Raw genomic sequence first — 90403 nt, forward strand, 5'->3', positions numbered from 1 at the left:
GTGAACACTCCCTAATTGAAGTATATCACATTCTCACGCACATTTACGTAAGTCTAATGTTTTATTAAGATATCTCTTAGCTTTATAATACGAAAGATGCATATATTTTTATGAAAGCTGGAGCAGTTGATGAATGTGAAGATCTTATGGAAGAAGTTCATGTTTAACAAGAACTTGGTATAGATCGTGTTTTAAGCGCTGGAGGAAGAGGCAATGCAGAAGACAATGTAGAGCTTCTGCAAAATCTCCAAAAGTATTATGAAGAACATGTTGAAGTGCAAATATGTGGAGGAATTCGTTCGCATAATGTAGAAAAATTACAAAAAATGATAAAAGTATCTAACATTCATAGTGCTTGTCGAGTTTTTCAACAAGACCGAAGCGATGAAAAAGCAAACGTTTTAAATTATAGTAATGCATATGACAAGGTATCAAAGGAAGAGGTACAAAGAATGCATGCAATATTAAAACCACATATTTAGCTAAAAGAAAACACCATATGGTTATCCATATGGTGTTTGTTTTTTAATAAAAAAGAGTTACTACTCTTCTTTGTTATCCAATTGCATTGATTGCTTTAGCTAAACGCGACTTTTGTCTAGAAGCATAATTTTTGTGATAAATTTTACTTGAAACAGCTTTATCTAAATTTTTGCTTGCTAAAGCGTAAGCTTCTGTAGCTGCTGCTTTGTCATTTGCTTCTACTGCAACTTTCACTGCTTTAATTGCAGATCTTAATTGTGTTTTTTGTGAAGCATTTGCTAAATGTCTTTTATCATTAGTGATAACACGTTTCTTTTGTGATTTAATGTTAGGCATACTTACACCTCCTAATTTTCATGTGCCATAAAATTATAGCAAACACTTGTTAAAAAAGCAACATGAAATCTTTTACTTTTTAATTATTAATTAGTATAATGTAGTACATTGAGGTGATTATATGAAACAGTTGAGGATTATATTTATGGGAACCCCAGATTTTGCATGTTCCATTTTAGAAAGTTTAATAAAATCGGAATATGAAGTAGTTGGTGTAGTATCCCAACCAGATAAAAAAGTTGGGAGAAAACAAATTATTCAAAAGACTCCAGTGAAGCAACTTGCAGAAAAATATCATCTTCCTGTTTTTCAGCCACTTAAAATCAAAGAAGATTATAAAGATATTTTAGCATTAAATCCAGATTTGATTGTTACTTGTGCATATGGACAGATGATACCAGAGCATATATTAAATACTCCTGTTTATGGGAGCTTAAATGTTCATGCCTCTTTGTTGCCGAAGCTTCGAGGTGGTGCACCAATTCATAAAGCAATCATAACAGGGGAGAAGAAAACGGGTGTATCAATAATGCGAATGGTCAAAAAGATGGATGCTGGGGATTATATGCTTCAAAAAGAAATCCCAATTGATGAACTTGATACAACAGGAACATTACATGATAAATTAATGAAAGTTGGAGCAGAGGCAATTATGGAAGCTATCCCATTGTTGATAAGTGGAAAAGCAGTTTTTGTGAAACAGGATGAGACCAAAGCAACATTTGCTTATAATATTTCAAAGGAAGAAGAAAAAATAGATTTAGACAAATCATATAAAGATGTTTATAATCATATCAGGGGTTTGATTCCATGGCCAGTTGGTTATATTGATTTTTATGGAAAAAAACTAAAACTTCATGCTGTTCGTTTGTCAACAATTACAAGTAGTCAAGCAATAGGAAAAGTTTTTGTGATGGATAAGAAATTATGTTTAGCTTGTCATGGTGGAGTACTTGAATTGTTAGAAGTACAATTAGAAGGGAAAAAGAAATGCAGTGATAAAGAATTTATCAATGGCAATAAAAATAAGTTAACTGGAGGCGACTAATATGAATATCAAAAAAATTGTTGTTTGTGGATTTGGAACAGCAATGGTGTTTCTACTAACAGTATTTATTGTAGTACCAATGCCAGCAATGGGATATGTTAATTTTGGTGATAGTGGAATATTACTGTTTGCTAGTATTGTAAATCCGCTAGCAGCCGCTTTTATAGGTGGTGTTGGTAGTGCAATGGCAGATATTTATCTAGGTTATTCACAATATGCACTTTTCACACTTATCATCAAAGGATTAGAAGGATTATTTGTGGCATATTTATTTCACAAATTGCCATATAAATATCGTTTCCTTAGTTTTGGTGTAGGTATACTAGTCATGATTGGCGGTTACTATATTACAGATGTTATATTACTAAGTGACTTTATTGCGGTTTTACCAGCAGTACAAGGAAATTTAATACAAGGTAGTGTGAGTTTAGTGTTAGCGGCAGTTGCTCAAGTAACATTTCAAAAGGTTGCTTCCAAGCATCCTGCATTATTTAAATTATAGAGGTTAGAAGAAGGAGATTTGCTATGAATCAAAAAAATATTCGCAATTTTTCTATTATCGCCCATATTGATCATGGTAAGTCAACTTTGGCAGATAGAATTTTGGAGTTAACGGACACAGTTGAACAAAGAGATATGAAATCACAGCTTTTAGATAGTATGGATCTAGAGAGAGAGCGTGGTATTACAATCAAATTGAATGCTGTGCAATTAAAATATAAAAGTAAAAATGGAGAAGAATATATCTTTCATTTAATTGATACGCCAGGACATGTGGATTTCACATATGAAGTTTCGCGTTCTTTAGCAGCTTGTGATGGAGCTATTTTAGTTGTTGATGCGGCTCAAGGTATTGAAGCGCAAACACTAGCTAATGTTTATCTTGCAATTGATAATGATTTAGAAATTTTACCAGTAATCAATAAAATTGATTTACCTAGTGCAAGAGCAGATGTGGTAAAAGAAGAAATTGAAAATGTTATTGGATTAGATGCATCGTATGCACCAATGATTAGTGCTAAAAGTGGAAAAAATGTGGAAGATGTACTTGAAGCGATTGTAAAGTATATTCCTGCACCTAAAGGTGATGTTAAGGAACCTTTAAAAGCATTGGTGTTTGATTCTCTTTATGATCCTTATCGAGGTATAATTGCTTACATCAGTATTAAAGAAGGAAAGATTGCCGTAGGTGATCGCATCCGCTTTATGGCAACAGGAGCAGAATATGAAGTATTAGAAGTTGGTATTCGAAATCCAAAAGAAGTAAAAAAAGAAGAACTTGTTTGTGGAGAAGTTGGCTGGATTAGTGCAGCAATCAAATCGATAAAAGATGTGCGTGTAGGGGATACAATTACCCAGGTGTCAAACCCAGCCATTGAACCCTTAGCAGGGTATCGTGTCATGAATCCTATGGTTTATTGTGGTTTGTATCCAATTGATAGTGCAAAATATAATGATTTACGTGAAGCATTAGATAAACTTCAACTGAATGATGCATCTTTGCAATTTGAACCAGAAACTTCACAAGCACTAGGGTTTGGGTTTCGTTGTGGTTTTTTAGGTTTACTGCATATGGATGTTATTCAAGAGCGAATTGAGAGAGAATATAATATACCTTTGATTGCAACAGCACCTAGTGTTGTTTATCATGCATTTATGAGTGATGGATCTATGGTTTTAGTTGACAATCCTTCGTTACTTCCAGACCCACAAAAAATCGATCATATTGAAGAACCATTTGTGAAGGCCTCTATTATGGTACCAAATGAATTTGTTGGTCCAATAATGGAATTGTGTCAAAAGAAACGTGGTCAATATAAAGATATGATTTATATTGATGATACACGTATGAATTTAATATATGAACTTCCGCTTGGGGAAATCGTATTTGATTTTTTTGATCGTCTTAAATCCTTAAGTAAAGGATATGCATCTTTTGATTATGAATTGATAGGATATCAAACTTCCAGACTTTCAAAGATGGATATTTTATTAAATGGGGAAATCGTGGATGCGTTAAGTGTAATTGTTCATCGTGAATTTGCATATCCAAGAGGGAAAGCGATAGTTGAAAAGTTGAAGAAATTGATTCCTAAACATCAGTTTGAAATTCCAATCCAAGCTGCTATCGGTGGCAAAATTATCGCACGTAGCAATATTAAGTCATTAAGAAAGAATGTTTTGGCAAAATGTTATGGTGGAGATATTTCGAGAAAGAAAAAATTATTAGAGAAACAAAAAGAAGGAAAAAAACGGATGAAAGCAGTTGGTTCAGTAGAAGTGCCACAAGAGGCTTTCATGGCAGTTCTTTCAATGGAGGAAGAGTAATGATTGAAATCACAATGGCAAAAGATGTGGATATTGCTTCGGTTGCTAATTTAGCGAAATCAATATGGGAAGAACATTTCACACCAATTATAGGAGAAGATCAAGTTGCATATATGGTGGATAAATTCCAATCAGAAGAAGCAATTAAAAATCAAATTTTAAACGAGGGGTATACCTATTATAAAATTGTTGAAGATAAACAATTGGTTGGGTATATGGCAGTTAAGTTTAATGAAGAAGAGACCTTTTTGAGTAAGTTGTATTTACATGAAAGTGTTAGAGGGAAAGGGTATGCTTCATTTGCTTTAAAGTTTTTGCAATTACTATGTAAAGAGCGAGGTTGTCACTCTATTTGGTTAACTTGTAATAAGGATAATGCAAATACAATTGCTAAGTATAAAAAGATGGGTTTTGAAATTTTTGATAGTGTTGTAAATGATATTGACAATGGATTTGTAATGGATGATTATTATTTGAGGAAGACTTTTTAAGTTTTCCTTTTTTAGTGCTATACTTATTAGGAAGTGAGGTGAGGGTATGGCAGATGCATTATATTTGCACGTTCCTTTTTGTGAAACGATTTGTTATTATTGTGATTTTAAACGAAGTTTATATCAAGAAAAGGTTGTTAATGATTGGTTGGATGCATTGGAACATGAACTTGATGAAAAAGATATAAATAAAAGTTTAAAAACGATATATATTGGTGGTGGGACACCAACAAGTTTAAATATGGATCAACTAGAACGTTTGCTGACACGATTAGAGCCTTATACAGAGGAATTAGAAGAGTTTACAATAGAATCCAACTTGGAATCGATAGATGCAGAGAAATTAGCTCTATTGAAGCGTTATAAAGTGAATCGGATATCTTTAGGTGTGCAATCTTTTGATGATGATTTACTTGTTTACATGAATCGTAGCCATACGGTTAAAGACATTAAACCAACCATTGAACTTGTCGCAAACTATATAAATAATATTTCAATTGATTTAATGTATGGACTTTTCTCACAGACCTATGAAGTTTGGGAAAAGACATTAACAAAAGTAGTGGAAATAGAAGCGGTGACGCATGTATCAGTATATTCATTAACAATTGAAGAAAATAGTGTATTTTACAAACAGGGAGTTAAGCAAATAGAAAATGAGTCAGAAGCAAAAATGTATCAAATGGCAATAGATTATTTAACATCACATGGGTTTGTACAATATGAAGTTGCTAATTTTGCTAAACCTGAATTTTCATCAAAGCATAACCAATATTATTGGCGATATGATGATTTTTATGGAATCGGTGTAGGCGCTAGTGGGAAAGAAAATCACAAACGCTATACTAATAACTTTTCTATTCAAGCGTATATAGAAGGAAGTGGGAAACCAGAAATTGAAGAGCTTACGAATAAGGATGAAATGTTTGAATTCATCATGATGAATGTGAGACTTAGAGAAGGGTTATCATTAAAGAGGTTTGAATCTTTGTTTCATTATTCTTTTGAAGACCTCTTTACAACGCTTATTACAAAGTTAATAAAAAAACAAGCTGCCGTTTGTGGACCTACACATTTTATTATTACCGAAACAGGGATGATGTATTTACATGACATCTTAGTTTCTTTTTGGGAGGTATTAGATGAAAGAGAAGACATTGCATAGTGAATGTGTATATGATGGTAAGATTATTCAAGTAGATCGAGATGAAGTTTCTATTGATGGAAAAATGACAATCCGAGAAGTAGTTCATAATAGTGGTGGGGTTAGTGTCTTAGCGATAACAGAAGAGCAAGAAGTAATTTTGGTGAAACAGTATCGTTATCCTTCGAAAGAAGAATTATATGAAATTGCTGGTGGAAAACAAAATCCAAATGAAACATTTATTGAAGCAGGTATGCGTGAGTTAAAAGAAGAAACAGGATATATCAGTAAAGATACTCATTATTTCGGCTATTTATATCCAAGTGTTGCGTATGTAGATGAAGTGATTCATCTTGTAGTTGCTAAAAACTGTATTTACCAAGAAAAGCAATTAGATGATGGAGAGTATACAGAAACAGTTGTTTTGCCACTAGAAGAAGTGTTAAAGATGATTCAACAAAACAAAATAAAAGATGCAAAAACAATCGTTGCCATTTTAAAATATGTAAGTTTCTTGAATTATAAATAAATATAAAGCAGTTGTATTAAAAAAAGTCATCAAACATTATGTTTTGATGACTTTTGTCTTTTCCATACACTAGGTGAAAATAGTAATAACATTGGAATCAGTTCCAAACGACCAGCTAACATATCAAAAGATAATGTTAATTTTGATAAAACTGAAAAATTTGCGTATGAACTCATTGGTCCAGCTTCACCTAACGCGGGGCCGATATTGTTAAAGGTTGCATTTACTGCACTGAAGTTTGACAAGAAATCAAACTTATCAAAAGAAATGATAATTACAGATACAATCATGATAACTAAGTAGATGACCAAATAGGCACTAACAGAGCTAATAGTATCTTTATCAACTATTTTATCATCTAGTTTCACAACTTTAACACTACGTGGATGAACAAAGGATCTTAAGTGGATAAATGAACTTTTAATTAAAATTACTAAACGTGGTACTTTAAATCCACCTCCAGTACTACCAGCACAAGCTCCAACAAACATCAAAAGAAGCAATATCATTTTTGAAAATTGAGGCCACAAATTGAAGTCGGTAGTAGCATATCCTGTGGTTGTAATAATGGAACCTACTTGGAAAGAACTTTGAAGTAAAGCAGTAGCTAAATCTCCAACTTGATCAATAATATTAAAAGTTATAAAGATGATGGCAAGAAAAATGATACCTAGATAGAAACGCAATTCTTCTGATTTCAAAAAATCTTTTACCTTTTTTAATAACAATAAATAATAAAGATTGAAGTTGATTCCAAACAAAATCATAAAAATCGTTAAAATGATCTGTAGGTGAGGGGCATATGCACCAGCACCTGCACTAGATATTGAAAAACCTCCAGTACCAGCAGTACCTAATGCCATGGTTAGAGAATCAAAAATCGGCATTCCACCAATGATTAGCAATAAGATAAGAAGGATTGTCATTGCGATATATATACCATATAAAATTTTTGCTGTTGATTTAATCCTAGGTACAAGTTTTCCTACTGATGGACCAGGGCTTTCAGCACGCATCAAATGCATTGTATTTCCTGTGCTGCGATTTTCGGAAGGTAATATTGCTAATACAAAAACTAACACTCCCATTCCACCAATCCAGTGAGTAAAGCTTCGCCAAAAAATCATACATTTTGATAATGAATCAACATCTTTTACGACACTTGCTCCAGTTGTTGTGAACCCTGAGATAGTTTCAAACAGGGCATCGTGAAATAGTGGTATTTCGCCACTGATTATAAATGGCAATGCCCCCATGATACTTAAGATAATCCAACTTAAGGCAACTGTTGCAAATCCATCACGCATTCGAAAAGATGTATTTTTTGGTTTTTTCATTGAAAGTAAATAACCCAATGTAGCACAAATGGCAATGGTTATTAGAAAAGCTACACCGCTACTTTCTTGATAAATAAGAGCAGTCACTAAAGGAAAAATCATACAGATTGACTCTAGTCTTAAAACCCACCCTAAAATATACTTAACTATTGAATAATTCATATCTACCCCTATTTCAAGATATCCTTGATATCATTAAGTCCACGATTTGTTGTTACAACAATTACAGTGTCACCCAATTGAATTGTATCATTTCCTCTTGGGATGATAATTTTTCCATTACGATTGATACAACTAATCAACAAATTATCTTTTGTTTCCAAATCAATCAATGGTATGTTAGTAACAATTGAATTATCACATACTTTAAATTCTAAAGCTTCTGCTTTTGAATTTACGATTCGATACAGTGTTTCAACATTGCTTCCCAGTGAATTTTGAAGGGAACGAACATAACGAATGATAGTGTATGATGTTAACATTTTCGGAGAAATGATACTCCCCAATGGAAGATTGCCAATAATATTATCAAATGTAGAACGTTTTACCTTAGTAACTAGTTTCATATTATCTGCTACACTTTGTGCATACATTGATAACATAATGTTTTCCTCATCCATATTGGTAAGTGAAACAAAAGCTTCAGCATCTTCTAAACCTACTTCTAAAAGTAGATTTTGATCGGTTGCATCTCCAAAGATAACATTTGCTTTTGGTAAAAGGGAACTAAGCTCTTCACAACGTTCTTTCTTCTTTTCAATGATTGTTGTTTCAATTCCCATTTGTAATAATTGTTTTGATAAATAGTAACCAATGGTACTACCACCAACAATCATCGTTGTTTTTACAGCACGTGTTTCAGCTCCGATTTGATAAAAGAATTTACTTGTATTACTAGGTGTACCAACGATATAAATCTTATCTTTTGCCTGTAAAACTGCATTACCATCAGGGATGATAACTTCTTCTCCTCTTTCAATAGCACAAACAAGAACTTCTGCTTTTGCCTGTTGAGTAAGTTGAGAAATTTGCATTTGATCCAAAGTAGAGCCTTCTTTAATACAAAATTGGATAATTTCTGCTTTTCCTTTTGCGAAAGTATCAATTTTAGATGCAGAAGGAAATCTTAAAATTCGAGCAATTTCGCTCGCTGCAGTAAATTCAGGATTGATAATCATGGACAATCCAATGGCATCTTTAATAAATTCAGACTCCATTTTATAAATAGGATTACGTACTCTAGCAATCGTATTAAGTTCGCGTCCTTTTTTTGCCATTACACAACAAAGTAAATTTAGTTCATCATAGTTTGTAACAGCAATAAATAAGTCCGCATTTTCCACACCGGCATCTTGTTGTACTGTATAGCTTCCTGCATTTCCAACAATCCCCATGACATCCAAATCAATACAGACTTGCTCTAAAATCTCAGCACGTTGATCAATTAATGTTATATCATGACCTTCTTCGTTTAATGTTGCAGCTAATGTGCTCCCCACCTTACCGCAACCAGCAATAATAATATTCACGTACATTTCCTCCCAATAACTACTACATAAAGTATCTCTATCATAGCACTAACAATGATCTATCGCAACAAAGGAAAAGAAAAATCAAAAATATGAAAAAAGGGGTTATTTTCTTTCACTATAATATTTTATAAGTGCTTGCGTTCCATCGTTACCATAGCCTTCATTTTCAAGTGTTACATACATTTCATATACAGTATTTAACATTTCTAAATGTATTCCAACCTTTTCTAATTCTGCTTTTGCTATCCGCATATCTTTAGTGAAATGTTTAATAAAAAAACCAGGATCAAAATCTTTCTTTAAAACCCGTGGAGCCATATTTGTCAATTGCCAGCTTTGTGCAGCACCACTACCAATTGCTTTTAATACAGTATCTGCATCTAATTGATATTCTTTCATGTAGACAAGTGCTTCACTCATTGCAGCAGTGGCACCAGCTACAGCAATTTGATTGCACATTTTACAGTGTTGTCCTGCTCCATGTGATCCAATCCAGTTGATATTAGTTCCCATTAATTGAAAAAGTGGATATGCTTTTTCGTAAGTTTCTTTATTTCCGCCAACCATAATCGATAAAGTAGCATTTTTTGCACCAGTATCACCACCAGATACAGGGGCATCAAGTACTTCGAAATGCTTAGAATGGGCATTGATTTCAATTGCTAAATCGGGAGACGATGTTGTCATATCAATCAATATGGCATGCTTTTTTGCATGTGATAAAATTCCATCATTGAAATATACATCTTTTACATCCTCAGGGTAACCAACCATGGTAATAACAACATCACAGTCTTTTACACATTCTTTAATTGATTGATATTTATATGGTGTTGGGATATCATCCATTTTTTCAAATGTGCGATTATAAACATGCAACTCATGTTTATCCAATAAATGTGAAAGCATTGCTTTTCCCATGACACCAGTTCCAATCCATGCTATTTTCATATATATCACCTCATTTCAATTATATATAAAATTTTCACAGTTTCCATATACTTTTCATATAGATTTCACACAATCAAACGATAATATCTTCAGGAGGTAGTAATTATGGATTCAAAAGTAAAAAAAATAATGAGAAGAACAATTGCATATATTGCTATATTTGTTGTGGCCATCGTAGGTGGCTTTTTGGGAAACACAATTGCTGATGTTTCGTTTGGTTCAAAGGAAGCGGATTTGGATGTAGTAAAAACAAATTCAAATTCGAAGAACACAACAGATGTAACAAAGATTGCTGAAAAAAGTAGCAAAAGCGTTGTTGAAATAAAAACAGAAACCATGAGCAGAGATCGCTTTTTTGGGAATTATGTAAGCGAAGGAGCAGGAAGTGGCGTGATCATAAGTGAGAATGGTTATATCGTTACAAACTACCATGTTTTATCTGGAGCTAGTTCCGTCACCGTAACCCTTCATGATGGAAAGGAATATGAGGCAGAATATATTGGTGGCGATAGTGAAAATGATATTGCGGTTTTGAAAATCAAGGCAAATGATTTAACACCAGCTACGATTGGTAACAGTGATAATTTAGTTGTTGGTGAAGAAGTGTTGGCCATTGGTAATCCACTTGGTGAACTTGGTGGAACCGTTACAGATGGTATTATTAGCTCAACATCTCGTGAAATTTCAGTAGATGGTGTAACCATGGAATTGTTGCAAACAAGTGCAGCTATCAATCCTGGAAACTCAGGTGGTGGACTTTTCAATATGCAAGGTGAATTAATTGGTATAGTAAACGCAAAGAGTAGTGGAAGTGATATTGAAGGGTTAGGTTTTGCAATTCCATCAAATACAGCAATTGAAATTGCAGAGAAAATTGTTGACGCTTATAAGTAAAAATGGTATTATCAAATAGGTTTTACTCTAGGGATTTGGATACCTCAACCGATTACTTGGACTAAAACGTCATGATATATAAGGAGGAAATACAATGTTATTGAAAAAAGAAAAACAAGCAATCATGAAAGAATACGCAACAAAAGAAGGAGATACAGGTTCTCCAGAAGTACAAGTAGCTGTTCTTACTGAACAAATCAACCGTTTGACAGAGCATATGAAAGAACATAAGCATGATTATCATTCACAAAGAGGATTGATGCAAATGGTAGGGAAACGTCGTAATTTGTTGAAATACTTAAAAAATAAGGATTTGAACCGTTACCAAGATTTGATTCAACGTTTAGGATTGAGAAAATAATATATTTTTTACTGCTGATTACTCAGCAGTTTTTTATTTTTTTAGTATAAAAAAACACAGAAAAAGGTAAATCATTTTAAAAGCTATCTTTTTATTTTGTTCGCAGGCTTTTTGTGATATGATTACAGAGATGAAAAAAGAGGTGAAGAATATGACGAAAGAGGTATTTCGTTTAGATTTCCATGGTCGTGGGATCGTGGTAGAAACAGGTGAGTTAGCAAAACAGGCAGGAGGTTCTGCTCTAATTCGTTATGAAGATACAGTTGTATTATCAACTGCAGTAGCTAGTTCACAAGCAAAATTGGATTTGGACTTTTTTCCATTAACCGTTTTGTATGAAGAAAAATTGTATTCAGCAGGTAAGATTCCAGGTGGGTTTTTACGACGCGAAGGACGTCCTTCAGAGCGTGCTACATTAACAGCGAGAATGATTGACCGTCCAATCCGCCCGTTATTTGCTGATGGATTCAGAAATGAAGTTCAAGTAGTGAATACTGTATTATCTGTAGATACAAATTGTACGCCAGAAATGACAGCAATGTTTGGAGCTTCATTGGCACTATGTATTTCAGATATTCCATTTAATGGACCAATTGCAGGTGTTAATGTTGGTTTTATTGATGGTGAATATATTATTAATCCAACACCAGAACAAGCTGAAAAATCATTGATTGATTTATCTGTTGCAGGTACAAAATATGCTGTCAACATGGTTGAAGCTGGTGCCAAAGAGGTTAGTGAAGAAGAAATGTTGAATGCAATCATGTTTGGTCATGAAGCAATCAAAGAATTGGTAGCTTTTCAAGAAGAAATTATTGCAAAAGTTGGAAAAGAAAAACGCGAAATCGAATTATATACAGTAGATGAAGCAATCGATGCAGAAGTAAGAGAAAAATATGAAGCAGAGATTCGCAAGGCAGTTTCAATTGAAAAGAAATTGGAACGCTATGGAAAAATTGATGAACTTACAGATGCAGCTGTTGCAATGATTGAAGATAAAGAATATGTTAATGAAATGGATAAAAACCGTGCTGCTAAACAAGCAAAACAAATTTGTCATAGTATAGAGGCAGATGAAGTACGCCGTTTGATTATTGAAGATAAAATTCGTCCTGATGGACGTAAGATTGATGAAGTCCGTGCTTTGGATTCACAAGTGGATTTATTACCAAGAGTTCATGGAAGTGCCGTGTTTACACGTGGTGAAACACAGGCTTTGAGTGTAACAACTCTTGGACCACTAAATGATGAGCAAATCATTGATGACTTAACTGATATTGATCGCAAAAGATTCATGCATCATTACAATTTCCCTCCATATTCAGTTGGGGAAACAGGAAGAATGGGAGCGCCAGGACGTCGTGAAGTTGGACATGGAGCTCTTGGTGAAAGAGCCCTTTTACAAGTTCTTCCAACAGTTGAAGAATTTCCATATACAATTCGTGTGGTAGCTGAAGTGTTAGAATCTAATGGTTCTTCATCACAAGCTTCCATCTGTGCAGGTACAATGTCTTTAATGGCGGCAGGAGTTCCAATTAAAGCACCAGTTGCAGGTATTGCAATGGGACTTATTATGGATGAAAATGACAATTACACAGTATTGACAGATATCCAAGGTATGGAAGATCACTTTGGTGACATGGACTTTAAAGTTGCTGGTACACCAAATGGAATCACAGCTTTACAAATGGATATTAAAGTAAATGGAATTACAAAAGAAATTTTTGAAGAAGCACTTGCACAAGCAGGAACTGCTCGGGAACATATCTTGAAAAATATGATGGTTGCTATCAGTGAGCCAAGAGCAGATGTTTCTAAATATGCACCAAAAACACACATCATGCATATTAAAGTAGATAAGATTAAAGACGTTATCGGACCAGGTGGTAAGATGATTAATCAAATTATTGAAGAAAGTGATGATGTGAAAATTGATATCGATGATGATGGACAAGTTATTATTTATCATTATGATCGTGATGCAATCAATAAAGCTGCACAAATGATTGAAGATATTGTTCGTGAAGCTAAAGTTGGTGATGTATACGATGCAAAAGTTGTACGTATCGAAAAGTTTGGGGCATTTGTAAATTTATTTGGTGGTGTTGATGGACTTTTACATGTATCAAAAATTAAACATGAACGCGTTGAAAAAGTAGAGGATGTTTTAAAGATTGGTGATACAGTTAAAGTTAAAGTAATGGAAATCGACGATCGTGGTAGAGTTAATGTATCAGCAAAAGCATTATTAGAAAAGCCAAAAAAAGATGCTGAAAAAAAAGACGATAAGAAACCAAGTGATAAAGAAGTAGAACCAAAGAAAGAAGCTTAAAAAAGAAAAAGTTATTGATTCGTCAATAGCTTTTTTTATTTCTTTTTGTATTTGTGGTTTCTGGTTTATAATACATAGGAAATATGCTAAAATAATAAACGAGGTGAAATTATGAATTTCTTAGAAACAGCAAAACAATATGAGGAGCAATTCCTCAGTGATTTAAAAGGATTAATCGCTATTCCTTCATTAGAAAACTTAGCAGATACTGCACCAGGGGCTCCCTTTGGACATGATGTTCGCAAAGCACTTGATTATATGTTGGAACTTGGACGTAAAGAAGGCTTTGAAGTAAAAGACTATGACGGATATGCAGGTACGATCACGTATGGCGAAGGCGAAGAAAGTATTGGTGTATTAGGACATCTGGATATTGTTCCATTAGGCGAAGGTTGGAGTAAAGATCCACTCGGTTGTGAAATCCATGATGGCTATGTTTTTGGTCGTGGAGTAGTGGATGATAAAGGACCGACAATGGCTGCTTTTTACGCAATGAAAATGTTGAAAGACAAGGATGTTAAGTTAGATAAAAAAATTATTTTAATCGTTGGGACTAATGAAGAAACAGGCATGCGTTGTATGGATTATTATGCAGAACATGGTGAAATACCAACATGTGGATTCACTCCTGATGCAGATTTCCCTGTAATATATGGTGAAAAAGGTCACATTGGTATCGTTTTAGAGAGTAATGAAAAAACAGTGATTCGTCATATGAAAGCGGGAGAAAGACCTAATATTGTAATAGGTAAAGCACAAGCAACCTTACCAAAACTTAATGATGAACAAATAGCATTGTTTAAATACTATCTAGATGTAAATCATTTAAAGGGTCAAATTCTTCACCAAGGTGATGAAGATGTTATTGAAATTGAAGGAAAATACTTTCATGCTGCAATGGCATACAATGGAATCAATGCAGCTGTACATATTTTAAATTATGTGGGTGCAACTTTTGATGATGCATTAGCAAAACAATTAGCAATCTTGTTACAAGATTGGAAGGGAAGCGCCTTTGACATTGATATTGAAGGTGGTTACATGGGTTTTTTAACAATGAATGTTGGAATTGTTGAAATACAAAATGGTAAAACAAGTGTAACTTTGGATATTCGTTATCCAAACGATACAACAGGTGAAGAAGTTGCTAGTAAAATAAAAGCGACATTAGCAGCGCAATCACTTGCTATTGAAGTAGCAGATGTATCTGATTCAAAACCATTGTTTGTGGATCCTAATTCTAAATTAGTAAAAACATTAGAAGCGAGTTATAGAGAATTTACTGGTGATACTTTTACGCCTGTAAAAACGATTGGTGGAGGAACATATGCACGAAAATTTGATAATTTTGTAGCCTTTGGTTCAGAATTTCCAATCAAAGAAGAAACGCCATTCTTTGTAGGTGGTCCACACGAAAAAGATGAAGGTGTAAAAGTTGAGAACCTAATGAAAGCTTGTGCAATTTATGCAAAAGCATTAGAGGAGTTAGCAAAATAACGTTTATGAGAATGCGAAAATTAAAATGGGCAAAAGAATATATCGAGAATAGTGATTGTGTTGTCTTTGATCCTGAGGTAGTAAAAGGACAGTGGAGTGCATTTTTAAATCGTGACGCAATTCATGTGGAAATTGGTACAGGAAAAGGTGATTATTGGATTGGAATGTCAAACCTGTATCCCAAACAAGGATGGGTAGGAATTGAAAAAAATGAAAGTGTTGCTGCTTTAGCTTTACGAAAAGCTGGGGAAACACAAGAACATGTTCGCTTCATATATGGAGATGCAGCAAATCTTAGTTCATGGTTTGGAGAAAAGGAAATAGATGTTATTCACTTAAATTTTTCTGATCCTTGGCCAAAGCGAAGAACATCAAAACGACGTTTATCAAATGAACGATTTATAGAACTATATCATAAGGTTTTAAAAGATAATGGTGAAATTCAAATGAAAACAGATAATCGTTCCTTATTTGAATATTCTATATTACAGTTTCAAGATGCACCATTCAAATTAAAAGAGTTATATTTAGATTTTCGTAGTGAACAACACGATGAAGATGTAATTAGTGAATATGAACAGAAATTTATGGAAAATGGTCCAATTTATCGAGCAGTTTGGGAAAAACAGAAGGAGGAAAACAAATGAAATCGATGATGAAAGAATTATCTTCATTAGAAGAATTTGAAGAACTTTATCAAAAAGAAGGAGTCGTTATTTTTGTTTTTAGCGCTGATTGGTGTCCAGATTGTACGTATATTAAACCTTTTTTACCAAAGCTAATTGATAAATATAACAATTATGATTTTATTTATGTTGATCGTGATAAATTTATGGATATTGCCCAAGGATTATATGTTATGGGAATTCCTTCTTTTATTGCTGTGAAAGATGGAAAGGAAGTATCTAGATTTGTTTCTAAGATGCGAAAAACAGAAGCTGAAATTGATGATTTCTTAAGAGGTGTCGCATGATTGTAAGAGCTTTTTATAATGAGAAAGCGTTCAAAGATATTTTATATGTCGTTTTACATGAACGCGAGGTAGAAACTTATACTACCAAAGACAATGTAACAAAATTGTTTGATAAAGATAATAATATTATTGGCTATAATATTGTAATAAAAGATTTTAAGAGTGATTCAGATGGTTATCAACCAATGACTTATGATTTGTTGAAGCAAATTAATGGAGAATTGAATCGTGTTTTTCAAGAAGAATTGATTCATGATTTCAATACATATATTGTTGTTGGTTTGATTAAAAGTTGTGAAGAACATCCAGACTCTGACCATTTACATGTCTGTCAAGTAGATGTGGGTAATGATATCTTGCAAATTGTTTGTGGAGCAAGTAATGTGGCTGCAGGACAAAGCGTTGTTGTTTGTTTGGAAAATGCTGTCTTACCAGATGGAAAGTTAATCAAGAATGGAAAATTACGTGGTGTTAAATCGCAAGGAATGTTAGCAAGTGCGTATGAGTTAGGATTGATTGATGAAAAGAAAAAGGGTATATTAGTATTAGATGAAACATATCAAATTGGAAATCCATTTTTGAAAGGGTGAAATATATGATAATTTTTGACAAAATCAAAAAAGCTTTATTTACAGAAGTAGAGGAAGAGGAATATGTAGAAGAACTTCCTGTGGAAAATGAGCTAGAAAAAATTGAAAGTGATAAATCAGTAATCTATAAGAAAACTGCGAAACCAAAAGTTAAGGTAGAGCCAGAGCCTGTTTATGATATACCAGAGGTGAAGAAGGTAGAACCAAAGGAAAAGGTTTCATTTGATATTAAAGTAGATGTTCCACAAGAGGAAAAGAAAGTAGAAAAACGGCTGCGTCCAATTGAGCGTAAAGACTATGATATTCCTCAAGTAATCTCACCGATTACAGGATTGAAAGAAGATGAATCAAAGAGTGATGTTGATTATGTTCCTACTGTGAAACCAAAAAATCGCAAAGATTCTTTAGGTACCGTTATTTCACCTTATTATGGTGATGGAGAGTTAGAAGAATTTCATACGAAGGCACAAATGGAAATCACTTCTGAAAAACTTTCATCTTCTGAAGTAGAGTTTGTAGAGGATGATGAAATTGAAAATATTAGTTTGGATGAAATTGTCTCTAATGATACAAGCGATGATGATGAAATGATTCAGTTTTCTTTGTTTGGTGATAACGCATCATTGCGTGATTTAAGTGAAGATGAAACAAAAGAAAGTGAAGATTACGAAGAAGATCGTAAAGAGGATGATTTACCGTTTTAATTGAAAAGAGGTTGTTATGTATTATTTTATTGGAATAAAAGGGTCAGGTATGGCTTCTTTGGCATCTATTTTAAAAGATTGTGGAGAAGATGTGTCTGGTTCTGATATTGAGAAATATATTTTCACACAAGCAAAATTAGAGGAACATAAGATTCCTTTTTTCACTTTTAGTGAAGATAACATAAAGGATAATATGACAGTTATTATAGGGAGTTCTTTTAATGATGACCATATTGAAGTAAAAGCAGCAAAAGCAAACCCTACAGTAAAAACATATATGTATGCAGAATTTTTAGCTAAGTTGGTGGAACAGTATCATTCTATTTGTGTTAGTGGAACGCATGGTAAGACAACAACTACAGGAATGCTTGCCCATGTTTTTTCACACATCAATCCCACTGGATATTTAATTGGTGATGGAACTGGTGTAATGCCAAAAGAAGCACAGACATTTGTTCTTGAAGCTTGTGAATATCAACGAAGATTTTTAGCTTATCATCCGGATTATGCAATTATTTTGAATATTGAATTAGATCATGTGGACTATTATAAAGACCTTGATGATTATATCTTAGCTTTTTCACAATTTAGTAAGAATGTGAAAAAGGGAATTGCCGTTTTTGGTGATGAAGAAAACACTCATAAATTAGAGCTTGAAGTTCCACATTTATACTATGGATTACAACCATCAAATGATGTATACGCAACCAATGTAATTGAAGATGAAAAAGGTGTGCGATTTACTTGTATGTATAAAGGTAAAAAATATTATGATTTTCATTTACCATTTTATGGAGTTCATCTACTATATAATGCCCTTGGAGTTATTGCTATTGGGATTATGAATAATGTTGAGCCTAAAATATTACAAGATGGATTAGCTACATTTAATGGTGTTGAACGACGCTTTCATATTGAGGAGATCGGTGAAAATGTGTATATAGATGATTATGCGCATCATCCAACTGCAATCAAATTAACAATTGATGCAGCTAAGCAAAAATATCCAACGAAAAAAATTGTGGCGATTTTTCAACCTGATCGCTTTTCAAGAATTTCTTATTTTATGGCTCAATTTAACGAAGCTTTTCAAAGTGCAGATAAAATATATTTGTGTCCTTTCCCAGAAAATGCAAAGCACGAAGAGGGAATTGATATCGATATTTATGATTTGAAAAGAGCCGTAAGTGGTGCAGAAGTTCTCTTGATGGATGATTCATCAGTTGCGAAATTGGCAGCTGAAGAACCTGCAGTTTATCTGTTTATGAGCAGTAAAGATATTTATAAATTTAAAGATAGAATGAAAGATTTTCAAAATCATTGAAAATGCTTTCAAGATAAGGTAAAATGACTAAAGAGGTGCAAATATGGGAAGTGATCAAATAATAGAAATATTAAGCTTAGCAGCATATCGTTTGTTGCCGATAGCAGGACTTGTATTATTGATATATTTGATTATATTATTAAAAAATATAATTGATGCAATAAAAACGTTAAATAATACATTAAAAACAACGGATGAACAAATCCGTAAGTTAGATAAGCCTTTGGAGACAGTACAAGATTTATCCGAAACGGTAGATAAGATTCATGATGCTTCTAAAGGGGCGATTGGCAAAGGAATCAATATAATGAAAGATGGTTTGGATGCCATGAAAGATAAACTTCAAAAAAAGAAAGATGTGGATGAAGTTGTAATTGTTGAGGAGGTTGTGGATAATGAAAAAAAATGATTTTGAAGAATTCGAGCAATCGACAAAATTTCAAGTAATTAAGTTAGAAGAAGAAAATAAAGGAAATGATCGAAAAAAACAAATCGTAGATAATTTAACAAGTGAATTAGAACGTGTTTTTAAAGGTGCTAAAAAAGCGGTTGATGATACAATGTCAAGTGAAGAAGCAGAAAAGGTATTTGAAAATGCGAAAGATAAAGCGGATACACTATTGGAACGGACGAAAAAAGCATTGAAGGATTTCCGTGAAGATGATCGTGTACAAGATGTTATTACGAAGATTAATGATACTTTTGATTCCATCGTTACATCTATTTCAGAAAATGAAACTGTGCAAAACGTGGGGAACAAAGTAAATGACTTTGTAAATAGTGACTCTGTGCAAGATGGTATCCATACAGCAAAGAGAGTTACACTAGATCTTGCTGATAAGGCACACGATGGGTTGAAGAATTTATTGGGTGCGAAAGATGGCAAGGAGTAGGAATGATGAAAAGAATTACAATATATGATGTAGCAAAAGAAGCAAATGTATCGTTAGCAACGGTTTCTAGGGTTATAAATGGTTCTGAGGTAGTCCGTGAGGACACTCGTTTGAAAGTACAAGAAGCAATTGAAAAGCTTGGATATAAACCAAATGCAATTGCCCAAGGTCTTGCTTTACAAAAGACAACAACAATTGCTTTTGTAATTCCAGAAGCTAGTTTTTTCTATACTGGACAAATCATTAATGGACTTATTGATGTAGCAAAAATTTATAATTATAATATGGTATTGCATACAACAACTGAAGGTATTTTGGCAACGAGTGATATCATTGAAACAATTATTAAATCTCGCGTTGATGGTGTTGTAATATTTAATGATAAGTTAGACAAAGAAGAAATCGCAACGCTTACGAACTATGATGTTCCAATTGTGGTGATTGGTAATCGTATTTCTGATAATAATATTTGCTCTGTATATGTAGATTATGAAACTTTAATTTATGATTATGCAAAGCGATATTATGAAAATGGAAAAACGAATATAGCTCTAGTTGAGGATCGTAAAAATCCAGCAATGATTGAGCAATTACGTCATGGACTTGAAAAAGTATTCAAAGAGCATGGAGATACGTTTGAGAACTATATTAAAATTCCAAAAGAATATCGCTCTTCTTACGAGTATTTAAAAGAATATTTTAAGACGAATAAACATGACCTTGTAATAACATATCGTGATTCTCAAGCGATGGCTGTTTTAAATACAGCACGGGAAGTTGGAATTTCTATTCCTGATGAAATGGAACTTGTATGTGTGCTTGATAGCAAATACAATGCAATGGCACGTCCACAGATTTCAGGGTTTAAAATTCCAGACTATGATTTAGGTGCTGTTTCAATGCGAATTATGACAAAAATGTTGCAAGATGATGCCAAAGATGGTTATAATAAAGAAACTGAGTTGAGTTATATATTTACTCCTCGTGAAACAACAAAATAAAGCGATGATAAGACATAGTACCAAGTGATTGTATTATAGAGACATGATGGATGGTGAAAATCATGATACATAATTTGGGAATACACCTTTGAGCTCCTTAATGGCGTGACTTCTGCGTTAAAGAGTCTGAGTGCATACAAGTTCATTTGTATGAAGTAAGGTGGTACCGCGTTATATTACGTCCTTAGTAGGACGTTTTTTTATTGGAGGAAAAGAAAATGAAATTATTTGATGAATTGAAATGGAGAGGGTTAATCAATGATATTAGTAGCCCTGAATTAGAAGATAAATTAAACAATGGAAGTTTAACTTTTTATATTGGAACAGATCCAACAGGTGATACATTACATATTGGACATTATTCAAGCTTTTTGATTGCTAAGCGTTTAAAAGATGCAGGACATCATCCTATTTTATTAGTTGGTGGTGGAACAGGGTTAATAGGGGATCCTAAACCTAATACAGAAAGACCAATGATTACAAAAGAGCAATTGGATTACAATTATAAAAAATTACGAAGCCAAGTTGAAAAATTGTTTGGTTTTGAAGTGGTAAATAACTATGATTGGATGAAAGATATTCATTTCATTGATTATTTACGTGATTATGGTAAATATTTTAATATAAATTACATGTTAGCCAAAGAGACAGTAAAGTCACGTTTGGATATAGGGATTACATATACTGAGTTTTCTTATATGATTTTACAAGCACTTGATTTCTTGCATTTATATGAGTATCATGACTGTGTGTTGCAGGTGGGTGGACAAGACCAATGGGGAAATATAACAGCTGGAATTGAATTGATTCGTAAGAAGCTGGGAAAAGAGGCATATGGGTTCACAATGCCATTGATTACAAAAGCAGATGGTACAAAATTTGGTAAGAGTGAAGGAAATGCGATCTGGTTAGATAAAGAACAGACATCCGCTTATGAAATGTATCAGTTCCTAGTGAACTCTGAAGATGAAAAAGTTATTGATTATTTGAAAAAGTTAACTTTTTTGGATAAACCAATAATTGACGAATTAGAAGAAAAAGTTAAAGTGGAACCATTTAAACGCGAAGCACAAAAAGTGCTGGGAAAAGAAGTCGTTACCTTCTTACATGGTGAAAAAGAATATGAAAAAGCATTGAATATTACCAATGCATTATTTAAAGGGAATATTCTAAGCTTAAGCCAAGCAGAAATCCATGATGCATTAAAAGGGTTTGATAAAATTCAAATTGCAGATAATGTAACACTTGTTGATTGTTTAGTGAATGCAAACATTGCTTCAAGTAAAAGAGAAGCAAGAGAATGGATTAGTGGAAACAGTATTCAAGTAAATGGTGAGAAAATAACTGATTTGGACTTTGTTGTTTCCAGCAAGAATGCGATTGATAAAAACTGTACATTAATCAAGCGTGGAAAGCGGAATTATTTTGTAATTGAACAAGGGGTATAATCCCTTGTTTTTTTATTTCAGAATGAGGAAAATATGGTATAATCATATGGAGGTATATTTATGAAAAAAATTCTTATTATGTGTACTGTTTTTTTTCTATCATTAAGTGGTTGTGGAAGTGATAACACAGATGAAGAAGCACAGTATCAAACATATAAGCAATTCAAAGAAAAGTTGATTGCTAATAATGGAACATTGTCATATAATATCCCATTCAACTATGAAGTAGAAGTAATAGAGTTGGATGATGGTACTTATTCCTATACAGTGCTTGTTGATAATCCACAAATTGTAATGAATCAAATTCAAATGATGGCATTGGATGCACAAGCAGTTACAGATGATAAGATGGAACCGACAATAGGTGTTTTCGAAGAAGAAACTTATTCCATGGTACCCAATCAAGTAGATGCTAAAAAAGGGTATCCAGAAGGATTGGCAATAAATAGCATTTCTGAAACAAAGGATTTTACAATTTTTGTAATTGTTTCATTTTATAAAGACGACCAAACTAATATGCAAGTGTTTTTTTCGTTTCATGTGGTAGATGGTGTCGTTGTTGGAGATGAGGTAATTTATGAATAATAAAAAACAATCAATTTTAGCAGGTGGTCTTATTTCCAGTGCAGGAATCTTGATATCAAAATTTCTTGGATTACTATATGTGATTCCATATGATACGATTTTACAGACTGCACAAAATCGTGTTTATTATGCAAATGCATACAATATTTATTCTTATGTTTTAAATATAGCGACAGCAGGGTTGCCGTTTGCTATAGCAACTTTGATTGCGCGATATGCAAGTCGTAATGATTATCGAACTTGTTTGATGGTAAAGAAAATATCTTTTTATACGATGGCGGCATTCGGTTTTATATGTATGTGTGCAATGATTTTATTTAGTCCGATGATTGCAGAACAAATTGTACCAGATGAAGGTAGCTATAATATTATGCGTAATGTCGTTATTTTGATGTCATTAGCAGTCTTTATTATTCCAATTTTAAGTTCAATGCGTGGCTTTTATCAAGGATTTAAAGAAATGGAAATTTATTCCACTTCACAGGTTATTGAACAGATTACGAGAATTATCTTTTTGCTTGGTGCAGGAGCTTTGGCTGTTTATGTATTTCATAAAGACGCAATTTGGGCAGTATACTTTGGAGTGATTGCAGCTTCAGTCGCTGGCTTGTTGACGATTTTATATATTAAAAGTTATGATCGAACAAAGTTGAAGGTAATAAAACGAAAAGCGAAAGAGCAAGAACATCAGCTTAATATTGCTCCTTATGAATTGTTCAAAGAGTTAGTTTTTGTGGCTATTCCATTCTTATTGATTGCAGTATTTGGGTATTGCGATACAATCATTAATCAAATGGATATTGTGCCTGGATTGAAAGCATTTGGTGTTGCTAAGAAAGAAATAACTTTATTGCAAGATGCAATCTTCTTTAAAGCTAATAAATTAATAGCAATTCCAATGATATTGGCACCAGGATTTAGTTCTGCCATTATCCCATATATTACAACAGCGTTAGAACAAAAAAATAGAGGTTTGGTAAAAAAGTATATTTTGGACTGTGTTGAATCTGTAATATATATAGCGTTGCCAATTTGTTTTGCATTATTTGTTTTTGCTAAACCAATTATTTTCACCTTATTTGGTGTTTCTGGCAACAACATTAACCTTTATGCTGATGTACTGCGGTGGTTTTCATTAGAAGCTTTATGCGCTACGGTATGTCCGATTTTTTCAACCTTAGTTATGGCATTAGGATCAAGACGTAAAATCGTTTTAAATACAGCTATTTTTGCAATTGTAAAGGTTGCTATAAATCGTTTGTTGATTTCTTACTTAGGGATGCCAGGAATGGTATTATCAAGTTTCATTGCATATGCGATTTTTGCAATTTTAAACATTTGGGTAATTCAAAAGAGTTACAATGTAAATTGGAAGTATACATTCCGTAAAATTATCTTTATGTTAGCTGGATTAGTAGGTTTCTATTTGTTTGCTAAAGTATTTGGATTCATAGGAATGCTAGACTATAGTGGATCGCGATTTATTAGTTTAATTTATTTGGGAATTATGGGAATCGTTTGTTGCTTAGTTTATTTAGTAATTACAGGATATTGTAATATTCCACAATCCATCTTTGATATTAATCTAAAACAAATTGTACAAAAATTTAGTAAACGAGGACGACACAAATGATTCGTTTAGATAAGTATCTAGCGCATGCAAAATTGGGTACAAGAAAAGAAGTGAAAAAACTAATCCGAATGGGAATGATTAAAGTCAATGGGGAAGTATGTTTTAATGATGATATGAAAATTGATGAAAATGATAGCATAAGTTATGAAGATGAAATTGTTTCTTATCAGGAATATTATTATATTATGTTGAACAAGCCAGTTGATTATTTAAGTTCTACGATTGATGAACATTATCCAAGTGTACTCAATCTGATATATGAAGATTTTGCTTATGATTTATTTCCTGTAGGAAGGTTAGATGTTGATACAGTAGGGCTATTAATTTTGACGAATGATGGGAAATTATCTCATCAATTATTATCGCCTAAAAAACATGTGGAAAAAGAATACTATGTGGAATTGAAAGAAGCTATAACCCAAAAGGATATAGATACTTTAGAAGCTGGAGTCCAGTTGGATGATGAGTGGACAAAGCCTTGTAAAGTAATTGTAAAAGATGAGAGACACGTACATATTGTTATATGTGAAGGTAAGTTTCATCAAATAAAACGTATGTTTCATGTAGTACATAATGAAGTTTTATATTTAAAGAGAATACGTATGGGGGAAGTGTGGTTGGATGATGTTTTAGAAGAAGGCGATTATCGCCCTCTTACAATAGATGAAATACAAGCATTGAAAGGAGTAACAAAGAAATGAAAGCTTATTTAGATATGTGTGAATATATTTTAGAAAATGGAGAAGATCGTGACGATCGTACAGGTACTGGAACGAGAAGTGTATTTGGGTACCAAACGCGTTATAATTTATTGGATGGATTTCCATTGATGACAACAAAAAAAATGTTCTTACGTCCTATTGCTGAAGAACTATTATGGTTTTTAAAAGGGGATACGAATATCAAGTATCTTGTTGATCGCAATGTGCGCATTTGGAATGAATGGCCATATGAAAATTATACAAAGAGTAGTGCATACCAAGGAGAAACATTAGAAGAATTTGTGGAAAAAATAAAAGAGAGTGATGATTTCGCTGCCGAATTTGGTGAGTTGGGACCAGTATATGGAAAACAGTGGCGGGATTTCAATGGCGAAGGTGTGGATCAAATTAGCAAGTTGGTTGACAGTTTGAAACACAATCCTTTCTCGAGACGTCATATAGTTTGTGCATGGAATCCAGCACAAGTTGACTCTATGGCACTTCCACCATGTCATGCATTTCTTCAATTTTATGTAAGTGCAGATCGTAAATATTTATCTTGTCAATTGTACCAACGCAGTGCAGATGTGTTTTTAGGCGTTCCATTCAATATTGCGTCTTATGCACTTATGACAGCAATGTTAGCACAAGTTTGTGGATATGAGGCAAAGGAGTTTGTACATACGATAGGAGACGCACATATCTATAAAGATCATTTTGAAGTTGTGAAAACCCAATTGGAACGTAAACCACTGAAAAAATGTAAACTTGCTTTAAATAAAGATGTTACTTCCATTTTTGATTTTACAATTGATGATATTAAGATTGAAGATTATGAAAGTTATGAAAAATTAACTGGAAAGGTGAGTGTTTAATGGTTTCGTTAGTTGTAGCAATGGGCGATAATCGTGTAATTGGGAAAGATGGATGGATGCCTTGGAATTTACCTGAGGATTTAAAAACATTTCGTTCAATCACATTAAATCACGATATTGTAATGGGAAAAACAACCTTTATTAATATGAAAAAGCCATTGCCTAAACGTCATACATATGTTGTTACACGTAATAAAGAATATGCATATGATCATGAAGATGTGAGTATTGTACATGATTTTGATAAATTATTAAAAGCGTATCAAGAAAAAGAAGCAACTCTTTATGTGTGTGGCGGTGCTAAGGTTTATGAATACGCATTACCATATGTAGATGAAATGTGGATTTCTTTAGTAGATGATCATTATGAAGGAGATACTTTTTTTCCAGCTTTTGATGAACAAGATTTTATCGTAGTAACAAAAGAAAAAAAAGAGGGTTTTACGTTAATTCATTATCGTAGAAAATAATTGTAGAATTAGAAAGGGGTGAATCTATGAAAATATCATTGGCACAGATCAATGTTGAGAGTGGAAAATGTGAGCAAAATTTTCAAAAAATAAAGACGCTGATTCAGCAAGCCAAAGATGAGCAAGTGGATATTATTGTTTTTCCTGAAATGTGTATCAGTGGCTATTTGTTGCATGATAAATTTTTAGATGATGCCTTTTGTAATTATATTGCATCTTATAATGAAAAAATAAAAGCATTATCAGCAGGAATAGGAATTGTTTTTGGGAATTTGCATTATCAAGCAATTCAAGATGTAAAATATGGTCGGGATGGTAGGAAGGCTCGGTTTAATGCGGTCTTTTTCGCTTGTGATAAAAAATGGGTAAAAAAAGAAAACGAACAGTTGGATGGGATTCATATTAAACATTTAAATCCTGATTATCGTTTCTTTGATGATTCTCGTTATTTCTTAAGTGGGATTGAAGTTTCTAATCATTTATACCAGAAGATGGATGCTTTAATTTCACCATTCATATTTGAAAGAAATGGAAAAATATATCGAATTGGATTAGAAGTATGTGAGGATCTTTGGAGTTTTGATTATAGTGTTGATGTTACTAGTGTATATGCACAACAGGGAATTGATTTTTTAATTAATGTTTCAACTAGTCCTTATACACGAAATAAAGAACATTCACGACATAGGCAGATAAAAAAACATGTTGAACATCTTGGAGATAAAATGCCAGTTGTTTTTTATGTCAATGCCGTTGGAATGCAGAATACAGGAAAAAATATTGTCCTGTTTGATGGTGATAGTAGTGTTTATAATACACAAGGAGATTTAGTTTTCTCCTTGAATGATAGATTTAAAGAAGAATATCGAGTGTATGATTTCAAAAACAATGCGATTGCAGAGCGTTGCGAAAATAAAATTTTAGCAGCATTAACTTGTGCCATCTATGAATTTGATCGTCAGATATTTCCTTTTAAGCCCAAATGGGTGATTGGGTTGAGTGGTGGTATTGATAGTTGTGTGAATGCTGCATTGCTTGTAAAAGCATTGGGTAATGAACGAGTTATTGGTTACAATATGGCAACGAAATACAATTCTCAAATGACTAAGAACAATGCTCGAATTTTAGCGGATAAGTTAAATATAGAAATTCGTGAAGGAAGCATTGAAAACATTAATGATGCAACATTAACAACAATGCAAAATTATGGATATGAAAATACTTATGATTCTTTAGTTTATGAAAATATACAAGCAAGAATTAGAGGACATCTATTATCTAGTTTTGCATCTATAGAAAATGGTGTAATCATAAATAATGCAAATAAAATTGAAGTTGCTTTAGGATATTGCACATTGTATGGAGATAGCATAGGTGCAATTTCTCCAATTGGAGATCTTAGTAAAGTACAAGTGTTTGAATTGGCTAAGCAATTAAATGAATATTTTGGAGATGAAATAATCTCAAAGTCTTTGATACCTGAGGTAATTGATGATGAGATTTATTGGCAAATGCCTCCTAGTGCAGAGTTGAAAGATGAACAGTTGGATCCAATGAAATGGTATTACCATGATTATATTATTCAAATGTTACTTGACTATCCAACTGGGAATATTGAAAAACTATTAGAAAGTTATCTGGATGGTACCATCTATGAAGGTCCTTTAGGTCCTTGGATAAAATATTATGGCTTGGATAATGGGATATCTTTTATTGAAGATTTGGAATGGTTGCTTAATAAAATGTATGGTTCTGTTTTCAAAAGAATACAGATGCCACCAATTGTTGTGTTGAGTCGTGGAGCCTTTGGAAGTGATTATCGGGAGTCTCAATTAGGGTTTCTTAAGACAAGTACATATGAAGCATTGAAGTTAAAAATATTAAGTTTGTAAATTTTTTTGGTTTTTTTAGAAAAATGATTTATAATATTACAGTATGTATTGAGGTGAAGGTATGGTAAGTGAGAAAATTTTAAACGACAAGGATGTTCAGCTGGCCTTGACACTAAAGACAAATCAGTTGAAACGTGAAAAATTGCATTCACTTACATATAAACAAGTGCTTCGCACCTTAACAGAATATGTATGGCGTAATAAAAATGTTACTTCTATGCATATTGCTGTGAATGACATTATGAAATTAGATGTTTCGGTTGTTGTGGCTTTTTTGTCTCTAAGCGCAATAGAGAAAGGATCAAGATTAAATCTAGATGATATCAATGGGGTACTGAGAGGAGAATTAGATGATTAAAAAAAGACTTATTGTATTTGGATGTACAATGTTGGCTTTAGTAAGTATTGTAGCTTTATTTGCTAAAGACGCTGTCAATAGTATGAATTTAGGGTTAGATTTAAAAGGTGGTTTTGAAATCCTTTATGATGTGAAACCTTTGGAGGGTGCATCAAAGGATAGTGTTGATATGGCGGCTGTTGCTAGCGCTGTTTCAAAAAGAGTAAATGTTTTAGGAGTTAGTGAACCGGATATTAGTGTAGAGGGTGACCGTATTCGTGTTCAATTAGCTGGTGTAAAGGATAATGAGCAAGCTCGTAATATTATTTCAAGCAGTGCTACTTTATCATTTAGAGACACAAGTGATAACTTGTTAATGGATGCTACTGTTTTACAAGAAGGTGGTGCATCTATCGGGTATCAAGAAGGAAAGCCAGTAGTTTATTTAAAAATTGCAGACACTTCTAAATTTTATGAGGTAACAAGTACATTATCACAAACTACAGATAAATTAATGGTTACTTGGCTTGATTATAAAGATGGGCAAACCTATCGTGAAGAATCAAGTAAAGTAGATAAAGATGGTGGTCCTGCATATATTTCTGCAGCTACTGTAAGTGAAGGATTAAATAGCGAATCAGTTGTTATATCTGGTAGTTTTACAGAAGAAGAAGCACAACAACTTGCAGATTTATTAAATTCAGGATCGTTAAACTTCCAGATGAATGAAATTTATTCAAATGTAGTAAGTCCTAACTTAGGGGTTGGTGCTTTTGATTCAACAATGTTGGCTGGAGGAATTGGAATTCTAGCAATCATGATCTTTTTGATTTTGATTTATCGTTTTGCAGGAATTATTTCTGCTGTTGCGGTTGCTGCTTATACATTTGGTGTATTAGTTGTCTATACACTTTTAGGAGGTGTCTTTACCCTTAGTGGTATTGCTGCACTTGTTCTAGGAGTTGGTATGGCTGTTGATAGTAGTGTAATTACTTTCGAGCGTATTAAAGATTGTTTATTGATGGGACGTAGTGTTAAACAAGCTTATAAAGAAGGAAACCATAAATCGTTATCAACGATTTTAGATTCACAAATTACGACATTGCTATCTGCTGTAATTTTGTATACATTTGGAACAGGTACGGTAAAAGGTTTTGCAACGATGTTGATGATTTCAACAATTCTAGCAATCGTTTTCAATGTAACAATTGTTCGTTTCTTATTAGGTCAAGTTGTTAAGAGTGGTTACCTAGATAATAAGAAGAGCTGGTTTGGAATTAAGGAATCTGATATTCCTGACTTGGTTCGTGGAGAATCAAAAAAACCTAGTGGTGGTAGATTTGCTAACTTTGATTTTATTAAGAATGCAAAATATTTTGCCTTTGTTTCTTTAGCTGTTATTGTAATTGGAGTTGGATCTATTGCTATGAATTTAGCGAATGGAAACGGTGCTCTTGATTTAGGAATTGATTTCTCAAGTGGTACAAGAATTACAATGGAAGCGGAGAAATCATTCAAAAGTGATACATTAGAAAAAGAATTAAAAGATTTAGGTGTTGATCCAAGTGATATTACACTATCAGGTAAAGGAAATACGGTTGCATCTGTTTCGATAAAGGATGCAATTACAGAAGAACAACGTGAGAAGATTGCAGATTATATGAGTGAAAAATATAAAGCTGAAGTATCTGATTCTGTTGTATCTCCAATCATTGGTCAAGAGTTGGTAAAAAATGCCTTTATTATGTCGATTCTTTCATGGATTGGAATCTTGATTTATGTAAGTATTCGATTTAAATGGGATTATGCAATCAGTGGTATTGTGGCTTTAATTCATGATGTGTTCATCATTCTAGCGGTGTTTGCAATTTTCCGAATGGAAGTTACAACCGATATTATTGCTGTTGTGTTGACGATTATTGGATACTCAATTAATGACTCTATAGTTGTCTTTGATAGAATGAGAGAAAATGTTGCTGCACATGGACGTAAAGCAATCAGTAATGAAGGATATTATGAAATTGTTAACAAATCGTTACAAGAAATAGTTGTTCGTTCAATTATTACTTCTGTAACAACGATTATCCCAGTAGTTTGTCTATTGATTTTTGGAAGTAGAAATATTCTAGATTTCAATATTGCACTAATGGTTGGTCTTGTTGCTGGTACAGTTTCATCATTGTTTATTGCATCTCAACTATGGTACATTTTACGTATCAAGTTTAAACCAAAAAACAAGGTTAGAAAAAGACATAAAAAAGTTGATGAAGTAGAAGAACATATTATTCCAGGAGTAAATGACTAAAAGGATGCATTGCATCCTTTTTTTGTGATAGAATGATAACAGGAGTTTTTTATGATATATGAAGAATTAAAAGTAGATGGGTATCAAGTAATTCAAGAAAAGTATGGAATCAGTGAATTGGCAGCAAAGGTGTTAGCTAGTAAACATCTTGATGATGTAATGATAAATAAACTTTTATATACTGATATGAAAACATCAGATTTTGATTTGTCTTTTATAAAAGATATTATTACTTGTATACAAAAAGCAAAACAGAATAATGAAAAAATTATGATCTGTGGGGATTATGACTGTGATGGGATTTGTGCGACCACGATTTTGTATGATGCATTGAAGCGATATGGTTGTGATTGTGGATACTATATCCCAGATCGTTTTACAGAAGGCTATGGAGTGAATATGAATACGATTAAAGCGGCTGTAGAAAAAGATTACAAAGTGTTAATTACAGTTGATAATGGTGTGAAAGCTACAAATGAATTACAATTTGCAAAAGAACAAGGGTTACAGGTTATTTTGAGTGATCATCATGCTTACGATGAAGAAGATTTAGTATATGACTATTTCTTGCACCCCAACATTTTAGATCCCTTTTATGGGAAGCTGTGTGGAACAGGATTAGCATATTTAATTAGCAAAGCTTTAATTGGTGATGATCCTTATCATACCGTGTTGGCTTGTATTGCTACAGTTGGAGATATGGTAGGAGTCTTGGATGCGAATCGAGTAATTATCAAAGAAGGAATTCATTTATTAAAAACGATGGATTTTCCAGCAATTACATTATTAAGCGATACAAGTAACCATTGGGATGCAACAAAAATAGCTTTTCAAATAGTCCCCAAAATGAATGCATTGGGAAGACTTGCAGATGAAGCAAATGTGAATACACTAGTTCGTTATTTGCTGATAAGAGATCGAGCATCACTTGAAAAGGTAGCTGTTCAAATAAATCGATTGAATGAAAAGCGCAAGAAGATAAGCGCAACAAATGAAAAAGAAGCATTATCGTTAGTAGATGAAACACAAGCTTTTATTATTGTGAATAGCGAATCTTTTCATGAAGGGTTAAATGGTGTTGTAGCGGCTAAAATAAGTAAAAAATATCAACGTCCTGCAATGGTTCTTACACAAAAAGGTTCAACTTTAAAGGGAAGTATTCGCAGTGTTGGTATTGATATTTCTACGTTCTTTGATGAATTCAAAGATCAACTATTAAGTTTTGGTGGGCATCGACAAGCTGCAGGTATTTCTTTAAAGGAAACAGTACTTGAAGATTTGATAGATTATACACAAATGAAATGTGAAATAGAGTTTAAGGAAGAGCATCAGCCATACCTTTCATTGAAAAGAGAAGATGTTACTTTGAAAGCAATAGAATCATTATCATCTTTAGAACCTTTTGGAGTTGATTTTGAAAAACCCAAGTTCATGATTTATGAAGATGAATTGGATGCATCTGTAATGAGTAATGGATTGCATTTAAAATTTAAGTCTCCTTATATGGAATATGTGTATTTCCAACATGGACATTTGTTGAATTCTCTAGCAGGGAAGCCAATTACTTTTATAGGTGATTTAGGCATTAATGTATTTCGAAATAAAAAAACTGTTAACATGATTGTAGATGATGTGATAGAATAAGTTTTAGAGGTGTTGAGATGGATTATAAAAAATATATAGCAGAAGTGCAAGATTTTCCGATTGAAGGTGTTTTGTTTTATGATATTACACCAATTATGCAAAATGGAAAAGCATTTAAAACGGCATGTAATGATATGATTGCATTTGCCAAAGAAGTTGGAGCCGAGGTGATTGTTGGACCTGAATCTAGAGGATTTATCTTTGGTTGTCCAGTGGCCTATGATCTTGAGATAGGATTTGTCCCTATTCGTAAGCCCAACAAATTACCTAGAAAAACAGAAAGTATTAAATATGATTTAGAATATGGTTCTAATGAATTACATATTCATGCAGATGCGATACAAAAAGGTCAAAGAGTTTTAATTATCGATGATTTGTTAGCAACTGGTGGTACAGTAAAAGGAACCATTGATTTAGTAGAAAAATTAGGTGGCGAAGTAGTAGGATGTAATTTCTTGATTGAATTAGAGGATTTACATGGTCGTGATTTACTTGATAACTATAAAGTAAACTCGCTTATAAAGTATAAATAAAGTGTGTCATAACACTTTTTTATTTGGGTGGATGTGTTATAATTGTAACAATTATAAAAGGGGGTCTTATTATGAGTGAAACAACAATTCAATTCTCAGATGTTTTAAATGAGGCCAAAATTTATATAAAGAAAGAAGAGAGTATACAACTTTTAAAAGATGCTTTTGAATTTGCTGATAAAATGCATAAAGGTCAGTATCGCAAAAGTGGTGAACCTTATATAATTCATGTTCTTCATGTAGGAAAGATCCTAGCGGATCTTCGTACGGGTCCAAAAACAATTTCTGCAGGGTTATTGCATGATGTGATTGAGGATTGTGAAGTTTGTGAAGATGAATTCAAAGAGCGTTTTGGTGCAGAAGTATTTACCTTAGTAGAAGCAGTTACCAAGATTGGACATTTGAAGTTTAATGATGAAGAAGAATATTTAGCTAGTAATCATCGTAAGATTTTCATTGCTATGGCGAATGATGTACGTGTTATTTTAATAAAACTTGCAGACCGTTTGCATAATATGCGAACACTGCAGTATATGAAAAAAGAAAAGCAAAAGAAAATTGCTGCTGAAACCTTAGATGTATATGCACCAATTGCACATCGTTTAGGGATTAGTGAAATTAAAAATGAACTTGAAGATCTTAGTTTTCATTATTTGAATCCTGAAAAGTATTATGAGATTGCAAAGCTGGTAGAAGATCGTAAAAGTGAAAGAGATACTCAAGTACAAACGATGATCTCTGATTTTTCAAAGATTTTGGATGAACACAAATTACAATATAGAATGTTTGGACGAAGCAAACATTTGTATAGTATTTACAAAAAAATGATTAATAAAAATAAGCGCTTTGAAGAAATATTAGATTTATTAGCGATTCGAATTGTTACCAACAGTGAAGTAGCGTGTTATGAAATTTTAGGATATATCCATGCGAAATATACACCAATTCCTGGACGTTTTAAAGATTATATAGCAATGCCTAAGATGAATATGTATCAATCCTTACATACGACGATTGTTGGTGGTGAAGGGAATATTTTTGAAGTGCAGATCCGTACCGAGCAAATGGATGAAATTGCGGAACGAGGAGTTGCTGCCCACTGGCGTTATAAAGAAAACAATTATGTAAAAGAACAGCAACAAAAAGAAATTGAAGAACAATTACACTGGTTTAAAGATTTTGCTATTATGAGTGAAGATGTAGATGAAGATGCAAAATCCTTCATGAATTTAATCAGTAAAGATATTTTTGAAGCGAATGTTTATGTAATGAGTCCAAAAGGGAAAGTCATTGCTTTGCCAAGTGGTTCGACACCACTTGATTTTGCCTATCGAATTCATACTGAAGTTGGACATCAAACTATTGGAGCAACTGTAAATGGTGTTTTGGTACCATTAAACACACCATTGAAAACAGGTGATGTTGTAAACATTAAGACAAACAAGGCTTCAACACCTAGTGAAGACTGGTTGAAGATTGTGAAATCAAATCATGCACGAAATAAAATTCGTTCATATTTCCAACGTATCAAACAAGCAGAAAAAGAAGATGGCGCAGAAAAAGGAAAATCTATGTTAGAAGCCGATCTTATTCGACGAGGTTTTGACGCGAAAGAATATATGACAACTAAACATATTGAAACTTTAGCAGGACAGTTGAAAATGCATACAATGTTGGATTTATATTATGCAATCTATTGTAAGGCGGTTTCTTTACAATCTGTTATTGAAAAACTTACACATCAAAAAACAGCTACGACTGCATTAAAGGATATTGATATTAAAGCACATACTAAAAAAGATACACATATTCATTCTGCTAGTAAATATGGAGTGAGAGTACCTGGTATCGATAGTATTGTAATATCGCTATCACCATGTTGTTCACCAATTCCAGGAGATGAAATCGTTGGTTATATCACAAAAGGGCAAGGTGTAAAAGTACATCGTAAAGAATGTCCGAATGTTCAAGAAGTGAAAGAACGCTTAATCAATGTTGAATGGGAAGATGATTTAGCATATCGTGATTATGAAGTGAATCTGGTTATTCATTCAACGGATCGGAATTATTTATTGAGTGATATTGTTACGGTGTCTTCACAATGTAAAGTAGGGTTACAACATGTAGATTCAAAAGTAAATGAAGATGGACTTCATGCGACTACCAAATTGACAGTGCTTGTTCACAATGCAGAACATTTAAAAACATTAATGACAAATTTGCGTAAAGTAATTAGTGTGAATGAGGTAGAAAGAGTTATTCTGTAAGTATTGCTATTTTATATATTAAATGATAAACTATGAACTATAATCGATGAAAAAGAGCTTTTTATTGGAAAGATTAATAGAGAGGAAACAATTGCTGGAAGTTTCTATCTACACAATAAATTGGACGCTTTGGAGATGCTGTTTAATCGCAGCCGGATGCTTACCGTTACAAGTATGAGTGCATATCTATTGGATATGAACTAAGGTGGTACCGCGTATGTTTACGTCCTTAGCGATAAGGACGTTTTTTATTTTAAGGAGAGTAAAGATGAAAAATTATCAAACCCCAAGAGGAACTTATGACATTTTACCTAAGGATATTTCAAAGTGGCATCAAATTGAAGATGTAATTCGTCAATTTTGTATGCTTTATGATTATAAAGAAATTCGTACACCAATGTTTGAAGATACAGGTGTTTTTAAAAGAGAAAATGATTCTAGTGATATGGTGAACAAGGAAATGTATACATTTTCATTGAATGAAAAAGATTCACTGACATTGCGTCCAGAAATGACAGCAGGCGTTGTTAGAAGCTTTGTACAACATAAGATGTATGGAGAAGGGGATTTACCTGCAAAGATGTACTATATTGGCCCTCAGTTCCGCTATGAACGCCCACAAAAAGGAAGACAGAGAATTTTCCATCAATTTGGTGTAGAAGTTATTGGTGCTAAAAATGCTTTGTTAGATGTAGAAACGATTGCATTAGGATATTCTATTGTTTCAGCGCTAGGGATGAGTGAGTTGAAAGTATTGCTGAATACACTTGGTGACAATGAGAGTAGAGTTCGTTATAAAGAAGCTTTACGGGAACACTTTGCAAAAGGTATCGATGATATGTGTGTGGATTGCAAACGTCGTTTACAACAAAACCCTTTACGTCTTTTAGATTGTAAAGTAGACAAAGATTTAGAAATTATGAAAAAAGCACCTAAGATTCAAGATTATTTAAATGAAGCATCAAGTGAATATTTTAAATCTGTATGTGAAGGTCTTGATGCCTTAGGGATTCCTTATGAAATTGATGAACGTTTAGTTCGAGGTTTAGATTATTATACAGATACAGTATTTGAGGTCGTATCAACAAATGATCAGATGGGTTCACAATCAACCGTATTTGCTGGTGGTCGCTATGATGGCTTAGTTGAATATTTTGGTGGACCAGAGATGTCAGGGATTGGATTTGCAATGGGAATTGAGCGATTGATTATTGCATTAGAAGGTGAAGGCATTGCACTGGGAAGCGAAGAAAACTTGGATGCATATGTATTGTGTTTAAGTGAAAAAGCATCGCTAGAGGCCTTAAAAATCGTTACAGCGCTAAGAGCTGCAGGCTATACATGTGAGAGAGATTATTTAAATCGTTCGTTCAAAGCACAATTTAAAAGTGTTGAACGCAAACAAGCAAAATGTGCAGTGATTCTTGGTGAAAAAGATTTAGAAAACAATACGGTTACAATCAAAGAAATAGCAACTCAGCAACAACATGTTGTTGCCCTTGATAAAGTTGTTGAAACATTTGATTTAATATTCGAAAATGAAGAAGAATGCACTTGTGAAGGTGAGTGCCACTGTGGGGAGTAGACAAATGAAAAGAACACATACAAATGGAGAATTAAGAATTGGTGATGTTGGAAAAAAGGTTGAATTAATTGGTTGGGTAGCAAAACGGCGTAATTTTGGAGCACTTGTGTTTATTGATTTACGTGATCGTTATGGGATAACACAACTTGTTTTTGATGAGGTACAAGCAATGGAAATTCAAGCTGTCCGAAATGAATATATATTACAAGTGAGTGGTATTGTAAGTGAACGTAAAGATAAAAATCCTAAGTTGTCAACTGGTGATATTGAAATTAAAGTGGATAACGTGAATATCGTTAATAGTGCAGAAACAACACCATTGATTATTGCAGATGAAACAGATGCATTAGAAGATACACGGTTGACATATCGTTATTTAGATTTACGTCGACCACAAATGCAGAAAAAATTAATGACACGTCACAAAATTACTAAAACAATGCGTCGCTTTCTAGATGATTTAGATTTTGTGGAAATTGAAACTCCTGTTTTAACGAAATCAACCCCAGAGGGCGCTAGAGATTATTTGGTGCCTAGTAGACTTCACAAAGGAGAATTTTATGCATTGCCACAATCTCCTCAACTCTTTAAGCAATTGTTGATGATTTCTGGATTTGAGCGATATTATCAAGTAGCAAAATGTTTTCGTGATGAAGATTTGCGTGCTGATCGTCAACCTGATTTCACACAAGTTGATATTGAAACTTCATTTTTGAGTGAAGATGAAATTCTAACAATGTTGGAACAGTTGATGAAAAAAGTTATGAAAGAAGTACGAGATATAGATTTGAAGATACCATTTTTACGTTTACCTTACAAAGAAGCAATGAATCGCTATGGAAGTGATAAACCAGATAACCGCTTTGCTTTAGAATTACAAGATATTACAGATATATTTTCAAATTCTGATTTTAAAGTATTCAAAGACACGTATAATCAAGAGGGAGCAATTAAAGCAATTGTCATCCCTAATAAGGCTAGCATGTCAAGAAAAGAAATTGACAAATTAACAGATTTAGCTAAAAAATATGGAGCCAAAGGATTGGTGTCTTTAAAATATCAAAATGATGTCTTAGAAGGTGGAGTTGTAAAGTTCTTTCATGAGGAAGAAATTTCTGCATTATCAAAACGGTTATCATTGAAAAATAATGATCTTATTTTGATAAGCAGTGATAAATGGGAAACAGCTTGTGAAGTTTTAGGGGCATTACGTTCACATTTTGGAAAGGTATTAGAATTAAGTGATGATAATGATTTTTCATTTTTATGGGTTACAGATTTTCCTTTGTTTGAATACAGTGAAGAAGATGCTCGTTACTATGCAAAACACCATCCATTTACAAGACCAAAGGATGAGGATTTACCAAAGTTAGAAAGTAATCCTGAAGCCGTTCATGCAGCTGCTTATGATATGGTTTTGAATGGTTATGAAATCGGAGGAGGTTCCCTTCGTATTTATGATAATGATTTACAAACAAAGATTTTTTCATTGCTTGGATTTAGTGATGAAGAAATCGAAAACCGCTTTGGTTTCTTTGTGAATGCATTTAAATATGGTACACCACCACATGGTGGATTTGCATTTGGATTGGATCGTGTTGCAATGTTATTGTCCAACTCTGAATCTATTCGTGATGTTATAGCATTCCCAAAAAATGCAGCTGCGCGATGTATGATGAGTGGTGCTCCAAGTAAAGTGGATGATAGTCAACTAGAAGAATTACACTTAAATATTGTGGAAGAAGATGAATAAATAAAGATTTTAAAAGTATGAAATTGATCATTTTTATAAGCATATTTCAAAAATAATTACAAGACTGGCATTTAAGAAATAGATTGCTATAATATAAGTGTCTAGGAGTTCAAAATTTTTCCGACGCTTAGAGATAAGGGGATTCGGATGTCATACCTTCATGTTGAAGACCTTTGCATTGCTCAGGGATCCTAAAAAGGATATGCAGAAACCCCACCTGTATTTAAACAGGGGAAAACTCTCCTCCTAGACGTAAAAAGAAACAAGAAAAAGGCCAAGCTATTTGCTGGCCTTTTTGAATGTGATTTGATTGTTGTCTAAAGATGCAATACTTGCTAAAGCATATAAATCATATCCTTGATTAATAATATATTTATGACCTTGTTGATAAGCTTTTTCAATGACAATACCAACGCCACATAAATTTGCAGAAGTTTGATGAATAATTTCTTCTACACCTTTAAATGCTTCACCATTTGCTAAAAAATCATCAATAAATAATATGTTATCATTATCATCAATATATTGCTTGGATAGACAGACTGTATATGTTTTGTTCTTCGTGAAGGAATGAACATTGGCAAATAATGCATCTTTCATGGTAGAAGGGTTGGTTTTCTTAATAAATATAACAGGAACTTGAAAACGATATCCACAGAATACAGCAGGAGCGATACCACTTGATTCAATGGTGATGATTTTAGTGATTTTGTATTTTTTAAAATACTCATAAAATTCATCTCCAATTTGTTTCATTAGTGTTGGATCGATTTGATGATTTAAAAAACTGTCTACTTTTAAAACATCTTTGTTGATAATCACACCTTCTGTTTTTATTTTATCAAGCAATTTTTTCATATTATTTCTCCTTCTTCCACAATTGAACAGTACCGTTGGATAACATGTTAAGTAAGTTGTTTTTTGCTTCTGGATAAGTATCATATAGCTGTTTTAGCAATTTTTTCATATCTTCACGTTTGCTATACCCATCTTGTGGACAAGTACTTTCAACAATAGGGATTTCATTGGCTTTCACATTAGCTATAATATCCTTTTCATGTACATAGATAAGCGGTCTAATAAACGTTATATCATTATCTTCATAATGTATTTTAGGTTGAAATGTGGACACCTTACCACTGTAAATTGCATTTAATAAAAAAGTTTCAACTGCATCATCTCCATGATGAGCAAATGCGATTTTATTGCAATGTTTTTCTTTTGCTACATTGACAATAGCCCCACGTTTTAAATTTGAACAACGACTGCAGTCCAAACGACCATCTGTTTTTTGATAATGTGTTAAAATTTCATATATAGGTACATCTTCTTCATGATAGGGAATAGAAGATGTAGTACAAAAGGCTTGAATGTCACTCATATCCATGTTGGGAAACCCCATTTTTAAATGGATAGCAAGAATTTGAAAGTGTTTATGGTCAAATTTTTGATATTCGTGAAGTGCTTTTAAAAGTACCATAGAATCTTTACCACCTGATACACCAATGGCGATGGTATCTCCATTTTCAATCAAATGATAATCTTCATCAGCTTTGCGAATGTATTTTAAAATCTTTTTCATGTATTTCTCCTGTTCCATATTATAGCATAGAGAATTAGAAAATGTTATAATACAAAAGGTGATTACAATGGATGGAATTATTGTTGTTAACAAACCTGCAGGAATGACAAGTCATGATGTTGTGTTTCGTTTACGGAAAATATTAAAAACAAAGAAAATTGGACACACTGGAACCTTGGATCCTAATGCCACAGGGGTGCTTTTGGTATTGGTGGGAAAAGCAACTAAAATTTTACCTTTTATAGAAGATGTAGATAAAGAATACATAGCAACTATGAAGCTAGGGATACAGACATTAAGTGATGATATATGGGATGAGGTGCTTGATAAAAAAGCAATTATTCCAATTGAAGATTTTAAAACGGTTCTATCTTCATTTAAAGGAAAAATAAAACAAACTCCACCACGAATTTCAAGTATTAAGGTCAATGGTAAAAAGTTATATGAATATACACGAAATGGAGAAGATGTAGAATTGCCAATTCGTGAGGTTGAGATATATGATATAGAATCATTGGATGATGAACAATTAAAATTTCGTACGCATTGTAGCAGTGGAACATATATTCGCTCTTTGTGTGTAGATATTGCTAAGAAAACAAATAATTTAGGATGTATGTCTTCTTTGGTAAGAACAAAGGTTGGACGCTTTCATCTAAAGGAGGCACAAGAGCTAGAAACGCTTTCATTAGATAATGTGAACGTTCATTCGATTGATGAAATGTTGGATCATTTTGAAAAAATTGAATATTCACCAATCACAGATGTACTCCATGGAAAAAAGATTCATTTAGATACCCAATCTAATCGGGTATGTATCACACACGAGCAAAAGTGCTATGCTATTTATGAACGTGTGAATGATATGGTGTTCAAGAGTGTAAGAGGTTTATGGTAATGGAAATAATCAATGTATATGCAAATCATAAAGAAATTGTAAAGGAACCATCAGTCGCATGTATAGGTTTTTTTGACGGTGTTCATAAAGGTCATCAATTATTGATTCATAAAACATTAGAAACAGCACGTGATAAAAAATTTTCATCAGCATGTATAACTTTTCATGAAGATCCATGGATAGTTTTAAAAAATGAGAAATATATCGAAAATGTGACGCCAGTTAAAAAGCGTTTGGAAAAAATAAGTGCTTATGGCATTGAACGATGTTATTTGCTGCATTTTGATAAAACGATGGCATCTTTGACAAAAGAAGAATTTGTAGATTTGCTGAAAAGCCTTAATATTCAAACGATTATAGCAGGAGAAGATTTCCGTTATGCTAAGAAAAATTCTGGTGATATAACATATCTAACCCAACATTTAAACACAATTGTCTGCGATACTGTACTCATCCATGGTCAAAAAATATCTACATCACGTATCGAAGAAGCAATTAAAGATGGCGATATGGAGTTTGCTAAAGAATGTTTAGGTGAAGATTATACAATGGAAGGTATGGTTATACATGGTAGGCGAGTAGGGCATAAATTGGGTTATCCAACTGCGAATCTACAAATAGATGATAATTATGTTATTCCTAAAATTGGGGTTTATAAAGGCTATGTGGAAGTAGATGGTAAAACGCATTTAGCTGTGATTAATGTAGGACATAACCCAACATTGAATTTTCGTAAAGATATTTCTATAGAAGCTAATATTTTAGATTTTGATCAAGATATCTATCATCACGAGATAAAAATTATATTTTCACAGTATCTTCGTGATGAATTGAAGTTTGGTTCTGTTGATGAATTAATTAAGCAATTAGCAAAAGATGTAAAACAAGTTAGGGGTCATTAATATGAAATTAGAGTTATTTGATAAAATTGATGCGACGATTACTTTGTTAGAAAGAAATAGAGAAGAATACCAGGTTATTAGAAAAGAATTAAAATATACACTCTTATCGATTTTAGATCGTGAAATCGCTATGGATATTACAACAAGAATTAAAGAGAGTGATAGTTTAAAAGAAAAAATAATTCGAAATCAATACTATTTAAGATATGATACACCAGAAGATATTTTAGCTAATCTAAGTGATTTAATTGGGTTAAAAATTGATTGTCGTTTCATAGATGAAGAATTTAAAGTGTATCGTGAATTAAAAGAATATTTTACAATTGAGAAAGAGGATGGATTTTCAACATGTGAAAAATTCCCTCATATTGCACTTGATATGGTTCCTCATCAACCCCAATCACAAAAGAATGGATTTGCGATTTATCGTATTGATGGATATTATGATACAGGAACCCATAAGGTGAATTTCGAACTTCAAATTAAATCACTAGTAAATTCATTTTGGGGTGATATTGAACATAAGTTAGTGTATAAGAACACAAACTATATGGCATATGATTATGTTATGAAAGATTTGTTATCTTCAATTAAGGCCAATTTAACAATCGTTGATCGACAATTACATATTATCCATGATGCAATGGGGAGCGATTATAATGTTTCAACAAGCTTTATGAATCGAATTTCGTTTGAGGATTTAATTTCTAAAGCGATTAATGATTTATGTGCTGAAAAACTGAGGAAAGCAATAGGTTTTTCTATTGATATCAGAGATACTTCAAATATTTTAGGCCAGTATATTTTTAAAAAGAATATCCAACATTCAAAAGATGATGCACAAATTGTAAGTTTATTGCAATTGTTTAGTCGTTTGAATAACGAAGAAATTGATTTTGAACACTCTATTGAAATGGAGTCATGTTTTGTTAGTGAAGATCCATTTCACGAAGTATTAGGAAACTATTTGTTAGGAAAAATGAATATTGATTATGAATGGTTTGTATTTTTTAGAATTTTGTTTGCAATTGAGCCAGGGAATAATGCAGAAGATTTTAAATTATTCTTAAATGTTTTAAAAAGTTCATTTGTTAAAGAAGAAACATTTGAAAATAGATTTTCTAAACTTTCTTTAGAGGATGCTGAGCGTACAAGAAGTGATTGCTTAGAATTGTTTGCCCAAGGTTTGTGTATTTTAAATACAATTCGAATCGTTCATAATTCAAAAATGGAGGATTTAAACAAATGTTTTTCTTCTTTCTTAGATGAGTTAGAAGAACGGGTAATCAGTTATAAGGATTTTGAACATTATCGTGATGGTTATCGTGATGAATTACATTCTATGATTAAGGATATATTTTCATAAAATTATGGTATAATAAATAAGGATGGTGATAATAATGGCACAAGAATATATAGCAATGAATACAAAAGAAAATGGTGTAGTAGCATTAAGTACAAATGTTTTTTCATCAATTGCACTTATTTGTGTAGAAGAAGATAAGCGTGTTGAACTTGCAGATTCTGCTCCGTTTAAAAACAGCATTGTTGCAAAGGTTGTAAATGACAGATTAAACATTTTAGTAAATATTAAGGTGAAGTACAATACAAATGTTCAGGAAGTCTGTGCTAGCTTGCAACATAATATCTATGATAATATCAAACATATGTGTGATATTGAAGCAGATGAAATAGATATTAAGGTAAGTGGATTTGATTTTAAAGAATAGGAAAAACTATTCTTTTTTTTACCAAAAAATGCATATTAATAATGTTACATTTGTGATAAAATACTTAATGTATGGATAAGGAGTTTTATATGAATCGTCATGAAACTAGAGAACTTGCAATGACAAGTCTTTACCAAAGTTTCTTATTAGATAAAGATATTAAAAGAATACTTTTGGAAAATGAAAAAATAGGAAATGATATCAGTCCCTTTTTATATACAATTACGATTGATGCATCTAGTAATTTAGATGTTTATAAAGAACGCATTGATCGAGTATTAAAAGGAGATTGGACGTTTGAACGCTTGGGTTATATTGAACAAGCAATTTTAACGATTGCATTATGTGAATTGGATTTTGAAACAGCACAGCGACAAATCGTTATTGATGAAGCTATTGTTTTAGCAAAGAAATATTGTGATGATGATACATATAAGCTTATTAATGGAGTTTTAGATAAGTTATGAGTGTAATCAGCGTTAGTTCACTTGTGCGCTATTTAAAGCAATCGGTTGAAAATGATATGCGTTTACGTTCATTGATGGTAAGTGGTGAAATTAGTAATTTCACTCATCATCGCAGTGGACATTTATATTTTTCATTAAAAGATAATGATACGAAAATGAATTGTGTTATGTTTCGCACGAGTGCTTCAAAACTAAATTTAACATTACAAGAAGGAATGAAGGTTATTATTACTTGTAGTGTATCAATGTATGAACCACAGGGAAGCATTCAATTATATGTTACAAAGATTCAAAGTGATGGCTTGGGTGATTTATATTTAGCTTTTGAAAAGTTGAAGAAAAAATTGCATGAAGAAGGGTTGTTTGCAATTGAACAAAAAAAACAATTGCCTTCCTATCCAATGAATGTTGGTATTATCAGTGCAAAAACTGGGGCAGCAATTCAGGATGTTCTTTCTATATTTGAAAGGCGTTGGCCAATTGCGAAGTTGACTTTGTATCCAAGTCTGGTACAAGGAGAAAGTGCAGCTAAAGACTTGATTCGTAATTTGAAGATTGCTGATGTGCGCCATCATGATATCATTCTTTTGGTTCGCGGCGGTGGAAGTATGGAAGATTTATGGTGTTTTAACGATGAAATGTTAGCTCGCGAAATTTATGCAATGAAAACATGTGTAGTAAGTGGGGTTGGCCATGAGGTTGATACGACACTAGTTGACTATGTAAGCGATGCACGTGCTGCTACACCAAGTGCAGCGGCAGAACTTGTAACTCCTAATATAAAAGATGTGAGAGAACGTTTGAACTTACAGGGACGTAATTTGATATCAAGTATTACTAGTTTATTAGAAGGCGAACGTTCACAGTTTATGTATTATAAAGAAAAACCTTTTTTTACACATCCAGATGGATTGTTTAAAGAGGAAAAAATGCATTTAAAAATGATAGTTAATCGTTTGCGTCATAGTGAAGTTTATTTTCAAAGACAGCAACATCAATTAGAACAGATGAAACAACAGATGGTAACGATTACTACTAAATATATTGATCAAAACAAAGAACGTTTACAACGAAATATTTCGTTGTTGGATGCATATAGCCCATTGCATATTTTAAAGCGTGGATATAGTATTACAAGTCATGAGAATGGACAAATTGTCCGTAGTAAAAATGATGTGAAAAAGACTGATTTAATAAAAATAAGACTTCAGGATGGTATCATTGATGCTGAAGTGAAGGGGGAGTAGTTTATGGAATCAAATAAGAGTTTTCGTGAATCAATGGATCGCTTGGATTATATTGTTTCACAGTTAGAACAAAACGATGTAGAATTAGAGGAAGCAATTACATTGTTTGAAGAAGGTTTGCATTTAGTAAAAACTTGTGATTCACAGCTTAAAAAATTTGAAGAGCAAGTTACAACGCTGATGGAAACTTATGAGGGGGATACAGAACATGAAGAAAGTTAATATTGAAGAAAAACTTAGTACTAGTTTAGCTCACTTGCCTGAAGGAAAAGTAAAAGAAGCTGCACAATATGCTTTGATGAGTGGTGGAAAAAGATTTCGTCCAAACTTATTGTTTGCAACTTTAGATGCTTATCGAATTTCACAAGATAAAGGAGTTAATGCTGCTATCGGAATTGAAATGATTCATACATATTCTTTAATTCATGATGATCTTCCAGCGATGGATAACGATACACTTCGTCGTGGCGTTCCAACATGTCATATAAAATATGGTGAAGATATTGCAATTTTGGCAGGAGATGCATTATTGAGTGAAGCTTTTCATTATGCAAATTGTGCTTGTGAAGGAGTACAAGCAAATCATTTAATGGTTGAAGAATTTGTTAAGGCATCAGGTTTAAGTGGTATGATCCATGGCCAGGAATTGGATATTGCGAATGTAAATCGTGATACTACACTTGATGAATTGAAAGAAATCAACTTATATAAAACGTCTAAACTTATTGTCTTATCTTTTGTTGCTGCAAGTATTGTAGCTGATCATTATGGAGATAAAGACATTTGGTTAAAGGTTGGTAATAATGTTGGGTTGATATTTCAAATACAAGATGATTTGTTAGATATTCATGCAACAAGTGCTGAAATTGGAAAAGATCAAAACAGCGATGCAAAAAATAATAAAGTTACATATGCTTCTTTATTGGGAAGTGAACGATGTAATGAAATTATTCAAGAATTATTAGAAGAGACCAAAAAGCTTCTTGATACGATGATGATTGATAAGTTTCCGCTCATTGAAGAGTTAGAAGGGTTACTTGATCGGAAAAAATAAGGAGTAGTTTATGAATGTATTAGATATAAAAAGTCCACAGGATATTAAAAATTTGAATATAAATGAACTGGAAGTCTTAAGTGAAGATATCCGGGCTTTTTTAATTGATTCCATCTCAAAGACAGGCGGACATCTATCAAGTAATTTGGGGGTTGTTGAATTAACGCTTGCTTTGCACTATGTATTTAATTCCTCAAAAGATAAATTCATTTTTGATGTAGGACATCAAGCTTATATTCACAAGATACTTACAGGAAGAGCTAAAGATTTTCCAACCCTACGTCAATATGGAGGAATGTCAGGATTTCAAAAACGCTATGAAAGTGAACATGACCCTTGGGAAGCAGGACACTCTTCTACATCTTTGAGTGCAGCGTTAGGTTTTGCTGTTGCTAGAGACTTGAATAAGGATGATTTTCAGGTGCTACCAATTATTGGCGATGGTGCACTATCTAGCGGTATGAGTTTTGAAGCATTAAATCAAATTGGTAGTGAAAATCGTAAGATGATTATCGTTTTTAATGATAATGAAATGTCGATATCAAAAAATGTTGGTGCAATGTCTCATGTTTATACACGGTTACGTTCTAGCAAAGGATATACAGGGTTGAAAAAGGATCTATCTAGTTATCTTTCTCATAATAAAGTTGGTAATGTATTATTGGATTCCATGCGTAATATTAAAAACAATATTAAAAATACGGTAGTTGATTCTTCATTTTTTGATGAATTTGGATTGGATTATATTGGACCAGTAGATGGTCATGATTTAAAAGAACTTGTAAAGGTTTTTGAAGCAGTTCAACATCATAATGGACCGATTGTTGTACATGTGATTACAACCAAAGGAAAAGGCTATGAATTTGCAGAGTGTGATCACAGTGGAAAATGGCATGGTGTTGGAAAGTTTAATGTGGAAACTGGACAATCTTTAAGTGCTGTACCATTTAATCATCTTGATTGGAGTAGTGTTTTATCAGAAGCGTTAATTGAACTAGCAAGTGAAAATCCAGAGATTTTAGCGATTACTCCAGCTATGAGTAGTGGTGCAAAATTGGATAAGTTTGCAAAATTATATCCAGGTCGTTTTTTTGATTGTGGAATAGCGGAAGAACATGCATTAACTTTTTCTGCAGCTTTGGCATTGAATGGGAAACGTCCATTTATAAATGTGTATTCTTCGTTTTTACAAAGAGCGTATGATCAGATTAATCATGATATAGCAAGGATGAATTTACCTGTTGTGATTGGTGTAGATCGTGCAGGTATTGTTGGTGAAGATGGTGATACTCACCATGGTGTATTTGATATTTCAGCTTTACGGAGTATTCCAAATCTTATCATTACGCAGCCAATGAATGCAGATGAGGCAAGAAATATGTTATTTACAGCGTTTCAAAATACCAAACCTTGGCTTATTCGCGTTCCTCGAGGAACCGTTGAGTATAAACCAAAACCATTTGAATCTATTGAAATAGGAACTTGGACACGTTGGGATTATAGTGAGAATGTAGAAGCAATTGTAATTGCATATGGAAATGATGTAGAGAAAATTATTCAAAAAGCAAAAGTGAATGAAATAAATATTGCGGTTATCAATGCTCGGTTTATTAAACCACTAGATGCTAAGATGTTGAAAGGTGTGTTAAATAGTGATATTCCTCTTATAGTTTACGAAACCGATATGCTAGCTGGAGGTTTTTCAAGTGCTATTTTGGAATTTAAAAATGATCATCATATTACCAAAGATGTAATTCGTTTTGGAATCCAGGATCATTTTGTAACTCATGGATCAATACCACAACTTCGCAAATCAGAAAAAATTGATATTAATACATTGTTTGATGAAATTATAAAGGTTATATCTTAACATGCGTTTAGATGTATATTTGATAACAAACGAATTTTTAAATACTCGCTCACAAGCACAAGATTATATTAAGGATGGATATGTCTTAGTAAATGGAAAAATAATATCTAAACCTAGTTATCAAGTTCAAGATGGAGATCATGTTGAAGTTCAAAAAAAGAAATATGATTTTGCATCTCGAGCAGGATTGAAATTATTTGATGCACTTGTGGCGTTTGATATTTCATTACAAGATAAAGTAGTCTTAGATATTGGTGCCTCTACTGGAGGGTTTAGTGATGTTTGTTTACGTCAAGGAGCTAAATATATTTATGCTGTAGATGTTGGGCATGATCAGTTAGTTCCACATTTAAGAAACGATAGTCGAGTTAAAAATTTGGAGGGAGTAAATGCCCGTTATTTAGATAAGAATATGTTTGAAGAAAAAATTGATTTTGTGTGTATCGACGTATCTTTTATTTCAGTAAATTTGATATTACCACAATTACTTTCAATTTTGGAAACACCTTATCAATTGATGGTGCTTATTAAGCCTCAATTTGAGGTAGGTAAAGAATATTTGAACAAGCAAGGAGTGGTACGTGATAAACGTATTCACAAACGCTTATTAAATGATTATATAGCTATATTTAAGAATTATCGCTTGGGGATTAGAGGGATAAAAAAAGCTAGTATTCAAGGACGTACAGGAAATCAAGAATATCTTGTTTATTTAGATAGTGAATTGCATAGTAAGGATTTTGATATTACAAGAATAATAAGTGAATAGAATAGGAGGAAAAAGAATGATACGAAATATGTATGTGAAGAATTTTGTTTTAATTGATGAACTTCATTTAGATTTTCATTCATCTTTTTCATGTTTCACAGGAGAAACAGGGGCAGGGAAGTCGTTATTCATCGATGCACTGTCGATTTTGTGTGGTGCTAGGGTTTCTTCTTCCTATATTCAAAAAGGCGCTGAGAAGGCGTTTATTGAAGCGATGATTGATATTTCTAATTCTCATCCAAGCTATTTTGTTTTAAAAGAGGCTGGATATGAGGTTGAAGATGAATATATTGTTATTTCTCGTGAGTTTGCTAAGGATGGAAAAAGCGTAGCTCGTATAAACGGACGTGTTTGTACAGTATCATTAGTAAAAGAAATATTAAGTGATATTATTGACATTCATTCGCAACATGATTCACAGTATTTATTAAATAGTAAAAACCACTTATCTTTATTGGATAGTTTCACAAATGATTTTGAGCTTTTACATAACGTAAAATCAGCATATCAAAAATATCGTGATTATCAAAAAGAACTAGAAGAAATTTTGGAAGAACAATTTAATTTAGATGATTTAGAATTTTACCAATTCCAGTTGCAAGAGATTGATACATTGGATGTAAAAGATGGTGAAATTGAAGAGCTGGAACAAATTCAAAAGGAAATGGGTTCTTTTGAAAAAATATCATCAAAATTGCAAAACGCAATACAGTTGATAGAGTCCAGTAATTATGAAAATCTTTACACATTACAAAAAGAGTTGGATGAAATTGAAAATGATACAGTTCAAAAAGTAAAAGAAGAGTTTATAAATGCTTATTATATTGTAGAAGAGCGTTTTGAAGAGTTAAAACAATATACAAATTCTTTGGAGTATGATGAAGATCGATTTAATCAAGTACAAGAGCGATTATACGAGATTAATAAGTTAATTAGAAAACATGGGAATTCATGGGATGATGTTTTAAAAAAAGCAGATGAGATTCAAACTAAAATAAGTCGTATGAAAGATCGCGATAAGGTAATTGAAGAAAAGAAAAAAAATATCGATAAAGCATATAATGAATTTTATGAAGTATCTGTTAAGATGCGAGAAAAGCGTAAAAAAGCTGCTAAGATATTAGAGGTACAGATAAAAGAAGAACTTCATGATTTGCATTTAGAAAATGCTGATTTCAAAATCGATTTCAAAGAAAATGATAGTCGTTATGGAATTGATCAAGTAGAGTTTTATATTTCGATGAATCGTGGTGAAGATTTAAGACCACTAGCAAAGGTTATTTCTGGTGGGGAATTATCACGTTTGATGTTAGGCTTAAAGGTGATTTTTAGTAAGTTACAGCATATTCAAACAATTGTCTTCGATGAAATTGATACAGGAGTAAGTGGAAATGTAGCATATGCAATAGGGAAAAAGATGAAAAAATTAGCAAACGATACACAAGTATTTTCTATTACTCATCTAGCTCCTGTTGCTGCATGGGGAGATTATCATTATCTAGTTGAAAAAGAAGAAAAAGATGGAAAGACTATTAGCTCTATTCATCAGTTAGATGAACAAGAGCGTATTCATGAGCTAGCTTCTATCGCTAGTAATTCTAATAGTGAGCAGGCTTTAAATGCAGCTCGTGAGCTTTATGATTCATGTCGAAATGACACATGATATAATGTGTCATTTTTCATAACTAAAAGGAGGTGACAACATGGCGAAGGTAATATTTCATATAGATTTAAATGCATATTATGCAAGTGCAGAGGTATTGCGAAATAGCGCACTAGAAGGACAACCAGTAGTCGTTGGTGGTTTATCTAAGCGAAGTGTTGTGTGTACTGCATCCTATGAAGCAAGAGCTTATGGAGTACATGCTGCTATGCCTTTACATGAGGCTTATAAAAAATGTCCAGATCTTGTTGTTGTTGAAGGGGATCATGAGTATTATCGGATGTTATCCAAAAAATTCTTTGCATTTATAAAAACCTATTCACCTTTTGTAGAAGTAGCAAGTATAGATGAATGTTATGTTGATATGAGTGAAGTGATAAAGAATTATAAGCGTCCACTTGATTTGGCATGGGAAATTCAACAAAAACTACGTTCAGAGTTAAAACTAAAGTGTAGTATTGGTATAGCTCCTACAAAATTTCTTGCGAAAATGGCTTCAGATCGATATAAACCAATGGGAATATATATTATTCGAAAACAAGAAGTAAGTAATAAACTTTGGAACCTTCCTATCCGTGATATGCTGGGGATTGGAAAAAAAACTGCGCCATTGTTAGTGAAAAATGGCATTGAAACAATTGGGGATCTTTTAAAAGAAGAAAATCAAGGTGTCGTCCATCAATATCTTGGTAAACAGGCATATCAGGTATTACAGCAAATTCAAGGAAATAGTAGTGATGAAATCAATTTTTCACATACTGTACAATCTATTTCACAATCAACAACAATTAACCATGATGTTGAAGATTATACAGAAATAACCCAAATACTGAGGAGATTGGCACAAAGTTTAGCAGAACGAGCAAAAACCAAATCAATTAGTGGGAAATTAATATCTTTATCAATTCGTTATTTTGATTTTCGAAATGTAGTTCGTTCAATCAATTTAGAAGGATATACAAACGATTCAGATAAATTGTATGAAAATGCAATTTCACTTTTTGATGAACATGCAGAAGAACTTCCGATTCGTCATCTAGGAATTGGATTAGGAAGTTTGCAATCGGATAAAGAAAGAATAGATCAACTATCTTTATTTCAAACAAGTAAACCGTCTTCAAACAACGTTGATGTATTAGAAGAATTGAATAAAGAAATTGTTGGGAAGCCCCTTGTTTATGCATCTTCATTATTAGATAAAGATGGAAAATGATATACTATAAATAGGTGATAAGATGAAAATTAAAGAAGGTATCGAAAATTATATTCATTATATTAGTGTTATTGATCAAAAAGCATTAACAACGATTGATAATTATAAGAATGATCTTTTGCAATATGAAAAATATTTACAAGAACAAGGTGTCAATGAATTAGAAGCGATCGATTATTCTAAGATTGAAGCTTTTATTTTACATGAATCACAATCGAAAAAAACAAATTCAATTAATAGAATGGTGGTTTCTATTCGTAATTTTCATAATTATATCACTTATAATTACACACAAATTGCGAATCCTGCTTTATTTCTAAAATTAAGTAAAAAAGGAAAAAAACTTCCAAATTTTATGAATGAAAGCGATATAGAGATGTTTTTAGGCTCTTTTGATGATCAAGATGATATTGGTATGTATCACCATTGCATTATTGAATTGATGTATGGTTGTGGATTGCGTGTTAGTGAAGTATGCGATATGAAATTAAATCAATTGCACCTTCAACAAGGTTTTCTTCGTTGTATGGGGAAAGGTTCAAAAGAACGAATGGTCCCAATTAATGATATTGCAAAGCGGTATTTACAAATCTATATTGAAAATGTTCGAGTAAAATGGAATAAGAAAAATTTACCTTTTGTATTTGTGAATCATCTTGGAAATAAATTGAATCGTCAATATGTTCATAAAATAATCAAGCAAAAACTTATCGATTTAGATTTAAATAATAAAATTTCAGCACACAGTTTCCGACATAGTTTTGCAACACATTTGTTGAATGGGGGAGCCGATTTACGAAGTGTTCAAGAGTTGTTGGGACATAGTGATATAGCAACAACACAAATATACACACATGTGCAAACATCTAGATTGAAAGAAGCTTATTTACAAGCGCATCCAAGAGGGAAAAAACAAAAATAATTTTTTCAATAATATATAAAATCACCAAATGCAAATCGATTAACATAATATTGTGATTTGCATTTTTTTATATTAATCTATTATTCGATATAAAATAATATAGACAAAATAAGTAAAATTAATTGAATATATAAACATATTATGATATTGTTTATATATAATGACAAAGGAGAATAAATATGAAAAATATAGATAATTTAACTCTGAAAGATTTAAAGAATGGATATGAATTATGTGATAATAGTTATAAATGTATTTTTTGTGATGAAGAATTTCAAAATGGTGAAATTTATAAGCATGAAGATCGTTTTTATGATGCTAAGGCAATGGTTAAAAATCATATACATGATGTGCACAATAGTGTTTTATATGAATTATTAGAACTTGATAAAAAACAGAATATGCTTAGTAGCGTTCAAAAAAGAATGCTTTCATACTTTGCAGCAAAAAAAACAGATAAAGAAATTTCGGAATTAACTAAGACATCATTGTCAACGGTTCGCCAGCAACGTTATCAATTAAAAGAAAAAGCACGGCAAGCCAAAGTTTTATTGGCTATATACGAGCTCTCAGCGGACGCGAAAGACTTTAAAGCGTACATTGATATACATCAAAGCGCGAGAATGGTTGATGATCGCTATTTAACAACACTAAAAGAAGAACAAGAAATTTTGAATAAGGTATTTGAATTTGACCCTAAACTTAGAATGAAAGTGTTTCCGGCAAAACAAAAACAAAAAGTTGTTGTATTAAAGAGGATTGCTGAACAACTATGCGATGATAAAAAATATACAGAGAAAGAGATCAATATGTTTTTAGAGTCAATATATGATGATTATGTCACATTGAGAAGGTATTTAATAGAATATGGTTTTTTAGAACGTACAGATGATGGACAATGGTATTGGAAGCCTTAAATATGATAATTTAGTATATATAAAAATTACATAATATACATTATGCGAAGTAAAGTATATTTATAATCAGAATATGAAAGGGTTTAATTAATAAAAAAACAGTTACCTACTTTTAAAAGTGATAACTGTTTTTCTATTTATAATTATTTTTAAATGTAACTACTTTTACTTAACTGCTTCTTTGAATGCTTTTGCTGCTTTGAATTTTGGTGCTTTAGAAGCTGCGATTTGAAGCTTTTCACCAGTTGCTGGGTTAACCCCTTGGCGAGCAGCTCTTTCAACTACTTCAAATTTACCAAAACCAGAAATATCAACTTTTCCACCTTTTGCTACAGCATTAGTAATTTCTTCGAAAACTGTTTCAACAGCAGTAGTTGCATCTTTCTTAGTTACTCCAATTTTTTCGGCCAATACTTCAGCCAACGCTTTTTTGTTTAATGTTTCCATATCTTATACCTCCGAACATCTAAATACATTATATTACTCACAACTTTAAAAAGCAACCAATTTAATAGGAATATTAAGCTTTTTTTATACTTTCATTAAATCTAAAACAACTTCCCCAGCAATCATGATTCCAGCCACATTAGGGACAAAAGCAACACTACCTGGTATTTGCTTTCTTGAGCTTGTTTCATTGCTCTCAAAGGGCTTTATAGGCTTTTCAGAAGATGCTAGTACTTTCACTTTGTTTATATGTCGTTTTTTTAATTCTCGTCGCATAACTTTTGCTAAGGGACAATATGATGTTTTGGATATATCACAAATTTCTAGTTTGGATGGATCCAACTTATTTCCTGTACCCATGGAACTAATTATTTGAATATTTAAGGTTTTTGCTTTTTCAATTAATAATATTTTAGCACTAATAGTATCAATGGCATCTACAATATAATCAAACGTATGAAAATCAAAGGTATCAATGGTATCTTCTAATACAAATGTTTTATATGTATGAACGACAACATCAGGATTGATATCTAATAACCGTTTTTTCATGACATCTACTTTATATTGATTAAGCGTTGAATGAAGAGCAATAATTTGACGGTTTAAATTAGTTAAACTAACAGTATCATTGTCAATAATAGTAATCTCCCCTACTCCACTGCGAACTAATGTTTCAATGCAATTTCCACCAACGCCACCAACTCCAAATATAGCAACATGTGACTTGTTTAATTTCTTAATACCATCATTGCCCAATAGCATTTGTGATCTTGAGAAAGCATTCATTTAACTATTCTGCCTTTAATTCTCTTAGCATAAGATCTTTTGCACTTGTTTTTGGTTCTTTGCCTTCATAAAGAATTTTATAAGTTTCGTTGATGATTGGCATATCGATATTATTTTTTGTGGCAATTTCATGAACGACCTTTGCAGTACGAACTCCTTCTACAGTATTTTTATTTTTATCCCAAAAGATATCAGCGCTATTTTCTTTACCTACTTCATAACCTGCTTGGAAATTACGAGAATGAGGACTAGTACAAGTTACAATTAGATCCCCTATTCCAGTTAATCCCATGAATGTTTCTCTTTTACCACCCATGAACATTCCAAAACGTATCATTTCATTTAATCCACGGGTAATTAAGGCAGCTCTAGTGTTATCTCCATATCCAATTCCAGATAATACACCACTTGCAACGGCAATTGCATTTTTTAAGGCAACTCCAACTTCACTACCAATTTCATCACTTCCTGTATATATACGAAAATATTCATTTGAAAATTCTCGTTGTACAATTTTTGCATCTTCCTCATTTAAAGAAACAGCACTAACTGTAGTTAAAATTCTTTGAACAACTTCTTCTGCATGTGATGGTCCGATTAAAGATACAACACTGCTTAATTTACTTTCAGGAATTGTTTCCCTAATGACTTCAGACATTCTTTTATTTGTTTTAGGATGAAATCCTTTTGATGTGTTTACAATAATTGTTTTCTTTTTCAAGTATGGTGTGATGCGTTTACAAACATCTTCGATTGCAATCGTTGGAACACTTAAAACAACAATATCGCTACCCTTAACAATTTCAATATCTGTTGAAGCTTTTATATTTGGATTTAAGGTAACACCCTTAAAAAAGAAACTATTTTGATGATGTTCATTAATGTCAATAATTTGACTTTCTTCAATCCCCCATATGGTAACATCTATACCATTATCAGCTAAGACTTGAGCAATCCCAGTTCCCCAGCTTCCACTTCCAATAATTGATACTTTCATACTTTCCCTCCTAACGCTCTCTAGCACGAGCGATAATACGTATTGTAGTTCCTGTAAAGTTAAATGTTTCACGTAAACGGTTTTCTAAAAAACGTCGATATGAAAAATGTAGCAAATCAGGATTATTCACAAATAGTACAAATGTTGGCGGACCAACATTTACTTGTGAAGCATAATATATTTTCAACCTCAACCCTTTATGAGTAGGAGGCGGAGTAATCAGTTGTGCATCTAAAATAACCTCATTGATTACATTAGTAGGAATACGTAATAACGAATTTTCATGAACTTCATCAATTAATGGCAATAAGGTTTGGATACGTTGGTTGTTGAGTGCGGACACAAAAGCAATTGGTGCATATGATAAGTATTGAAATTCTGTGTAAATTTCTTTTTCAATCTTATTCATAGTAGTTTCATCTTTATTTACTGTATCCCACTTATTGTAAACAAGGATAACACCTTTTCCAGCTTCATGAGCAAAACCTGCAACATGTTTATCTTGTTCACGAATGCCTGCTTCCCCATCAAGAACAACCAAAACTACATCACTTCTTTCGATAGCACTCATAGCACGCAAAATAGAATATTTTTCAATATTCTCATATATTTTTCCGCGTTTTCGAATTCCAGCAGTATCTATGACAACGTAATTTTTATTGTTTTGCTTAAAAGGTGTATCAACAGCATCTCTTGTGGTTCCTTCAATGTTTGATACAATTACACGATCTTGTTGCAAAATTGCATTTACAAGACTTGATTTACCAACATTTGGTCTACCAATAACACAAAAGCTAGTCATGTTTTCATATTCTTTATGTTTAACTGATTTAAAAGAATCCATAATAGCATCTAAAATATCACCAATTCCAATCCCATGTACACCACTTACAGCAATAGGATCTCCTATTCCTAAATTATAAAATTCGTAAACATTAGCTTGTAATTGAGTATCATCGATTTTATTAACAGCTAAGATGATTGGTTTTTGTGTTTTTCGCAAAAGACTGGCAATGTATTCGTCATCTTTTGTAACTCCATCAATTCCGCTAACTACAAAAATGATAGAGTCAGCTTCTTCTAAGGCAATCTCTACCTGCATTTGTATTTCTTCTTTAAATGGTTGATTTTCTAATTGAATACCCCCAGTATCGATGATTCTAAATTCTTTTGTAAGCCATTCAGCTTTTCCATAGATACGATCTCTAGTTACTCCAGGAGTATCTTCTACAATTGATTTTCTCTCACCAATAATTCGATTAAAAACGGTTGATTTACCAACGTTTGGGCGTCCAACAATAGCTGTTATTCCACTAATCATATAGTTTTCATTCCTTTTCTTTTTTCTTAATCACTTCTAAAATTTTATCTAGAACTTGTTGAATTGATAATGTTGAAGTATCAATTTCAACAGCATCATCAGCTTTTTTTAAAGGTGATATCTTCCGGTTTATATCTTGAAAATCACGTTTCTCTATATCTTTATAAATATCTTCATAATCCACATCAATGTTTTGATTTTCATATTCTTGATAACGTCTTTTTGCACGAGCTTCAACAGAAGCAACAAGAAATATTTTAATATCCGCATCCGGCAATACAACGGTACCAATATCACGACCATCAAGAACAAAACCTTTTGATTGTGCAATGTTTTGTTGAATATGCACGAGTTTTTCACGAACGAATGGAAGTTGAGCAATACTGCTTGTGCGCATACTAATTTCATTCGTTCGTATTTTATCATTTACATCAATTTCATTTAAAAGAATATGGCCCTCATTAGAAAAAGAAATCGTAATTTCATTCATCATATCTTCCAATCTTTTTGTGTCATTCAAATCAATTCCATAATATAAACTAGCATAGGCACAACAACGATACATTGCTCCTGTATCTAAATGTACATATTTTAATTTCTTTGCTAATAACTTTGCAATGGTACTTTTCCCCGCGGCACTAGGCCCATCAATAGCAATGTTAATCATTAAATGATTCCTCCACTAATTAGCCAATAAACAACGATTCCAATAACTGCAAGCAACATGAAAATCAACACACTGATAATAATATTTAATAAACGATTATTTTTTCCTACACCATCATTAAGAGAAGTTAATTCTTCTTCATATTCATCTAATTGTGTTCTCAGTTTTAAAGTTTCTTCAAATAGTTGCTCATTGGATAGCGAAGCAGATGTTGAATCATTAACATCCATTTCTTCAAAATTATCATTTTCAAGCGCTTGTTGTTCAGCAACAAGTGTATCATTTACTGATTGGATAGGAGTCGTGTCCTTTACTTCGTCTATTACATTTATATCAGATGTTTCATCTTTTTCTACTTCAATAGGCTTTTCTTGTAACAGGTTTTCTTGTGCCAATAGTTCTTGCACTTGTTTTGCAATTTCACGCGTTGTTGCCATAGCATCTTCATGATTGTTTTCATCATGATAAATTGGTTTATCTTCAACTATGATTTCTTCTACTTGCTTATGTTCTGGTTCGATAAGAACATCTTTTTCTATATCTGTTGGTAGTACATCCTTTTCAGCTTCAACTTTTTCCATATATGAAGCCCGCTTTTCTCTTTGTTTTGCAGAGAGTTGCTGTAATATATCTAAGCGAGTATCTTCATTTTCACGAACTCCTTTTTTCATATTATATTCACGGACTTCTTGGATGAAACTATCCAAGTATTCGTTTTTAAATTCACCTGTTTCTTCAACAAGATGACTACTCTTAGTTTCTCTTTTGTGTGACGGAGAATATGTTTCCTCCATTTGATTTGAAGATTTTCTTTCCAACCCTTCAAGTGCTTGTTGCACAATTTCTTGATCATCATTTTTTTGATCAATTGAATTTCTTAAATCCTCATATTTTTTAACTCTAGAATTTTCACCCATATCGAAACCTCCATCTTTAACATTATACCAAAATCTATATGAAAAACCTACTAAATAAGAAAAAAACACTCTAGAAATAAGAGTGTTTTCTAATTAAGCTCTTCCTGCGTATTTTCCATCCGATGTAGAAACTAAAATAACTTCATCTTGTCCAATAAATAATGGAACACGAACAGTATATCCAGTTTCTAAGACAGCATTTTTTTGTGCATTTGTTGCTGTGTCACCTTTTACTGCAGGCTCGCTTTCAACAATTTGTAATGCCACTTTGTCTGGTAATAATAAACCTAAGATTTCTCCTTCAAACATGGTTAAGGTAACATTGTCATTTTCTTTTAGAAAATTCATTTCCCATTCAATATTTGTTTTAGGAACTTCCACTTGTTCATAAGTTGATGTATCCATAAACATCAATGCTTCTCCTGCATCATATAAATATTGCATTTCTTTTTTATCAATATGAGCTGGTTGAATTTTATCTCCACTTCCAAAGCTCAATTCAACATTTGATCCAGTACGTAAGTTTCTTACTTTTGCTTTGATTGTAGTTGCACTACGTGCTGTTTTATTATGAGAATAATCTAAAACAACATAAATATTTCCTTCATGTTGAATTGTTACCCCTGGTTTTAGTTCGTTAGATTGTAACATAAGTATCTCCTTTTTTTCTCTTTAATTGTAATAAAAATGTATAAATTGTCAATATTTGATGCTTATCGACGTTTTTTAAGTTTTGATTTGAACTTCTTTTTTCCACCCATTTGCGGTTGCATCGCATTAGGATTAGCAAGTGCATTCATATCTGGCATAGAGCCATTTTGTTGCATTCTAGCCATTTGCACCATCATCTGTTTTGTTTTTTCAAATTGTGATAGCAATCGGTTTACATCACTTATTTGTGTTCCACTTCCCATAGCAATACGTTTTTTTCGACTTGAACGAATCACATCTGGATGTTCTCTTTCATAAGCTGTCATACTTTGTAACATCGCTTTAGATGATTTTAATTTATTATCTGTTTTCAACTCATCCATATTTCCTGCCATTTGACCCATTCCAGGAATCAATTTCATAATTTTTGATATTGAGCCCATTTTGTTAACTTGTTCTAATTGAACAAGCATATCATTTAAATCAAATTTTCCATCCATCATTCGTTGAGCACTTTTTTCAGCTGCATCTTTATCCATTTTGGCCTCAGCTTGCTCAATCAATGTCATAAGGTCACCCATACCTAGAATACGTTCAGCCATACGATCAGGATAGAAAATATCTAAATCATCAATTTTCTCTCCTAAACCAACAAATTTTACTGGAACATTAGTAATAGCACGAACAGATAGGATTCCCCCACCACGAGCATCACCATCAAGCTTTGTAAGAACCAATCCAGTAACATCAAGGCGCTCATGAAAAGATTGTGCAACATTTACAATATCTTGCCCTGTCATGGCATCAACCGTTAATAAGATATCATCAGGTTTTACTACTTTCTTAATATCTTCTAATTCTTGCATTAATTGCTCATCGATATGTAAACGACCTGCTGTATCAAACAATACAGTGTCATATGCATGATCTTTTGCGTACTGTAAAGCGTTTTTAGCAGTTGTAAGGGCATCGACTTCAATACCTTCGCTATAAACTTCTACATTAATTTCTTTTCCTAATGTTTGTAATTGTTCAATGGCAGCAGGACGAACAACATCACATGCAGCAAGTAAGATTTTTCGATTTTTCTTCTTTACTAAAACATTTGATATTTTAGCAGATGCTGTTGTTTTCCCAGTCCCTTGAAGCCCTACCATCATGATTGTTGTGATTCCCTCTTCTTTAAAATTTAAAGGACTCTCACTTTCACCTAATAAAGAAACAAGTTCATCGCGTACAACTTTTACAACCATCTGTGATGGGTCTAATGAATCCATCACTTCTGTTCCAAGAGCTTTTTCTTTGATATTAGCAATGAAATCTTTAACGACTTTATAATTAACATCAGCTTCCAAAAGTGACATTCGCACTTCTTTCAGCATATCATCCATATTTTTTTCTGATAATTTTCCTTTACCAGTAATATTTTTAAACGCTTTATTTAAACGGTTTGTTAATGAATCAAACATATATATCCACCTCTCTCAAAGTAAAACTGCATTAGCATTATATCAAAAATATAAGAAAAATAATATCGTTTTTATGATTTATCCTTGATAAGTATATAAAATAAAATGTATTGTGACATCAAAATTATTCACCATGATAAGATTTTCTTTTGCACTTTTCGCTGTTTTAAAACTATATGGTGTCATTTCATACAAATTTAACAGCTCTTTATTTGTTAAAGAAAGTGTGTATTTTATCTCTTTTGTATCTAAGACTGTAAATTCATTTAATTGTTTTTCTTCGTTTTTATATGCCTTTTCATATAATAAATCTTTTAACTCCCATAAGTGATCACTACCTGGATCAACTTTGATAAGAATTCCCTCTTTTTTTAAAATTCGTTTGAATTCGTTTGTCGCACTAGGTGCAAAGATATTCAAAATCACATCAACAGAATGATCATGAATTGGTAATTGAAAAATACTAGCTAAAAAATAATGAACTATATTGGTGCGTTTTGCTGCATAACGTAAAGCATTTTTACTCATATCAAAAGCATATAATTCACTGTTCAAATGTTCAGCAATGGTATTGGTATAATACCCTTCTCCACACCCAGCATCCACTATTATCTGAGGTTGTTTTTCTTTTAGCAACTCAATAAGTGCATCTTGTAAAGGTTTATAATGATTGCATTCTAAAAAGGCACGACGTGCCTCTACCATACTTTTGCAATCACCACTGTGTTTGGAACTTTTTAATAGCAAATTCGTATATCCCTCTTTTGAGACATCAAAAGAATGCTTGTTTTCACAAATATATTGATGATCCCTTTTATTTAGTTTATGGTTGCATACAGGACAAATTAAGATATTAGAATAGGTCTTCATAGTCCTGTTCTTTCTGATGATAAATATTTATTGATTCCATTTTTTGAATAGATAATTCAATTTCCTTTTTAAAATCAAATTTTTCTTCCATCCTTAAGACTTTATCAAGTTTTGGCTTAGTAGTAGGTTTTTTTGGTGTGAAAATAGTACAACAGTCTTCAAAAGGTTGAATAGAGATATCATAAGTGTCAATTTTTTGTGCAATATCAATGATTTCCAATTTATCCATACAAACAAGTGGACGTAAAACAGGAATATCTACAACCTTTCCGATTACATCCATACTCTCTAAAGTTTGCGAAGCAACTTGACCAAGGCTTTCGCCATTTACAATTGCTAAACAATTTTGTTTTTTGGCGATATCTTGTGCAATTCGATACATCATTCTACGCATGATGGTAATCGCATAACTCTCATAAGCATTTTTATAAATGGCTAGTTGTAAATCAGTAAAAGGAATAATATGAAGGCGAATATGGCCTTGGAATCGAGCGATTTTCGAAGCCAATTCTTTCACTTTATCTAAGGCTTGCTGTGAAGTATAAGGCGGAGAAGCATAATGAATACATTCTATTGCAACGCCACGTTTCATCGCTTCATAGCAGGCTACTGGTGAATCAATTCCACCAGATAACATAACTAAAGTTTTTCCACTACTACCTACAGGATATCCACCTGCACCTTTGATACGATTGGTCATAATATATGTATAAAATTCCCTTACTTCTACTTGAATTCTCAAATCAGGTTTTTTCACATCAACTTTTAAATCTGTAGATTTTAAAATATCTGTAGCACATGCACGATTAATCTCATCACTTGAATACAAAAAAGCCTTGTGATGACGACGTGTATCCATTTTAAAGGTTTTACCTTCAAAATCTTTTGCTGCTTGCAAAGCAACAGCTTTGATTTCTTCCAAATCAGATTTTACTTTTATAGCTAAAGAAAATGAAGAAATACCAAATACATAAGACAGTTCCTCACAAACTTTTTCATGGTCTTCCCCATTTAATAAAATATATAATCGATCATGAGAACGTTCAAAAGATAGAGCAGAAAAAGGCTTTAAAATTCTTTTTAAATTACTCAAAAGTTGTTTGATAAAATCTTTTTTATTTTTTCCTTTGGTAGATAATTCACCAAAGCGAATTAAAATATATTCATATTCTCTATGTTCTGTATTCATCAATAATCTCCTTTATGCTTTTTAATAAAAATTGTATTTCGGCTTTTGTATTAAGATGAGATAAACTAACACGAATTCCTCCAAGTGCACGTTGCTCATCATATCCCATTGCTAAGATTGTATGTGATGGCGTCCTTGTTCTCGATGAACAAGCACTTTGGGATGAAACAAAAATATTACGTTGGTTTAATGCATTCATCATAATTTCACTATTTATGGAAAGACATGAAAAATTCAAAATATATGGGGTTCCACCAATAGAAGAGTTTAATACAATATCATCAATTTCTTGTAGTCCTTCCCATAATAACTTCCATAATTCATTTACTTTAGTTGTGTGTTCAACTTGCCCATCCAAAGCCATACGAATTGTTTTAGCAGCAACAATAATAGCAGGAGCATTTAGTGTACCACCACGCAGCCCTTGTTCTTGTTGTCCACCATTAATTAACGGCAACAATTGAATGTTTTCTTTTTTTATTAATACTCCACAACCCTTCACCCCATAAATTTTATGTGTTGTGAAAGTAAATAAATCAATGTTCTTAAGTGAGAAAGCATGTTTACCAAGAATTTGAACTCCATCAGACATAAAAACAATTCTAGTGTTCTTTTTTAAGTGTTCGCCAATTGCTTCGATTTCTTGAATACTACCTACTTCGTTATTTACAGACATTAAAGAAACCATAATTGTATCTTTTTGAATCGCTTGTTTAATCATATCCAAAGTAACATTACCTTTTTTGTTTACAGGTAAGTACGTAACTTGAAAACCAAATTCTTCTTCCAATTGTTTTAATGCATTTAAAACAGAAGAATGTTCCATTTTACTTGTGATAATATGGTTACCACGATGTTTGTTTTTTAAGGCAAAACCTTTAATCGCAAAACTATTGGCTTCACTTGCTCCAGAAGTAAAAAAAACTTCACTTGGCAAGACACCTAATAATTTTGCGATTTTTTCTCTACTTGTTTCAACTAGTTTGTGGGTTTCTAAACCAATGCTATACATAGATTCAGGATTGACATAATATGTTTTCAACAATTTACAATAGGTCTCATAGATGGATTCATCAATTGGTGTACAGGAAGCATAGTCAAAATAATAGCTATGATTGGGTTGCTTCATTGAAGTCTGCTCCTTTTTTTACTAAATTTTCATAAGCACCAGGATGTAATTTCTCAATAATTGACATGGCAATTTTTAATGATTTTGTATATTGTCCATTATTAAAGCATAATTCTGCACGTGTAAGTTCAGAATCCACTTCCATGTATTCACTGCGGTATTTATTACCAAAGATAATAGCATTTTCTACCATAATAGCCATTCCAACAAGATTATTCACACTGTTGTAAAGTGTATAAATATAGTCAATACCTTCTTGAAGTTTAGCATTTAATAATTCTACATCAAGAGGTGTGTTATTGAGTACTTCTTTTATTTCAATAACATAGCAATTGGCCTTAATAATATCATCATCATATTTTTCACTGATAGAAGGAAGATGGTTTTTGGCAATTTTAGTTCTTGTTTCATTAACTATCAACTGCAATTTAATTAGTTGTTGTTTTGCTCTTTCTTCATCGCTACAAGCATTATCTAAGCGTTCTGACATATCTTTCGCTTCATCTTCTAAACGTACTGTATCACTCGCTAACTCTTCGTAAGAAAGCAATAATGTAGAATAAGGAACACTGTTTTCACTAACTACCTTTTCCAAACGAAAACGTTGTTCATTTAAAGAATCTAGACTTTCATCTAAACCTGCTAATTTTGCTGTCCAATTTTCAAAACCAAAACGTTTATGCACTTTATCATAAACCTCTTTGATTTTTTGGATTTTTTGATTTAATAACTTTATACGTTCAAATAAAATATTTACTTTTTCATGAATCGTAGCAAAGGCATGTAATTCTTTCTCAATATCATCCTTCATCTGTACGATACGAATTTCACAATCATCAATATCTTTATCAATACTTGATAGTGTTCCTACACTCAACTTAGATAAAATATCACTTAGAAGTTCATTTACTACATCCAAATGTTTCTCGATTTCTAAGTGTTCTAAATAAACTCCTTTTGCTTTTGATGAACTATACAAATATTGAAGTTCATCTACTGCACCAACAAGCGTTACCTTTACTTCTTCATAATATGGTGGTAATTTATCTAATGCAACTTCAAAAGAATCTAGCTCACTTTGAATATCATTTTGCTTATCTGCAGCCTTATCAAATTCACTTGCGAACATCCACTCTTCAAAAACAGAGAACATGTCTTCTATATTTTTTAACAAGCCATCAAGATATTCCACACTTTGATGATAACTAGAGCGATTTTCATTCAATTGATTTTTTGCTTTTCTAAAACGATCTTTTAATGTGTTGATATTTTCACGTTGTGTGTTTTCCTGTTTCAAGACCTCTTCTAACTTAGTATCTAACTCTGTAATTGCTTCTGTAGATTTTGCTACTACATCCATAATGGAATCAATTGCTTGGTTAGCCTTTTTGATTTTCTTACTATATACATAATCATCAATTTCAGCCAAAATAACACTATACTCTTTTAACAATTCCTGAGAATTTTCATATTCTTTTTGATATTCTTTTATGTTGTCTTCAAGCGCTTTATTAACTTTTGATAAAGCAACAGCTTTATTGAGCTTAAAAGATAAAGGAATACCCTTCAACTCTGTATATTTCAATTCAATTGCTGCTAATTCTTTTTTCGCTTTTCCAATCCTTGTAGATCTTATTACAAGTGTAATTACAATAAGTACCACAATAATCAAACAACCAATTAAGATAATGTTCATAGTAACTTCCCTTTTCAATAAATTAATAAAATTTTCAATATCAAAAGCGCTATATATTTGCGCTTTATTGCTAAATAAATGTAAAAAATTATCCATATCAACACCTCTTACAATATTGTATCATATTTTCCTCTGTTTTAAAGTATTATTTGCATGATGAAAAGACAAAAAACATTGACAAACAAAAGTGCTTTTGCTATATTTAATAGGCATCATAAATAGCAGCATGCAAAGTCATATTAGTGTGCGTTAATAACGTTTTAGACGGGATAAGAGTAATTCGGCTGCCTTACATGAACGAAATTATCGTAAGTATTAACACCCTATCATGATGATTTGTACTGTTATTGTTTTGCATCTTGTAAAGCAATAAGGAGGAAATTAGTATGGCAAGAGTAACAAAACCAGTATTCAAGACGTCACGTCGTTTGAGTTTCTCTATCTTAGAAAGTGGAAAAGAATTTTCTAAAGGAAAACAACGTCAGTACGCTCCTGGACAACATGGTCCAACAAAAAGAATTAAATTAACAAACTATGGATTACAGTTAAGAGAAAAACAAAGACTTCGCTATATGTACCAAATGACAGAACGTCAATTCTATAATACATATAAGAAAGCAAGTAAGATGAAAGGAGTTACAGGTAATAACTTCCTATTCTTATTAGAATCAAGACTAGACAACCTTGTATATCGTATGGGGTTTGCATCAACTAGAAGAGGTGCACGTCAACTTGTTAACCACGGACATTTATTAGTAGATGGAAAGAAAGTAGACATTCCTTCATACTCAGTAAAACCTGGACAAACAATCGAAGTAAAAGAAAAATCAAAAAACTTAGCAGTTATCAACGAATCTTTAGATGCAGTATTTAAGGCTCCTGCATTTGTAGATGTAGATAAAGCAAAAAAAGCTGGTAAATATATTCGTCTTCCAGAGCGTAATGAATTAAACTCTGAAATTAATGAATTATTGATTGTAGAATTCTACAACCGCTAATCAGTGAAAAAAGCATTCATTTGAAAAATGAATGCTTTTCTTTTATCTTATTCTAAAATGGAAACTTTCTCAGCTATGAATTCATAGTTTGGATAAGTGACATTATCTTCACTAGTATAAGGATTTGTTTGGATCCTACCTTTTATAGCAATGTTAGAGCCAACTTTACATAAATCATTACAGCTCTCTGCAATTCCTCTCCATAATGTACAAGTAATATCATCATACTCGTATTCATTATTAGAATTTTTAAAATTTCTGCGTACAATCAACGTCAAATGCGCATATTTAACACTATTTGATGTTTCTTGTACGACTGGTAATTCTTTTAACTTCCCTACTATAACAAATTGATTTAACATAAGTACCTCTTTTCTTACTTTCTAGTATATATATTCATAAAAAATAGAATTATTCCTAAAAAATAACAAATAAAAAAGAGGGCCATTTTATATGACTCCTCGTTTAGGTACTGATTACACTGCTTTTTTTGGCTCAATTAATATTTTGCTATGATTTTTTTGATCGATAAGTTGATATGCCTTATATAAATCTTCCTTTGTTATTGTTTCAATCATTTCTAAATTTTTGAAGAAATCAATATTACTAAAATACATACGCATAAAACTAATACTAATAGCTTCAAAACTATTAAGCGAATTGATATTTGTTCCAAAATAACGTTTTTTCAAATTTGATAATTCGTTTTCATCAAAAGCATCCAAGTGTAACATTGTGGTTTGAATCATTTCGAAAAATGAATCGGTCTTTTTTGTTTCATTAGAAAATAACAAAATACCATAATCAGGTCCTATTTCAACCTCATAACTAAAGGCATCATTGATGATTTCATCATCTAGCCATACTTGGTATTGTTTTGAAAGTGGTGAGAAAGCTAAATCTAATAATAAAGTTAAACACCATTCAATTTTACTGGCCTCAAATCCATTTTTGATACCATCAAATTTATAAACATCAGCAACTTTAGTAGTTGAAATATCCATAGCAATAGATTGAATTGTTTTCCCCACTGCTTTAGGTTCATCATAATATACACGTTTTGCATCATGTAAACGCGGAAAATCTTTTTGTGCTTGATTTTTTTTGATTTCATCTAAAATGATAGTTGGATCCATTGCACTAACACCTACTAAAATCATTTTGGAAGGATGATAGTTTAGTTTATAACACTCTTGAAGTATATCGTATGTAATTGCTGTTACACTTTCAGCAGTTCCACCAATATCATTACGTAATGGATGCTTTTGAAAGATAGATTCAAAGGATTCACTGAACAAACGTGAATCACTCATCTGTTTATACATCTCTAACTCTTGAATAATAATCCCCTTTTCCTTTTCTACTGATGCTTCTGTAATAGTTAATTCTTGAACAAAATCAAGCAACAAATGAAGTGGTTTTATTGGATTATTGGTAGTTGAAAAATAATAAGCTGTTTCATTATAAGAAGTAAAAGCATTTACATTTGCTCCTAAACTAGAAAATTCTTCCATTACATCTTTCCCTTCTTTTTCAAACATCTTATGTTCTAAAAAGTGGGCAACCCCATGTGGATATGTATGAATAACATTGTTTTCATCAAGTTGTTCAGAATCACGTCCTCCAAAAGGTGTAGCAAATACAAAATTAGACTTCTTGAATCCAGGTTTTTGCCAAATAACAACATGCAAACCATTTTCTAAAGTTTCTTCAATATAAGACTCTTCGAATCGTTTATTTTCAATTTTATTCATGTGCACCCTCCTTTGTTAGAACGAAAGTTGATAAGTATTTGCAGTTTGAAAATACTTCCTTAATATCCTCACGCTGAACAACTTTGATTTTTTCAATGATATCTGAAACCTTTTGTGTATTATTCAACAAGATATTACGATAAGCAAAATTTAAAATTCCAAATTGATCATCTTGTTGATTTGTCATCATATTTATTAACATTTCTTTTATTGTGGAAATACTTTCATCTGGAAAATCTCCAGTACAAACACGATGAAATTGCTCTTTGATTAAATCAATTGTTTTATTAACGTTTTTTGGGTCAACTCCTACATTAACAAGCATTCCCCCATCATAGGCTAATAAACTAGATGAAATAGAGTAACAAAGGCTATGTTTTTCTCTCACCTCACGAAATAGTAATGAAGAAGGTGTTTGGCCAAAAATTGCATTGGCAACCTGCAGACTCCAAAAAGATTCATCACTGTTTTTAATATTTGTTTGATATGCCATCGTGATGTAGGCTTGTGAAATATCACGATTTTCTTCATAGTAATCTTGAATATCAGTTGCATGTAAAGAATAAGAACTATTTGCTATATTTGAAATATTTTTTTGATTAAAAATAGTTTGTAATTTTGATTTACTTTCTTCTTCATCTACATCACCTACTACTAGAATATCAATATCATCATTTTCAATCATATTATGATAAACTGCATACAAGTCTTTTAGCGTTAGTTTTTTGATATTATCAATTTGATGAATCGCTTGAATTCCTAATGCCTGCCCTTTTCCAATCAATGCCGATGTGGCAACGGGTGAATATTGTGCAGGTTCATCAATAATACGTGCAATCTTTGATAACGTAATTCGTTTCGCCTCTTCCACAAACATAGCATTAAACATGCCATCTTTATCCAATAGCGGACGGTAAATGAAATCAGACAATAATTTTATGACTTCATCAAATAAATTAATATCATTTTGAATAAAACTAGAGTTGATAAATTTGGAACGCAATTCAACAACTTGTGTGTTTCCATAAGTGACATAATTACTTGATAAAGAAGCCCCATACAATTCGTTTAAGCGATTGACTACAGCTTGTTTGTCTGGATATTTTGCACATACATTGCTTAACAAATCACTTAAAATCATTTTACCTGCAATAGTGTTTTCACTTAGGTTTGAGCGAAAGCGAACACTAACAATAACATTTTTAAATTTAGTTTCTTTAATAATTTTTATATTCATAGACACTCCTTATTTTAAGAAAACGATCATGTAGATCATTATTCTTCCATCATCGTTTCATTTTTAACATATACTTCGCGAGGCTTTGATCCATTTGCAGGACCAATAATACCATTGGCTTCCAATGTGTCTACAAGTCTTGCAGCACGTGAATAACCAATTGAAAATTTTCGTTGAATAAAAGATGTGCTCGCTTTTCTAGATTCAATTACAAACAATTTAACATCTTCATACAAAGGGTCATTAGAGTCACTGTGTCCACTTTGCTGGTCAACTGCCTCTAAACGTACAAAGGTATCTTCATAGTGTGGTTTTCCTTGTTTAGCGCAGTAGTCAGCAATTAATTTCACTTCATCATCGGAAACAAAGCATCCCTGCACTCGAATAGGATTATTCTCGCCTTGTGGAATATATAACATATCTCCTAAACCAAGAAGTTTCTCTGCCCCTTGTTGATCAAGAATGGTCCGTGAATCAATCGCACTTGAAACTGCAAATGCAATTCGACTAGGAATATTGGCTTTGATAACCCCAGTAATTACGTCAACACTAGGTCTTTGTGTAGCAACAACCAAATGAATTCCTGCAGCTCTAGCTAATTGGGTAATTCTTTGAATACTTGCTTCTACATCTTTGGCAGCTACTAACATTAAATCGGCTAACTCATCAATAATAACAACAATCCATGGCATTTTCTCAAGTGGCTCATCATGACTATCTAAATATTGATTGTAGCCTGAAATATTACGAACTCCAGCTTTTGAAAACAACTCATAGCGATCTTCCATCATCTTTACTACAACTTTTAAAGCCCGACTTGCTTCTTCACCATCGGTGATTACAGGTCCTATTAAATGGGGTATATTCATATATTGTGTAAATTCAACTTTCTTAGGGTCGATTAACAACAGTTTTACCTCATCTGGTGTGGCTCTCATCAAAATAGATGTAATGATACTATTTACACATACGCTTTTTCCACTACCAGTTGCTCCTGCAATAAGTAGATGAGGCATTTTGTTCAATTCACCGTATACACAGTTTCCCATCAAGTCTTTACCTAATGCGAATAACAATTTTTTATGTTCACTGCCTGGAGGTATTTGACGCATCAAATCACGAATATTAACGAGTGTTTTTTCTTGGTTAGGAATTTCAATACCAACCGTACTCTTTCCTGGAATCGGTGCTTCAATACGAATATCTTTAGCAGCGAGTCCCATTTTTATATCTTGTTGTAAATTGCTAATACGATTTACACGAACCCCCATTTCAGGTTTTAATTCAAACTTTGTAACACTTGGACCAATATGGGTAGCTACTAACGTAGCTTCAACACCAAATTGGTTTAATATGTGAATCAATCGTTTTCCAGATTCATTCGCTGCACTTGCATTTGCACCACTTTTTCCACTGCGTTTTGGAGCATTCAATAATGTAAGTTTTGGTAATGAATAATTTGAAAAATTTTCTGTATATGGAGCATCTGTAATAATAGGTTGTACTTTCGCAACCTTTTTTTCTGTTTTTGGTTTCTCAATAATGTCATCCACATCAAGAAAATTAGATGGTTCACTAGTTGTAGGATTGTTTAATAAATCTGCATAATCTTCAACAGGAACTTCTGGTTCTTCATATTGGAAAAATTCTGGTTCCGTATCATCTTCAATGTTTTTGGTATCACGTTTTCTAAACAAGTGAATGATTCCTTTTGGAATATTAAGCAAAAGGTGTCCTAGTTTATTTCTACCCTCTTTATCTAAAACAATCAATAATGATAATAATGATAACATCACTAATATAATATAGGTACCACTACGATCAAATAACATCGATGATAAACTATATAGGAAGGCTCCAATAATTCCACCTCCTGCGTGAAAGGTACCATTGAATATAAACTCTGTATTCCTTGTGTAATAATTTAACACTTTCATTCCAGTAGCACGAGTTTCCATTGTTGTTGCTAGGAATGTTAAACAAATAACAAATAATAAAACACCAACAAAGATGTAACGTTTCCCTAAAGAAGAAAAACTCTTTTTAACCATATAATAAAGAGAAGCAAGAATAATCATAATGTATACAAAGGGACATAAATCACCTACTACATATCGCATACAATGATTTAAAAATTCTCCTACTAAACCAACATTCAAACCACCAATTAAAGCAATTGTAATAATAATTAAATTATAAATATAAAGAAGAACTTCATTTTCTATTAAAGGTTTGCTTTGTGACTTGCGTTTTACATTCTTTTTACGTTTTGTTACCTTTTTCTTTGCCATAATTCCCCCTAAGCTTTATTCGTTATCTCCAAAATAACTGGCAATACCATTGGTCGTTTTCCAGTTTCTTTCGAAAGATATTTTTGAATTTTATCTTTTGCTTCTTGACGGCACTCTAAATTGTCATAACGTCTATCTTTTACCGCCTTTTTTACTGTATCTTCCATGATTTTCATTACTTCCTTTACAAGATAATCAGCATCTTTTACATAAATTAAACCACGGGTTTGAACATCTATACCACTAACAATTTTTTTAGTTTTATTATCTAATGTAACACCAATGATCATAACACCATCCGTTGAAAGCCATTCTCTATCTTTTAAAACAACCCCTGTTACATCCCAGTTTGCATCACCATCAATCAAAGTATCTTCTAATTCTAAGATTTCATTAGTAGAAACTAACTTACGATTTACAAATTCTGCCATTTGACCATTATCCAAAAGAATGATTCTACTATCAGAGAATCCCATCTTTGAGGCTAAATTTGCATTTGTAATCAAATGACGATATTCTCCTTTAATTGGTAAATAATACTTTGGTTTAAACAAATAAATTGCCATTTTCAAATCTTCACTAGATGGGTGCATACTTGCAACATCTTTTGCTTTAAATGAATAGATTCTCCCACCTTCTTTATAGATTTCATTTTCCATGCTAACAGCTTCATGTTCTGTTCCACTAACAACCGGACTTGCAACAACAATCGTATCATCTTTTAATAACTCTACGTATTTGTCTTCATGCGTAGCAATGGTCGATACTTTCAAAAATAACCGTTTCCCTCTTCCTGTTACAAGAACCACTACATTTTTCATATTGTTATTAAAATCTTTTTTATCAATGATAGAATTCTTTGGCAATTTGTAATAACCAAGTTGTTCTAAATATTTTAATGTTTTTCGTAATTCGTTATCACGAATAAAAATCTTTTTCTTATGTTTTATAGCAATATCCAAAACCTCAAGAATACGATATAGACTTTGACGATAACAAGCAATAATAAAACGGCCTTCATTCGATTCGAAAATTGGTTCTAATTTGTTTGAAATATTATGTTTTGGCGCAGTGTGTCCTTCGTTTTCTGCAGCTATAGATTCATTCAACAAACATAATACACCTTCTTTACCGATTTCACTCAGTTCATTTAAATCACAAAGATACTCAGGTTGAAGAGCATTATAATCAATAATAAATTCTCCGCTGTAGACAATGTAACCTTGGCTGGAATGAATTGCAATTCCAAAATTATCTGGCGATGCATGAGTCATCGCAAAGGTACGAATTTCAACACCTTCTACTTTGAATTTTGAAGTTCGATCAATGATATTTAATATATAATCTTTAATTCCTTCTTGTGCCAGCAAATCACTAATAAACATAGACGTAAATTTACCAGTATATATAGGTAAATTCACTTGCCTCAATAAGAAAGGCAAAGCTCGCATAACATCATCATGGGCGTGGGTAATAAAAATCCCTCCGATGCGATCTTTGTTTTCAATTAAATATGTAAAATCAGGAATTACATACTCTACCCCTAACAGGGCATTGTCAGGAAACATAATTCCTGCTTCAATGATAAAAATGACATTGTTAACTTCTACAACAGTCATATTTTTCCCATTTTCATCTAGCCCTCCAAGGGCGAAAATTTTAACTTTATCCATAAAATAAACCTCTTTCTGTAAACGACACTTTTATTATGGTAGTGTCTTATATTCAATTCTATAAATGAAATATCTTTTGATATTATATCACAGATTAACGATAAAAAAGCCACAAATACTTCATCCATCAAGATTTTTCATTTACTTATTTGTTTTTGCGATAACCGATATGAAAATCTACTACATTTTCTAATGGCTCATTATGAGTGTAATGTGCTATGTTTTTTGCTACCAATTTCTCATATAAAGCTCTAGTAGCAGGATTTGCAAAAGTTCCTGAAACATGAGGCGTGATTATTAGATTATCTACATCCCACAAAGTATCTTGCTTAGATAGAGGTTCTTCATCAAAGACATCCAAATGTGCTCCATGTAAATGACCTGCATTCAAAGTATTTATTAAAGCTTCTATATCAAGGACATTAGAACGCCCAACATTCAACAATAAACTTCCCTGCTTCATTTTTTTAAATTGCTTCTTTCCCATCATAAGATCAGTATCTTTACTTTTAGGAAGCGCTAAACACACAACATCTGCTCTTTCTAGTAAATCATTTAAAGCATCGCTTTGATACATTTCATCAAACCCTTCAAGAAGATGATTAGATTGTCTACGGACTCCAATTGTATATCCACCTAAAGATTGTATGACTTTTGCATAGTGTTGTCCAATATCGCCAACACCAACAATTAAAAACACACTGTTGGCAATCAATTTTGTTTGATGAATTGGATCCCAAAGATGATCATTTTGATTCTTCATATATCGTTTAGCATTTCGCATGAGTGCGAGTGTATATAACAAAAGGTGTTCCCGAATTGTCAATCCAAAGGTTCCAGAAGCATTTGTAACAACGCAATCTTTTGGAATATCAGTTTCTTTATATTGATCATTGCCTGCAGAAAACAGCTGAATCCACTTAACTTTTTTCATATATGGCAAAAGTTTAGGATCAGGATTTCCAAATATAATATCGCAATCAACTAAATGCTCATTATCAATACTTAAAGTTTTATAGTAATGATACTCTCCAAGGGTTTCCATTTGGGTTTGTAAGGTATCAGAAAAACGGAATAAACTTATAATTTTCAAACTATTCACCTCGTTGATATTATACCATACTTCTTTATATATATATGTGGATATAAAAATCAAGATATGTTAAAATAACTGATACAGTAAAATTAAAGAAGGAATGGTTGTGAAAAAATTATGACATATAAAATTGGTTTGGATATTGGTTCAACAACGATTAAAGCAGTCGTTCTTGATGAACAAGATAATGTTGTATACAAAAGTTATGAACGCCATAAGTCAAGAGTTAGAGAAATGGCATTAGAAAAAATAATTGAACTAAAAGATTTATTGAAAGACAATAAAGTCAAGGTTGCTATCACAGGATCGGCAGGTCTTGGAATTGCCAATATGGGAGAATTACCATTTGTACAAGAAGTTTTTGCCACTACCAAGGCAGTAAAGAAATACCATCCGAAAAGCGATGTAGTAATTGAACTAGGTGGTGAAGATGCTAAAATAATTTTTCTTAAAGGAGCAGTTGAAGAGAGAATGAATTCAACTTGTGCAGGTGGTACAGGTGCTTTTATTGATCAAATGGCTTCCCTGTTAAATGTTGATTTAGAAACATTGGATACATTAAGTCAAAACTATACAAAGATATATCCAATCGCTTCCAGGTGTGGAGTATTCGCAAAGACAGATATACAACCATTAATCAACCAAGGTGCACAAAAAGAAAATATTGCAGCTAGTATTTTTCAAGCGGTTGTTGATCAAACAATCACAGGGCTCGCACAAGGAAGAAGAATTGAAGGTAATGTATTGTTTTTAGGTGGTCCTCTATCATTTAATAAAGGGTTACGAGAACGTTTTATAGATACGCTTAAACTAAATGAGGATGAAGCAGTTATACCAGATATGGGGCCTTATTTTGTGGGTCTTGGAGCAGCTATTTTTGCTGACAGTAACAATGAAAGTTATAGTTATCGTCAATTATTAGATGCATTAACTCGCAGTGCTAATACCAAAGTCTCTCAAGCAGGATTGCCTCCCCTTTTTCAAAATGATGATGAATATTTAGAATTTAAAAATCGTCATGCGCTTGCGAAAGTTGATCATACAGAACTTCGTACATATAATGGAAAAGCTTATTTAGGGGTTGATGCTGGTAGTACAACGACAAAAGTTGTATTAATGGATGAAAATAATAATCTTCTATATACAAATTATACAAATAATAAAGGAAATCCAATTGATGTAGTAAAAGCTCAATTAGAACATATTTATTTGCAAAATCCTACACTTAATATCGCGTCAAGTGGTGTTACGGGTTATGGAGAAGAATTAATTCGCCAAGCCTTTCATTTAGATGTAGGAGAAGTAGAAACAATTTCTCATTATCGTGCAGCTAAACATTTTAAGCCAGAAGTAGATTTTATTATTGATATCGGTGGCCAAGATATGAAGTGTTTTAAGATAAAAGAAGATCGTATTGATGAAATCATCTTAAATGAAGCATGTAGTAGTGGATGTGGATCATTTATTGAAACATTTGCTAAATCACTTGGATATGATATTATCCAATTTTCACAGATGGGATTGCTTGGTAAAAATCCAGTTGATCTTGGCTCACGATGTACTGTGTTTATGAACTCCAGTGTAAAACAAGCTCAGAAAAACGGTGCTACAATTGAAGATATCAGTGCAGGATTAGCAATTTCGGTTGTGAAAAATGCATTGTACAAAGTTATTCGTATTAATGACCCAGAAGATTTAGGTAAAAATATTGTAGTGCAAGGAGGAACTTTCTTAAACGATACTGTATTACGCAGTTTTGAAATAGAATTAGGAAAAAATGTTGTTCGCCCTCAAATATCTGGATTGATGGGAGCATATGGAATTGCATTGATCGCCAAAGAACAAGCACCAGTAAAAAGTAGTATTTTAAGCATGAAAGATTTAGTTGACTTTAGTCATGAATCTAAAGTTATCAACTGTAATCTTTGTACGAATCATTGTAGTTTAACAATCAATACATTTAATGATGGAAAACGCTTGATTGCTGGAAACAAATGTGAAAGGCCAATCAAAGGAGAGACAAATTTTAATATTCCCAACGTATATAGTTTTAAATATTCAAAATTAGAAGAATATAAAGATATTAAAGGCAGTGGTCATCGTGGTGAAATAGGTGTACCAATGGTATTAAACATGTATGATAACCTTCCCTTTTGGCACACTTTCCTCACATCGCTAGGCTATGATGTTGTGTTATCCGATAAATCAAGTAAAGCGATTTACAACAAGGGACAACATACCATTCCATCAGATACTGCGTGTTATCCAGCAAAAATTGTTCATGGACATATTTTGAATTTAATGGAAAAAGGTGTAAAACAAATTTTTTACCCAGCAATGACATATAACTTTGATGAAGGTATTAGTGAAAATTGTTTCAACTGCCCTGTTGTAGCATATTATCCTGAAGTTATTGAAGCTAATATAGACCTTGATAATACACAGCTATTATATCCATATATAAGTTTAAATAATCGAAAAGATTTCATGAAAAAAATGCGTAAATATTTTAAAGAAAATGGAATTATTATTTCTAAAAAAGAGATGGAAGAAGCAACAGAAAAAGCTTTTATTCAATATGACAAGCATAAAATAGAAGTAGAAGACTATGCTATTAAAGCATTAGAATATGCTGAAAGTGAAGGAATTATGTCAATTTGTCTTGCTGGACGACCTTACCATATTGATCCAGAGATCAATCATGGAATTGATCGACTTATAACATCACTAGGATGTGCTGTTATAAGTGAAGATAGCATTGCTAGAAACAGTGAGTTTAAAAAACTTAAAGTATTAAATCAATGGACTTATCATGCACGTTTATATCAAGCTGCTAAATATGTTTCTACTTTGGATAATTGCGAAATGATTCAACTTGTTTCTTTTGGATGTGGATTAGATTCTATTACAACAGATGAAATTCGCGATATTTTGAAAGTGAACGATAAATTATATACACAAATAAAAATAGATGAAATTGATAATTTAGGTGCTGTTAAGATTCGGATCCGATCATTATTAGCAGCAATGAGGAATCGAGGTGAAGAAGATGCAACAAGATAATCGTGTAGAATTTACACAAGAAATGAAAAAAACACATACGATTTTGATTCCTAATATGCTAAATATGCATTTTGAGATTATTGAACAATTATTAATTTCAGAAGGTTATAAAGTTGAATTGCTTAAAACAACACATCATAACATTGTGAATGAAGGGGTAAAAAATGTACACAATGATACTTGCTACCCTGCTTTATTGGTTGTTGGCCAAATGATAGATGCTCTTAAGAGCGGAAAATATGATTTAAATAAAGTAGCGCTAATTATGACACAAACTGGTGGTGGTTGTCGTGCAAGTAATTATATTCATTTGTTACGAAAAGCCTTGAAAAATAATGGTATGGAACAAGTTCCAGTTATTTCTGTTAATTTTTATGGACTTGAAACGAATAGTGGATTTAAATTTACTTATCGCTTCTTGATAAAAGCAGTGTATGCTATCATTTATGGAGATATGCTTATGTGGATATCAAATCAGTGTAAACCATATGAACTGAATGCTGGGGATACAGAAGCTGTTGATAAGAAATGGACGAAGAGAATAGCAGATCAAATGCATTCCCCTTCTTTTTTAAGAGTAAAACGAAATTATAAAGCGATTTTAGAAGATTATGAGGCAATCCCAAAATCAAATGAAGAAAAAGTTCGGGTTGGTATTGTTGGAGAAATATATATGAAATATTCTCCATTAGGAAACAATGAATTAGAAAAATTTCTAATTCGTGAGGGTGCAGAACCAGTGTTATCTGGATTATTAGATTTCATTGCCTATTGTTGTGAAAATATGGTTTTGGATTATGATTTGTATAATATAAATAAAGTAAATCGCAACTTAGCTAGAATTGCTTTAAGATATTTGGTACATAGTCAAAATAAAATGATCAAAGCGATTAAAAAGCATGGAAAATTTAAAGTGATGTCCAACTTTAATGAAGTTAAAGTTATGGCAAAAGACTATATATCTAAGGGTGTAAAGATGGGAGAAGGTTGGCTTTTAACAAGTGAAATGTTAGAGCTTATTCATAGTGGTGTTAACAATGTGATATGTACACAACCATTTGGTTGCTTACCAAATCATATTGTTGCAAAAGGAATGATGCGGAAAATAAAGGATAACTATCCTGAATCGAATGTAGTTGCAATAGACTATGACCCTGGTGCAAGTACAATCAACCAAGAAAATAGAATCAAATTAATGTTGTCTAACGCGAAAATGAACATGGAGAAATAAGATATGGAACTATATAATATATTCTTGTTTTTTGTGGCTTATGCTTTTCTAGGTTGGGTGTGTGAATCTTTATATGTAAGCATAGGTCAGAGAAAATGGGTTAATAGAGGATTTCTATATAGTCCCATATGTCCAATATATGGATTTGGTGCACTACTTATAATGTATATATTGAATCCATTTGTTGATTATCCCCTACTTATTTTTATTCTAGGAATTGTGGTTACATCTTTATTAGAATATTTTACTAGCTGGTTAATGGAAACTATTTTTCATATCCGTTGGTGGGATTATTCAACTTATAAGTACAATATCAATGGAAGAGTATGTTTAAAAAATTCACTTATGTTTGGTGTTCTAGGTTTATTTGTTGTATATGCTATTCATCCTTTGGTGATTGATTTCATCGATAAAATACCTAATCAATTCGAAGTGACTATAGCAATTGTTTTAGCAGTTGGTATCATGATTGATGTCATAATTTCTACACTTGGTGCATTGAATATTGATAGAGCATTAAAAGAAATACATAAAACCATTCATGAAATCTATGAAACTGGTGAGTTAACAAAAGAAACATTGACTAAAAACTTTGATGCATTAATAAAGAAATTAGAAAAAAGACAAGAACACTTCAAACGTTCGTTCCCAAGTTTCGAACATCTTAAATTTAACTTTGATAGAAGTCTTCTTGAAGATTTTAAAGCAAAGATAAAAGCGATTAAAATCAAAGAAAAATAAGGCAGAATTTGCCTTATTTTTTCACATCATCAAAGGTTTTAACTAATTGTAAGAATGCAGTAGCATTATCACACCATGTAGCTGTTATTTCAGCATTATTTGAATTAATCAAATGATCGTTTATCAAATAAAGAGGAACATCTAATTTTTGTATTGCACCATCTTCTATAGCGTCATTCCCTACCATTATACAAGTTTTTTTATCAATATTATATTTTTCCATTACTTCTTCAAAATAAGCAGGGTTAGGTTTACAGAAATGAAAATCCTCAAAGGTAGTAACGTATTCAAAAGCACTTGTATCTACACCACTCCAACGCAATCTTGATTCACTGGCTATTTTTGGAAATAAAGGATTTGTTGCACAAATCAATCGATACCCTTTTTGTTTTAAGATATTAATTGCTTCTACAATATCTTGGTTTACAGTAACCGTTTTTTCAATTAACTGAAAATCATGGTGGTAGAAGTCTTCAAAGTCACCTTCAATTTTTTGCATTGGTATATTTGAAATTTGTTCGAAAGTATTCCAAAATACTTCAGCATTGGTTTTAGAACCATTATTTTTTTGCATTGCAGAAGTTCCAGCATAAATAGCTTTTACTAAAAGTTTTTCATCATATTCACTATCTTTAAATCGTTTTGCAATTAACCCAAAATACTTTTCAATGAATTCTTCTAAGTCCATAGATAATAAAGTACCATCTAAATCAAATAAAATTGTGTTCATATAGTGTTCTCCTCTTTTATTAATGTATATATTCTTTGATCTTTAAAATCTCTAATTGTTAATACTGCATCTGAAATTGATAAGGTCTTATGAATTCCAATAATTTGTGTACAACCAGCTTCTTTGGCATATTTAATTCCACTTATAGAATCTTCAAAAACGATACAATCTTTTATATTAACGCCCATATGGTCAGCTGCTTTTTTAAACATGGTAATCTTATTCTTATGTGTACCATCATCAAATACAATATCTTCTTTTTTAAACCATGTTTCTAAATTGAAAAAAGAATAAAAGAAATCAATATTTTCTTTTATTGAAGCACTTGCAATGGTAATTGGAATGTTTTGTTCTTTTAAATAATCTAAGAATTCTCGTAAACCATCAACCAATTCTCCAGCTTCTTCTTTTTTTACTAATTCACGATAAAGCTGTTCTTTTTTTAGAGAAATAATTTTATTAGTTTCAAAATCAGTATCTATTAAATAAGATATAATTTTTTCATTTGTTTTGCCATGAATATGTTGTTTCAACTCATCTTCGCTAAGTGGATACCCTCTTAGTTCAGTTGATATTTTCTTCCAAGCAAAATCATGATATTTTGCATCATCAAACATCGTTCCATTAAAATCAAAAATGATTGCCATAAAAACCTCCACCCTTATATTAAAAACTATTTCCAGTGAAAATGCAAAAAACTTTTAATGTCAAAATAAAAAAAGCACATATGTGCTTTTAATCAAATTTAAATAAATCTGTAGATAAATATCGTTCCCCACCATCTGCCAATAAAACAACAATTTGTTTATTTTCATTTTCTGGTAACTTGGCAAGTTCTAGTGCTGCAAAAAGAGCAGCTCCACTACTAATTCCAACCGAGATACCATCACGTTTTGCTAATTCTTGGCTGGTTTTAATTGCATTGTCATCATCAACTTGCATAATCTGATCAACAACAAACGGTTTATATACCCCAGGGACAAATCCAGCACTGATACCTTGAATTTTATGTGGACCAGGTTTACCACCAGATAAAACAGGTGATTTTGCAGCTTCTACAGCAACTATTTTCATATTTGGTAATTTATTCTTAAGATTTTCACCAACACCAATAATTGTACCTCCAGTGCCAACACCAGCAACAAATATATCAACTTTTCCATCTGTATCACGATATATTTCCTCAGCTGTAGTTTTATAATGTGCTGCTGGATTCGCTGGATTTTCAAACTGTTGTAATATATGGTAATTATCATTTTCTTTTAATAAACTTACCGCTTTAGCAATTGCCTCTTTCATTCCACCAGCAGCAGGTGTCAAAATTAGCTCAGCTCCATAGCTTTGAATTATTTTTCTTCTTTCGATACTCATTGATTCAGGCATTACAATAATTAACTTCATCCCCAAAGCTGCACAGACCATAGCTAATCCAATTCCTGTGTTACCACTTGTTGGTTCAACAATCACAGTATCTAAAGTGATTACTTCACTTTCCAAAGCATCTTGAATCATATTATAAGCAATACGGTCTTTTACACTTCCTCCTGGATTAAAGGATTCAAGTTTTGCAAGAATTTCAGCATTGCCTTTGTTTAAATTGTTTATTCTTACAAGTGGTGTATTACCAATTAATTCTGTTATATTATTATATATTTTTTTCATTTTAAATTCCTCCCATGGGAACAAAATATCCCTACTAGTTTAGTAGGATTATATATTGAAAACGTATGTTTGTCAATTAAAGTAACTATTCCTACAATTTTTATAGGAATTATTGTGTTTTCAAAAAATTTAAGGTAAACTATCTATATGAGAGTATCAAGAAAAGGAATGTACGCAGTTGAGTCAATGGTTGTCTTAGCTGATAATGATAGTATAAATATGTCAGTTTCAGAAGTTGCTAATGCAAGGCATTGTTCGTTTAAATTTTTGGAACATGTTTTCAGGGATTTAAAAAATGCTGGTTTAGTTGTAAGTGTTAGAGGAAAGAATGGAGGATATCAAATTACGAAAGATCCTGCAGATATCACATGTAAAGAAATCGTTTTAGCAGTGGAAAATCATTTATCTACTGCTCCCTGTTCACAGGACGTTTGTCCACAGGCCGGATCGTGCATGACACAAAAAATGTGGTGTGATTTACAATTGGAATTATATCGTGAATTAGAAGAAATTACACTGCAAGATCTTGTTGATTCTTATAGGGAGGCTGTACATAATGAAATTAACTACCAAATCTAGATATGCGGTTCGATGTTGTCTTGGTTTAGCGATATTTGGAGATGAGGATCTTATTTCTGTTCGCTCAGCTAGTCGACATTTAAAGCTTTCTACAAAATATATTGAGAATATCTTTTTGTCTTTGAAAAAACATCACTTTATTGAAAGTGTTAGAGGAATCAAAGGTGGTTATCGATTAGCAAAAAAACCTGAAGATATTGATGTTTATAGTATTATTGTAGCAATGGAAAACAGTCATACAGTTGCTCCCTATCATAAGCGTCCAGATTTGCTTGCAAGAGTGCTTCGTAGGGATCTCTGGTATCGAATAGATCAAGAATTACAAGAATATTTAACTAACATTACAATTGCCGATATCATCGAAATGAATGGTGGTATGGAAGAAATTAAAAAATTGGATTGGTATAAAGAATTTAAGGAATTCACATAAAAAAGGATGCTAAATTTAAATACCCTATGACAAAGTCATAGGGTATTCGTTTAAAAGCATCTTTTATTTTGCTTGTAAAGTAGCCATTGTAATATAGTTATATGGTTGATTGAAGTGTGGTAAGAAGAAGATATCAAGAAGTTTCAATTTATCAATTGTCAAACCTTCTTGAATTGCTAAGGAGAACATATGGATATTCATTGAAATATCATATTTGCTACATAATTGTGCCCCTAAAATACGACGTGTGTTTTTATCATATACGATTCTAATTTTCACTTTTTCATTATCATGTTCAATGAACAAAGGTTTTTGATAATCCTCAAAATCTGTTACATCTGCATCATAACCGTGTTCTAACGCCTTTTTAAGCGTTAAACCAGTAGAAACCATATTAATATCCCAGATACGTATTCCGTTGGATCCTTGCACTCCTGCTGACTCTAGATGAGTTCCACAAACATTGTGAGCAGCGACAATCCCAGAACGTACAGCATTAGTAGCTAAAGCAATATAATTAATATCTTGAATGGCATTGTCATACACGGTTGCACAATCCCCTATTGCATAAACACTATCATCACTAGTTTTTTGTGTTTTATCAACAATAAAAGCACCATTTTTATATAATTTCAAATGCTCATTTCCAAGAACATTATTAGGTTTGAAACCAACAGCGAATACAACCATATCTGTATTATATGAATTTTTATCTGTTATGATTTTCTCAACTTTGGTTGTTCCTTCTAATGCCTTTACAGTCTCGTTATAAGATAATTTAATACCATGCGTATGTAAGTTTTCATCCATAATATCTGTAAATTCTGAATCATAATAATTTGCTAAACTATGTTCAGCAACATCAATAATTTGAACTAACTTCCCTTTCCTCTTGAAAGCTTCTGCTAATTCTACACCAATATAACCAGCACCAACAATTGTCACATGATGGATATCTTTTTGTACATCCAATTTATCAATAACCTCTTGTGCATTTTGAAAGAGTTTAACAAATTGTACATTATTTAAATCCATTCCTTTAATATTAGGTTTTACTGGTAAAGAACCAGTCGCTAAAATCAACTTATCATAAGGCTGTTCAATTTCTTTTCCATCTTTTGTTTTTGCATATACAACTTTTTTATCATAATTAATATGCTCAACAGGTGTTTCCATATAAACTTTTGCACCTTTTTCTTCCATTGCTTCACGGCTAGAATAAAATAACCCATCAGAGCCATGAATTTGATCCCCAATCCAAAGTGCCATCCCACATCCTAAAAAGCTAATATTTGAGTTAGCATCAAAAACACTTACATCAATATCCTTATATGTGTCTAACATGGTATTGATGGCAGCTGTTCCTGCATGATTAGCTCCAATTACTACAATTTTTTCCATTATTATTTTCTCCTTTGTCCTATAATATTAATTCTACTATTGAACAAAAAACGATACAATTTTAATGCTCAAAAAAAGGTTGTTATTCAGGCAACCTTTTGTAATTATTAATTTTCCAATATTCATAATCATTGCGATTTTGAAAATATGTTTGACAGATTTTTACCGTTGTTTTACAACTTGTTGGAATTGTACCTTTATAAATAAAGTAATTAGAACGATCTTCAAAATGAACTTCTTTTATATATTCTACAGGTATTTCATCATAACATAACACCTTAGACTGTACAGTAGTAGGATATTTAGAATCTAGCTTTAATTCTTTTCTACTAACTTGGTCATCAACTTCATCAAACAATTGCAAAAAGGCATTTTCTCCATATGATAATGGACTCCCCTTCATTGGCGAAAAAGCACATTTTTTACTTGCTAAAATACTTGCATCAATCAATAATATAACCCATGGTAAATTATGTTGACGAAACCGAATTGAGTTAAATTGAACATAATCAGGAAATTCTATAGATAATGCAATAGCATCATGATATTTTCGACTTTTAAAATTAAAATAACTCTCAATATTTTTCTCCATTAAATCTGTTCGTGGTAATAACCCATAACGGAAAATACTATAAAGATTTTCTGCTTGTGTAAAATGTACCAAATATTTAATACCACGATCCTCTAAAATCTGATTCATTAATTCCTCCATATAAGTTACTCCTAAATGACAATAATCTATAAAAATATTATACTCTATTCTCCATTGATTTGGAACCGCTTTCAGCAAATGAATTTCAATTATTTTATAATTTTTATTTCAAATAAAAAATACACTTGACTTACTACCATTACCCAATATATGATATGATTGTTGAATTATTAGAATACAAACTCATCTCCTAGTAATTCAATATAATAAACCCTACTCATTCCCAATTTATCTGAGTAGGGTTTTTCTATTATAGTATTTCCTTATAATCTAATTTTTCATATATTTCAATAAACTCTTCTGCAATAATCTTAAATGTATCTACACTCATAAGCTGATCTTCTGCATGAACAAGTAGTAAATTAATTGATATATCATTAATGTTTGCTTCTTCTTGAATTAATTTAGTATGTGCTCGATGACCCTCAATAAATTGAGAGCTTCCTTCTTCAACCAAAGATTTAGCACGTTTGAAATTTTTGTTTTTTGCTTCTTGTATTGCTTCAATATATAGCGATCGTGCACTTCCAACTGCAGATATAATTTGAAAGCTAATCAATTCCAAATCTTTCATAGTTTCCCCCCTTTATTATGACTATCTCATATCTTAACAGAGAAAAAAAGGAAGTACAATCTTTTTTCGTACATAAAAATATAATGTTATGGTAAATAAAAAAGTAAAAGAAAAATCTTTTACTTTATTCTATTATCCTTTTAATCCTTTTGATTGACGTTCCATATCTTCTACAACAATATCATAGATTTCCCCCAGTGTTGAACAATACTCTAAAATTTCCCAAGGCCTGTTGGTATGAAAATGAATCTTTATCAATTCATCATCTCTTACTGCTAATAAACTATCACCTTCAAAGTTTGAAGTTATATAATCATTAATTGCATCTTCAGATAAATTTTTGCCTTCAATTAATAACTGTGTATCATATCGAAATTCTAACATACATACCTCCTTTTATTAATGTCATTATACTAAATTTAAGTGTTTTTAGATATTAATTATTTAAATCTGCATTTGCCATATAGATTGTAATTGTTGAACCGATTTCAATAAATTGATTATTATAACTAGCTCCACAAGTAATACCTTTTTCAATAGGTTGATCTTTAAATTGACATGTATTAGGAGCAACATGTTGTATTTTATAGGTAATGTTTGCACCTTTCTGATTCATTTCATAGAAGTAATCACGAAGTTCCTTCTCAGTCTTATAAATAACATCAGAACGATTGATATATGGATTACCTATTGAATAAGTTACAACAACATTAGATACATTTTCATTTTCAATTATTGTACCAGGTGCAATGTCTTGTGAAATAAACTGTCCATAAGGAACTCCTGCATTATACCGTTCAACAACTAAAAATGGGACACCTTCCTTTTCACCAATTTCATTGATTGTGTATAAGGTAAACATAGAAAAATTAGGAACAATCTGTGCTTTTCCTTTTGATACAGCAATTGTAAGTTCATTTCCTTTGGCAACCTTTTCTTTTGAGGAAATACTTTGAGAAATCACTTTTCCAGCTTCTACACTTTCAGAGTACTCCTCCTTTTGAATAATCTTAACTTCATTTTTCTTACCCCATTCTACAGCTTCAGCAACTTCTTTACCACTAAAATCAGGAACTTCTATTGTTTTCTTCGCTTCCCCTTTAGAAACAGTAACCGTTGCATAATCTTTACGCTTATATGCTTTTCTTGTCATATCTTTATCAGCAAATTCTAAACGAATAAAATCCCCTTTTTTTACAGTTTTACTATACTCTTTTTGAATTTTTAAATTATCTGCTCGATTTTCACTAATCCAATCATTGATTTTAGATTCATTATAAGTTGCAAAATCCGGTATTTCTAGAAGTTCTTCTGGATCTGCTCCTTCACTAACTTTCACAATTAGCAAATCCCCTTTTTGAACACTACTACCTGCCTTCTTATTTACTGAAATCACATGATCACTATCATATTTCATAGAAAATTCTGTATTGATATCTAAATCAACACCATTTTTCTTTGACCACTCCTGCATCTCTGAAATAGGTTTATCTACGAAGTTTGGCAACGTTCTCTCATTCATAAATCGATAGACTAGAAATCCTCCAACAAACACTAATAGGATTGCTAAAACCAATAGTCCATGTTGAATAATTTTTTTCTTTTGATAATTTGGATCTTTATTAATTTCTTCTACTGTGTCTGTTCTTTTATGCTTACCTATACTTGTCTTTGATATTACTGCGTGAACTTTATCCTTTTTATTGGCTTTATTTTCATCACTCAATGCTTTTTCAACTGTTGGTTTTGGCTTTTCAATAGGAATTTCAGTTGTTTCATTTGATTCTTTTTCTTTATCTTCTTTTTTAGATTGCTCTTCATGTTCATCTAAAAGTTTCCCATATTTATCATCTGTAAAGTTCTTTAAAAAATCACTCATCTTCTTTTAAAGCTCCTTGACTAAGAATAAATGATTTATCTGATTGTTTCGCAATTTCATCATTATGAGTTACAACAATAACACATTTATTATGTTCATGGGCTAACGTTTTAAAAATATTTACAATTTCTTGTTGCATGCTTGCATCTAAGTTCCCTGTAGGCTCATCAGCTAAAATAACATCAACGTTTGTTGAAAGTGACCTAGCAATTGCAACACGTTGCTGCTCTCCACCAGATAGTTTATTAATTTGTCGATCCGCTTTGGTTTTGGTGATTCCAATAAAATCTAACAAGTTATAAGCAACTTCTTTCTTGTTTTTAGGAACATCATTATCAGTTTCTCCCATTGCCAATTCAATATTTTCTATACCTGTTAAATAAGGAATAAGATTGTAATATTGGAAAATAATTCCAATTTTATTACGACGATATTTTTCATATCCAATTTCCTTTATTTCTTTTTGCTCATAAAGGATACTCCCTTTCATTGGTGTATCAAGAGCACTAATAAGTGATAACAATGTTGTTTTTCCAGAACCAGATTGCCCTTTAATTGTATAGAATACACCTTTATCAAAAGAACAACTTAAGTCTTTTAAAATATATCTTATATTTTCTCCATCTTGATAATAATACTCAAGGTTATTTACTTCTAATATTGCCATAATATCCCCCTTACATTAATACCTTTCTAGGCTTCAATCGAACCACATATAGCGTTGGTGCAATTGATGAAACTAACAATGTCCCAAGACCAATTAGATAAAGCATTACGATATAATCACCATCTAATGTTACTTCATAGGCATCAAGAACTTCATTTTGGTCCACATTTGAATCCATATAACTTGTATAGGTATATCCATAAGGATCTTCATTGATTACTTGTTGTTCAATCATTTTTTGTGAAACGCCATTCGCAAGTTCTTTTCCACTAAATAATGATAATGTTAATGCAATAATACCTACAATTAACACTTCTATTACAATCTGTGCTACAATCTTCCATTTCCTTACACCAATTGACAAATAAATTCCAAACTCATGTCTTCTATCTCTTAAGAATAAAATAACTACCAATCCTAAAATAAGAATTGTTGCACCTATTGAAATGTAAAGAATTCCAGTTGCTAACCAACTAATGAATGAGATTGGTCCTGCTACTGAATCATATGCATCACTTGAAATTGTTATAGCAAATCCTTTTGGTAACAATTTTTTTGCATCATCTCGAAATTCTTCTAATTGAGATGCATCTTTCAAATAGTAAGTAGCATTGAGGGATTCAAAATTTTCATATTCTTCTTCACTTTGATTAACCTTTTTTTCTTCTTCCATCATCCAGTTATTTGCTTTACTAGCAAGATCATTTGGAACATAGATTCTTTGTGTTAAATAATAATCTACCATTCCACCATCTTCACCAGTTTCTTCTTTTATGGATAATGAAGCATCAAAAATACCAATTACGTCCATTGAATAATCTTTTGTACTCAAAACTTTAGGATCTCCATTACCATCCATATCTTCCCAATCATAAACAGCAGCAGTAAATGTAACCGTATCTCCCACATGAATGTTATTCATTTCAGCAAAGATGGTTGAGACAAGGGCAACTGGTTTTCCCTCATCAATTTCTTGCTGTTTAAAAACACGACCTTCACTTAGACTGATTTTCTTTTCGCTAATATCTAAAATGGATGGTATTTGGACCCCATAAATTTCAAAACCTGCACCAATACCATCAACTACCCCCATTTCACAATCAGGGCCACAATAAGATTCATATTCTTTAGAATTCAAAAATGAACTTACATTGTATTCATAATATTTTACACCATCTAGTTTTCCGATTTTATCAATTGTTTTTTGATCAAGCTTTGGAATTTTATCTTCACTCAGATTTTCCCAATCATAATCAACAACAGCTTCTGCACCTAACTTGTTTTTAACCGTTTTTTCGACATTCACTGTAGCTTGTTTCACTGCGATTGAACCCGCCATAAGGTTACCTAGTATAAAAATAACTACTAATAAAATTATTGACTTCCCTTTTTTTCTAATCGTGCTCAATAAAGCTCTTTTTATAAAATTCATTCCGTTCCTCCTCGTATAATATGTAATGTAATCAAACAGAAGCATCGCCTTCAATATCGATTGCATTTACACTCTAATTAATAGATAATAGATTCGTTTTG

87 protein-coding genes and 2 other annotated features are annotated in these 90403 nt (G+C 32.2%); of the genes, 53 read left to right on the plus strand and 34 right to left on the minus strand.

All coding sequences use genetic code 11. The annotated features are described in order from the left end of the window. The first annotated feature begins 179 nt into the window (after window positions 1-179). Window positions 180-482 carry a copper homeostasis protein CutC gene (locus M2475_RS01065; protein WP_277489144.1) on the plus strand — a complete coding sequence of 101 codons (303 nt, stop codon included), beginning with the start codon at window positions 180-182 and terminating at the stop codon, window positions 480-482. 73 nt (window positions 483-555) lie between these two features. Here M2475_RS01065 and rpsT read toward each other — a convergent pair whose 3' ends face one another. Then, entirely contained in the window at window positions 556-819 is a 264-nt protein-coding gene (gene rpsT / locus M2475_RS01070) for a 30S ribosomal protein S20 (protein ID WP_277489046.1), read from the minus strand. 121 nt (window positions 820-940) lie between these two features. Here rpsT and fmt point away from each other — a divergent pair, with 121 nt between their 5' ends. From fmt to M2475_RS01100, 6 genes are read left to right on the plus strand one after another with little or no spacing between them, the layout of a single operon-like run. After that, window positions 941-1867 (plus strand): methionyl-tRNA formyltransferase, encoded by a 927-nt coding sequence (gene fmt, locus M2475_RS01075; RefSeq protein WP_277489047.1) that lies wholly within the window; start codon window positions 941-943, stop codon window positions 1865-1867. 1 nt (window position 1868) lies between these two features. After that, window positions 1869-2369, plus strand: a complete 501-nt coding sequence (locus M2475_RS01080; RefSeq protein WP_277489048.1) for an ECF transporter S component — start codon at window positions 1869-1871, stop codon at window positions 2367-2369. A 23-nt stretch (window positions 2370-2392) separates the two neighbouring features. Continuing rightward, window positions 2393-4195 (plus strand): translation elongation factor 4, encoded by a 1803-nt coding sequence (gene lepA, locus M2475_RS01085; protein ID WP_277489049.1) that lies wholly within the window; start codon window positions 2393-2395, stop codon window positions 4193-4195. After that, a complete protein-coding gene (locus M2475_RS01090; RefSeq protein WP_277489050.1) occupies window positions 4195-4686 on the plus strand; it encodes a GNAT family N-acetyltransferase in 492 nt (163 codons plus the stop codon). The genes lepA and M2475_RS01090 overlap by 1 nt, the downstream gene beginning before the upstream one ends. A 46-nt stretch (window positions 4687-4732) precedes the next feature. Further along, window positions 4733-5851 (plus strand): radical SAM family heme chaperone HemW, encoded by a 1119-nt coding sequence (gene hemW, locus M2475_RS01095; protein ID WP_277489051.1) that lies wholly within the window; start codon window positions 4733-4735, stop codon window positions 5849-5851. Beyond that, window positions 5829-6359: an NUDIX hydrolase gene (locus M2475_RS01100; RefSeq protein WP_277489052.1), complete on the plus strand. Its 531-nt coding sequence runs from the start codon at window positions 5829-5831 to the stop codon at window positions 6357-6359. Before hemW ends, M2475_RS01100 begins: the two co-directional genes overlap by 23 nt. Before the next feature lie 29 nt (window positions 6360-6388). On the opposite strand, the gene M2475_RS01105 is transcribed toward M2475_RS01100, so the two are convergent. The 3 genes from M2475_RS01105 to M2475_RS01115 all read right to left on the minus strand — a co-directional run bounded on the left by M2475_RS01105 (window position 6389) and on the right by M2475_RS01115 (window position 10179). Further along, the gene (locus M2475_RS01105) at window positions 6389-7858 is read right to left on the minus strand and encodes a TrkH family potassium uptake protein (protein WP_277489053.1); all 1470 of its coding nucleotides are present in this window, start codon (window positions 7856-7858) and stop codon (window positions 6389-6391) included. Between the two features lie 8 nt (window positions 7859-7866). Continuing rightward, the gene (gene trkA, locus M2475_RS01110; RefSeq protein ID WP_277489054.1) at window positions 7867-9231 is read right to left on the minus strand and encodes a Trk system potassium transporter TrkA; all 1365 of its coding nucleotides are present in this window, start codon (window positions 9229-9231) and stop codon (window positions 7867-7869) included. Between the two features lie 99 nt (window positions 9232-9330). Continuing rightward, entirely contained in the window at window positions 9331-10179 is an 849-nt protein-coding gene (locus M2475_RS01115) for an NAD(P)-dependent oxidoreductase (RefSeq protein WP_277489055.1), read from the minus strand. Window positions 10180-10284: 105 nt separating this feature from the next. On the opposite strand from M2475_RS01115, the gene M2475_RS01120 reads away from it, so the two are divergent. The 26 genes from M2475_RS01120 to aspS all read left to right on the plus strand — a co-directional run bounded on the left by M2475_RS01120 (window position 10285) and on the right by aspS (window position 38776). After that, window positions 10285-11073: a trypsin-like peptidase domain-containing protein gene (locus M2475_RS01120; RefSeq protein ID WP_277489056.1), complete on the plus strand. Its 789-nt coding sequence runs from the start codon at window positions 10285-10287 to the stop codon at window positions 11071-11073. 94 nt (window positions 11074-11167) lie between these two features. After that, window positions 11168-11434 carry a 30S ribosomal protein S15 gene (gene rpsO, locus M2475_RS01125; RefSeq protein ID WP_277489057.1) on the plus strand — a complete coding sequence of 89 codons (267 nt, stop codon included), beginning with the start codon at window positions 11168-11170 and terminating at the stop codon, window positions 11432-11434. A gap of 151 nt (window positions 11435-11585) precedes the next feature. Continuing rightward, window positions 11586-13766 carry a polyribonucleotide nucleotidyltransferase gene (pnp, locus tag M2475_RS01130; protein WP_277489058.1) on the plus strand — a complete coding sequence of 727 codons (2181 nt, stop codon included), beginning with the start codon at window positions 11586-11588 and terminating at the stop codon, window positions 13764-13766. Window positions 13767-13877: 111 nt separating this feature from the next. Further along, the gene (pepV, locus tag M2475_RS01135; protein WP_277489059.1) at window positions 13878-15263 is read left to right on the plus strand and encodes a dipeptidase PepV; all 1386 of its coding nucleotides are present in this window, start codon (window positions 13878-13880) and stop codon (window positions 15261-15263) included. An 11-nt stretch (window positions 15264-15274) separates the two neighbouring features. Further along, complete coding sequence (gene trmB, locus M2475_RS01140) at window positions 15275-15910, plus strand: tRNA (guanosine(46)-N7)-methyltransferase TrmB (protein ID WP_346780362.1); 636 nt, start codon at window positions 15275-15277, stop codon at window positions 15908-15910. After that, window positions 15907-16236 (plus strand): thioredoxin family protein, encoded by a 330-nt coding sequence (locus tag M2475_RS01145; RefSeq protein WP_277489061.1) that lies wholly within the window; start codon window positions 15907-15909, stop codon window positions 16234-16236. The genes trmB and M2475_RS01145 overlap by 4 nt, the downstream gene beginning before the upstream one ends. Then, complete coding sequence (gene ytpR, locus M2475_RS01150) at window positions 16233-16826, plus strand: YtpR family tRNA-binding protein (protein ID WP_277489062.1); 594 nt, start codon at window positions 16233-16235, stop codon at window positions 16824-16826. Before M2475_RS01145 ends, ytpR begins: the two co-directional genes overlap by 4 nt. Window positions 16827-16831: 5 nt before the next feature. Next, window positions 16832-17530 (plus strand): hypothetical protein, encoded by a 699-nt coding sequence (locus M2475_RS01155; RefSeq protein WP_277489063.1) that lies wholly within the window; start codon window positions 16832-16834, stop codon window positions 17528-17530. A 16-nt stretch (window positions 17531-17546) separates the two neighbouring features. Further along, window positions 17547-18854 carry a UDP-N-acetylmuramate--L-alanine ligase gene (gene murC, locus M2475_RS01160; protein WP_277489064.1) on the plus strand — a complete coding sequence of 436 codons (1308 nt, stop codon included), beginning with the start codon at window positions 17547-17549 and terminating at the stop codon, window positions 18852-18854. Between the two features lie 43 nt (window positions 18855-18897). After that, entirely contained in the window at window positions 18898-19263 is a 366-nt protein-coding gene (locus M2475_RS01165) for a histidine kinase (RefSeq protein WP_277489065.1), read from the plus strand. Next, the gene (locus M2475_RS01170) at window positions 19250-19747 is read left to right on the plus strand and encodes a hypothetical protein (protein WP_277489066.1); all 498 of its coding nucleotides are present in this window, start codon (window positions 19250-19252) and stop codon (window positions 19745-19747) included. Before M2475_RS01165 ends, M2475_RS01170 begins: the two co-directional genes overlap by 14 nt. A gap of 5 nt (window positions 19748-19752) precedes the next feature. Beyond that, window positions 19753-20748, plus strand: a complete 996-nt coding sequence (locus M2475_RS01175) for a LacI family DNA-binding transcriptional regulator (RefSeq protein WP_277489067.1) — start codon at window positions 19753-19755, stop codon at window positions 20746-20748. Further along, window positions 20744-20937: a binding site (T-box leader), on the plus strand. It overlaps the preceding gene by 5 nt. Before the next feature lie 29 nt (window positions 20938-20966). Beyond that, window positions 20967-22196: a tyrosine--tRNA ligase gene (gene tyrS / locus M2475_RS01180; protein ID WP_277489068.1), complete on the plus strand. Its 1230-nt coding sequence runs from the start codon at window positions 20967-20969 to the stop codon at window positions 22194-22196. 60 nt (window positions 22197-22256) lie between these two features. Then, a complete protein-coding gene (locus M2475_RS01185; protein WP_277489070.1) occupies window positions 22257-22781 on the plus strand; it encodes a hypothetical protein in 525 nt (174 codons plus the stop codon). Beyond that, window positions 22774-24414 (plus strand): oligosaccharide flippase family protein, encoded by a 1641-nt coding sequence (locus M2475_RS01190; protein ID WP_277489071.1) that lies wholly within the window; start codon window positions 22774-22776, stop codon window positions 24412-24414. Before M2475_RS01185 ends, M2475_RS01190 begins: the two co-directional genes overlap by 8 nt. Continuing rightward, window positions 24411-25115: a pseudouridine synthase gene (locus M2475_RS01195; protein WP_277489072.1), complete on the plus strand. Its 705-nt coding sequence runs from the start codon at window positions 24411-24413 to the stop codon at window positions 25113-25115. Before M2475_RS01190 ends, M2475_RS01195 begins: the two co-directional genes overlap by 4 nt. Continuing rightward, window positions 25112-25990, plus strand: coding sequence for a thymidylate synthase (locus M2475_RS01200; protein ID WP_277489073.1), 879 nt, complete (start codon window positions 25112-25114; stop codon window positions 25988-25990). The genes M2475_RS01195 and M2475_RS01200 overlap by 4 nt, the downstream gene beginning before the upstream one ends. Next, complete coding sequence (locus M2475_RS01205; RefSeq protein WP_277489074.1) at window positions 25990-26460, plus strand: dihydrofolate reductase; 471 nt, start codon at window positions 25990-25992, stop codon at window positions 26458-26460. Before M2475_RS01200 ends, M2475_RS01205 begins: the two co-directional genes overlap by 1 nt. 26 nt (window positions 26461-26486) lie before the next feature. Continuing rightward, complete coding sequence (gene nadE, locus M2475_RS01210; protein WP_277489075.1) at window positions 26487-28352, plus strand: NAD(+) synthase; 1866 nt, start codon at window positions 26487-26489, stop codon at window positions 28350-28352. A gap of 61 nt (window positions 28353-28413) precedes the next feature. Beyond that, complete coding sequence (locus M2475_RS01215) at window positions 28414-28710, plus strand: post-transcriptional regulator (protein ID WP_277489076.1); 297 nt, start codon at window positions 28414-28416, stop codon at window positions 28708-28710. Next, window positions 28703-30994 carry a protein translocase subunit SecD gene (secD, locus tag M2475_RS01220; protein WP_277489078.1) on the plus strand — a complete coding sequence of 764 codons (2292 nt, stop codon included), beginning with the start codon at window positions 28703-28705 and terminating at the stop codon, window positions 30992-30994. The genes M2475_RS01215 and secD overlap by 8 nt, the downstream gene beginning before the upstream one ends. 51 nt (window positions 30995-31045) lie before the next feature. Next, window positions 31046-32638, plus strand: coding sequence for a DHH family phosphoesterase (locus M2475_RS01225; RefSeq protein ID WP_277489079.1), 1593 nt, complete (start codon window positions 31046-31048; stop codon window positions 32636-32638). Between the two features lie 17 nt (window positions 32639-32655). Then, window positions 32656-33171, plus strand: a complete 516-nt coding sequence (locus tag M2475_RS01230; RefSeq protein WP_277489080.1) for an adenine phosphoribosyltransferase — start codon at window positions 32656-32658, stop codon at window positions 33169-33171. A 71-nt stretch (window positions 33172-33242) separates the two neighbouring features. After that, a complete protein-coding gene (locus tag M2475_RS01235; protein WP_277489082.1) occupies window positions 33243-35438 on the plus strand; it encodes a bifunctional (p)ppGpp synthetase/guanosine-3',5'-bis(diphosphate) 3'-pyrophosphohydrolase in 2196 nt (731 codons plus the stop codon). A gap of 37 nt (window positions 35439-35475) precedes the next feature. Beyond that, window positions 35476-35672: a binding site (T-box leader), on the plus strand. Between the two features lie 34 nt (window positions 35673-35706). After that, window positions 35707-37023, plus strand: coding sequence for a histidine--tRNA ligase (hisS, locus tag M2475_RS01240; RefSeq protein ID WP_277489083.1), 1317 nt, complete (start codon window positions 35707-35709; stop codon window positions 37021-37023). Between the two features lie 4 nt (window positions 37024-37027). After that, window positions 37028-38776, plus strand: a complete 1749-nt coding sequence (gene aspS, locus M2475_RS01245) for an aspartate--tRNA ligase (protein WP_277489084.1) — start codon at window positions 37028-37030, stop codon at window positions 38774-38776. Between the two features lie 279 nt (window positions 38777-39055). On the opposite strand, the gene M2475_RS01250 is transcribed toward aspS, so the two are convergent. Together M2475_RS01250 and M2475_RS01255 are read right to left on the minus strand one after the other, a co-directional pair. Next, complete coding sequence (locus M2475_RS01250) at window positions 39056-39634, minus strand: xanthine phosphoribosyltransferase (protein WP_277489085.1); 579 nt, start codon at window positions 39632-39634, stop codon at window positions 39056-39058. A 1-nt stretch (window position 39635) separates the two neighbouring features. Beyond that, window positions 39636-40358, minus strand: coding sequence for an ATP-binding protein (locus M2475_RS01255; protein WP_277489086.1), 723 nt, complete (start codon window positions 40356-40358; stop codon window positions 39636-39638). Window positions 40359-40425: 67 nt separating this feature from the next. On the opposite strand from M2475_RS01255, the gene truB reads away from it, so the two are divergent. The 14 genes from truB to M2475_RS01325 all read left to right on the plus strand — a co-directional run bounded on the left by truB (window position 40426) and on the right by M2475_RS01325 (window position 54010). Beyond that, the gene (gene truB, locus M2475_RS01260) at window positions 40426-41256 is read left to right on the plus strand and encodes a tRNA pseudouridine(55) synthase TruB (RefSeq protein WP_277489087.1); all 831 of its coding nucleotides are present in this window, start codon (window positions 40426-40428) and stop codon (window positions 41254-41256) included. Next, the gene (locus M2475_RS01265) at window positions 41256-42158 is read left to right on the plus strand and encodes a bifunctional riboflavin kinase/FAD synthetase (RefSeq protein WP_277489089.1); all 903 of its coding nucleotides are present in this window, start codon (window positions 41256-41258) and stop codon (window positions 42156-42158) included. The genes truB and M2475_RS01265 overlap by 1 nt, the downstream gene beginning before the upstream one ends. Before the next feature lies 1 nt (window position 42159). Continuing rightward, on the plus strand, window positions 42160-43524 hold the full coding sequence (locus M2475_RS01270) for a RelA/spoT family protein (protein WP_277489090.1): 1365 nt from the start codon (window positions 42160-42162) through the stop codon (window positions 43522-43524). A gap of 34 nt (window positions 43525-43558) precedes the next feature. After that, entirely contained in the window at window positions 43559-43888 is a 330-nt protein-coding gene (locus M2475_RS01275; protein WP_277489091.1) for an Asp23/Gls24 family envelope stress response protein, read from the plus strand. An 89-nt stretch (window positions 43889-43977) separates the two neighbouring features. Continuing rightward, entirely contained in the window at window positions 43978-44355 is a 378-nt protein-coding gene (nusB, locus tag M2475_RS01280) for a transcription antitermination factor NusB (RefSeq protein ID WP_277489092.1), read from the plus strand. Next, a complete protein-coding gene (gene xseA, locus M2475_RS01285) occupies window positions 44352-45602 on the plus strand; it encodes an exodeoxyribonuclease VII large subunit (RefSeq protein WP_277489093.1) in 1251 nt (416 codons plus the stop codon). Before nusB ends, xseA begins: the two co-directional genes overlap by 4 nt. Before the next feature lie 3 nt (window positions 45603-45605). Further along, window positions 45606-45824 carry an exodeoxyribonuclease VII small subunit gene (gene xseB / locus M2475_RS01290; RefSeq protein ID WP_277489094.1) on the plus strand — a complete coding sequence of 73 codons (219 nt, stop codon included), beginning with the start codon at window positions 45606-45608 and terminating at the stop codon, window positions 45822-45824. Beyond that, on the plus strand, window positions 45811-46656 hold the full coding sequence (locus M2475_RS01295; RefSeq protein ID WP_277489095.1) for a polyprenyl synthetase family protein: 846 nt from the start codon (window positions 45811-45813) through the stop codon (window positions 46654-46656). Before xseB ends, M2475_RS01295 begins: the two co-directional genes overlap by 14 nt. Window positions 46657-46666: 10 nt before the next feature. Then, window positions 46667-48526 (plus strand): 1-deoxy-D-xylulose-5-phosphate synthase, encoded by a 1860-nt coding sequence (gene dxs / locus M2475_RS01300; RefSeq protein ID WP_277489097.1) that lies wholly within the window; start codon window positions 46667-46669, stop codon window positions 48524-48526. Window position 48527: 1 nt separating this feature from the next. Continuing rightward, entirely contained in the window at window positions 48528-49295 is a 768-nt protein-coding gene (locus tag M2475_RS01305) for a TlyA family RNA methyltransferase (RefSeq protein WP_277489098.1), read from the plus strand. Window positions 49296-49311: 16 nt separating this feature from the next. Continuing rightward, window positions 49312-50958 carry a DNA repair protein RecN gene (gene recN, locus M2475_RS01310; protein WP_277489100.1) on the plus strand — a complete coding sequence of 549 codons (1647 nt, stop codon included), beginning with the start codon at window positions 49312-49314 and terminating at the stop codon, window positions 50956-50958. 40 nt (window positions 50959-50998) lie between these two features. Then, window positions 50999-52171 (plus strand): DNA polymerase IV, encoded by a 1173-nt coding sequence (gene dinB / locus M2475_RS01315; protein WP_277489101.1) that lies wholly within the window; start codon window positions 50999-51001, stop codon window positions 52169-52171. Window positions 52172-52193: 22 nt separating this feature from the next. Continuing rightward, the gene (locus M2475_RS01320; protein ID WP_277489103.1) at window positions 52194-53093 is read left to right on the plus strand and encodes a tyrosine recombinase; all 900 of its coding nucleotides are present in this window, start codon (window positions 52194-52196) and stop codon (window positions 53091-53093) included. A 179-nt stretch (window positions 53094-53272) separates the two neighbouring features. After that, window positions 53273-54010: a DUF2087 domain-containing protein gene (locus tag M2475_RS01325; RefSeq protein WP_277489104.1), complete on the plus strand. Its 738-nt coding sequence runs from the start codon at window positions 53273-53275 to the stop codon at window positions 54008-54010. A 165-nt stretch (window positions 54011-54175) separates the two neighbouring features. Here the strand turns inward: M2475_RS01325 and M2475_RS01330 are convergent, their stop codons facing one another. The 12 genes from M2475_RS01330 to M2475_RS01385 all read right to left on the minus strand — a co-directional run bounded on the left by M2475_RS01330 (window position 54176) and on the right by M2475_RS01385 (window position 66248). Continuing rightward, window positions 54176-54457, minus strand: a complete 282-nt coding sequence (locus tag M2475_RS01330; RefSeq protein ID WP_277489105.1) for an HU family DNA-binding protein — start codon at window positions 54455-54457, stop codon at window positions 54176-54178. Window positions 54458-54541: 84 nt separating this feature from the next. Further along, the gene (locus M2475_RS01335) at window positions 54542-55246 is read right to left on the minus strand and encodes a tRNA threonylcarbamoyladenosine dehydratase (protein ID WP_277489106.1); all 705 of its coding nucleotides are present in this window, start codon (window positions 55244-55246) and stop codon (window positions 54542-54544) included. Window positions 55247-55250: 4 nt separating this feature from the next. Then, the gene (locus M2475_RS01340) at window positions 55251-56243 is read right to left on the minus strand and encodes an NAD(P)H-dependent glycerol-3-phosphate dehydrogenase (protein WP_277489108.1); all 993 of its coding nucleotides are present in this window, start codon (window positions 56241-56243) and stop codon (window positions 55251-55253) included. A gap of 10 nt (window positions 56244-56253) precedes the next feature. Further along, window positions 56254-57564, minus strand: a complete 1311-nt coding sequence (gene der, locus M2475_RS01345; protein WP_277489109.1) for a ribosome biogenesis GTPase Der — start codon at window positions 57562-57564, stop codon at window positions 56254-56256. Between the two features lie 7 nt (window positions 57565-57571). Next, window positions 57572-58231: a (d)CMP kinase gene (gene cmk, locus M2475_RS01350; RefSeq protein WP_277489110.1), complete on the minus strand. Its 660-nt coding sequence runs from the start codon at window positions 58229-58231 to the stop codon at window positions 57572-57574. After that, on the minus strand, window positions 58231-59148 hold the full coding sequence (locus M2475_RS01355) for a hypothetical protein (RefSeq protein ID WP_277489111.1): 918 nt from the start codon (window positions 59146-59148) through the stop codon (window positions 58231-58233). The genes cmk and M2475_RS01355 overlap by 1 nt, the downstream gene beginning before the upstream one ends. A 93-nt stretch (window positions 59149-59241) precedes the next feature. Continuing rightward, window positions 59242-59799: an elongation factor P gene (gene efp / locus M2475_RS01360; RefSeq protein WP_277489112.1), complete on the minus strand. Its 558-nt coding sequence runs from the start codon at window positions 59797-59799 to the stop codon at window positions 59242-59244. 62 nt (window positions 59800-59861) lie between these two features. After that, window positions 59862-61268, minus strand: coding sequence for a signal recognition particle protein (gene ffh, locus M2475_RS01365; protein WP_277489113.1), 1407 nt, complete (start codon window positions 61266-61268; stop codon window positions 59862-59864). 78 nt (window positions 61269-61346) lie between these two features. Then, a complete protein-coding gene (locus tag M2475_RS01370) occupies window positions 61347-61973 on the minus strand; it encodes a methyltransferase domain-containing protein (RefSeq protein WP_277489114.1) in 627 nt (208 codons plus the stop codon). Between the two features lie 148 nt (window positions 61974-62121). Then, window positions 62122-63327, minus strand: coding sequence for a tRNA uracil 4-sulfurtransferase ThiI (gene thiI / locus M2475_RS01375; RefSeq protein ID WP_277489116.1), 1206 nt, complete (start codon window positions 63325-63327; stop codon window positions 62122-62124). Beyond that, on the minus strand, window positions 63311-64456 hold the full coding sequence (locus tag M2475_RS01380; protein ID WP_277489117.1) for a cysteine desulfurase family protein: 1146 nt from the start codon (window positions 64454-64456) through the stop codon (window positions 63311-63313). The genes thiI and M2475_RS01380 overlap by 17 nt, the downstream gene beginning before the upstream one ends. Continuing rightward, window positions 64437-66248, minus strand: a complete 1812-nt coding sequence (locus M2475_RS01385) for a septation ring formation regulator EzrA (protein ID WP_277489119.1) — start codon at window positions 66246-66248, stop codon at window positions 64437-64439. Before M2475_RS01385 ends, M2475_RS01380 begins: the two co-directional genes overlap by 20 nt. 290 nt (window positions 66249-66538) lie before the next feature. Here M2475_RS01385 and rpsD point away from each other — a divergent pair, with 290 nt between their 5' ends. After that, on the plus strand, window positions 66539-67150 hold the full coding sequence (gene rpsD / locus M2475_RS01390) for a 30S ribosomal protein S4 (RefSeq protein ID WP_277489120.1): 612 nt from the start codon (window positions 66539-66541) through the stop codon (window positions 67148-67150). 47 nt (window positions 67151-67197) lie between these two features. Here the strand turns inward: rpsD and M2475_RS01395 are convergent, their stop codons facing one another. From M2475_RS01395 to M2475_RS01420, 6 genes are all read right to left on the minus strand, one after another. Further along, a complete protein-coding gene (locus M2475_RS01395) occupies window positions 67198-67512 on the minus strand; it encodes a single-stranded DNA-binding protein (protein WP_277489121.1) in 315 nt (104 codons plus the stop codon). A 114-nt stretch (window positions 67513-67626) separates the two neighbouring features. Beyond that, window positions 67627-68904 (minus strand): pitrilysin family protein, encoded by a 1278-nt coding sequence (locus tag M2475_RS01400; protein WP_277489122.1) that lies wholly within the window; start codon window positions 68902-68904, stop codon window positions 67627-67629. After that, window positions 68897-70141, minus strand: a complete 1245-nt coding sequence (locus M2475_RS01405) for a pitrilysin family protein (protein ID WP_277489123.1) — start codon at window positions 70139-70141, stop codon at window positions 68897-68899. Before M2475_RS01405 ends, M2475_RS01400 begins: the two co-directional genes overlap by 8 nt. Window positions 70142-70179: 38 nt before the next feature. Next, complete coding sequence (locus M2475_RS01410; RefSeq protein ID WP_277489124.1) at window positions 70180-72432, minus strand: DNA translocase FtsK; 2253 nt, start codon at window positions 72430-72432, stop codon at window positions 70180-70182. An 8-nt stretch (window positions 72433-72440) separates the two neighbouring features. Next, window positions 72441-74105: a ribonuclease J gene (locus M2475_RS01415; protein WP_277489125.1), complete on the minus strand. Its 1665-nt coding sequence runs from the start codon at window positions 74103-74105 to the stop codon at window positions 72441-72443. A 145-nt stretch (window positions 74106-74250) separates the two neighbouring features. Continuing rightward, window positions 74251-75198, minus strand: a complete 948-nt coding sequence (locus M2475_RS01420; RefSeq protein WP_277489126.1) for a D-2-hydroxyacid dehydrogenase — start codon at window positions 75196-75198, stop codon at window positions 74251-74253. Window positions 75199-75318: 120 nt separating this feature from the next. On the opposite strand from M2475_RS01420, the gene M2475_RS01425 reads away from it, so the two are divergent. From M2475_RS01425 to M2475_RS01435, 3 genes are read left to right on the plus strand one after another with little or no spacing between them, the layout of a single operon-like run. Further along, complete coding sequence (locus M2475_RS01425; RefSeq protein ID WP_277489127.1) at window positions 75319-78264, plus strand: acyl-CoA dehydratase activase; 2946 nt, start codon at window positions 75319-75321, stop codon at window positions 78262-78264. Continuing rightward, window positions 78251-79495, plus strand: a complete 1245-nt coding sequence (locus M2475_RS01430; RefSeq protein ID WP_277489145.1) for a 2-hydroxyacyl-CoA dehydratase — start codon at window positions 78251-78253, stop codon at window positions 79493-79495. The genes M2475_RS01425 and M2475_RS01430 overlap by 14 nt, the downstream gene beginning before the upstream one ends. A 3-nt stretch (window positions 79496-79498) precedes the next feature. After that, window positions 79499-80236, plus strand: coding sequence for a putative ABC transporter permease (locus tag M2475_RS01435; protein WP_277489128.1), 738 nt, complete (start codon window positions 79499-79501; stop codon window positions 80234-80236). 13 nt (window positions 80237-80249) lie between these two features. On the opposite strand, the gene M2475_RS01440 is transcribed toward M2475_RS01435, so the two are convergent. The 3 genes from M2475_RS01440 to cysK form a co-directional block, all read right to left on the minus strand. After that, window positions 80250-80966: an HAD family hydrolase gene (locus tag M2475_RS01440; protein WP_277489129.1), complete on the minus strand. Its 717-nt coding sequence runs from the start codon at window positions 80964-80966 to the stop codon at window positions 80250-80252. Then, on the minus strand, window positions 80963-81613 hold the full coding sequence (locus M2475_RS01445) for an HAD family phosphatase (protein WP_277489130.1): 651 nt from the start codon (window positions 81611-81613) through the stop codon (window positions 80963-80965). Before M2475_RS01445 ends, M2475_RS01440 begins: the two co-directional genes overlap by 4 nt. A gap of 88 nt (window positions 81614-81701) precedes the next feature. After that, a complete protein-coding gene (gene cysK / locus M2475_RS01450) occupies window positions 81702-82628 on the minus strand; it encodes a cysteine synthase A (protein ID WP_277489131.1) in 927 nt (308 codons plus the stop codon). A 147-nt stretch (window positions 82629-82775) separates the two neighbouring features. Between cysK and M2475_RS01455 the strand changes: the two genes are divergently transcribed. Both M2475_RS01455 and M2475_RS01460 read left to right on the plus strand, forming a co-directional pair. Then, the gene (locus M2475_RS01455; RefSeq protein ID WP_277489132.1) at window positions 82776-83207 is read left to right on the plus strand and encodes an Rrf2 family transcriptional regulator; all 432 of its coding nucleotides are present in this window, start codon (window positions 82776-82778) and stop codon (window positions 83205-83207) included. Beyond that, window positions 83185-83637, plus strand: a complete 453-nt coding sequence (locus M2475_RS01460; protein WP_277489133.1) for an Rrf2 family transcriptional regulator — start codon at window positions 83185-83187, stop codon at window positions 83635-83637. Before M2475_RS01455 ends, M2475_RS01460 begins: the two co-directional genes overlap by 23 nt. A gap of 63 nt (window positions 83638-83700) precedes the next feature. Here M2475_RS01460 and M2475_RS01465 read toward each other — a convergent pair whose 3' ends face one another. The 7 genes from M2475_RS01465 to M2475_RS01495 form a co-directional block, all read right to left on the minus strand. Next, window positions 83701-85038, minus strand: coding sequence for an FAD-dependent oxidoreductase (locus tag M2475_RS01465; RefSeq protein WP_277489134.1), 1338 nt, complete (start codon window positions 85036-85038; stop codon window positions 83701-83703). An 82-nt stretch (window positions 85039-85120) separates the two neighbouring features. After that, complete coding sequence (locus tag M2475_RS01470; protein ID WP_277489135.1) at window positions 85121-85750, minus strand: DarT ssDNA thymidine ADP-ribosyltransferase family protein; 630 nt, start codon at window positions 85748-85750, stop codon at window positions 85121-85123. Window positions 85751-86000: 250 nt separating this feature from the next. Further along, on the minus strand, window positions 86001-86324 hold the full coding sequence (locus M2475_RS01475; RefSeq protein ID WP_277489136.1) for a PTS lactose/cellobiose transporter subunit IIA: 324 nt from the start codon (window positions 86322-86324) through the stop codon (window positions 86001-86003). Window positions 86325-86456: 132 nt separating this feature from the next. Then, complete coding sequence (locus M2475_RS01480) at window positions 86457-86708, minus strand: kinase to dihydroxyacetone kinase (protein ID WP_277489137.1); 252 nt, start codon at window positions 86706-86708, stop codon at window positions 86457-86459. 52 nt (window positions 86709-86760) lie between these two features. After that, a complete protein-coding gene (locus tag M2475_RS01485; RefSeq protein ID WP_277489139.1) occupies window positions 86761-88203 on the minus strand; it encodes a PASTA domain-containing protein in 1443 nt (480 codons plus the stop codon). Further along, entirely contained in the window at window positions 88196-88870 is a 675-nt protein-coding gene (locus M2475_RS01490; RefSeq protein ID WP_277489140.1) for an ABC transporter ATP-binding protein, read from the minus strand. The genes M2475_RS01485 and M2475_RS01490 overlap by 8 nt, the downstream gene beginning before the upstream one ends. A 10-nt stretch (window positions 88871-88880) precedes the next feature. Beyond that, complete coding sequence (locus tag M2475_RS01495; RefSeq protein WP_277489143.1) at window positions 88881-90302, minus strand: ABC transporter permease; 1422 nt, start codon at window positions 90300-90302, stop codon at window positions 88881-88883. Window positions 90303-90403 lie beyond the last annotated feature (101 nt).

Source organism: Breznakia sp. PF5-3 (genome assembly GCF_029504745.1).
In the GTDB taxonomy this organism is placed as follows: domain Bacteria; phylum Bacillota_I; class Bacilli_A; order Erysipelotrichales; family Erysipelotrichaceae; genus Breznakia.

Bases quoted from the DNA above. Each gene is read 5' to 3' on its own strand.
- xseB (WP_277489094.1), top strand. From the start codon at position 45,606: ATGGAATCAAATAAGAGTTTTCGTGAATCAATGGATCGCTTGGATTAT.
- fmt (WP_277489047.1), top strand. From the start codon at position 941: ATGAAACAGTTGAGGATTATATTTATGGGAACCCCAGATTTTGCATGT.
- M2475_RS01410 (WP_277489124.1), bottom strand. From the start codon at position 72,432: ATGGCAAAGAAAAAGGTAACAAAACGTAAAAAGAATGTAAAACGCAAG.
- M2475_RS01370 (WP_277489114.1), bottom strand. From the start codon at position 61,973: ATGGTAGAGGCACGTCGTGCCTTTTTAGAATGCAATCATTATAAACCT.
- M2475_RS01445 (WP_277489130.1), bottom strand. From the start codon at position 81,613: ATGGCAATCATTTTTGATTTTAATGGAACGATGTTTGATGATGCAAAA.
- M2475_RS01475 (WP_277489136.1), bottom strand. From the start codon at position 86,324: ATGAAAGATTTGGAATTGATTAGCTTTCAAATTATATCTGCAGTTGGA.
- cmk (WP_277489110.1), bottom strand. From the start codon at position 58,231: ATGATTAACATTGCTATTGATGGGCCTAGTGCCGCGGGGAAAAGTACC.
- recN (WP_277489100.1), top strand. From the start codon at position 49,312: ATGATACGAAATATGTATGTGAAGAATTTTGTTTTAATTGATGAACTT.
- pnp (WP_277489058.1), top strand. From the start codon at position 11,586: ATGACGAAAGAGGTATTTCGTTTAGATTTCCATGGTCGTGGGATCGTG.
- M2475_RS01295 (WP_277489095.1), top strand. From the start codon at position 45,811: ATGAAGAAAGTTAATATTGAAGAAAAACTTAGTACTAGTTTAGCTCAC.
- trmB (WP_346780362.1), top strand. From the start codon at position 15,275: ATGCGAAAATTAAAATGGGCAAAAGAATATATCGAGAATAGTGATTGT.
- secD (WP_277489078.1), top strand. From the start codon at position 28,703: ATGATTAAAAAAAGACTTATTGTATTTGGATGTACAATGTTGGCTTTA.
- der (WP_277489109.1), bottom strand. From the start codon at position 57,564: ATGATTAGTGGAATAACAGCTATTGTTGGACGCCCAAACGTTGGTAAA.
- efp (WP_277489112.1), bottom strand. From the start codon at position 59,799: ATGTTACAATCTAACGAACTAAAACCAGGGGTAACAATTCAACATGAA.
- pepV (WP_277489059.1), top strand. From the start codon at position 13,878: ATGAATTTCTTAGAAACAGCAAAACAATATGAGGAGCAATTCCTCAGT.
- M2475_RS01270 (WP_277489090.1), top strand. From the start codon at position 42,160: ATGAAATTAGAGTTATTTGATAAAATTGATGCGACGATTACTTTGTTA.
- rpsD (WP_277489120.1), top strand. From the start codon at position 66,539: ATGGCAAGAGTAACAAAACCAGTATTCAAGACGTCACGTCGTTTGAGT.
- nadE (WP_277489075.1), top strand. From the start codon at position 26,487: ATGAAAATATCATTGGCACAGATCAATGTTGAGAGTGGAAAATGTGAG.
- M2475_RS01385 (WP_277489119.1), bottom strand. From the start codon at position 66,248: ATGGATAATTTTTTACATTTATTTAGCAATAAAGCGCAAATATATAGC.
- M2475_RS01170 (WP_277489066.1), top strand. From the start codon at position 19,250: ATGAAAAAAAATGATTTTGAAGAATTCGAGCAATCGACAAAATTTCAA.
- xseA (WP_277489093.1), top strand. From the start codon at position 44,352: ATGAGTGTAATCAGCGTTAGTTCACTTGTGCGCTATTTAAAGCAATCG.
- M2475_RS01195 (WP_277489072.1), top strand. From the start codon at position 24,411: ATGATTCGTTTAGATAAGTATCTAGCGCATGCAAAATTGGGTACAAGA.
- M2475_RS01165 (WP_277489065.1), top strand. From the start codon at position 18,898: ATGGGAAGTGATCAAATAATAGAAATATTAAGCTTAGCAGCATATCGT.
- M2475_RS01395 (WP_277489121.1), bottom strand. From the start codon at position 67,512: ATGTTAAATCAATTTGTTATAGTAGGGAAGTTAAAAGAATTACCAGTC.
- M2475_RS01185 (WP_277489070.1), top strand. From the start codon at position 22,257: ATGAAAAAAATTCTTATTATGTGTACTGTTTTTTTTCTATCATTAAGT.
- hisS (WP_277489083.1), top strand. From the start codon at position 35,707: ATGAAAAATTATCAAACCCCAAGAGGAACTTATGACATTTTACCTAAG.
- M2475_RS01265 (WP_277489089.1), top strand. From the start codon at position 41,256: ATGGAAATAATCAATGTATATGCAAATCATAAAGAAATTGTAAAGGAA.
- M2475_RS01115 (WP_277489055.1), bottom strand. From the start codon at position 10,179: ATGAAAATAGCATGGATTGGAACTGGTGTCATGGGAAAAGCAATGCTT.
- M2475_RS01215 (WP_277489076.1), top strand. From the start codon at position 28,414: ATGGTAAGTGAGAAAATTTTAAACGACAAGGATGTTCAGCTGGCCTTG.
- M2475_RS01255 (WP_277489086.1), bottom strand. From the start codon at position 40,358: ATGAAAAAGATTTTAAAATACATTCGCAAAGCTGATGAAGATTATCAT.
- M2475_RS01495 (WP_277489143.1), bottom strand. From the start codon at position 90,302: ATGAATTTTATAAAAAGAGCTTTATTGAGCACGATTAGAAAAAAAGGG.
- M2475_RS01470 (WP_277489135.1), bottom strand. From the start codon at position 85,750: ATGGAGGAATTAATGAATCAGATTTTAGAGGATCGTGGTATTAAATAT.
- trkA (WP_277489054.1), bottom strand. From the start codon at position 9,231: ATGTACGTGAATATTATTATTGCTGGTTGCGGTAAGGTGGGGAGCACA.
- M2475_RS01425 (WP_277489127.1), top strand. From the start codon at position 75,319: ATGACATATAAAATTGGTTTGGATATTGGTTCAACAACGATTAAAGCA.
- M2475_RS01175 (WP_277489067.1), top strand. From the start codon at position 19,753: ATGAAAAGAATTACAATATATGATGTAGCAAAAGAAGCAAATGTATCG.
- M2475_RS01320 (WP_277489103.1), top strand. From the start codon at position 52,194: ATGAAAATTAAAGAAGGTATCGAAAATTATATTCATTATATTAGTGTT.
- dinB (WP_277489101.1), top strand. From the start codon at position 50,999: ATGGCGAAGGTAATATTTCATATAGATTTAAATGCATATTATGCAAGT.
- aspS (WP_277489084.1), top strand. From the start codon at position 37,028: ATGAAAAGAACACATACAAATGGAGAATTAAGAATTGGTGATGTTGGA.
- rpsO (WP_277489057.1), top strand. From the start codon at position 11,168: ATGTTATTGAAAAAAGAAAAACAAGCAATCATGAAAGAATACGCAACA.
- nusB (WP_277489092.1), top strand. From the start codon at position 43,978: ATGAATCGTCATGAAACTAGAGAACTTGCAATGACAAGTCTTTACCAA.
- M2475_RS01435 (WP_277489128.1), top strand. From the start codon at position 79,499: ATGGAACTATATAATATATTCTTGTTTTTTGTGGCTTATGCTTTTCTA.
- M2475_RS01120 (WP_277489056.1), top strand. From the start codon at position 10,285: ATGGATTCAAAAGTAAAAAAAATAATGAGAAGAACAATTGCATATATT.
- M2475_RS01490 (WP_277489140.1), bottom strand. From the start codon at position 88,870: ATGGCAATATTAGAAGTAAATAACCTTGAGTATTATTATCAAGATGGA.
- M2475_RS01100 (WP_277489052.1), top strand. From the start codon at position 5,829: ATGAAAGAGAAGACATTGCATAGTGAATGTGTATATGATGGTAAGATT.
- M2475_RS01465 (WP_277489134.1), bottom strand. From the start codon at position 85,038: ATGGAAAAAATTGTAGTAATTGGAGCTAATCATGCAGGAACAGCTGCC.
- M2475_RS01275 (WP_277489091.1), top strand. From the start codon at position 43,559: ATGGCACAAGAATATATAGCAATGAATACAAAAGAAAATGGTGTAGTA.
- M2475_RS01355 (WP_277489111.1), bottom strand. From the start codon at position 59,148: ATGGGTGAAAATTCTAGAGTTAAAAAATATGAGGATTTAAGAAATTCA.
- M2475_RS01090 (WP_277489050.1), top strand. From the start codon at position 4,195: ATGATTGAAATCACAATGGCAAAAGATGTGGATATTGCTTCGGTTGCT.
- M2475_RS01325 (WP_277489104.1), top strand. From the start codon at position 53,273: ATGAAAAATATAGATAATTTAACTCTGAAAGATTTAAAGAATGGATAT.
- M2475_RS01430 (WP_277489145.1), top strand. From the start codon at position 78,251: ATGCAACAAGATAATCGTGTAGAATTTACACAAGAAATGAAAAAAACA.
- lepA (WP_277489049.1), top strand. From the start codon at position 2,393: ATGAATCAAAAAAATATTCGCAATTTTTCTATTATCGCCCATATTGAT.
- M2475_RS01405 (WP_277489123.1), bottom strand. From the start codon at position 70,141: ATGAATATAAAAATTATTAAAGAAACTAAATTTAAAAATGTTATTGTT.
- M2475_RS01480 (WP_277489137.1), bottom strand. From the start codon at position 86,708: ATGTTAGAATTTCGATATGATACACAGTTATTAATTGAAGGCAAAAAT.
- M2475_RS01225 (WP_277489079.1), top strand. From the start codon at position 31,046: ATGATATATGAAGAATTAAAAGTAGATGGGTATCAAGTAATTCAAGAA.
- M2475_RS01415 (WP_277489125.1), bottom strand. From the start codon at position 74,105: ATGGATAAAGTTAAAATTTTCGCCCTTGGAGGGCTAGATGAAAATGGG.
- ytpR (WP_277489062.1), top strand. From the start codon at position 16,233: ATGATTGTAAGAGCTTTTTATAATGAGAAAGCGTTCAAAGATATTTTA.
- cysK (WP_277489131.1), bottom strand. From the start codon at position 82,628: ATGAAAAAAATATATAATAATATAACAGAATTAATTGGTAATACACCA.
- M2475_RS01250 (WP_277489085.1), bottom strand. From the start codon at position 39,634: ATGAAAAAATTGCTTGATAAAATAAAAACAGAAGGTGTGATTATCAAC.
- M2475_RS01340 (WP_277489108.1), bottom strand. From the start codon at position 56,243: ATGAAAGTATCAATTATTGGAAGTGGAAGCTGGGGAACTGGGATTGCT.
- thiI (WP_277489116.1), bottom strand. From the start codon at position 63,327: ATGAATACAGAACATAGAGAATATGAATATATTTTAATTCGCTTTGGT.
- M2475_RS01400 (WP_277489122.1), bottom strand. From the start codon at position 68,904: ATGAATAAAATTGAAAATAAACGATTCGAAGAGTCTTATATTGAAGAA.
- M2475_RS01460 (WP_277489133.1), top strand. From the start codon at position 83,185: ATGAAATTAACTACCAAATCTAGATATGCGGTTCGATGTTGTCTTGGT.
- M2475_RS01235 (WP_277489082.1), top strand. From the start codon at position 33,243: ATGAGTGAAACAACAATTCAATTCTCAGATGTTTTAAATGAGGCCAAA.
- M2475_RS01145 (WP_277489061.1), top strand. From the start codon at position 15,907: ATGAAATCGATGATGAAAGAATTATCTTCATTAGAAGAATTTGAAGAA.
- M2475_RS01105 (WP_277489053.1), bottom strand. From the start codon at position 7,858: ATGAATTATTCAATAGTTAAGTATATTTTAGGGTGGGTTTTAAGACTA.
- M2475_RS01230 (WP_277489080.1), top strand. From the start codon at position 32,656: ATGGATTATAAAAAATATATAGCAGAAGTGCAAGATTTTCCGATTGAA.
- ffh (WP_277489113.1), bottom strand. From the start codon at position 61,268: ATGTTTGATTCATTAACAAACCGTTTAAATAAAGCGTTTAAAAATATT.
- M2475_RS01330 (WP_277489105.1), bottom strand. From the start codon at position 54,457: ATGGAAACATTAAACAAAAAAGCGTTGGCTGAAGTATTGGCCGAAAAA.
- M2475_RS01485 (WP_277489139.1), bottom strand. From the start codon at position 88,203: ATGAGTGATTTTTTAAAGAACTTTACAGATGATAAATATGGGAAACTT.
- tyrS (WP_277489068.1), top strand. From the start codon at position 20,967: ATGAAATTATTTGATGAATTGAAATGGAGAGGGTTAATCAATGATATT.
- M2475_RS01305 (WP_277489098.1), top strand. From the start codon at position 48,528: ATGCGTTTAGATGTATATTTGATAACAAACGAATTTTTAAATACTCGC.
- M2475_RS01440 (WP_277489129.1), bottom strand. From the start codon at position 80,966: ATGAACACAATTTTATTTGATTTAGATGGTACTTTATTATCTATGGAC.
- M2475_RS01200 (WP_277489073.1), top strand. From the start codon at position 25,112: ATGAAAGCTTATTTAGATATGTGTGAATATATTTTAGAAAATGGAGAA.
- M2475_RS01080 (WP_277489048.1), top strand. From the start codon at position 1,869: ATGAATATCAAAAAAATTGTTGTTTGTGGATTTGGAACAGCAATGGTG.
- M2475_RS01335 (WP_277489106.1), bottom strand. From the start codon at position 55,246: ATGAATGCTTTCTCAAGATCACAAATGCTATTGGGCAATGATGGTATT.
- murC (WP_277489064.1), top strand. From the start codon at position 17,547: ATGTATTATTTTATTGGAATAAAAGGGTCAGGTATGGCTTCTTTGGCA.
- M2475_RS01205 (WP_277489074.1), top strand. From the start codon at position 25,990: ATGGTTTCGTTAGTTGTAGCAATGGGCGATAATCGTGTAATTGGGAAA.
- truB (WP_277489087.1), top strand. From the start codon at position 40,426: ATGGATGGAATTATTGTTGTTAACAAACCTGCAGGAATGACAAGTCAT.
- M2475_RS01155 (WP_277489063.1), top strand. From the start codon at position 16,832: ATGATAATTTTTGACAAAATCAAAAAAGCTTTATTTACAGAAGTAGAG.
- M2475_RS01455 (WP_277489132.1), top strand. From the start codon at position 82,776: ATGAGAGTATCAAGAAAAGGAATGTACGCAGTTGAGTCAATGGTTGTC.
- M2475_RS01190 (WP_277489071.1), top strand. From the start codon at position 22,774: ATGAATAATAAAAAACAATCAATTTTAGCAGGTGGTCTTATTTCCAGT.
- rpsT (WP_277489046.1), bottom strand. From the start codon at position 819: ATGCCTAACATTAAATCACAAAAGAAACGTGTTATCACTAATGATAAA.
- M2475_RS01380 (WP_277489117.1), bottom strand. From the start codon at position 64,456: ATGAAGCAACCCAATCATAGCTATTATTTTGACTATGCTTCCTGTACA.
- hemW (WP_277489051.1), top strand. From the start codon at position 4,733: ATGGCAGATGCATTATATTTGCACGTTCCTTTTTGTGAAACGATTTGT.
- dxs (WP_277489097.1), top strand. From the start codon at position 46,667: ATGAATGTATTAGATATAAAAAGTCCACAGGATATTAAAAATTTGAAT.